This window comes from Halorubrum tibetense (assembly GCF_055396225.1).
Genome location: NZ_AP043742.1, coordinates 1223305 through 1335653, shown reverse-complemented (window position 1 = coordinate 1335653; position 112349 = coordinate 1223305). Strand labels below are relative to the sequence as shown.

Here is a 112349-nt window from a genome sequence, read left to right as displayed (position 1 = left end):
GGAAGACGCCAAGCCCCCCGACAGTGCAGGTGAAGGGGTCCACGTCGGCGTCGGCGACTGCGCGCTCGCCCGCCGCGGTGACGGCGTCGATATCGGCGGCGTCCGTTCCGGACTCGTCGCTCTCGTTGGCTCCGCCTTCCTCGCCCGCACCGCGCTCCGCGACATCCCCGAGGAACTTCAGTGTCACGTGCGCCTGCCCGGGGTCGACGAGGGTGACCCCCGAGGCGTCGTCGAACGCCGACTGGACGTCGGCGAGCGGTCCCGCGAGCGCGTCGGGGAGGTCGACGGCGAAGAACGCGCGCATGTGGTTGGCCCCGTCGCTACCGGTAATAAACCCGGCGGGGGTCCGCTCACTCCCCGCGCGACCCGACGAGCAGCTCGTACACCTCCCGATCGACGGGCTCGATCCCGGCGAGAGCGAGGACGGCCACGTACAACCCGCCTGCCACGCCACCGCCGACGGCGAGCGCGGCCGGTCCGGCGAGCGCGGTGTCGACGACGAGCGCCCCGCCGGCCGCCACGGCGGCCGCCCCGATCGGTTTCAGGAACGACCGCGAGTAGGGGTGGAGCCGCTCGAAGTACCACACCTCCGCCACCTTCGTGAGGTTCCGCGCCGCGAGCACGCCGGCGGACGCGAGCGCGGCGCCGACGAGCCCGAACGCCTGAATGAACAGGTAGTTGAGGGCGACGTTGGCGACGCCGAAGGCCCACTCGTTGACCATCACGGCGTACTGGTGGTCGGTCATCATCAACAGGTAGCCGCTCGGTCCGGTCGCGCAGTTCCACAGCTGACTGACGACGAACAGGCTCAACACGACGGTTCCGACGGTGAACTCCGGCCCGAACAGCGCGAGGATCTCCGCGCGGAACACCACCATCACCGCCGCCACCGGGAGGCTGGCGGTGAGCGTCCATCGGGTGATGACGCCGTAGATGGCCGCCAGGTCCGTTCGGCGGCGTTCCGCGTGCAGCCGCGACGCGACCGGTGGGAACAGCCGGTTGAACGCTAACAGCGGGACGTACAACACGCCGGCGACTAGGACCGAGACGTTGTACACGCCGACCGCGGTCGACGACAGGAACAACCCGACCATCAGGACGTCGACGCGTCCCTGCATCACCGTTCCCGCTTCTTTCGCGGTCAGGGGGAGCGAGTAGCCGTAGTACTCCCGGACGGTCCGGCGGGTGTCCCCCGGCGACCGGAGCGTCGGTCGAACGTCGAGCCGGCGGACGAAAACCAGGGCGGCGACCCCGAGCGTCACGACGCTGGCGGCGACCATCGCGACCACGACGCCGTACAGCGACCCCCCGACCGCGATGGTTCCACCCACACCCACCACGCGGAGCGTCGGCTTGAGCAGTCGCTTGGTCGCCACCTCGTACTCGACCCGCTCGACCGCCCGAAACGTCGCGTACAACAGGCTCGCGAGCGTGTCGACGAACAGCACCGCGGCGAACAGTCGGAGCACCCCGACGAACCGCGGGTCCTCCAGCGTCAGGGCGGCGATCGTCGGGGCGAGCAGGAACAGCGCCCCGGCGACGACCAGCCCGCCGGCGGCGGAGGTGACCCACGCCAGTCCAAGGAGGAACCGTCGCTTCCGCGGGTCGTCGGCGTACTGTGGGAGGTACTTGAGGATCGATTCGTCGGACCCGAGGTTGGTGATGAGCAGCGCCGTGAACGCGAGCGTCTTTCCGTACGCGAACAGCCCGTAGGTCGCGGCCCCGAAGAAGCGCGAGACGAGCAGGTGGAGCAGGAACTCGCCGGCGTCGGAGACGACCTTTCCGACGGTGTACAGCGAAGCGCCGCGCGAGATCGACGCGAGGGATCCGACCCGGGAGCGATCCCCTGCGTCGTCGGTCATACCGATCGCTCGTCCCGGACGACATTGGGTCCACGGATCGGCGACTCGCCGCCGGAACCGTCGTTCGGCTCCCCCCGATCGCCCCGCCGACGTAACGCTTACCCATCGTGACCGTCAATTCCGGCCATATGACCGATGAACGCGACGTCGACGGCCACGAGTTCTCCGCTGGTCAGGGCGTCGACGCCGACTACGAGGAGTTCACGCTCGATCCCGAAGAGCTGGACGCCGATCCCACCACGGTCGACCCCGTCGACTCGCGGGTGCTCACCGATGTGCTCGACCGACGGAACGTCGAGAGCGACGCCGTCGATGTCGAGCGGCTGATCGACGTGGGGCTCTCGTACATGGGGATCAACCGGTTCGAGGAGGCGACCGAGACGTTCGAGCGCGCCGCGCAGTTCGCCGAGGAGGACTCGCTCGAAGCACAGGAGGCGTGGGTGAACAAGGGGGCGGCACACGCCCAGCTGGAGGAGTTCGACCAGGCGATCGGCGCGTACGAGGAGGCGCTACGGATCGACGACGACTCCGAGCACGCCGCGACCGCCGAGACCAACCTCGCGTACGCGCTCTGGGAGTTCGGCCGCGAGGAGCAGGCGCTCGAACACGCGGAGCGCGCGGTCGAGACGGACCCGCGCTTCGCGGAAGCCTGGTACAACCGCGGCTTCCTGCTCGTCGAGCGTGGCCTCGTTGAGGACGCCGTCAACTGCTTCGACAACGCGATCCGCCTCGGCTACCGCGACGCCGGCGTGTTAGAGGAGAAGGCCCGCGCCCTCGAGGAGGCGGGCGAGCACGAGCAGGCCGAGGAGGTCGCCGACCGCGCCGAGGAGATCCGTCGCGAGGCCGAAGAGCAGATGATCGAGGAGCAGACCGGGCAAGCGCCTGGGCCGGGCGGGCAGGGTCGGCAGGGCGGTCGATCCGGTGCCGGCGGTCGAGGCGGCCGGAACGGGCGGGGCGGCCGTGGGTCCCAGCGGGGCGCGCGCGAGGAACCGGAGCGCGAGCTCCAGGGCGAGGGGCCAGAGGGCTTTTAAATGCTCCTCCGCGAGCGCGAGACCGCCGAGGGGCGGCTCGTCTCCGTCTGTGATGCCGACTGTCTCGGCGAGACGTACGACAACGGCCGGGCGACTATCACTGTCTCCGAGGAGTTCTACGGCGGCCCGGAGGCCGAGGAAGCCGACGCCGAGGCCGTCATCGCGGCGCTTCACCGCGCCCAAGTCGGCAATATCGTCGGCACCGAAGCGGTCGGCGTCGCGGTCGAGGCCGGTCTCGTCGACGAGGAAACGGTCATGGAGTTCGACGGGACCCGCCACGCCCAGCTGCTCTGGTTGTGACCTCCCTTGCCCTGCCGCTCTGGACGTAATCGCCGACCCGGGTCATCGGATCCGTTCGAGCACCTCGCGGCGCCCCCGTTCGGCCCCGAGGCCGGTGGCTAACAGGACGAGTCCGGCGGCGACGAGGGCGAGTGGCCCGGAAACGACGCCCGCGAGCGGCCCGACGAGGAACGCGCCCACGCCGAGAACGAACCCGAGCGCCGCTACGTTGACGGGAGCGGTCTCGCCGAGCCCGACGGCGGCCGCGACGAGCGCGAACAACAAGGCGAGCAACAGTCCGAGCGCGGCGACCGCACCGCCGATGTCGCCGACGCCGACGAACCCGAGCCCCCAAGCGGCTCCAATGCCGAGCGGTGCGACGACGACGGGGGAGACCGCGTACCAGGCCGCGCGGTCGTCACGGTCGTCGACCCTCCCTTTCGACGCTTGCCTGCCCTCACGCGTTCGCACCCCGCCGGCCCGCGCCCGGAGGACGCCGATACCGGCGGCGACGACGACGGCCGCCCCGAGCAGGGCCTCGCCGGGCGCGACTGCCGCTCGCCCCGGCGGGCCGACCGCGACGACGAGCGCCAGCAGGACGACGACGGCCGCGCCCCCCATCCAACGGAACGTCGCGGCGACTCTCGGGACCGACCGTCGCCGCGTGTGTCCGCCTTCGGAGTCGGTCGCGGCGGTCGCGGCGATCGCGGCGGTCGCGGAGCCGTCACGCCCCGCCAACAGCACCCCCGCGGCGAGCAGGAGGCTCCCGTAGAGTCCGGGGACGAGCAGGAATTCCACCGGCTCGATCGCGGTGACGACCGCCGCCCCTCCGAGGACGGCACCGAGTCCGGCGACGGGCCGCGAGTCGAGGCCGGCCGCGATCACGAGTGCGACGACGGTCCAGGCCGCGAGCAGCCACGGGCCGACGGTGTCGGCGTCGAGCTCGGCGAGCTCCGCGACTTGGAACAGTGTTACGCCGGTGAAGATCGCGGCGAGCAGCCAGAGTCCGTGGGCGGTCCGGGGAGCGTCTCCCCGCAGGACAGCCCCACCCCCACCGGCCGCAATCGGGACACCGAGGAGGATCGCGACGCGGGCCGCGACGGGGATCGCCTCCCACCGTTCGAACAGGAACGCGCCGACGCCGACCGCGACGAGCGCGCCGCCCATCAACGCGAGAGCGACGACGACCCGGCCGCGTCCGAGGAGGCCGTCGTCAGCGGCGTGGTCGACGTGGCCCGTGCCGGCGGCTATCGGGTCGGAGTCCGTCCGAGGGCCATCCGGATCGGTTTCCCGGGGTGGGCCGTCCGGGGTCGACTGCTCGCGCCCCGCCTCGAACTCGCGGATCCGCTCCGCGGTCGGTTCGTCTATCACCTCCTCGTCCGTCCAGCGATCGAGGGCCGCACGGAGGGCGTCGGGGTCCATACGCCGACCCACCGATTCGGAACGGAAGTACCTTCCCCCGGTCGATGCTCGACTTTCCGGTCCCGTGAGAAGCGGTCGACCTAGTGTACGCCCGGTCGCCGGCTCAGAGATCGGCGATGTCTTCGATCGCGTCGGTCAACTCTTTGACGCTCTCGACGGTGTGTTCGCCCATGTGGCCGATGCGGAACGTCTCCTCTGCGAGGTCGCCGTAGCCGTTCGAGAACGCCATGTCGTACTCCTCGCTCACGCCCTCGATCGTGGCCGCGACGTCGATCCCTTGGGTGTTCTCGATGCAGGCGACCGTCTGCGACTCGTACCCCTCCTCGGGGAACATCGCGAAGTGCTCCTCGGCCCAGTCGTGGACGTACGTCATCATCTCGCGGTGGCGCTCGTCGCGGGCCTCATGGCCCTCGTCCAGCATGCGCTTCATCTGCTTGCGGTACGCCAACATGATCGGGATCGCGGGCGTCGAGTGGGTCTGGCCCTTCCGGTCGTAGTAGTCGAGACAGCGGCGGAAGCCGCCGTACCACGAGGAGGTTCCCTTCTCGACCTCGCGGTCGTAGGCGTCCTGGCTGACGACACAGATCGCGAGCCCGGGCGGCATCGCGAACGCCTTCTGGGAGGACGCGAAGATCACGTCGATGTCGTGTTCGTCGATGTCGACGTAGTCGCCGCCGAGCGACGAGACCGCGTCGACGGCGAAGTAGGTGTCCGGGTACTCCGCGACCACGTCGCCGATCGCCTCGACGGGGTTACGGACGCCGGTCGACGACTCGTTCAGCACGCCCGCGACCATGTCGTACCCGGTGTCGCTCGATTCGAGCGCCTCGCGAACGTCCTCGGGTTTGACGGCGTCTCCCCACTCGTACTCCAACCGATCGACGGTCTTGCCGAGGCGTTCGGCGACGTTTGCGTACCGCTCGCTGAACGCCCCACAGGTCGGGACGAGGACGTGCTCGTCGACGAGGTTCAGCGTCGTCGCCTCCCAGAACTCCGTCCCGGAGCCCGTGAGGATGATCACGTCGTTGTCGGTGCCGAGGAATTCCTTCGTGTCCTCGACGATGGTCGTATATAAGTCGGTCATCCGGTCCATTCGGTGGCCGAACGGTGCCTCCGTCATCGCCTCGATCACGTCGTCGCGGACCTCCGTCGGGCCGGGGATGTACAGCGTCTTGTCGTCGTAGTCGTCGCGGTATTCGCGTTTCTTCGTCACGGGATCCACCTGTTATCGTATCGGGCGTCGCGCGAGGGTATGGTACTTGTGAATGGCGCAGCGATCGATCCGGACCCTCCGAACCCGAGTGACCGCTCAGCGCTTTCCGGCCGCCTGTGTCCCGATCGGGCCGCCACCCCGATGTCGCGATCCGGCCCCGTTCCGGTGCATGATAGATCGGTATATATTTGATATTGAACAAGTGTTGGAGTCTGTGCCATGGTACACGTTACGTGCTGATACCGGGTGTTTCAGCCGCTTTTAGAGTGTGTGACATGGTAGCGCTTATCAGAAAGTGTTTGTGATATGAAAACTTATTACCGCGCGGCTCCTACGGACGTGTATGGACCCACTACTCGCGAACTCCACGGACCGATCCCCGCTGCCGTCGGGAAGTCCCCCATCGATCGGCGGAACGATCCTCACGCTGCTGGCGTTCTTCGCGCTCGCGGCGGTCGCACTGTTCGTCGTCACCTATCCGGTCGCCAGCGTCGTGCTGCTGGCCACGGCCGTCGTCCTCGCGGGCGTCGCCCGGAACCTCGCACAGCTCGCCCGCCGCCACCGCGGTTCGCTCCGTCGGATCGACGTCCCCGGGATCGGAACGGTCGAGTACCGCGTCGTTCGGTCCCGAGCCGACTGACGCTACCGAACCGGCACCGAACCGGCACCGAACCGGCACCGAATCGCTACTGAACCGTCGACCCGCTACCGTACTGCCCTCCGATCGCGCGGCTGCTTTTTACTGGCTCACTGAATCTCGGTTCATCGAGTCTCGACTCATCGGACTTCGACTCGCGGACGCCGGACGGACAGCCGCGGTTAGGCCCCTCTCGGACTCCCGGCGACGATAGCGACCGGCGCGAGGAGGAACAGGACCGCGAACCCGAGCGCCACGAGGACGCGGCGTTGCCGCTCCGCCGAACCCCCCGATCCGTCCCGGAGCCGTCGGCTCGCCCAGCCGACGTACCCGAGCAGCGACCCCACGACGAAGGCCCACGAGCCGATCCAGAGGACCACGATCGGGTTCGTGAGCGGGATCTCCCCGCCCTCGGGCACGAACGCCACCGCGTACACGACGAAGGCGAAGAACGCGACCACGAACCCGGCCGTTCCCACGACGGCCGCCGTGCCGAACGCCTCGCCGACCGTTTCGGGACGGAAACGGTTCGTCGGACTGTCGTCTCCGCCGTCGTCGATCGCTTGCCCGGTCATCCCCAGTGCCAGAAGGAGTTCCCGTCCTCCTCGACGGGGTCGGTTCGCTCGCGGAGCGCCTCGACGTCCGCTTCGGTCGGCTCGTGGTCCTCGGGCAGCGCCTCCATACACTCGAAACAGAGGAAGAACTCGGAGCCGTCGGTAAGCTCGAGGGTCATCCCCTGGGTCGACTCGAACGCGAAGTTCCACAGGTCGCCGATCCCTCCGGCGATCCTGACGGACCGCTCGCAGACGTCACACGACTCCGAAGCCATACACCGCGTTGGAGGGCCGGCGGTTAAGACGTATCGACGCGGGGCGGACGCCGCCCGAGGGGTTATAAGTGATCGTGGCGCGGAACGCGGCGAGGCCGGTCCACGTGGCCGCTTATAAGTGACCGACGAGGCGGTGATCCCGAACGTCACGGCGGTCGACGCTCCCACCGCACTGCACGACACCGCCCCGCACCTCACGCCTCCCCAGCCTCGCCGGGTCGGTGCTTATAAGCACCGACCCGGCATCCCTCGCGGGCTGGCTCGCGCCCGTCGGGCGCTCGCAGGCGCGCCGACTACCTTGCCGCACCGACTGCCCTGCCGCACCGACTGCCCTGCCGCACCGACTGCCCTGCCGCACCGACTGCCCTGCCGCGCTGGCCGTCCTGTCCCGCTTATAAGCGCAGACCTGCTCCCCTTCACGACCGCTCGACGTCGATCACGTGGGCGTCGGCCGGGTCGAAGCCGACGGCGACGGTGCCGGTCAAGGGGTCCCGCGTCCTGACGACGAGCGCCGTCCCGTCCCAGTCGAGGTGGATCCGGGTCGTCTCCCCGAGGAACTCCGCGCTCTCGACGGTCGCCCGCACCGCGTTCGAGGCGCGGCCGATCCGGAGGTGCTCGGGCCGGACACAGAACGTCAGCCGGTCGCCCGGCGCAGGGGGGGTCGGGTCGTCGTCGTCGAGGGCGACCCGGAGCGTCTCGCCGCCGACGTCGACGGCGACGTCGAGCGCGCCGGCTCCGGCCCCCGCGGCGGTGCCGTCAGCGCCCCGCTCGGACGCGTCCGTGACGGTCCCCGAGAAGACGTTGTTGTCGCCGACGAACTCGGCGACGAACCGGGAGGCGGGCTCTCTGTACACCGTCCGCGGCGGCGCGACCTGTTCGGGCGTCCCGCCGCGCATCACCGCGACGCGGTCGGAGATCGCCAGCGCCTCCTCCTGGTCGTGGGTGACGTAGACGGTCGTGATGCCGAGCTCCCGCTGGATCGTCCGGATCTGGACGCGGAGCCGCTCGCGCAGCTGCGCGTCGAGCGCGCTCATCGGCTCGTCCAACAGGAGGATGTCGGGGCCGGGCGCGATCGCCCGCGCCATCGCCACCCGCTGTTGTTGCCCGCCCGAGAGGCTGTCCGGGTCGCGGTCGGCGGTCCCCGGGAGGTCGACGAGCTCCAGCAGCTCCGTCACGCGCTCGTCGCGGCTCACCCCGCCCGGCGGATCGGCGAAGTTGAGTCCGTACGCGACGTTCTCGCCGACCGTCATGTGCGGGAACAGCGCGTAGTTCTGGAACACGACGCCGACGTTCCGGTCCTCCGGCGGGACGCCCGAGACGTCGCGGTCGCCGAACCGGATACGCCCCTCGGTCGGCGTCTCGAACCCCGCGATCAGCCGGAGGGTCGTCGTCTTTCCGCAGCCGGACGGCCCGACCAGGGTGAAGAACTCCCCTTCGCGTATCCGCAGGTCGACGTTCTCGACCGCGACCGCCCCGTCGTAGCGTTTCGCCACGCCCGACAGATCGACCGCGACCGGCGCGTTCGGGCCGGGAGCGTGTGTCCGGTTCCGTTCCGGTTCCGTTTCTCGTTCCGATTCGGTCTCTCGTTCCGGTTCGGTCTCTCGTTCAGATCCCACTGTAGTCACCTCCGAGCCGCTCGATCACGACGAAACTGATCGCGGTCACCACGAGCAGTACGACGCCCATCGCGGTCGCCGGTCCGAGCCGCCGCCCGATGAACCGTTCGATGGCGACCGGCATCGTGTACGCGTCAGCGCCGGTCGCGAGCACGATCGTCGACGTGAACTCCCCCATCGAGATGGCGACCGCGAACGCCGCGCCGGCGACCACGCCCGGCCACACGAGGGGGAGCTCGACGTCGCGGAGCACCCGTGCCCGCGACGCGCCGAGCGCCCGCGCGGACTCGATCAGCGACCGGTCGAGCGACTCCAGCCCCGGCGCGACCGTCCGCACGACGAACGGGTACCCCGACACGGCGTGTGCAGCGACGATCGCGGCCGACCCGGCGACCGCGATCCGCCAGCCGGCGATCTCGACGCCGAACACCAGCCCCCGCAACAGGCCGAGTCCGACGAGGATCCCCGAGACGGCGAACGGGGCCATCGCGAGCGTCCCGACGAGCTTCCGCCCGCGGTACTCGCGGGTGGTGACCACCGCGATGACGACGCCCATCGGGAGCGCGACCAGCGCCGACGCGGCCGCGAACACCAGCGAGTTGCGGATCGCGGGCCACGGCCGGACCTGGAACGCGGCCCCCGTCTCCTGCCGCTCGATCAGGAACCGATAGTGGTCCAGCGTCAGCGCGCCGTCGCCGCCGGTGACGCTCGCGAGGATCATCGAGACGATCGGCGCGACGAACACGAGCGACGCGACGACGACGTAGACTCCAAGCCCGACTCGCGGGAGCCACTCGCGCACCGTGTGTGCGGTGGGGAGCAGCGACTTCCGGGGGAGCGGCCTGACGCCTCCGGACTGCACCGTGTGTTTCGCCTCGTACCGGAGATACGCGAACAACACCGCCAACGAGATGACGAGCTCGACCACCGCCAGCGCCGCGGCCTCCGCGTAGTTGAGGTCGCGCACGAGCCGGTAGATGAACACCTCGACGGTCGCGAGCTGGAACCCGCCGAGCGCCAACACGATGGGGAAGGTTCCGAACGTGAACACGAACGTCAGTGCCGCTCCCATCAACACCGCGGGGTACACCTGTGGGGCGACCACGTCGGCGAACGCCCGGATCGGCCCCGCCCCGAGGCTCCGGGCGGTCTCGACCGCGCTCGCGTCGACCGACTCCCACGCGGCGGTCGTCACCCGCGCGACGAGCGGCGCGTTGTAGAACGCGTGGGCGATGAGGATCGCCTCCAGCGTGAACATCAGCTCGACGGGCGGGAGTCCGAGAGTCTCGAGCACCCCATTGAGCGTCCCGTTCCGGCCGAACGTGGCGACGAACCCGACCGCGACCATGATCGATGGGAGGACGAACGGGAGGATCGTGAGCGACCGCAGCGTCCGCCGGCCCCGGAACTCGAAGCGTGCGAGCAGGTACGCGAGCGGGACGCCGAGCGCGACGCTGACGAGCGTCGATAGCGCGGCCTGATACGCGGTGAAGCCGACGATCCCGATCCGGCGATCCGGGCCGAGGAAGTCGCGCGCGACTCCCAACGGGTGCTCGCCCGCAAACACCCGCGCGAGGTCGCCGAAATAAAAGGGGTCGCGCAACAGCTCCGCGAACACCGCCAGCGTGACGACGCCGTCGACGACGACCGACTCGACGAGTACCGTCGCGACCGGGTAGTAGAAGACGACGAGCAGTATCCCGAGCGTCCCGAGCCCGAGCGCCGCCAGCACCCGCCGTTCGAGCCGGTCGCGGACGCGCGCCGTGCGCCGCTGGCCGCCGATCGCGTTCGAATCGGGTCGTCCGTCCGGATCGTCGGTCACCGCTTCGGCTCAGTTGCCGGCGACCTGGCGTTCCCACGCCGAGATCCAGCCCTCCATCGATCCTTGGAGCTCGTCGTAGGAGAACGTCACCGGGTCGTCCGGCTCGTGGGCCAGCTCGTCGTAGTCCGGCGGCAGTTCGGCGGTCTCCGTCGCCGGGAACGAGACGTTGCGTTCGACGATCTCCCCCTGTACGTCCGGCTCCAACATGAACGACATGAACTGCCGGGCGAGCTCGGGGTTGTCGGCCTCCTCGAACAGCGCCATCCCCGACGGTGTTGCGTACGCCTGGTCGTCCAGAAAGCGGATCTGGTGTTGGTCCAAGTCCGCGCCGTCCGCGCTCGCGAACACCTGGTCCGTCGAGTAGGAGACGACCATGGGTGCCTCCCCCTCGGACCACGACGTGTACGCGGCGTCCCACGCGTCGAGCACTCGAACGTCGTTCTCTTGGAGGTCCGCCCAGAAGTCGAGGTAGTCGTACTCCCCCTCGTCCCCGAATCGATGGACTGTGTGCAACAGGAACGAGCGTCCGGTCGTCGAGCTGCCGGGGTTCTGCGCGATGAGGTCGCCGCGGTGCTCCTCTTCGAGGAGTCCCTCGAACGTCTCCGGGGCCTCGGTCTCCGTGCTGTCGTACACGAGGCTGACGTAGCCGGTGTCGTACGGGACGGCGCGCCCGAACGGGTCGAAGCGCAGCCCCTCGCGGATGTCGTCGTCGCCATCTATCTCCAGATCGGAGACGAACAGATCGCCGTCGTACCCCTCGTCGATCTGGACGAGGTCCTCGGTGCCGATGCCGACGTAGAGGTCGGCGTCCATGCTCGCTCCGGAGGCAGCGCGCTCGACGTAGTAGTTCAGCTCGTTGTCCGGCGTCGCGTACTCGATCTCGGCGTCGTACCGGCTCTCGAACTCGTCTTTTAGCCACTCGCCCGGGCTGATCGACGGCGCGTCGACGAACGAGCCGAACGTCCCGACGGTGAGGACGCCGCCCCCCTCCTCGCCGCCGCCGACGGTGCCGTTCCCGTCGTCCCCGTTCCCGTCGGTTACCTGTTCCGCACTACACCCGGCGAGTCCCGCGACACCTGCTGCCCCGCTCAGCGCGAGGAACCGCCGCCGACTGTGTGTGCCGCCTGAGTCCGCGGTTCGGCTCCCGTCTCCCGTGGCCGTCTCGTCAGTCATTACCTAGTTGTTGTACTTGGTGGTTACATAAGGGATCCGTGTCGCAGTCGAGTCTACGAGAGCGACGATATCCATTTAGGTCCTGATCGTCTCGGGACGCGTATGAACGACGAGCGATCCGACCGGTTCGACGGGTCAGATCGACCAGACCGATCCAACGCCTCCGAACGCCCCACACCGGCTCGATCCACGATCGCAGCGGACGCGTCGCCGTCCGGTCTCACGCGTCGCCGACTCCTCGCCTCGGGCGTCGCCGTCGGGACGCTCGCCACGGCCGGCTGCCTCGGCACCCGCGACGGCGAGGTGCCGGAGCCGGTCGTCACCGACGACAGCATCGACGAGGATTGGCGGCTGGTCGAGGCGTCAGATAGCGTCGCCTTCGAGGAGTCGTACGGGCCGCTGACGGTCAGCGCGCTCGAACGCACGGTCGTCTACGAGTACGTCGACATCGCGGAGGCGGTCGCGGACGCGTTCGACGCCGACGGCTCCCCGGTCACCTTCTTCGCCGCGCGGATCGACATCCGCCCGGCGATCGACAGCCTCCCCGGCGGGATCGGCCGCGACCGACTGATGAACGAGGTCCGCTCGGCCGCCGAGGCGGCGTTCCGCGACCAGCTCAGGGAGGCCGGAGTGACCGACATCGAGCGCGTCGATGACGGCGAGGCGACCGTCGCCGGGGGACACACGGCGTCGACCGCGACGTTCGTCGCGGCGTTCGGGCTCGACTGGGAAGTACCGTTACCCGACGGGTCGACCGCCGTCGCCGACGGCGTCGCCGAGATGACCGCCCGGCTCGCGGTGTGGCACGACGGCACCGACGTCCTCATCTCCGGCGGTGCCCACCCGACGGAGCCTCTGTCGGACACCATCGAGCGCGCCCTCGACGTCCCGATCGGTGCGGAGACGGTCGTCGACGAGCTGATCGACGACACCCAAGCGCTCGCGACCGAACCCGAAACGTTCGAGGAGGCGGTCGAAGCACTCATTCCCTCCGTCGAGTGAGGCCGCGATCGGTCGGCCCCGGCGGTCGATGCGCCACGATCGACCGGTTTAATCGGCGGCGGCCCGGCACACCCATCATGAGTCGAAACGAGGCTTTTCCGTCGTTCGAGGTGGTCCCGGCGGTCGACGTCCAGGACGGCGCGGTGGTCCAGCTCGTCGGCGGCGAACGGGGCACGGGGAAACGGTACGGTGACCCGGTCGAGGCGGCGTCCCGATGGATCGACGCGGGCGCGAGAACCCTCCACCTCGTCGACCTCGACGGCGCGTTCGACGGGGAGCGCGCCAACGCCGACGCCATCGAGGCGGTCGTCGAGACGGTCGACGACGACGTCGGCCTCCAGCTCGGCGGCGGGATACGGACCGCCGCCGACGCACGCGGCCTGCTCGACGCGGGGATCGACCGCGTCATCCTCGGGACTGCGGCCGTCGAGGAGCCGGAGATCGTCGCGGAGATCGCCGAGACGCACCCGGGAAGCGTCGTCGTCAGTCTCGACGCCAAGGACGGCGAGGTCGTCGTGAGCGGCTGGACCGAGGGGACGGGGCTCGACCCCGCCGAGGCCGCGGCCCGCTACGCGGACGCCGGTGCCGGCGCGATCCTGTTCACGAACGTCGACGTCGAGGGGCAGCTGGCGGGGATCGATCGCGAGGCGGTCGAGCGCGTGGTCGACGCGGTCGAGATCCCCGTCGTCGCCTCCGGCGGGGTCGCGACCGTCGACGACGTCGTCGCGCTGAAGCGGGCGGGCGCGGCCGCGGTCGTCGTCGGCACCGCGCTGTACGAGGGGCGGTTCACGCTTCGGGAGGCGCAGGCCGCGGCGGACGACGCGGACGCGATATAAGTGACGGGGCCCGACGCAGTGAAGCGGTTCTCTCCGCGCGAGCGACAGTCACCTCGCCGTGAACGACGGTTCTTCCGGGGTGAGGTTTAACCGCTCGGGAGCCATAGTATGTGCATAGTTACCGTCTCATGAGGGTCGTCATCGAAGCGAGGTGTCGGTACCCCGTCGGAACCGGAACCCGGCGTTCCACCGGAGGAGCCGGCCAGTGACCGCCGACAGTGCCACCGAACAGCTCGTCCGCGCACACGAGTACACGGACGAACACGGATACGCGACCGCCGAGGTCGTCGCGGAGCCGTACGTCGAGGCGGGACGGATCCGCGTCCCGATCGAGGTGTTGACCACCGGGGAGCGCCACACGGTCGCGTTCGACCCGCCGGCCACGTGGTCCGAGGAGTACCCGATCGTTCGGCTCGTTGAGTCCCTCGGGTACGGTCCCGGTGGTCTCGCGGTGCTCGACGGCGAGCGGTTCCCCGTCGAACTCGACGGGCCACCAGGTGACGCTCCCCCCCAACCGGTGTTCGACACGGCGGAGCAGCAGCCATCGAACCCCACCGTCGCTGGCGCGGAGATACCTGAACTCTCGCGGGAAACCGTCGGCCGTGGCGCGACCGAAACCCTCCGACTGGCCGGCCGCTCGGCGCAGTACGCCGTCGCGGTCGCGACGTTCTTCGCGGTCGTCGCGGTCGGAACGATCGTCGCGGCGACGGTCACGTATGCGACCGTTCTCAGCGGCTTCCTCGCGTTGAGCGCGCTCACCCTCGCCGGCGGATCCGGACCGATCGGAGCGCTGTTGCCGGTTCTCGCGACACTCGTCGCGATCCATGTCGTCGTCTCCCGGCGGATCCGGTCGGGACTCCCGAACGAGAGCGCGGGCGGATCGCGGGGAACTCGCCCGACCCTCGACCGCTATCGGTGAGTCAGTCCGGGCCGTCACCGCCCTCCGCCGCCCGCTCTCGCTGGACGACGAGGACGGGACCGAGGAACCGCTCCGCCACCTGTTTGGAGGGCATCCCAAAGACGAACGTCGTCACCGATCGGTCGGTCTCGCCCATCACCACGGCGTCGTGTTCCCGGCCGTTCCGGGCGATCGCGTCGATCGGCGTCTCCGTCTCCTCGACGAGGATGTCTATTGCGTCGGGGTCCATCCCCCGCTCGACGAGATCGGCCTCAACCCCGTTCAAGAGGGTTTGCGCGTCGTCTGCCTCCTCTTTCGGGCCGAGCACGTGGTACAGCGTCACCTGGATGTCGGTGCCGGCGAACAACCCGGCGATCAGCTGCGTGTTGCGTCCGATCCCGACCGTTCCCCGCACGGCGACGAGCACTGACTCCGGCTTCTCGATGCTGTTCGGCACGAGCACGGCCAGACAGTCGTGTTCGTAGATGATTCGGTCGATCGTCGCCTGCTCCCCATGCGTGAACACGAGCCGGGTTTCGACCGTCGCCCCCGCGGTGGTGAGCCGATCGGCGAACTCGCTGAGCTTCTTCATCGCGGTCTCGCCGAACTGCTCGCGCGCCTGCTCGGCCGCGGTCTGCTCCGGGATCACGTGGTAGCCGAGCAGCACCACGTGTGCGTTCGCGAGGAGCTCGCTCGTCCCGTCGGGCATCGAATCGCCCTCGAGCACTTCGAGGGGGACGAGCACCGTCGGCCGTTCCGCCCCCTCCTGTTGCTCGATACCGTCGTTTTCCGGCTGTTCGTCGGCCGTCGGTGTGTTCGTGTTCGTCATCTCAGAAGTCACCCTTGAGTTCGACGTCGGTCGCGTAGTAGCGGTACCACCCGTATGCGGCGACCATCACGACGATCCCGATCCCGATCGACGCCGGCTGCATGAACGCGATGAGTCCGAAGCTCGCGACCGCCCCGACCCCTGCAACGGCGAACCCGGCCGGACACTCGAAGGAGGGCGTGTACCACTCCGGGCTTTCGCGGCGCAGCTGGATCAGCGCGACGCAGATCAGCCCGTACAACACGAGATGGAGGAACGACGCCACCTCGGCGAGCAGCTCCACCTGCCCGGTCGCCGTGAGCACGACGATCGGGCCGCCGGCGAGCCCCAGCGCCACGTGCGGGGTGCCGTACTTCAGGTTGATCCGGCTCGCCGTTTTCGGGATGATCTCGTCGCTGCTCACCGCGTACACTGCACGAGAGGCGCTCAGTATCGAGGCGTTCGCGCTGGAGAACGTCGCCAACAGCCCGGCGATCACTATGGCGAGCGCGCCGGGGAACCCGATGAACTCGCGAGCGACCTCCACCATCGCCGTTTCGCCGAACTCGCCGAGGCGAGCGCTCCCGAACGCGCTCGTCGCGACGAAGATGGTGACGACGTAGAACACGCCGACGATGATCACGGAGCTGACCATCGCCAGCGGGAGGTTTCGCGACGGCTGTTTGATGTCGCCCGCGACGGTCGCGATCTGTGCGAACCCGAGATAGGAGGTGAACACGAGCGCCGCGGTCTGGAGGACGGGCAGGGCACCGCCGGGCGGGAAGAACCGCTCCGGCGTGCTTTCCGCGCCGAACACCCCGAGCGCGTCCAGACTCCCGTACGAGAGGAACAGCGTGAGAATGGCCAACAGCAGGATCACGATCCCGTTCTGGAGCGAGGCGGTGTTCTCCGTTCCGAACAGGCTGAGCACCGTGAGTCCGATCCCGAACGCCACCCCAAGCGGCACCGCAGGGTTGATCGGGAGCGTGATCCCTGCCTCGAAGAACACCTGTCCGGCGTAGCTGCCGAGCCCGACGAGGTAGAACGCGGACGCGAAGACGAGCCCGAGCCAGAGCCCGAGCCCGACGATCGCACCCGGCCCAGTACCGAGCCCCCGCGAGATGAAAAAGTACCCCCCACCGCTTCGCGGCATCGCGGTGGCGAGCTCCGAGGCCGGCAGCGCGACGAGCAGCGCGATCACCGCCCCGATCGCGAACGAGAGCGACGCCGCAGGGCCGGCGTTTTCGGCCGCGAGCCCCGGGAACACGAAGATCCCCGCGCCGATCATCGTCCCAATACCGATCGCGAGGCCGCCGACAAGCCCGATCGTCCGTTCGAGCTCCCCCTCACCTTCGTCAACGTCGTGTTCGATCGGCGGCTCCGGAGCGCTCTCCGGACCGACATCCTCGGTGCCCATGGTCGCGTGTTCATCTGGCGGGCAAAAATAGCCACCGACGAACGGAGTCGGGTCCCGACCCTCGCCTACAACCTGCCCCCGCAACCCCCTTAAGAGTCCCCCACGAGAACCGTGTATGAGCGATACCGACCGCACCGCCGCGGTCTCCCGTGAGACGGGGGAGACCACGATCGAGCTCACTCTCGCCGTCGACGGCGACGGCGATAGCGAGGTCGACACCGGGATCGGCTTTTACGACCACATGCTCGAATCGTTCGCGAAACACGGCCTCTTCGACCTGACGGTGCGCTGTGACGGCGACACCCACATCGACGACCACCACACCGTCGAGGACGTGGCGATCTGTCTCGGCGAGGCGTTCGACGAGGCGCTCGGCGACAAGCGCGGGATCCGGCGATACGCCGACCGGCGCGTCCCGCTCGACGAGGCAGTCGCGAGCGTCGTCGTCGACGTCGCCGGCCGCCCGTACTACGAGTTCGCCGGCGAGTTCTCTCAGGAGGCAGTCGGGAAGTTCACGAGCGTCATGGCCGATCACTTCGCGCTGTCGCTGGCGATGAACGCCGACCTCACCCTGCACGCCGCGGTCGAACGCGGCGACAACGCCCACCACGAGGTCGAAGCCCTATTTAAGGCTCTCGCGCGTGCCCTCGACGACGCCACCCGACTCGACGATCGGCGGAGCGACACGCCGAGCACGAAAGGCTCCTTATAAGCGTCGTCGCCGGCCCGTTGTAACCGTCGCCGGCGGCCGTTTATAACCGTCGCCGGCGGCTCCGTCGCCGGCTTCCGGGGCGCACGTCCCGCCCCGCTGTCGCGGCTTTCCTTATAAGTGTGGACGGGAGAAGCGCCCCCACCGGCGATCGGCTCCGAAGCCGCCGGTCCCGCCACCGGCTCGTTGGTTATCTGCTCTGTCGCCGTCGTTCCGGTTGAGTTATCTACTACCCATGTCGGGGTCGGGCGGTGAAAAACGGGTGTTCCGGTTCGGGGTCCGGATCCGGCGACGTTCGTCGCTCGGCGGCGTTCAGCGAGCGATGGCGGTCAGATCTCGGCGGCTTCGCCGTCGAGGCGGTCCGCGTCGTCGGCGTCACCGCCGTCGGTGACCTCGTCGCCGCCGGCGAGCTCGTCGCCGGTGCCGTCGGCGAGACCCTCGAGCGCGGACAGGGCCGCGGCCTTGTACGTCTCGGGGTCCGGATCGTACTCTTCGCGCGCCATGCGCGCGTACTCGTTCCCCTCGTCGTCGAAGGCGGCGACGCGTTCGAGCGTCCGCTCGGCGGTCTCGGCGACCCAGCGGTCGCGCACGTCCGCGTCGACCTCGGTGATCGACTCCGGACGGACGGAGACGCGGACCGTCCCGTCGTCCGTCTCGTACGTCCGGGGCTTCCCCACGACTGCGACGTAGGCGGGGGCGTCCAGGTCCCGAAGCTTCGAGGCGGCTTCCGGCTGGTACTGGCCGGCGTAGACGAAGAACGTCCCAGTAGGGTCGACGATGCGGCCCCGCCAGTACTCGCTGTCCTCGCCGACGTCGTCCGTCTCGGTGAGCGTGCCGACGAAGAACACGCGGTTGGCGGACTCGCCCGTCGGCAACAGCGCGTAGACGGGGGCGCGCTCGTCGTCGGACTCCTTGAACGTGTAGCCGGCGTCGTTGAACTCGCTCGCGAACGCGCGCCGGGCGACCTCTCGAGTGGGGGTTGACTGGCTCATTTCAGATCGACCTCGCTTTGATAAGCGCGCTCTCGACGTCCACGGTCCCGGGTTCCTCCATCTCGTCCACGAGGACGTAGCGGCCGAACGTCGGCCCCGTCACGCGGTAGTAGCGGCCGAGGATGTCCTCGGCCATCTCCTCGGCGACGACGGTCGTGTCGAGCGCGTCCATTGCCATGTCTTTGGCCTCCTCCAAGCTCATCCCGGTGAGTTCCTCGGTGGCTTCACGGTCGAAGATCACCTCCGTGACGGTCTCGCCGTCGTCCAACACGCCCTTGATTCGGAGGTCGAACTCGCCCTCGACCTGGCCGTGTTCGGAACACCGACCGTTCTGGAGAACGCGCGTACAGTCCTCCTCGGGGCAGCGCTTGATCAGTCCGGATCCGGACTGGATGTCCACGAGCGCGCCCTCGACGGTGTCGGCGTTGTCGCCGACCTCGATCGTCTCGTCGATCTCGGTGATCCCGGTCGTTCGGTTGAGCTTCACCGAGTAGGAGCCCTCGTACTCGTCGGTGACGACGTTCGTGAGCTCGTACGCCTGCCCTTCCTCCAACTCGGGGAGGTCGGAGGTCTCGAAGGCGACGAACTTGATCGTGCCCGACTCATCGCCCAGCAGGCCGACCTGCGCGATCGAGTCGCTGCGCGGCTCCCAGAGGTCGACGAGCTCCACGCGGAGGTCGACCCACTGCTCGTCCTCGTCGATGTCGTTCACCTGGACTCGCTCGGAGCCGCCGCGGCCGAGCTCGTCGCGCTCCATGCCCGCGTCGTCGAGGTAGCTGTTCGTGACGCTGCGTCGCGCCTCCTCGAGCGGCACGCGGTATTCGTTAACGAGGTTCTCTAGCCGCTCTTCGATCTCGTCGGGACCCACCTCGAGGTGGTCCGAGAACTGTTCCGCTATCGCTTCCGCTTCCTGTCGCAGTTCGCTCATGGGTATCTCGCCTCCGGTCATGTTTCGGTGGGAGGCGTACGGCGGTTGGTTCCTCATCGTATTAAAACGCATGTGACCGCGGTGAAAGTGGAGGGGTGACGGGCGCTCGCGGCGGTTTCGGCAGGTGTCCGGTCTCTGTCTGACGCAGGTCAGCCAGACGCGGGCGGCGTTTCGAGTGGAACGATCACACGTCTCGATCCGACACCTGCTGACACCACCTCGGCCCGATGCCTCGGTGACGCCACGTCGGCTCGATGCCCCGCTGACGCCACGTCGGCTCGATGCCCCGCTGACGCCACGTCGACACACCAGAGACGCTTGCGTCAGGCCCTACGAACGCCTCGTTCACGCGCGGTGCCTCCCGTTGCCGGCCGCGACGCCAACGGACCTATGGTCCGTGCGGTCGAAGGGGGAGTATGGACGACCGTCTCGAACGCGTGATCCGCCAGCAGCTCCGGAAGGCTGGCCGCCAGTTCGAGGAGGCGAAGCGGGCCTACACGGAGGGTCGAGGGGACCCGGAGGGGTCGAACGCGGGAACAGCGCTGTACGACCTCCCGGCCGACGGGGACGGCCGCGCCCGGATCGTCTGCCGGCGACACGCCGAGAAGCGCTCCGTCACGGTCGACGCCGAGGGTCGCCCGGCGTGTTTCGAGTCCGGTCACCCGGACTGTGAAGGGTGTGCGGGGGACGTCCGCGACGGCTACGTGGAGACGTGGTAAGGCGATATTTCGGGCCGTAACGGCCTCTTGACCCACGATACCCGTCTGCCCCGCAAGCCCCCTGCCCCGCAACGGTTCCCTCCCCCGCAACAGGTTTCACGCAGGAGCGCATGCCACCGACCCATGGAACGGAAGACGGTCGCGATCGGCCTCCTCGTCGTCGTCGCCGTCGGCCTCTCGTTGTCCGGGTTCTTCGGCGGGGCGGCCGACGAGCCGGCAGATGCGGAGGTACCGGCGGACTCGCTGATCGAGGTCGACGGCGAGTACGAGCTCTGGCCGTACACGAGCCGCACCGAGTCCGTCGACGGGCGGACGCTCGCGATCAACGTCGTCTTCCACGACGACGGCGACTCGGTTCGCGAGGCGCTCGAGACGGGGCAGGACACCGACTGGGCGGAGACGGACGAGGAGGAAACCGATGCCGACCCCGACCTCGTGCGAGACATCGTCGTCCGCGAGTGGGACGACGCACACGGCTCCGACCGCTACTCGTACTTCGCCGGCCCCGATGGGGGCCAATGGGCCGACGAGTCGTTCGAGCTCCACGACGGCGAGTACCTCGGCTCTCGCGACCACATCCGTGCGTACGAATCCCCAGACGGCGAGTACACCGCGGTCCAGATCCACGAGGAGTACTACGACTGGTTCCGCTTGCGCCACACGGTGCCGGACATCAACGACCCGGCGGTGCGGCTGGAGAACGAGTTCATCGAGAGCGAGCTCGCGAGCGACGTCCGTCGGGAGTACCGGGGCATTCAGGGTGGGCTGAGCGACGGGTGGATCTCGGTGTTCGAGCTCGCGCTCCTGGTTCCCGTCTTCGGGGCGCTCCTCCGGCGGCGGACCCGCGAGGCGGCCGTCGAAACCGCGGGTCGGTTTCGGACCGAAGCCGGGAGACACGCCGAAGCGGCGGTGCTCGGGACCGCGCTCGCGGCGGTGTTCGTCGCGGTCAGAACGGCCGGCGTCGCGCTGGAGCTGACGTACCCGGGGCTCGCGCCGAAGGCCATCGCCGCGCCGCTGTACCTCGTTATCGCGCTCGGCCTGCCGGCCCTCGTGATCGCCGGTGCCGAGCGCTGTGACCCGACGGCGGCGTTCCTCGGGGTCGTCGTCGGGCTCGGTGCCGGATTCGTGCTCGACTTCGCCGCGCTCGGGGTGGCGGTCCCGGCCGACCTGATCGTCCACCGGATCGCGGTCCTCGCCGCCCTCGGCCTCGTCGCCGTCGGCCGAGCCGCGGAGGACCGGCCGGTCCTCGTCGTCGGCCTGCTCGCGTGGGTCGTCGGCCTGGCCCTGCCGCTCTTGGACGTGATCTGACCCGCGGCCTCCGCGAGCCCACGATGTCGCGGATCTCACGTTTCGGACGGTTCACCACCTGCCGATCCGCTCCACGCCGGTTCACGTCGGGTTTCATCCCCGGCGCACCTACCACAGAACTGATATCCCCTGAGAACGGAGTATGCTAAGAAATGAATCGTCCGATACGTCGGCGTGAGGCTCTCGCGGGGATCGGTGCTGCCGCCGCGAGCGCCGGCTGTATCGGACGAGTCCGGAACATCGCGGGCCGGGATCGCTCCTCACAGCTCGTCTTGGAGATCCGCACGACACCCACCGACGAGGACCCGAACGCGATCCGGATCGCCCGGTCGCTCTCGGAGAACCTGAACGCCGTCGGGATCGGTACCCGAGTGAACACGGTCGGCGGCGCCGACCTCCGGCGTGACGTCCTCCTCAATCACGATTTCGACATCTACGTCGGCCAGTACAACGAGGCGACCCCGTTCGACCCGGACGCGCTGTACGGGCTCACACACTCCCGGTTCACCGCCGAGACGGGGTGGCAGAACCCGTTCGGGTTCACCGACTTCGCTGTCGACGACTTACTCGAGTCACAACGGACTGCGAGCCGCGACGACCGTCCGGGGGTCGTCGCGGAGCTCCAGCGGACGCTCTGTGACCTCCAACCGTTCACCGTGGTCGCCTTTCCGGACGCGCTCACTGCGGTCCGATCGGACCGATTCGTGGGGTGGGAGAGGGACCGCCCGACTTCGCTCGCCGGCCTCCTCTCGCTGCGCCGATCGGCGGACGCCGGCGTCGGCAACACGGAAATAGACGACGGCGACGCCGAAACGGACGACGGCGACGCCGAAACAGACGACGGCGACGCCGAAACGGACGACCGCGACGCCGAAACGGACGACCGCGACGACCCAGTGACTCTTCGGCTCGTGACGACCGACGAGCGGATCACCACCAACTGGAACCCGATCGCGGCGGAGTACCGTCGGCACGGTACCTTCACCTCGCTCCTGTACGACCGCCTGATCGAGTTCGACGGCGTCGACCCGATCCCGTGGCTCGCCCGCGACCGAACGTGGGTCGACGAGAGGACGCTCCGGGTCACGCTGCGTGACGCGACCTGGCACGACGGTGAGCCCGTGACCGCTGCCGACGTCGAGTTCACTTACGAGTTCCTCCGTGACACGTCGCTCGGCGGCATCGACACTCCCGTTCCGAGCCCGCAGTACCGCGGCCAGGGGTCGATCGTCGACTCCACGTCGGTGGTCGACGAATCGACGATCGATCTCCGGGTGGGGGACGTTCCCCCTCCCGTCACCCATCGCGCGCTCCACGTGCCCGTCCTCCCCGAACACGTCTGGCGGGAGCGGACCGGGACTGCGACGGTCGCCGGGTTCGAGTTCGACGAGGCGACGACGGAGGCGCTCGTCACCAACAACGAGGAGCCGATCGGTAGCGGCCCGCTCCGCTTCGTCGAGGCGACGCCCGAGGAGTCGGTGACGTTCGAGCGCAACCCCGACCACTTCCTCGCCCGACTCGCTTCGGTGGCGACAGACGACAACGAGACGACGGCGACCGACGACGGCGGCGAGACCGGGGGGACGACCTCCCTCGGCGACGGGATCCCCGACACCTACTGGGGGAACCCGGCGTTCGACCGGCTGGAGATCGAGCGCGTCGGATCGGACATCGTCGCGGTCCAGACGGTCGGTGACGGGTTTGCGGACGCGACGGCCTCCAACCTTGGCCCGGACGCCGTCCCGCGGATCGGCCGCGAGGCGGACGCGACGCTCGTGAGCGAACGGTCCGCCGCGTTCTATCACATCGGCTACAACACCCGCCGCGCGCCCCTGTCGAACTTCCAGTTCCGCGCGATCGTCGCGTCGCTGATCGACAAGGCGGCGCTCGTTGACGACGCGTTCGCCGGTTACGCTCGCCCGGCAACCTCCCCGCTTGGGGCGTCGCCCGACTGGGTTCCCTCGGATCTGCGGTGGGACGACGACCGCGCTCACGACCCGGTCCACCCCTTCTACGGCGAGGACGGCGCGCTCGACGCCGAACAGGCCCGGGAGGCGCTCCGAGAGGCGTCGTATCGCTTCAACGAGGACGGCGAACTGCTGTCCCGGGACCAATGAGCCCCTTCCTGTCGGCGGTCTCCGGGCTGTTGTTGTGGCTGAGCGCGCTGACGCTTATCGCCGGTGTTACCATCATCGGTCCGCGGCGGCTGTACGATGTACCGAGGAACCTCGTTCACTACCTTCAGGAGGCGAAACGGTACGTCGCCGTGCTCGTTGCCGTCATGTTCGTCAGTGCCGTCGGCCGCGCCCCGCTTCAGACGGTATCTGAGCTCATCGGGCTCCGGCTCACGGGATACATCTACGCTTTCGAGGGTGGGTTCGTCGGGTGGGTTCAGACGTTCGCCACCGCCGAGTTGACGCTGTATTTTTCCTGGATGTACGTGTACGGCTACGCGTTTCTGTTGGTATTCCCGTTCATTGCGTACGCGGCGCTCTCCACATCGACGACGCTGAAGCGGCTCATGCTTGCGTACGCGCTAAACTACGGGCTCGGACTCGTCATGTACACCCTCGTTCTCGCGTACGGTCCGCGGAACGTGATGCCCGACCTCGTCACGCCGTTGCTATACACGTTTAATCCGGAGTATCGCGCACTCACCGGGGAAGTGAACGTCCCCACGAACGTGTTCCCCTCGTTACACACCTCGCTGTCGGTGACGGTCGCCGCGTTCGCGGCGCTCACCTACGACGAGTACCGCGCGTGGGCCCCGATCGCCGCGTGGATCGCGGGATCCGTCGTCGTCGCTACGATGTACCTCGGGATCCACTGGGCGGTCGACGTCGTCGCCGGGATCGCGCTCGCGCTCGGGAGCGTGTACCTCTCGTACCGGATCGTCGACGACGCGGGAGAATCGACGGCCGGGCCAACGAACGGGCCCACGGACGGATCCACGGACCCGTCGAGCGATGCGGGGCGTACGGACGACTGACGAGTGATCGTCTCGGAGAGCGGCGGGCCAGCGAGTTCCGACCGCCAGGAGTTATAATCATCCGTGAATACCACTCGATCATGACCGGCGAATACGACCCCGTTTGCCCGCCCGTCGCATTGAGCATCGCCGGCAGCGACAGCGGTGGCGGCGCAGGGATCCAAGCCGATCTGAAAACGATGACGGCACACGGGGTGTTCGGCACCACGGTCGTCGCCGCGACGACCGCCCAGAACAGCCGCGGGGTTCACGACGTCCACCCGATCCCCGCCGCCCACGTCGCGAGCCAGTACGACGCGGTCGTGGACGACTTCCCCGTCGCCGCGGTCAAGACCGGAATGCTCGCGACCGCCGAGATCGTCGAGACGGTTACCGACCGCCTCGCCGGCTTCGACGGACCGATCGTCGTCGACCCCGTAATGGTGGCCGCGACAGGCGATCGGCTCCTGTCCCAGGAAGCGGAGGCCGCGTACGACGACCTCATCGCCGCGGCGACGCTCGTCACGCCGAACGCCGACGAGGCGGCGGTGCTCGTCGACGGCCCGGTCGAGACCACGGCTGACGCGGCGGCCGCCGGGCGCGAGCTGGTCGCTCGCGGTGCTACCGCCGCGCTGGTGAAAGGTGGTCATCTCGACGGGACGGGATCGGAGGGCGACGCTCCCGAGGTCGTCGACACCCTCGTCGTCGCCGACGGTTCCGACGGGGACGACACGCCGACCGTTCACCGGTCGGTTTCCCCCCGCATCGACACGGACGCGACCCACGGCTCCGGCTGTACCCTCTCCAGTGCGATCGCCGCCCGGCTGGCACGCGGCGAGCCTCTCGACGAGGCGGTCACGGCCGCCGTCGATGGGATGAGCGAGGCGATCCGACGCGGCTACGACGTCGGTTCCGGCCCCGGCGCAGTGAACCCCACGACGATGGACGGGTAGGTCCGAGACACCGCATGTGGGTGCTACGATGGCACGCTGCTGGTGCTATGACGGCGGCCCGAGGAGCCCTTCGACACTGCCTCCCTGCAAAACGACACCGGAAACATTGATACACGTGCCGACGCGAGATGTTCCGTCGCGGGTCCGTGTCGCTCGGGTAGGGGCTGTACACGGCCCGCGACGTTTCGGTCTACCGGCCCGTCCTCTGTCCGTGGACCCGTAGGGTTTTACCCGCCGACGGCGGGAGTACGGACGTATGCCAACGGGGATCGTCGGGGAGTTCCTCGAACTCAAGGACGGGACGGACGCTGACCTCCTCGCCATGCAGTGTGGCGACTTCTACGAGTTCTTCGCCGACGACGCGGAAACGGTCGCCGACGAGCTCGACCTCAAGGTGTCGAAGAAGTCCTCACACGGCTCCTCGTATCCGATGGCGGGCGTGCCGCTCTCGGAGCTGACGCCGTACCTGAAAGCGCTCGTCGAACGCGGCTATCGCGTCGCGGTCGCCGACCAATACGAGACCGACGACGGCGGCCACGCGCGGGAAGTGACGCGGGTCGTCACGCCCGGAACCCTCCTCGAGACGAGCGACGCCGACGCCCGGTACCTCGCGACGGTCGTCCGGGCTGGCGACGCGCGTCAGAACGCCCACCCGACCGGTTCGAGCGCGGACGCCACGGACGCGGCCACCGGCTCCGGCGACATCGAGGGCCCGTATGGTGTCGCGTTCGCGGACGTCACCACGGGCCGGTTCCTCGTCACGACGCTCGACGACCTCGGCGACCTCCGTGCGGAGCTGTACCGGTTCGACCCCGCTGAGGTCCTCCCCGGACCGACGGTTCGCAACGACGACGCCGTCCTCGCGGCGGTCCGCGATGACCTGTCGGGGTCCGTCTCCGTCTTCGACGCCGAAGCGTTCGCTCCCGGCCGGGCGGCACACGCGGTCCGCGACCAGTTCGGCGCGGAGACCGTCGACAGCGTCGGGCTCGACTCTGAGCTGGCGGTCCGGGCCGCGGGCGCGGCGCTCGCGTACGTCGCGGAGACGGGCGCGGGCGTGCTCGCGTCGATGACGCGGCTCACCGTCTATCGGCCGACCGACCACGTCGACGTCGACGCGACCACCCAGCGCAACCTCGAACTCACGGAGACGATGCGGGGCGACCGGGAAGGGTCGCTGTTCGACACGCTCGATCACACCGTCACCGCGGCCGGGGGACGGCTCCTCCGCGAGTGGCTCACCCGACCGAAACGCGACCGCGAGGAGCTCTCCCGTCGGCTCGACTCCGTCGATGCGCTCGCGTCGGCGGCGCTCGCGCGCGACCGCCTTCGAGAGACTCTCGACGGCGCGTACGACCTCGAACGGCTCGCCGCGCGCGCCACCAGCGGGAGTGCGGGGCCGCGCGAGCTCGCCTCCGTCCGCGACACGCTCGCGTTGCTCCCGGCGCTCTCGGAGGCGCTGTCGGGGACGCCGCTCGCGGAGTCGCCGGTCGCCGAGACGCTCCACCGCCCCGACCGCGACCGCGCTCGCGACCTCCACGACGAGCTCGCCGCGGCGCTCGACGACGACCCGCCGAACACGAAAACCGAGGGCGGGATCCTCCGCCGTGGGTACGATCCGGAGCTCGACGACCTGATCGAACGCCACGAGACGGCGATCGAGTGGATCGACTCCCTCGCTGAGCGCGAGAAGCGCCGACACGGGCTCTCACACGTCACGGTCGACCGGAACAAGACCGACGGCTACTACATCCAGGTCGGGAAGTCCGTCGCCGACCAGGTGCCGGAGCAGTACCGCGAGATCAAGACGCTGAAGAACTCCAAGCGGTTCGTCACCGACGAGCTCGCCGAGCGGGGACGCGAGATCCTTCGGATCGAGGAGGCCCGCGGCGACCTGGAGTACGAGCTGTTCGAGGAGCTCCGGGAGACGGTCGCCGCCACGGCCGAACTCCTCCAGGACGTCGGACGGGCGTTCGCCGAGATCGACGCGCTGGCGTCGCTCGCGACTCATGCCGCCGGCAACGACTGGACCCGTCCGACGCTCGCGGAGCCCGGGACGCTCTCGATCGAGGCCGGACGACACCCGGTCGTCGAGCGGACGACCGACTTCGTCCCCAACGACCTCCGGCTGGACGAGGAGCGCGGCTTCCTGATCGTCACCGGCCCGAACATGAGCGGGAAGTCGACGTACATGCGACAGGCGGCGCTGATCCAACTGCTCGCACAGGCGGGTTCGTTCGTTCCCGCCCGCTCCGCGGAGGTCGGCGTCGTCGACGGGATCTACACCCGAGTCGGGGCGCTCGACGAGCTCGCACAGGGTCGGTCGACGTTCATGGTGGAGATGCAGGAGCTGTCGAACATCCTCCACTCCGCCACCGAGGAGTCGCTCGTGATCCTGGACGAGGTGGGTCGCGGGACGGCTACCTACGACGGCATCTCCCTCGCGTGGGCGGCGACGGAGTACCTCCACAACGAGGTACGCGCACGAACCCTCTTCGCGACGCACTACCATGAGCTGACGACGCTCGCCGACCACCTCCCACGCGTGGAGAACGTTCACGTCGCGGTCGACGAGCGGGGCGGCGACGTGACCTTTCTCCGAACGGTCCGGGAGGGGCCCACGGACCGGTCCTACGGCGTCCACGTCGCGGACCTCGCTGGTGTGCCGGAGCCGGTCGTCGCCCGCGCGGGCGACGTGCTCAACCGCCTCCGTGAGGAGAAGGCGATCGAGGCGAAAGGCGGGTCGGCCGCGGGGGGTACCGGGACCACTCAGGCCGTCTTCGACCTCTCGTCGGGGTCGTTCGCGGACGGGGCGGACGGGGCGGACGCGAACGGGGCGGACGCGAACGGGACGAGCGCGACGGGAGTCGGGAGCGGCGAGCATGCCACGGACGAGGGCGACACCGGCAGTGTGGGCGAACCGAGGGCTGCGAGCGAACCGAGGACCGCCGACGAGCAGCCGGCCCCCAACCCCGAAACCCGCGCAGTGATCGAGGAGCTGACCGACGTCGACCTCGCGGAGACCGCCCCGATCGAACTGCTCTCGCGGGTACAGGAGTGGCAGGAGCGGTTGGAGTAGCCGGTCGACACGATCCGATTAGGCCCGCGCCCTCCCGAACGCCCTCCGACGAACGCCCGGATGCGGCCGTGTCTGACGTAAGAACTAATGTGTGAGCTCCCCGTGTGTGTGCCATGGGAATCATGACGAAGATCCTCGGCGGGGGCGGCAACCGATCCGTCGACGATTACGTCGAACTCGAGATGGACGACTTCGCCGAGGCGAGCACGGGAGCGGGGATGCAGGTACACATCGCGGAGATCGGCGACCAGAGCGACGTCATTCCGATCAAGGACGCGGTTTACGACGGCGATCTCGTCATCGCAGACATTACGCGCCACTCGACCTCGGACCGAACGGTCGAGCACATCATCGACGAGCTGCGTCAGGTGGCCGAGGAAGTCGACGGCGACATCGTCCAGAAGGGTGACGACCAGCTCGTCGTCGTGCCCACGGGCGTTTCGATATCCAGACAGAAACTCTCCTGATCCGGTCACTCTCGCCTCGTAGGCGGCTCCTCCGGCTGTTTCGCCGAACCGTGTCATATATGCCCTCCTCACGCCCACGTTAGGGTGAATGGACGAGCCGGTACTGCTTACTGGCGCCGGTGGGCGCGTCGGGCAGGCCATCCTGAACGGCATCGGCGACGCGTACGACTGGCGCCTGCTGGACAGGGAGCCGCTGCCGGCCGCGAAAGTGCCTGACGCGGTCCCCGACGCCGACCGCTACGTGGCGGACATCACCGACGAGCGGGCGGTTCGCGACGCGATGCGCGGCGTCGGCTCCGTTATCCATCTGGCGGGAGACCCGCGGAAGACCGCGCCGTGGGACTCCGTCCTCCGGAACAACATCGACGGCACTCAAGTCGTGATGCGTGTCGCCGCCGAGGAGGGCGTCGAACGCTTCGCGTTCGCCTCCTCGAACCACGCCGTCGGCGGCTACGAGACCGACGACCGTACTCCCGATCTGTACCGTACCGACGACGACTATCGCCTCGACGGGACGGAGCTCCCCCGGCCCGGTAACCTCTACGGCGTCTCCAAGGCGACCGGCGAGGCACTCGGGCGGTTGTACCACGACGAATACGGAATGAGCGTCGTCTGCGTCCGGATCGGTAACCTCACCAAGGACCACCCGCCCCGGGAGTACGAGCGCGGCCAAGCGATGTGGCTCTCCCACCGGGACTGCGCGCACCTGTTCGACCGGTGTCTCAACGCCGACTACGGCTTCGAGATCGTGTACGGGATCTCGAACAACGACCGCCGGTACTACTCGATCGAACGGGCCCGCGACGTGCTCGGTTACGATCCACAGGATAACTCCGCCGACTACACGTTCGAGGGCGAACCGAAGGTCGAGGACCCGCCCGCGGACGAGTCGTAGGGCTAGGCGGGGTTCCGCTCACTCGAACCTGACCCTTCCGCTCACTCGAACAGTCCGTCGACGTCCCGCCGCTGCCGCTCGGCCCGGTCGACGTGGTCCGCGAGCCTGGCGACGACCTGCGGGCGCGCGTCCGGCTCACGAAGGAACGCGAACACCAGCTCGGTGACCGCCGTCCGTCCCGTTCCGTACTCTTCACGCGCGAGCTCGGCCGCCGCCGACACGACAGACTCGTCGGTCGAGGTCACCGTCTCCGCCACGACTGGCGCGGCGACCGTCGCCGCCGCCAACCCCACGTCGTCGAAGCCGACGGCGACCCCGTCGATCCGGAGCGTCGGTCGCCCTGCGCGCTCGATAGTCTCCGGATCGGCCGCGAGCCGCCCACACCAGTCGCGGACGGGGTCGAGCGCGAGGCCGCGACACGACGATCCGAGCGGTGTCAGGTACGTGACCCCGTTGTCGGCACAGCCGACCGCCCCCGCCCAGTTCCGCGTCGTGGCGTGGTGTGTCGCCGCCGCCGTCGCGATCAACCCGTGGAGGAGCGGCTCGTCGGCCCCCTCGACGCTCGCGTCGAGCGGGAGCCACGCCGCCTCCCACGGGTCGTGTGCGGCGAGTACGAACCCCTCGTTGAACAGGGCTACGCCCGCTTCGAGCGCGACCGCGACGTCCGACGGATCGCCGAGCACGCCCGCGCTCCCGGTCGGGGCGTGACCGGCGCCGTCGTCGTCGCCGTCGCCGTCACTGCCGTCGCTGCCGTCGTCGCCGTCGCCGGCGTCGTCGATCATACCGTCCGGTCGACGACGGTGATATATAAGCGGTGAGGGCCGTCGAAGATGACCGGTTCGACCGAGCGTCCCGTTGTTCGAACGGAGTGCGATCGGCGGGTCGTTGCGTCAGCGGGGCTATCGCGGCGCGGTCCCGGAACGCTCCCGGTCGGCGGGCGGCTCCCGATCCGGAACCATCCGGGCGAGGACCTCGGGACGTCGCCGTTGGAGGGCCGCGCCGGCGACCGCGCCCGAGAAGGTCGCCAGCACGAACGCGGCGGCCAGCGGATACAACGCGACGGCGAGGGCAGTAACGGGGAGTGCCCCCAGTATCGCGATGGATCGCCAGGTGAGATCGCGGGGGATCGGCTGGGGACCGACGTAGGCCCCCCGGTGGGTCGTGAGTCGTGAATGCGGTCGTGATCGTGACATCGTTTCGTGGTCGGTGTCCTCTCGGCGCGAGTCCCTCGCGCCGTGGTTGCTGCTCGTTCGTCGGTCGGTTCGTTGTTGATTCGTCGTCGATTCCTCGTTCGCTCGCCGTCGTCGGCCGCATTTGCGCCGCCGAACGGATCGTGCGGACCGTATCCGCGGTCACGCCGGACGTGCTTCGTGGACGCCGACGATCCCGGTGAGATCCGAGAGCGTCGCGTCCGGTGCGAGCCGGACCGAGGCCTCGACCTCCACCATGAGGTCGTTGAGGCGGGGCTGGAGTCCGACGACATCGACGTCGAGGACCTCGATGTCGTCGTGGCGGGCGAGTCTGGATCGGACACCGGCGTGGAGGTCGCCCGCGGCGTCGCGAGGGACCTCCAACCGGAGCGCGACGTCGGTCGCGCGGCAGGTCATGGCTGCCATACGGACCCGGGAGGGAGTCGATTCCTCACCCGAGGCTCTGCCGCTTGAGCTACCGGGTCTGTGTCGAGGGACACGGGGGAGAGAAAGACGCGCTCGCTCCGACGGGCGGCCGCTCCCGCCCCCGCGTCCGGGTTACGCGGTGACGGTGTCGGTACGAGCGACGACCGTCCCGCGGATCCGAGCCCCGAGACTCTTCCAACCGGCGAGCATCGGGGTGGAGATGGGGACGGTCATGGGTGTCTGCTCGGCGGGTGTCCCGCCGAAGCGTATCCCCACAGATTCGTGTGTTCGACTTAATATTTTCTTGGTTATGTGTCGCAATGACAGACATCGAGTGCTGCCTCTCGCTTCCCCGCCGAGATACCGCTCCCGACTCTCCGCGGAGTTTTCGGACACACGGACGGCTCGCTGTGCTCGCCGTGTTGTGTGTCCGAAAACGTCCTGACGGAGTCCCACGCGAGCGGAGCGAGCGTGGGGCACGTCAGGTCGCGAACGCAGCGGCCGTCGAACGAAGTGAGACGGCCGCAAAGTGAGCGTCCTGACGGAGATTTGAACTCCGGTCCCTGGCTCCGCAAGCCAAGAGGATAGTCCACTACCCTACCAGGACTCGATTACATCTATCGCCGAGGTACTTAAGACGGTTACGGTCCGGCGGCCCCGTGTTCGGTGCTCCCATGGCGGCCCTCGTCGGTAGTTCGCCCCCCGCGAAACCGTCGGTACGGGCCGTGCAACGGTGTCTCCCTGGCTATTTATATACTCTTGCCCCGTCGTGAGAGGTATGTACCGCCGGAGTCTCCTCGCCACGACCGCCGCGGCCGCGGCCGCCGCCGTCGCCGCCGCCGGCTGTGTCGACGGCTCCGATGCCGGTGAGTCGGGGGACGATGGCCCCGACTCGGGATCCCCGAGCTCCGACTCTGCGAGCTCAGGCAGTTCCGACTCCAGCGGTTCCAACTCCACCGCGTCCGTTGTCGAGGTTGCGACGGAGCCGGAGCCCGAACACGTCGAGATCGACGAGGCGGACGCCGAGACAGTGGGCGAGGCCGTGATCGAGTTCACGAGCGACGCCGTCCACGTCGACGGGACGGTTCTCGGCGAGACGGGCTGTCACGGTGTCGCGCTCGCGGACGCAACCGTCACCGACGACCGGTTCCGTGTGGTCGTCGCCGCCGTCGACGACTCGGATCCCGAGGAGCTGTGTACGCAGGCGCTGACGGAAGTGGGCTACGCGGTCGATGCGGCTTTCGTCGACGGTGTCCCGGGATCGGTGACCGTCGTCCACGACGACGCCGATGGCCACGCGGTCGTCGCCACCGACTCCCCCGACGACGTGTGACTTGCGGGGGGCCAACGTTGTTCAAACGACGACTGAACGTTTTTGTACCGAACCGCCACCAACTCCCGTATGGCGAGGGAACTCACCGCGTCGCGAGCGGGACGGATCCGTCCCGCTGACGGCGCAAAAACGGCGCAAGGACAACGCTTATCCGCGAAGTCGACCACCCACGAGGTACGCGTATGGGAGCTATAGAGGACGTCTACGAGGACCTCGACACCGACGTCGAGTTCGAGGAGTTCGCGGCGGCAGTCGAGGATAAAGTCGAGCAGATGGGTGGCCTCGCCGACGAGGAGACGGCGGCGATGCTCATCGCCCACGAGCTGCGCGATGAGGAGGCGGACACCATCGCCGACATCGAACCCGGGATGAACGAGGTGAAGTTCATGGGAAAGGTGACCTCCATCGGCGAGGTCCGGACGTTCGAACGCGATGGCGAGGACGGCGAGGGACGGGTGTGTAACGTCGATGTCGCGGACGCCTCTGGTTCCGTTCGAGTCGCTCTTTGGGACGAAATGGCGGTCGGTGCTGAGGAGGAGCTGGAGGTCGGCGACGTCCTCCGGGTCATGGGTCGGCCCAAGGAGGGGTACAGCGGGCTCGAAGTGAGCGCGAACAAAGTCGAGACGGACGACGACGCCGAGGTCGATGTGCAGGTGCTCGACACCTACCGCGTGGAGGACCTGTCGCTCGGCGCGTCCGACGTCGATCTCGTCGGAAAAGTGCTTGACACCGACGCGGTCCGGACCTTCTCGCGCGACGACGGTTCCGAGGGTCAGGTGTCGAACCTCACCGTCGGCGACGAAACCGGCCGTGTCCGGGTCACCATGTGGGACGACAAAGCCGAGCTCGCCGAGGAGTTCGCGGCCGGCGAAGTCGTTGAGGTCGGCGACGGCTACGTCCGCGAGCGCGACGGCGACCTCGAGCTCCACGTCGGCGACCGTGGCACCGTCGAGCGCGTCGACGAGGACGTCGAGTACGTCCCGGAGACCACCGATATCGACGACGTGGAGATCGGAGAGACGGTCGACATCGCCGGTGGGGTCATCGAGACCGACCCCACGCGGACGTTCGACCGCGACGACGGTTCCGAGGGGCAGGTCCGCAACGTCCGTATCAAGGACGACACCGGAGAGATACGAGTAGCGTTGTGGGGTGATAAAGCGGACAAAGCGATCGACCTCGCCGACCGCGTCGTGTTCACCGACGTCGAGATCCAGGACGGCTGGCAGGACGACCTCGAGGCCTCCGCTAACTGGCGATCGACGGTGTCCGTCCTTGACGACACCCCGGGAGACGCGAGCGGGACGACCCCCGACGCCGCCGACACCGCTGGAACCGACGACTCCGACGGGACGGGCCTCGATGCCTTCGCCGGCGACGCCGATGCGTCCGGAGCCGGCACGTCCGGAGCCGACGCGGCCGGAAGCGATCCGGATGCGACGCCCGGTACTGGAAGCGGAAGCGCCGGAGAGGGCGCGTCGGGCTCCGCGGCGGCGGTGACGGCCGACTCCAGCGCAACCGAGTCCGTGGAGTTCACTGGGACCGTCGTCCAGACGGGTGACCCGGTCGTCCTCGACGACGGGCAGCGGACGAAACGCGTCGAGACGGACGCGAGCCTCCGTCTCGGCGAGGAGATCACGGTCCGCGGCCCGGAGCGGAACGGCGCGATACACGCGGAAGACGTGTTTTAACCTGCGGGCGTCGGCTCCGCAACCACACCGGGGGGTTCCCCCCCATCACTACCGGTCGTTCCGCCGTCCCGCCCTTGCTCTCGTCCGCCACGGAACGAACCCCTGAAGTGCCACGAGCCACCCGTTCGACCCCGCAAACGCGGTAACGGAAAGCGTTATACCCTGGACGGACGCGTCTGTGTGTATGAGTGTCGAGTTGCCGTTCGCGCCCGTCGACGCGATCATCCGGCGGAACGCCGGCGAGCTTCGCGTCAGCGCCGACGCGGCCGAGGAGCTCGCTCGGCGGATCCAGTCGCACGGGGCGGAGCTGGCGATCGACGCGGCCGAGCGTGCAACCGATGACGGCCGCAAGACCCTGATGGCGTCGGACTTCGGCGTTGAACAGGTGATCCCACGCGAGGAGCTTTCCTTGCCGGTCGCCCCCATCGACCGGATCGCGCGACTACGTATCAACGACCGATATCGGATCGGCGTCGACGCGCGGATCGCGCTGGCCGACATCCTCGAGGACTACGCCGACAACGTCGCGAGCGCCGCCGCGACGCTCGCCCGACACGCGGATCGACGCACCGTACAGGCCGAGGACATCGAGACGTACTTCGCGCTGTTCGAGTAGATGCGCTTCGGCTACAGCGAACGGTGTCTGGCCCACGACACGGGCGACCGCCATCCCGAGAACCCGGACCGGCTCCGGGCGATCCGTCGCGGGCTCGCCAAGCGGCACGGCGTCGAGTACACCGAGGCCGACCCCGCGAGTCGTGCGGCCGTCACCGCCGTCCACGACGAGGGATACGTCGACGAGCTGGAGTCGTTCTGTGCGGACGGCGGCGGCAACTGGGACCCTGACACGGTCGCTGGCGAGGAGACGTGGGACGCCGCGCTGATGTCCGCCGGGCTCGCCCAGTGGGCGGCCGAAACCGCACTCGCTGGCGAGAACGGCCGCCGGACCCCGTTCTCCATCGGTCGCCCCCCCGGACACCACGCCGTTCCGGACGACGCGATGGGGTTCTGCTTTTTCAACAACGCGGCCGTCGCGGCGCAGTCGGTCATCGACGACGGGTTAGCGGATAGCGTCGCGATCTTCGACTGGGACGTACACCACGGCAACGGAACGCAGGACGTCTTCTACGACCGGGGCGACGTGTTCTACGCGTCGATCCACGAGGAGGGGCTGTATCCCGACACGGGCGACCTGCTGGAGACCGGGCAGGGGAGTGGCGAAGGGACGACCGCCAACCTCCCGCTCGCGGCCGGTGCCGGTGACGCAGACTACCGATACGCGGTCGAGGAGGCGATCGCACCCGCTATCGAACGCTTCGACCCGGACCTGCTCGTCGTCTCCGCCGGCTTCGACGCGCACCGACACGACCCGATCTCGCGGATGCGCGTCTCCTCCGAGGGGTACGCTCTGTTGACCGACCGGATGCGTGCGCTCGTCGACCGCCTCGACGCCGCCGCAGCGTACGTCCTCGAGGGAGGCTACGGGCTCGACACGCTCGCCGAAGGGGTGTCGATGGTCCACGAGACGTACGACGGCCGCTCCCCCGTCGTCGATGACGCCGAACCGGACGAACGGACCGAACAGCTGGTGGCGGAGCTCCGGACCGCGCTCGACCTCTGATCGATACTCGACGAGTCGAGTATGGGAGTAACACACAAGATAGTGGAGTCCGATCGACACGTATGCCCAGCAAACGGCTGTTCGGTACCGGTAGCGGACGAACCGCTCGTAGCGTAGCCACGACCGGCGCGTCCATCGGTGCGTCGATCGGCTCCCGTTTCGGTCCGGTCGGGGCAGGCGTCGCATCGGGGTTCGGCGGTGCGGTCGGCTATCTGATCGGGTCGAGTCTCGATGGCGTTACGCCGATACCCGACGGGGGACATCCCGTGAGTGCCGACGGGGGGCGCCCCGTGAACGACGATGGAGAACGCCCCGTGAGCGCGGACCGACGCGTCCCGACCTCCGACTCTACCGACCGGCGACGGGTGCCGGAATCGGAGCGCCCGGTGTCGATCGAGGTCGTCGAAGAATAGGCGACGAGCGGCACGTCCCGCTCGCCGGTTGGTGGCGACAGAATACACCCGGAGCGGGAGCTGAACCCGGAGGAGTTCACTCGCTCCGCTCGCCTCAGATTCAATTCCCTTCAATCTGGGTTCGTCGACGCCGAACTCGCTCGTCGCTACCGCTCCTCGATCATGGTCGGTGTCGACAGGAACGCCCGGAGCGGGATTTGAACCCGCGTCACGACCGTGACAGGGTCGTATGATGGGCCACTACACCATCCGGGCAGACAGCGACGCCAGCCCCGAAAACGGGGACGCCCGGAGCGGGATTTGAACCCGCGTCACGACCGTGACAGGGTCGTATGATGGGCCACTACACCATCCGGGCGCGTCGCATCAGTCCGTACCGGGGTCTGGCAAATAAGGCTTGCCATCGGCGGTGAGGATGGGTCGGTGTAACACTCCGGGCGGTACGTTTTTGTGTGCTACTCTCCACCGTGGAAACGACGACCGTTGCGGGTCGCCGTGAGCCGTGCGCGGCGGACTTGACAAACCTTATGCGGCTGGAGCCGCTATGCCGCTGTAGTATCTCGTGATAGCTTTTCCCCACCACCAGCACCCATGGTAGACGTAAGCCAACACGAACTCGTTCCGGATCACGTCCTGATCGATGATCCCGAGGAGATCGACGCGATCCTGGACGAGTACGACGTGAGAAAGACCAACCTGCCGAAGATCAAACGCACCGATCCTGCGACCCCGGATGATGCCGAAGTCGGGGACGTGGTGAAGATCGTCCGAAACTCCCGCACGACCGATCAGGCGGTCGTGTATCGACTCGTCGTCTCATGAACAGGCAAGACCGACGCGTGGTGTCACGCGAGTATTTCTCCGACGACCGGCTCGCCGAACACCACTTCCGATCGTTCAACAACTTCTTGGATCGCGGGATGCAGGAAGTCGTCGATGAGAAGGAGACCATCGAAACCGACATCGGCGACAAAGAGGGTCAAGAGCCCGTCTACGTCGAGCTCGGCGATGTCCGAATGGTCACGCCCCGCGTCCGCGAGGCCGACGGCTCCGAGGAACTGCTGTATCCCCAAGAGGCTCGACTCCGGAACATCACCTACTCCGCGCCGGTGTTCATGGAGATGTCCATCGTGCGCGGCGGCGAGGACGAGCCGGAGACCGTCGTCGACACGACGGAGACGAAGGTCGGCCGGATGCCGATCATGGTCGGCTCGAACAAGTGTAACATGGCCGATTTCTCCGACGAGGAGCTGATCGACATCGGCGAGGACCCGGTCGACCCCGGCGGCTACTTCATCGTCAACGGCTCCGAGCGCGTGCTCATGACGAGCGAGGACCTCGCGCCGAACAAGATCCTCGCGGAGTACGACTCGAAGTACGGCGACGAGATCCAGGTCGCCAAGACGTTCTCCCAGCGCCGCGGGTACCGCGCCCTGGTGCTGTGTGAGCGCAACCGGGAGGGACTCCTCGAGGTGTCGTTCCCCTCGGTGTCCGGCTCGATCGACTTCGTCACGCTGGTTCGCGCGCTCGGGCTCGAATCCGACGAAGAGATCGTCCACCGGGTCTCGGACGACCCGGAGATCGTGAAGTTCATGCTGGAGAACTTAGAGGAGGCGTCGGTGCAGACGACCGAGGAAGCCATCGAAACCCTCGGCGAGCGCGTCGCCTCCGGTCAGGGGAAGAACTACCAGCTGAAGCGGGCGAACTACGTCATCGATCGCTATCTCCTCCCGCACCTCCACGAGGAGGGCGTCGACGAGGAAGACGTTCGGATCAACAAGGCGTACTACCTCTGTCGGATGGCGGAGGCGTGCTTCGAGCTCGCCTTGGACCGCCGCGAGGCCGACGACAAGGACCACTACGCGAACAAGCGGCTGAAGGTCTCCGGGGACCTGATGCGTGATCTGTTCCGGACGGCCCTGAACAAGCTGGCACGTGACGTGAAGTACCAGCTCGAACGGGCGAACATGCGGAATCGACAGCTCACCGTCAACACGGTCGTTCGCTCGGACGTGCTGACGGAACGGCTTGAACACCCGATCGCGACGGGGAACTGGGTCGGCGGTCGCTCCGGCGTCTCCCAGCTCGTCGACCGAACGGACTACATGGGCGTGCTGTCTCACCTGCGACGTCTCCGGTCGCCGCTGTCTCGGTCACAGCCGCACTTCGAGGCGCGAGACCTCCACGCGACCCAGTGGGGTCGTATCTGTCCATCCGAGACGCCGGAGGGGCCGAACTGTGGGCTCGTGAAGAACTTCGCGCAGGCGATGGAGCTGTCACAGACGGTGGACGACGAACAGGGGCTGAAACGAGAACTGGCGTCGATGGGTGTCGAGGGGATCCCCGGCATCGAGGGCGTCGAACGACAGACGGCGGACGACTAATATGGCTCAAGCAGAACGCGAAGCGAAAGTGTACGTGAACGGCAGCCTCGTCGGGACCCATCCGGACCCGAACGAGCTCGCCGAGCAGATCCGCGAAGCGCGCCGTCGAGGCGACGTGAGCGAAATGGTGAACGTCTCGGTCAAAGACCGGACCCGGGAAGTGATCGTCAACGCGGACGCGGGACGCGCCCGTCGCCCGCTTATCGTGGTGGAGAACGGTGAACCGCTTCTCGGCGACGAAGAGATCGACGCCCTCGAACGCGGCGACGTCGAGTTCGAGGACCTCGTCGATCGCGGCTACGTCGAGTTCATCGACGCCGAGGAGGAGGAGGACATCCTCGTTGCCGTCGACGAAGAGGACGTCACCGACGACCACACGCACCTCGAGATCGACCCGCAGCTCGTGTTCGGTATCGGTGCCGGGATGATCCCGTACCCCGAACACAACGCGAGCCCGCGAATTACGATGGGTGCGGGGATGATGAAACAGTCGCTCGGGCTCCCCTCGGCGAACTATCGAATCCGACCGGACACACGTCAGCACCTGCTCCACTACCCGCAGCTGGCGATGGTGAAGACGCAGACGTCCGATCAGATCAGCTTCGACGAACGCCCCGCCGCACAGAACTTCGTCGTCGCCGTGATGTCCTACGAGGGGTTCAACATCGAGGACGCGCTGGTGATGAATCAGGGCTCCGTCGACCGCGCGCTCACCCGCTCGCACTTCTTCCGGACCTACGAGGGCGAGGAGCGTCGGTACCCCGGTGGTCAGGAGGACCGCTTCGAGATCCCAGCACAGGACGTCCGGGGCGCGCGTGGCGAGGACGCCTACACCCACCTCGACGAGGACGGCCTCGTCAACCCCGAAACGAAGGTGGACGAGTCCTCGGTGCTGTTAGGCAAGACCAGCCCGCCACGGTTCCTCGAGGAGCCGGACGACATGGGAGGTCTCTCCCCGCAGAAGCGGCGTGAGACCTCGGTGACGATGCGTTCTGGCGAATCCGGCGTCGTCGACACCGTGACCCTGATGGAGGGAGAGGACGGCTCCAAGCTCTCCAAGGTGAAGGTCCGGGACCAGCGGGTTCCCGAGCTCGGGGACAAGTTCGCGTCCCGACACGGCCAGAAGGGTGTCGTCGGCCACCTCGCGCCACAGGAGGACATGCCGTTCACCGAGGAGGGGGTCGTCCCCGACCTCGTGATGAACCCCCACGCCCTCCCGTCGCGGATGACGGTGGGGCACGTCCTGGAGATGCTCGGCGGCAAGGTCGGCTCGTTGCGCGGATCGCGGGTCGACGGGACGCCGTTCCAGGGTGAAGACGAGGAGGAGCTCCGGAGCGGATTGGAGGAGCACGGGTTCAAATCCTCCGGCAAGGAGGTCATGTACTCCGGCGTCACCGGCGAGAAGATCGACGCGGAGATCTTCGTCGGGACGATCTTCTACCACAAGCTGTACCACATGGTGTCGAACAAGCTCCACGCCCGTTCCCGCGGTCCGGTGCAGGTACTCACGCGCCAGCCGACCGAGGGGCGCGCCCGCGAGGGTGGGCTTCGTGTCGGGGAGATGGAGCGCGACACGATCATCGGCCACGGCGCGTCGATGGTGCTCAACGAGCGACTGCTCGAGTCCTCGGACGCGGAGACGGTACACGTCTCCGCGGAAACCGGGCTCGTCGCGGTCGAGGACCGCGAACAGCGCCGCGTGTACGACCCGGTGACGGGCGACGAGGACGACATCCACGAGCTCGAGGTGAGCTATGCGTTCAAACTCCTCCTCGACGAGATGATCGCCCTGGGTATTCGACCGAAACTGGAACTGGAGGACGCGATTTAAATGTCAATGCAAACACCGAAAGTGCTCGGCGGGATCGACTTCGGCCTCATGGACCCGGAGACGTACCGGGACATGTCGGCCACGAAGGTGATCACGGCGGACACGTACGACGACGACGGCTACCCGATAGACATGGGGTTGATGGACCCGCGACTGGGCGTTATCGACCCCGGGCTGGAGTGTCGGACCTGCGGCTCTCACTCCGGATCCTGTAACGGCCACTTCGGCCACATCGAGCTCGCCGCGCCCGTTATCCACGTCGGGTTCACGAAGCTCATTCGCCGGCTGCTCCGGTCCACGTGTCGCGAGTGCGGGAAGCTGGCGCTCACTGAAGCGGAGCGCGACGAGTTCCGCGACCGGCTCGAACGGGCCGAGGAGCTCGGCGAGGACCCCCACGACGTCCTGAAGGCGGCCGTTCGACAGGCCCGGAAGGCGTCGACGTGCCCGTACTGCGGTGAGCCGCAGGCGGACATCAAACACGAGAAGCCGACGACGTACTACGAGGTCCAGGACGTGCTCTCGGGTGATTATTCCGAGCATATCGCGGCCGCGATGCAGCCCGACGAGGAGGAGGACGACCCCGGTACCTCCCCGCAGGAGCTCGCGGACGAGACCGGGATCGCGCTCGACCGGATCAACGAGATCATGGCCGGCGAGTTCCGCCCGCGGAAGGAGGACCGACGCGCCATCGAGACGGCGCTCGACGTCGACCTCACCGAGGAGGACATGAACAAGCTCATGCCCTCCGACATCCGCGACTGGTTCGAGGACATCCCGGACGAGGACCTCGAAGTGCTCGGTATCGACGCCGAACACTCCCGTCCCGAATGGATGATCCTGACGGTGCTCCCGGTACCACCGGTGACGACGCGACCGTCGATCACGCTGGACAACGGCCAGCGCTCCGAGGACGACCTCACGCACAAACTCGTCGACATCATCCGCATCAACCAACGGTTCATGGAGAACCGCGAGGCGGGTGCACCCCAGCTCATCATCGAGGACCTCTGGGAGCTGCTCCAGTACCACGTCACCACGTTCGTCGACAACGAGATAAGCGGGACCCCGCCGGCGCGACACCGCTCCGGCCGCCCGCTCAAAACCCTCAGCCAGCGGCTGAAGGGGAAGGAGGGCCGGTTCCGCGGCTTGCTTTCCGGGAAGCGCGTCAACTTCTCGGCCCGGACCGTCATCTCGCCGGACCCGACGCTCTCGTTGAACGAAGTCGGCGTTCCCGACCGGGTCGCGAAGGAGATGACCCAGACGCTCAACGTCACCGAGCGCAACGCCGAGGAGGCCCGCCAGTACGTCCGGAACGGACCCGAGGCACATCCGGGCGCGAACTACGTGCGTCGTCCCGACGGTCGACGCCTGAAGGTGACCGAGAAGAACTGCGAGGAGCTCGCCGAGAAGGTCGAGCCCGGCTGGGAGGTCAACCGACACCTCGTGGACGGGGACATCGTGATCTTCAACCGACAACCGTCGCTCCACCGGATGTCGATCATGGCCCACGAAGTGGTCGTGATGCCGTACAAGACGTTCCGGCTCAACACCGTCGTCTGCCCGCCGTATAACGCCGACTTCGACGGCGACGAGATGAACATGCACGCGCTCCAGAACGAGGAGGCCCGCGCGGAGGCGCGCGTCCTCATGCGCGTCCAAGAGCAGATCCTCAGCCCCCGGTTCGGCGGGAACATCATCGGCGCGATCCAGGACCACATCTCCGGGACGTACCTGCTCACGCACTCGAACCCGCAGTTCACCGAAACGCAGGCGCTCGACCTGCTCCGTGCGACGCGGGTCGACGAGCTGCCCGAGCCGGACGGTGTCGACGATGACGGCCGCGACTACTGGACCGGCCGGACGTTGTTCTCCGAGCTGCTTCCGAACGACCTCTCGCTGGAGTTCACCTCCTCGACGGGCGACGCCGTCGTCATCGAGAACGGACAGCTGGTGGAGGGGACGATCGACGAGGACGCCGTCGGCGCGTTCGGCGGCGAGGTCGTCGACACGCTCACCAAGGAGTACGGCGAGACGCGTGCGCGCGTCTTCATCAACGAGATCGCGTCGCTCGCGATGCGCGCGATCATGCACTTCGGCTTCTCGATCGGGATCGACGACGAATCGATCCCGCCGGCGGCCGAGCAGCAGGTCGACGAGGCGATCGGTAGCGCCTACGAGCGCGTCAACGAGCTGATCGAAACGTACCGTGCCGGCGAGCTCGAATCGCTGCCGGGCCGCAGCGTCGACGAGACGCTGGAGATGAAGATCATGCAGACGCTCGGGAAGGCCCGCGACTCCGCCGGTGAGATCGCCGATCAGCACTTCGGCGACGACAACCCGGCGGTCGTGATGGCCCGCTCCGGTGCGCGTGGGTCGATGCTGAACCTCACGCAGATGGCCGGTTCGGTCGGTCAGCAGGCGGTTCGCGGTGAGCGGATCAACCGCGGGTACGAGGACCGGACGCTCGCTCACTACAAACCGAACGACCTCTCCGCGGAGGCCCACGGCTTCGTGGAGAACTCCTACCGTGGCGGATTGACGCCCGAGGAGTTCTTCTTCCACGCGATGGGCGGCCGCGAGGGGCTGGTCGACACGGCGGTCCGGACGTCGAAGTCCGGCTACCTCCAGCGCCGGCTCATCAACGCGCTCTCCGAGCTCGAAGCGCAATATGACGGGACGGTTCGGGACACCTCCGGCCGCATCGTCCAGTTCGAGTTCGGCGAGGACGGCACTTCGCCGATCAAGGTGTCCTCCGGCGAGGGTGACGGGATCGACGTCGACGGCATCGCCGACCGCGTCATCGGTGCGGAGTTCGACTCCGCCGAGGAGAAGGAGCGGTTCCTCGGCGAGCGCGCCCCGCCGACGAACCTCTCGGAGCACGCCGGTCCAGGGTTGAACAAGGCGGAGGAGCTGGGGGTGGAATCCGATGACTGAGTACGACCACGTCACCGACGACATGGAGGCCGTAGTGGAGTCGACGGAGCTCCCCTCCCGGCTGAAGACGCAGGTATACGAGACGCTCGAAGCGAAGGCCGAGGAGCACGGCGGCGTCACGATCGAGCAGGCGACCGACATCGCCACCGGCGTCGAGAACCGCTATATCGAGACGCGCGTCGACCCGCTAGAGCCCGTCGGCACCGTTTCGGCACAGTCCATCGGTGAGCCGGGAACCCAGATGACGATGAACACCTTCCACTACGCCGGCGTCGCGGAGATCGACGTCACGCAGGGGCTCCCACGACTTATCGAGCTCGTGGACGCCCGGAAGACCCCGGACACGCCGATGATGACGGTTCACCTCGAGGGCGAGTATGCGACCGATCGCGAGAAAGCCCACGAGGTCGTCTGGTCGATCGAGTCGACGCGGATCCTCGCGCTCGGCGACGTCTCGACGAACGTCGCGGACATGCTCGTCCGGATCGACCTCAACGACGACACGCTGTTGGAGCGGTGGCCGACCCACTCCGACGCCACCGAGGTCGCCGAGATCATCGCGGAGACGATCGAGGACGCGCTCGGTGTCGACACCCGTCAGGCGGGTACCGTCATCGAGTTCGGCCCCAACGAGCCGAGCTACCGCGAGCTGCTCCAGCTCGTTGAGCGGCTCCGTGAGATCGTGTTCAAGGGGATCGAGGAAGTCGAACGCGTCGTCATCCGGAAGGAAGAGCTGGAAGAGGGCGAGGAGTTCGTCCTCTACACCGAGGGGTCCGCCTTCGGCGACGCCCTCGAGATCGAGGGGGTCGACGCCTCGCGGACGACGTGTAACAACATCCACGAGATCTACCGCAACCTCGGGGTCGAGGCCGCTCGCGAGACGATCATCGACGAGACGAAGAACACGCTCGAAGAGCAGGGGCTCGACGACGTGAACGTCCGCCACCTCATGCTCGTCGCCGACATCATGACGAACAACGGCGAGATCGAGTCGATCGGCCGGCACGGTATCTCCGGCTCGAAGGACTCGGTGCTCGCTCGGGCGGCGTTCGAGGTGACGGTGAACCACCTCCTCGACGCGGCGGTTCACGGCGAGTACGACGAGCTCGACGGCGTCATCGAGAACGTCATCGCCGGGAAACCGATATCGATCGGGACCGGCGACGTCGACCTCCGGATGGGGTCGCGCGTCGTGAACGACGACGCGGCTACCGACGGCGGCGAAAACCGATCCGACTGATGCGCGTCGAGCTCTCCGACGAGGCACGGCGGTACATCGGTCGATTCGACGAGCTGACCGACGTCGCGCCGAAGGACTGCCTCGTGGAGGGCGAACGGCTCGTCTTCCTGATCCCGGCGGGCGAGATGGCGGCAGCGATCGGACAGGCCGGGGAGACGGTCGAGGAGGTCGAGCGTCGCCTCGGCAAGTCGGTCGACCTCGTCGAGGACGCCGAGACGCCCGAGGCGTTCGTCGCGAGCGCGCTTGCACCGGCGGCGGTCAACGCCGTGACCGTCTCCGAACAGAACGACCGGGTCGCGTACGTGGAAGTGCCCGAACCGGATCGCGGGGTCGCGATCGGCGCGGAGGGCCGGAACATCGAGACGGCCAGAACGTTGGCGAAGCGACATCACGACATCGACGACGTCCAGCTTACCTGACCGCGTTCGTTCTCTCCCGGCCGCATCCGTTTCGTGTGCTCTCGTGATCCATACGGGGGTGGGTTTTTGCCGTTCAGTCGCTTGGAGCCGACATGGACAGACGACGGTTCCTCGCGTCCCTCGGTCTGATGTCGACGGTCACGCTCGCCGGCTGTGGGGACGTCCTCGACGGTGAACCCGCCGGCCCGTTTCCGAACGCGGACTGGCGAGACGGCGACGGCCTCGATGTCGAGACGCTCGCGACCAGCCACATCGATGCCGCCGTCGACGCCGGCGGGGTCACCCTCTACTCGACCGCACGGACCGGCCACGACGGGGAGTCGGAGCCGAGCCCGTGGCTCCCGGATCAGACGTACGAGTCCCGCTACGACCTCGCGAACGAACGGCAGCTCCTCAGACAGGCGGTGACCGAGAGCGACGAGACGGAGGTCACGGAGCTGTACGTCACGCCGGAGGAGGCGCTGTTCCGCGAGCAGCTCGGCTCGGAGGTGACGTACGATCGTCAGCCGCTCGACGGGTCGGCGGGCACTACCGAAGAGACGATGCGAGTGGACGCGTTGGTCGGGATTCGCGTCCCACAGGGGTCCGCGGGGGACGACGTGGTGTACGAGGGGTTAGAGAACTGGGAGCCGACGTTCGAGGCGTCGGTCGACGTCGACGACGAACCCGCGGCGCGGTTCGCCGCCGACTCCTTCGACGGGAGTCGGCCCGTCCCCGCCACCGTCGAGACCGCCTCGGCCACGGTGGACATCCTCGAATCCGGATTCGTCCCGCGAATCGAACAGCGCTGGGAGGGCTCCCACGACGGGACGACCGCGAGCGTCGACGTCGATATCGAGTACCGCGACCGCGGCGTGTCGGTGTCCGAACCGGACTGGGTCGAGGAGGCGCGCACCGAAACGACCGACTGACCCGTTCAGCGGCGTCACCGCCAACGACGGGCTCTTACGCCCCCTTATCGACTCAACGTCGATATCTGCCGCTCGTTTCGATCAAAGAAACCGCCTCAGATCGGCGGAGAGGTGCCGTTCGACGGATCTGCGCCCGTTTCTCGACCTGGAAAGACGACGCTTAAGTAGCTCCGTTCGGAAGTGGATGTACGATGGCGAACGGCAAATATGCCGCCCGCAAGCTCAAACAGGACCGGCAGAAACGCCGCTGGTCCGACTCCGAGTACGCTCGGCGAGAGCGCGGGCTCAAGAAGAAGTCCGATCCCCTCGAGGGTGCCCCGCAGGCGCGAGGCATCGTCCTCGAGAAGGTCGGTATCGAGGCGAAGCAACCGAACTCGGCGATCCGGAAGTGCGTCCGGGTACAGCTGATCAAGAACGGAAAGCAGGTCACCGCGTTCTGTCCCGGCGACGGCGCGATCTCGTTCATCGACGAGCACGACGAGGTCACGATCGCCGGTATCGGCGGCGCGAAGGGTCGCGCGATGGGCGACCTCTCCGGCGTCAACTACAAAGTCGAGAAGGTCAACGGCGTATCGATGATCGAACTGGTTCGCGGTAACGCGGAGAAACCGGTCCGATGAGCGGGGAAGAAGCCGAGATCGACGAGGAGTCGGTCGCCGCCGATGAACCCGACCCGGACGCGCCCGCGGCCAGCAAGACCGCCAACGAGAACGCCCAGCTGTTCGGCGTCTGGGATGTCACCGAGATCTCCTACGCTGACCCTTCGACGAAACGCTACATGACCGTGACGCCCATCGCTCACACGATGGGTCGCCACGCGTCCAAGCAGTTCAAGAAGTCGGAGATCTCCCTGGTCGAGCGGCTGATCAACCGCCTGATGCAGACCGAGGAGAACACCGGTAAGAAACAGCAGGCGACGCGGATCGTCCGTGACGCCTTCGACATCGTTCACGAGCGCACCGAGGAGAACCCGGTGCAGGTGCTCGTGACCGCCGTCGAGAACGCCGCCCCCCGTGAGGAGACCGTCCGCCTGAAGTACGGTGGTATCTCGGTCCCCAAGGCGGTCGACGTCGCGCCCCAGCGCCGCGTCGACCAGGCGTTGTTGTTCATCTCGGACGGCGTCGCCAACGCGACGTACAAGTCCACCACGTCCGCCGCCGAGGCGCTCGCACAGGAGCTCATCGGCGCGGCCGACTACGACGTGCAGACGTACTCCATCTCGCAGAAAGAGGAGCGCGAGCGCGTCGCCGCCGCCGCCCGCTGATCCCGGCCGAACGACGCCCGATCCGCGGTCAACGGTTTTCGAACCCGGTCGGTTTTCCCCGTGACGCGACCGGCTCTCAGACGATCCCGACCAGCAGCTGGACGAGCAACAGCCCGACCGACAGCGCCACGCCACCGACGACGCCGAGCCACAGCCCGAGCCCGACTGCGGACGTCTCCGCCGCGAGCTCGTCGAGCCGGTCCTCGACGCCGTCCGGCGAGTCGGTGTAACCCAGTGTCGCCTCCGCACAGTACGCACAGAGGGCGTGCGTCTCTCGCGGCCGCTCGTGTGTCTCCCGACAGAAGGGGATCCCGTCGCAGGTGTACGTCTCAACTCCCACGCCGACGGGCACGGCGTCCGCGGGGATCACCTCCTCGCCGCAGCTGGCGCAGGTGACGACCTCGTACTCGACGTCACCGTGAGGAGTGACCGCGGATCGGGTTCGTGACTGTGCCATCGCTACCCGTCCTTCGGGGCTGAGCGATAAAAAACGCTGTCGTCGGGTCGGACTCGGACTCTCAGTCGTCGGCGGGGGCCGCGCCGGAGCCGCCGTCGTGCTGCTGTTTGACCCACGAGAGCTTGCCGCCGGACGCGAGGATCTCGCGCTCGCGTTCGGAGGCGTCGAGATCGGCCGTGAACTCCCACTCGTCGTTGACGCTCACGGTGAACTCCTCTTGGCCGGAGCGGACACCGGCCGGCACGTCGTCGACGACCTGGATGTCGTCACCCTGGTCGATCTTCTCGTACGTCTCCGCGTCGATCGCGAGCGGGACGATACCGAAGTTGAACAGGTTCGCCTTGTGGATGCGGGCGAAGCTCTGCGCGAACACCGCCTCGATACCGAGGTACATCGGACAGAGGGCGGCGTGCTCCCGCGAGGAGCCCTGTCCGTAGTTCTCGCCGGCCACGAGGACGCCGCCGTCGGCGTCGAGCGAGCGCTGCGCGAACGTGTCGTCGACGCGCGAGAGCGTGAACTCGGAGAGCTTCTCGATGTTCGAACGGAACTTCAGGATGTCCGCCGTCGCCGGGATGATGTGGTCGGTGGTGATGTTGTCCTCCATCTTGAGGAGCGCCTCACCGCCGATATCGGCGTCGATACCGTCCTTAAGCGGCACGTCGCCGATGTTCGGGCCCTTGACGAGACCGTCGTCGATCGCCTCGTCGGGCGAGATGATGTCCGAGTCGGACTCACCCATGCCGGGGCCGTACTTCGTCCCCATCTCCAAGCCGGGCGCTTCGAGGTCGCCGAGGTCGTCGGCGAGGTCGCGCGGGTCAACGATCTTACCGGTGATGGCCGCAGCGGTCGCGACCTCGGGCGAGCAGAGGAAGACGGAGTCGTCCTCGATGCCGGAGCGACCCTCGAAGTTGCGGTTGAACGTCCGCAGTGAGACGGAGTCGGAAGCGGGCACGTGACCGATGCCGATACACGCGCCACACGTCGCCTCGGAGAAGTTGACGCCGGCCGCCATCATCTCCGCGGTCCAGCCCTCACGGGCCAGCATCTCGGAGGCCTGCTTGGAACCGGGTGCGACGATCATCTCGGTTCCCTTGGAGACCTCGCGGCCCTCCAGCATCTTCGCGCTGGGGAGGATGTCCTCGTACGCGCCGTTCGTACAGGAGCCGATGATGACCTGCTCGACGTCGGTCCCCTCGTACTCGCTGACGGGGGCGACGTTGTCGGGCATCGACGGGGCAGCCACGAGCGGTTCGAGGTCGGCCAGATCGACCTCGATCGTCTCAGCGTACTCCGCGTCGTCGTCGGGCTGGAGGTCGACGTACTCCTCCTCGCGGTGCTGGCGCGCGAGCCAGTCTTTCGTTTTCTCGTCGGTCGCGAAGATCGAGGAGGTCGCGCCGAGCTCCGTCCCGAGATTCGTGATCGTCGTTCGCTCGGGGATCGAGAGGTTCTCCGCACCGGGGCCGGTGTACTCGAAGATCTTGCCGACGCCGCCTTTCACGGTCAGCTCGCCGAGCAGGTGGAGCGCGATGTCTTTCGCGGTCGCCCACTCGGGGAGCTCGCCCTCGAGGTGGACGTTGACGACCTCGGGCATCTCGACGTAGTAGGGGCCACCGCCCATGGCGACGGCGATGTCGAGGCCACCCGCGCCGATCGCGAGCTGGCCGAGGCCGCCGGGCGTCGGCGTATGCGAGTCGGAGCCGAGCAGCGTCTTGCCGGGCGCGGCGAAGTTCTCTTTGTGGACCTGATGACAGATACCGTTGCCGGGCCGGGAGAAGTACGCGCCGTAGGTACCGGCCGCGGAGCGGAGGAATCGGTGGTCGTCCGTGTTCTTGAAGTCGAACTGGTACGTCTGGTGGTCACAGTACTGCGCGGCGAGCTCCGTCTGGACCTCGTCGAGGTCGAGTGCTTCGAACTGGAGCCACACCATCGTGCCGGTCGTGTCCTGCGTGAGGACCTGGTCGATCTCGATGCCGATCTCCTCGCCGGGCGTCAGCTCGCCCTCGACGAGATGGTCATCGAGGATCTTCTCGGTAATCGTTTGTCCCATATCAGCCGGAGATGGCTGTCCCGAGAATATAAAACCCGCGAGTGATCCGCCACATCGACCATGTGGAACCGATAGACGCGGAGATTTTTGGTGGAACCCGACCGTGTTGACACGCAACGTGGGTGTGACGATCCTCCCACCGATCCCGGTCCGTCGACACCGTTTTGTCGATGCCCGCGCTCCGATACCGCATGTTCGAATCCGGATCGGCTGTGGCACGGGCGCTCGAAACGGCGGGCGCATCGCTCACGGACGCGCAACGACAGCCGAACGGGGTGGACCTCACCGTCGACGCGGTGTTCGAAGGGACGGGACGTGGACGGATCGGTCGGGAAGGGAAGTCCGTCGCTGACCGTCGCGAGCTGGATCCGGTCGACGATGCCTATCGGCTCGATCCCGGAACGTACGTCGTCCGATACGGTGAGCAGGTCCGGATCCCGGACGGTCGGATCGGTTTCGTACTTCCCCGGTCGACGCTGCTCCGGAACGCCTGTACGCTCGACACCGCCGTCTGGGACGCGGGGTACGAGGGTGTCGGCGAGGGTCGACTCGACGTCGGTACCCCGATCGACATCGAACCCGGCGCGCGGATCGCGCAGCTCGTCCTCGCCCGTGCGGAACACGACGGGACGTACGACGGCGAGTACCAGGGCGAAGGGATCTGAACGACGTCTCTCGTGTGCCGACAGGGCCGTCGCTCACTGGTTCAAAGGAACGAACGGCCCGGCGTGCCGGGAAAAGGTGGCACGCCGAGCCGTTCAGTAGGTCCCCGCTGACGCTTCGGCCCTCCAAGCGAAGCGTCACCTGAACGCAGAAGCGCGACCCACTTAACGGTGCCGGGGGCGGCAGAGATAGCGTATCAACACTCCTGCTGTGGTTATTAATCAGTCAGTTTCCCGACCGACGTGCGGGGTGGTCCGCACGGAGGCGGCGCTGTCCCTCGCCGAGGAGTCGTTCACGGAGCGTGTCGCCCGGACGGTCGTCGCCCGCCGGCGGCACGAGCCCCCGCTCGCGAAGTTCGGGAACGACGAGATCGACGAAGTCGGTGAGCGTGTCGGGGCGGACGACCTCCTTGACGTTGAACCCGTGGACGCCGACCTCCTCGTGCCAGTACTGGAGCTCGTCGGCGACGACCTCCGGCGTTCCCACCACCGTCGGTGACGTCGTCCCGAGCCCGCAGAACTCCGCCACCTCGCGGACGGTCCAGCTCCGGTCCGGCTGTGACTTCGTGAACGCGTTCATCGTCCCCTGGATCGCGTCGGTTTCGATGTGTTCGACCTGCTGATCCGGATCGAGCTCGGAGAGGTCCATGTCGAGGAACCCCGAGAGGAGCGCGAGCGTTCCCTCGACGTCCACGTGGCGGGTGTACTCGTCCCGTTTCGCCTCCGCGATCGCCTGTGTCTCCCCGACGATCGGGACGACCCCGATGAAAAACCGGAGGCTCTCGGGGTCCCGACCGTACGCCTCCGCACGGGAGCGAACGTCTTCCATGTACTCGCGGACGCCTTCCTCGGTCGGCTGGCTCGCGAACACCGCCTCAGCGTTGGCGGCGGCGAACTCCCGCCCCCGGTCCGAGGAGCCCGCCTGATACACGACCGGGGTCCGCTGCGGGGAGGGCTCACAGCCGTGCGGCCCGGGCACCGAGAAGTGCTCGCCCTCGTGACCGATCCCATGGACCTTTTCCGGGTCCGTGTACCGGTTCGCCTCCCGGTCGCGCACGACCGCGTCGTCCTCCCAGGAGTCCTCCCAGAGCGCGTAACAGACGTCGAGGAACTCGTCGGCGCGGTCGTACCGCGTCTCCTTGTCCATCCGCTCGTCGAGCCCGAGGTTCTCGGCCGCCGACTGGAGATAGGAGGTGACGACGTTGATCGCGATCCGGCCGTCGGTGAGGTGATCGAGCGTCGAGAACTCTCGGGCGAGCTGGTACGGGTGGGTGTACGTCGTCGACCGCGTTACGGCGAACCCGAGCTCCTCGGTCGCGGCAGCCATCGCCGGAACCACCAGCTGCGGGTCGTTCGCCGGGGTCTGGATCGCCCGTTCGACGGCGACGTCACGGTCGCCGCCGTACACGTCGTAGACGCCGCGAACGTCCGCGAAGAACACCGCATCGAACCCGCCGCGCTCGGCGGTCCGGGCGATCTCCGTCCAGTAGTCGGTGTCGGTGTACTCCGTCGAGCGGTCGCCCGGGTACGTCCACGACCCCGGTGAGACGTGTTCGACGGAGTTCATCGTGAAGAGGTTGAGGTGAAGCCGGTCGGTCATACACCCGATACGGCTTCGAGAGGTAATACCCCGAAGAAAGTGGCGGCACTTGTCGGCGTCACGGACACGGCGTCTTCACGGACCCGCTTCCCGCGGTGCGGCCTTCTCTGTCGTCGGCGGTTCCGACGATCAGGTCGTGAATGGTTCTCTCTCTCTCTCGGCCGCCGAGGGTCCCACCTCTACGTCGTCAGCGGCTCGGTTCCGGAGACGTACGCGGCGAGATCGGAGGTGGTGATGATCCCGATGGGTGTTCCGTCGGCGTCGACGACCGGGACGTGGTGGAATCCCCGATCGACCATCGTCGCGGCGACGTCCGCCACGCTGTCCTGTGCTCCCGCCGTCACCGGGTCCGTCGTCATGTACCGTTCGACGGTCGTCTCCGCTTTCGGCTGGCTCTTGGCGACGATCTCTACGAAGTCCGTCGTCGTGAGGATCCCGACGAGACGCCCGCCCTCGACGACCAGCGCGGAGCTGATGTCGTTGTCGAGGAGGATTCCCGCGGCGTCCTCGACCAACGTGTCCGGCGTCACCGTGTGGAGGTCGGTCGTCATCAGCCGAGCGACGAAGACGTCTTCTATCTCGTCCATACGCGGGGATCCCGCTGTCGGCGTATAAGCGTTCTCACGACGGTTGCCGGGGACCGCTCACGAGAACCGCGAGAGCCCCGACTGCCGTCGCGGGCCGCCACGCTCCGGCTCCGCGACCCACGCGCTGTGCTCGTCGCGAAGCCGGTCACGGTCGTCGGTCGGAGGGGCTGCCGGGTCGTACGCCGGACACCCCGTTCCGCACTCGCGACCCGGGACGACGACTCGGTCGAACTCCCCGCAGTACGGTCGGCCGTCCACCGTCGTCGACGCGTGGGCGCAGCCGGGGGGTGCCGGCCGCCATCCCTTCCCGTACGCCCGTTCGGCGATCCGCCGCCGTTTCCGGGCCTTCGAGGCCGGGGAAACGACCGCGACGTCGGTGCGTGAGGCCCGTTCCTCGCGGATCTCGACGCCCGCCGTCCCGGGATCGAGCCGCGTCGGTTCGCGGACCACCTCCCGCTCACTGCTCGTCGGGTCGAACCGCCACACCCCCACCGCGTCGGGGATCCGGTTGAGGTGTGCGCGGGTGACGTACGAGCCGGTCGCGAGCACGACCTCGTCGAACAGTCCGAGCGCGACGTCGTACCGGAGCTGCGCCTCCAAGTCGCCCGGTTCGCCGAGATCCGGCTTGTTCTCGATCGCCGTGAGCGACCCGATCCAGTCGTCCGGGTAGCGGGCGGTCGCCCGTACCGTCGAACGGCCGTCGTGGCGCTCGCGTTCCAGGTATCCCGCCTCGACGGCGGCGTCGACGACGTCTCGCGCACGGTCCATCGGGCGATCGAACGCCTCGTTGACGGGCACCGCCTTACCCGGTCCGACAGACGCGTCGATCGCGGGGTCGGGGATCCGTTCGGGAGTGATCGCCGCCCGGTCGTCGAACGCCGGACCGGGAGCGAGGACACAGACGTCGACGATCCGGTTCCCGGGGACGGTCACGCCGGATCCGAGCTGGCGGGCGACGACCCTGTCGGGCGACTCCAGGGCCGCACACAGCGCCAACTCGAACCGGGCTTCCATACCTGATCCACGGCCGGTGCCGAGTAAAACGCGTCGCCCGACCCACTCCCTCGGCCGTCGACTCGGACTCAACCCTGATACTCGCGGCGTCAGGTTCAAACGGCGCAACGCCGGACATCGGCGCATGAACGGGAATCGCTCCACGAACGGGCGTCGCTTCATGGACGGGCGTCGCTCCACGAACAGGCGTCGCTTCCTCGGCTCCGTGGTCGGCGTCGGTGCGCTCGGTGCCGCCGGCTGTCTCGCGAGCGCCTCCCCGAGCCCGCCGATCGTCCCCGAGGACGCGCTCGACGACGGCGGTTGGGAGCTCGACGAAACGGTCCAGGAGGAAGCGTTCAGCGAGACGTACGCCGGACAGGAGCTCACCGCGACCGCGACGACCGAACTGTACACGAACGTCGCCCTCCGCGAGGAGCTCGCGGAGAAGACGCTCGGCGAAGTGGCGGACGCACCGGCCGTCTTCTTCGCCAGTCGGGTCACCTTCGACCCCGACCTGACGAACCTTCCCGGCGGCGTCGGCCGCGATCAGGTCGTCGACGAGGTGGAGGCGAACGCCCGTTCCACCCTCGAAGATCGGATGGCGGCCAACGGCGTCGAGGGGACCGACACCGTCGCGGAGGGCGAGCTCACGGTCGACACGGGCGAGACGGCGCGCCGAACCGACCTGGCCGGGACGCTCCCGTTCGCGCCGATCGCGGTCCCCGTCACCGACGACCGGACGGTCGAGCTCGACACCGACGCGGTTCCGGTTGCGGGCCGACTGGGGGTCTGGCATGCCGGGGAGAGCGTTCTCGTCGGCGGCGGCGCGTTCCCGTCCGAGAACGTCGCCGAACACTTCGAGGAGGAGCTCTCGTCGGCCATCTCGGTCTCCATCGATGTCGACCTCGGGCTGGAGCCCGACGCGTACGAGACGGCGCTCCTCGACCTCGTTCGCGCGCTGGAGTGAGCCGGTCTGCCCCGGGGCGAAACCGGTATTCGGCACGGCCCCGTACGACCGATATGCGCCCGGTCACCCGGAACCTCCTCATCGCAATCGCGCTGGTGATCGTCGCCCTGCTCGCGCTGGGCGCGCTCCCGAGCTACCTCGGGAGCGGCGATCCCTACTATTTGACCGCCGAGGGGATCGAGACCGATGAACCGGCGGTCGACGTCAACGACGTCGACGAGCGGCGCTACCCGTTCCTGACGGGGGCACTCGAGAGCGCCGACGGTCGCTCCGAAGGGTATCAGCTCGGCCCCTACGGGGTAAAAGAGTGGTTCACACACACGCCGTTTGACGAGGTCGACGCGCTCACGCAGCGGGTCCCCGAGGCGGCCGTCGACGACGGGGTTCGTGTCGAGCGCGACGGGCAAACGTATTACGTCGAGGTCACGCAGGATCCCGCATGAGCGACGACTCAGCCGACGAGCGGCCGGGGCGGACCGACGAGCGGCCGACCGGAGACGCGCCACGTCCCGCGGCCGACCTCCGCGATCTCCCAGCGTTCTCCGACGGACGGCTCCATTCGCTGCCCGGCGAGCCCGAGTGGCCGGTTCGGGAGGTCGCCGTCGAGTACGACCCCGGCTGGTTCGTCGGCGGGTACGACCGCGTCGAACAGCCCGACGGCACCGAGAAGGCGTACTACTGGGCGGAGCTCCCGCCCGCGACGGTCGTCATCGCGATCGCCGACGACTCGGTGCTGTTCGTCGAGCAGTATCGGCCGACCGTCCGCACCACCCAGATGGAGCTGCCCGCGGGGATCGTCGAGCCGGGGGAGTCGTACACCGAGGCAGGGGCGCGCGAGCTCGCCGAGGAGACCGGCTTCGACCCCGCATCGACCGCGCTGTTACAGGAAGTGTGGTGTTCGACGGGCGTGCTTCGGCACAAACGCGGGTACGTGTTCGCCGAGGGGCTCGAACCGGTCGACGTCGAGGCCGACAGCAACGAGTTCCTCGTCCCGCATGCGGTCCCGATCGACGAGGCGCTCGAAACGGCGCGCGAGCCCCCGACGAACGACGCGACGCTTGAGGGGCTGCTGCTGGCGGACGCCGACGGGCTACTATAGCGAGACGTGGTAGTTAACAACCTATGGCAATGTACTTATCCTCAATAGTAACAAACGTTTATATATGTTTGCGCCTAAGTTAATAACACAATGGCGATCACATGCGCGGACTGTGACACGGAGTTCAAGACGGCGGCCGCCCTGACCCAGCACCTCCCGCTTCACCACGACACGTGCGGGGTCTGTAACGAACGGTTCGACGGCACGGACGCGCTCCGCGAGCACGTCCACGAAGCGCACTGAGATCGGCGGTCTCACCGCCGACCTTCCGAACGGGCTGTCCGAGACGCCGATACCGAAACGTCAGCCCACCTTCTACGAACGCTTTTGACGGCTCCACGCGTCGTGACGGCAATGGCGGATGTACTTTCGACGACCACCCGTTCGCGGATCGACGAGCTCGTGTACGAGTGGCTGACCGATACGGCTGCACCCGGTGCGAGCGTGACGATCGTCGACGAGACCGAAACGCTCTACCGATCCGGATACGGGGCTCGGCACCTCGAAACGAACGACCCTGCAACGCCGGAAACGCTGTACGGCTTTGCCTCCGTCACGAAGTCGTTCACTGCACTTGCGGTACTACAGTGTGTCGACCGAAACGAACTCGAACTCGACGACCCGATCGAGAAGCACACTGACGCCGAGTTCGAGGGTGCTGACGAGGTCACGATCCACGAGCTACTGAGCCACAGCTCCGGGATCCCGTCTTTGAGCACGTCGGCCGTCCTGCTTGCTCGACAGGCGGGCATGGACGATGTCGGCGTTCCGCTGGGTGACACCGACGATCTCTATTACCACGTCGACGGTGTCGGTGACGAACGGGACGAACACTCCGCTGGCCGGTTTATGTACAACAATACGGGGTACATTCTCCTCTCACATGCAGTCGAATCGGCTACCGGCCAGCCGTTCGAGGAGTACGTCACGGACGAGATCCTCACGCCGCTGTCGATGGATCGCTCGACGTTCGATGCTGATGCGTACGACTCCTTCGACGATCGCGCAACGCCGTACCTGCTCGATGACGGCGAGTACGTAGCGACATCGTTTCCCGCACGCGAGCTCTCGTACGGCCCCGGTGGGTTGATCACCGCTACGACTGACCTCGGAAACTACCTACAGTTCAATCTCGCCGGTGGTGTGTTCGCGGATACCCGGCTCGTAAGCGAGGACCTCCTCGCACGAGCGCACGAATCCCATATCGACCCGCTCCCACGCTACGGGGAGGGGTACGGCTACGGGTGGTCGATTCACGATATCGCCGGGACGACCCTCATCGGACACGGCGGATCGCTGCTTACGTCTTCGTCCGCGATCGGATTTCTTCCCGAACACGGCCTCGGGTTCGCGCTCGGCTGTGCCGCACAGCCCGAGGTTCACCCAACCGAGATCGGTCAGGGTATCGTTGCCTTGCTGCTCGGTGAAGAGCCGGCAGACGTGGTTCCGTCGATCGGATACCGTAGGCGGGTATCCGAACTCACTGGCGAGTACGAAGCGTATCGCGGGGTCACGACGGCGACCGTTTCCGAAGAGGGCGGGATGCTCTCGCTCGAACTCTCGGTCGGTCCGATCGAGGACACGTACACGCTCGTTCCGGACGACCCCTCGCTTGCAACGCTTACGTTCACGACGCCCGCACCGGGGCAGCCGGCACCGGTCGAGTTCGTTCGTCACGGTGGGGGTGTAGAGCTCTTCATCGATCGACATCGGCTCCACAAGCAGTAGCAGCCGATGCCGTTCAAGTAATTGTCGTCTCACTATCACTCAACACCGATAACTGATCGCTCCTACTGGACACCGACGACTTGATCGTCGTTGCAACCACGCTGCTGAACACTTCCTCCGTCCATCGCGAAACACACGAAACCAGCCACTGCTCGCTGATATCGGCGGTTCCGATGGGGTTCAGACGGATCAAGCCGCTCGATCGACTCGGAACTCGACATGCGTCCAACTTCCTGTGCTGACGGGGAGGTATTAGTCGTCTCAGCCCTTCTCCCCTCGTATGAGCCAGACCTCGCAAGGGTCGGTGTTGCTGTCGGACGACCCGCCGATCGACCTCCGCATGTCGGAGTCGGAGCTGGAAACGACCCGCGATCGCATCGTCTCATTTATTACGGACCTCGTCGCCGACGCCGGTACTGAGGGGGCTGTCCTCGGCCTCTCGGGCGGGATCGACTCGACGCTCACGGCGTACCTCGCGGTCGAGGCGCTCGGGCCGGAGGGCCTCCACGGGATCACGATGCCCGCGGCGGTGAACGACCCCGAGGTCATGAGTGACGCCGAGCGGGTCGCCGACGAGCTCGGGATCGACTACGACGTGATCGAGATCCAGCCGATCGCGGAGGCGTTCTTCGACGCGATGCCCGAAGCGGCCGACGATCGCATGGCGACGGGGAACGTGTACGTCCGGACCCGCGCGGTGTTGAACTACTTCGTCGCCAACGCGGAGAACCGGATCGTGCTCGGGACCGGCAACCGGGCGGAGGCGATGACGGGGTATTTCACGAAGTACGGCGACCAAGCGGTCGACTGTAACCCGATCGGGAACCTCTACAAGATGCAGGTCCGCCAGCTGGCCGCCCACGTCGGCGTCCCTCGCGACCTGGTGATGCAGGAACCGACCGCCGGGATGTGGGACGGACAGACCGACGCTGCGGAGATGGGTCTCGATTACGACACGGTCGACGCCATCCTCGCAGTCCACGTCGACGGCGGACTCTCGCGCTCGGCGACGATCCGCGAGCTCGGCGTCCCCACCGAGGCCGTTGACCGCGTCGTCGAGCTGTACGAGCGGAGTGCGCACAAGCGGTCGATGCCGCCCGCTCCGGAGAGATAAGGCGTTTTTACAGTCCGATCACGATCGGGCGTCGTGGGCCCGTTCTTTCGCGACCTCCGCGATCCCGGCGTTCGCGGAGCAGTTCGGACACGCGTGGATCCGTCCCCGCTTGTCGGCGAACACCCGGGCGAACCGCTCCGAAACGTGCGCCTGACAGTGTTCACACGTCGGCATATTGTGGTGCGTTATCGTGGATCATGATCTGTACAGCTGAGCTAGGGGTTCCGCACTCAAGACCCCTTTCCAAACTCAGTCCAAAATTCGTCCGGAGTTCGTCCCGCTCGGTATCGATATCCCGGCTTTCGGCCGGGCTCCCCGGGAATCGCGGCGTTTGCCCGGTGTCGCTACCGGTGTCAGACGAGGCCCCCGCCGTCGCCGACCGCTCAGAACTCGCGGAGGTCCTCGAGCACGCTGAGCGCGGAGCCGTCCGCGATGGCTTCGCGGGCCGCTTCCAGTCCGGCCTCGATGGAGTCTACGTCCCCGCGGGCGTAGATCCGAAGCGCGGCGTTGACGGCGACTGCATCGGCGAAGGGCCCGTCGCGCTCGCCGGCAAGGACCGCCTCGGTGATCGCCGCCGACTCGACGGCGACCTCGTCCACTGCGAGGTCTTCTTCCTCGAGATCCATCCCGTACTCGGCGGTCTCGATCTCGAAGTCGTCGAAGACGGGCTCGCCGTCGTCGCCTGCGGCGTCCCACTCCGCAACCTTCGTGTAGCCGGGGCGGACATCGTCGTACCCCTCCATCCCTTGGAACATCAACACGCGGTCGAGGTCGTGGAACTCGCTCTCGCCGAACGTGTCGACGACTTTCTTCGCGAACGCGAGGTGGTAGAAGGAGCCGAGGTGGACCGACGCGCCCGCCGGGTTCGCCAGCGTTTCGATCGTGTTGACGAACGTCCGAACCCCCATCATATCCCGCCGCTCGAACAGGTCGTCGATCGCGGGGTTGAACGCCGGCTGATAGTAGAAGCCGAAGCCGGTCTCGTCGACCATCTCGGCGGAGTCGCGGGGCGTCAGCTCCGTTCCCACGCCCAGCTCGTCGAGGACGTGCTTGTACGCGTCCTGTTTCTGCGTGGGGACGCGGTCGCCGGAGTGGACGACGACCGGCGTGCCGGCGGCGGCCGCCACGGCCCCGGCGGCCACCCCCAGGATCGCGGTCCGACCCTTCCCGTCGTAGTTCGCGCCGCAGTCGACGGGATCACAGTCGGGTTCCGCGTACTCGACGCGCTCGCACATCACGTCGACGTACGCCCCGAGCTCCTCGGCGGTGTTCCGCTTCCACCGGTTCGCGAGCCAGAACGCGCCGAGCGTCGTCGGGTCGGGTTCGTCCGCGAGAACCCGCTCGAACGCCTCGGTCGCCTGTGCGCGCGTGAGGTCGTCGGCCGACTTGTGGCCGGAACCACAGACCTCGGTCATCAACCGTTTGAGGGGCCACTCGCCGAACTCCTGTGTCGCCTGAGCCATACGCTTCGTTCGGGTTTGTGAACGAAAAGCCTCCCGCTCGGCTCCCGTCCCTTGGGAACGGTCACCGTGCCGTCTCCTCGGGCACGACCCGCTGCGACCCCAAACACGACCCACCATGACCCGAGACACGACGCGTTACGACTCCAACACGAGCCGAACATCCGCCTAACGGCCGAGCGCGAGCGACGACGCGCGGGACAGCCACCCGGATGCGGCACCGACCTTGGTACTATGTGACGTACAATTTCTGATCGATACAGGTAATTTCTGGAAAATAAGCACACAAATGTTTCTTTCTACGAGATAGTAGTTCTACTGTAGTATGCTTACGGCGTTAGAGTTATATACATGTCCATCTAGATCGTACTCGTACCCGATGACGTCCAAATCCGTGGCGACCGCGCTAACGCTGTATCGTTCCCGCACGCTGACGCTCGAACAGGCCGCGACCGTCGGCGGCTGTTCGACGGCGGAGCTCGAAGCGAGCGCGCGGGCGTTCTCGCCACTGCCGGGCCACGCTTCCGGCGACGACTGAACGGGGCCGTGCACCCCGCTGACGCCTCGTCCTCCGAAACCGGTAGATAGCTCCGTCCCCTGATCGCGATAATGAGTCTCGACGCCGACTGGCGGGCCGGGATCGACGCGGTCGACGCCGCGCTCATCGACGAGTACCAGAGCGGATTCCCCGTCGAGGAACGGCCGTTCGAGCGGGTCGCGGCCGAGATCGCCGCCGAGACGGGCACTGAGGTCGACGCCACCGAACTCCTCGACCGCGTCCGTGACCTCCGGGAACAAGGCGTCTTTCGTCGGTTCGGTGCGGTGTTGAACCCACCCGTGATCGGCTCCTCGACGCTGGCGGCCGTTCGGGCCCCGTCGGAGCGGTTCGACGAGATCGCCGACGTGATCAACGGCTACCGTCAGGTGAACCACAACTACCGCCGGGAGCACGAGTGGAACCAGTGGTTCGTCGTTACTGCGGGCTCCCGGGAGAAGCGTGACGAGATACTCGCCGAGATCGCGGAGCGAACCGGCTGTGACGTGTTGAACCTCCCGATGTTGACCGACTACTACATCGATCTGGAGTTCCCCGTGGTCAACCGGGACCGGTTCGCGAGGGAGTCGATCGATCGGACGGACGTCTCCGCCACCCGTATCTCCGAGGACGCCCGCGGCGACCTGAGCCCGCTGGAGGCCGACCTGCTCTTAGCGATCCAGGACGGCTTCCCGCTGTCGGCGACCCCGTACGCCGACGTCGCGGCCGAGATCGATTCCCCGGTCGACGACGTGCTCGCGGCGGTCGAGCGTCTGCTTGCCGACGGCTGTATCAAGCGGATCGGCTGTGTCGTCAACCACATCGTCACCGGGTTCACGAACAACTGCATGGTCGTCTGGGACGTGCCGGACGACGAGCTCGACGACCGCGGTGAGGCGGTCGGGAGCCTCCCGTACGTCACCTTGTGTTATCACCGCCCCAGGCGTCCGGATCAGGACTGGGAGTACAACATGTTCACGATGATCCACGGTCGCGAGGCCGAGGCAGTCGACGCGAAGATCGACGAGCTGGCGTCCGAACACCTCCCGTTCGACCACGAGCGGCTCTACTCGACGGAGACGCTGAAACAGACGGGGGCGCGCTACGACGACCTCGTCGCCGAGGACGCGGACCGCGACTGATCGGCCCACGTTACCCCGTCGACGGCGTCGACGAACGCCCATCCGAACGCCCCCGCGGGGGTCGTGAACCCCGCCGGCGCGTCGCCCGCGAGCGTCCGCTCGACGGCTGCCAGCGACGCCTCGACCGTGAGATCGTACGGGTCGGGGGTTTCCAGCCGCTCGACGACCGTCTCGCCGTCGTCGGTTCGGGCCTCGCCCCATACGTAGGCGCGGTTCCCGGCTCGGGACTCGGGGCTCGGGCCGTCGACCCGGGCCGACACGATCCGATCGAGGAGAAACCGCACCGGCCGGCTCCGGAGGAGCGGGGCCAGCGGCCGGGCGGCCCGTAGTAGCCGCTGAACCCGCGGCGGCACCGCGGCGTAGACGGTCACGTTTTCCACGCCAGTCGTGGACGCCGCGGTGACGATATCGCCCCACGGCACCGCGACCGCGGACCGCGTTCCCCGCCCGAAGTCGATGTCGCGCGTCCGGCTCCCTATCGGCAGTCGGACGAGTGCCCCGTCCTCACGGACGAGAGTCCCCTCGCCCAACCCCCGTACTGCGGTCCTGGCGGTCCCCCGCGAGACGTCGCCGTCGGCGTCGAAGCCGAGCGCGATCGCGGTCGCCTCGGGCAGTCGATCGACCAACCGTGCGGCGAGACAGTCGGTCGGGACCACGTCGAAGCCGACTCCGGGCAGAAGCGTCACGTCCGCCTCCGTCGCGGCCGCATCGCGACCAGCGAGCGACGCGAACACCGCGAACTCTCCGGTCACATCGAGGTAGTCGGTTCCGGTTTCGAGACACGCCTCGACCAGCGGCTCGGCGGTCGCCACGAACGGGCCGGCACAGTTGAGGACCACGTCGATATCCCGGACGCTCTCGGCGACCGTCTCGGGAGGCTGTAGCGGGAACTCACGGACCGAACATCGCAGCTCACGGCCCAGCTCCCTGAGCGGGTCCCCGTCACGCCCGGCGAGCACCGGGTCGAGTCCGCGGGCGACCGCCTCACGTGCGACCAGTTCGCCGGTGTAGCCGTACGCGCCGTACAGGAGGAACGTCACGGATCGGGTTCGGCCCCCAGTGAGTTATATCTCCGTATCCGCTCCTCTCCAGAGCATATATTAGGAAACGAACCGACGTGCCGAGGATATATACGTGAATCCGCGGCCAACCGCCCCGTGACTTGATCGAAGCCCCGGGACGGGGGACGGGTGTGCGGCAGTCGTCCCGGGCCGATGCCGCCGCCTGCTCGCCACTTATAACCGATCGCGGAGCCGTTCGGCGGTCGTCTTCCCGATCCCGTCGACGTCGCGGAGGTCCTCGACGGACGCGTCGCGGACGTTCTGGACCGACCCGAACCGCCTGAGAAGCCGCTTCCGGGTCTCCGGGCCGACGCCCGGAACGTCGTCGAGCACCGTCCGGACCTCGTCGCGGACGGTCTGGTGGTACTGCACCGCGAAGCGGTGCGCCTCGTCGCGAACTCGCTGGAGGACGTGGAGTTCGGACGTATCGTCGGGCCAGCGACGGGGGCCGTCGGGCGTCACGACGATCTCCTCAGCCTTCGCCAGTGCGACGACCGGAACGTCCCAGCCGATCTCCGCGAGCGCGTCCCGTGCAGCTCCGAGCTGTCCCTCGCCGCCGTCGATCAGCAACAGGTCCGGATCGGGGCGGTCGTCGCGCCCCTCGATTGCTCGCGTCGCACGCCATCGGACCAGCTCGCGCATGTTCGCGTAGTCGTCGTTGCGGTCGGCGAGCTTCTTCCGTCGATAGTCGCTCGTCGCCGCGCTCCCGTCGACGAAACAGACGTTCGAGCCGACGGCGGCGGTCCCCGACGCGTGGCTCACGTCGAACCCCTCGATCCGCTCCGGCCGGTCGATCCCGAGCCGCTCGCCGAGCGCGCCGACCGGATCGGTTCGCCCGCCGCGCTTTCGGGCGTTCTTGAGCGCGAGCTCGACCAGCTTCGCCTCCCGTCCCGCGCCCGGCACCCGGACCGCGACATCCTCTCCTTCGAGCCAGTCGACCACGTCGTCGTCGGGGCGCTCCGCCAGCAGTACGGCGTCCGGGAACTCCCGCTCGGCGTAGTACTGCGTGAGGAACGCGGACAGGACGGCCGCCGGGGTGTTCGGCGTCGGGTCGTCGCCCTCGTCCATGACCGCGGCGTCGAGTCGGTGGCGGTCTCGGTCGACGAGCTGGCCACGCTCGCTGTGGAGGCGTGCGACCCGCGCGACGTCGCCCTCGACGGCGGCCGCGAGCACGTCCACGGTCCGGTCGTCCCGCCGGTCACTCACGGCCTCGCCGCCGTCGCCGTGGAACGCCTCGACGGCCGCCAGCCGGTCACGGAGGTTCGCGGCCCGCTCGAACTCCGCGTTCTCCGCGGCGGTTTCCATCCGCCGCCGGAGCGGATCGGCGAGCACCCCTGTCTCGCCCTCGAAGAACCGCCGAGCCGCCGCCACGTCCTCCGCGTAGGCCTCCGTCGCTATCTCTCCCGTACAGGGCGCGGAACAGATCCCCATCTCGTAGTCGAGACACGGGCGCTCGCGGTTCGCGTACTTGTGGTCCGAACAGCCGCGGAGCCGGTGCTCGTCACGGATCGCCTTCACGACGGCGTCGACACGCCCCTTGTTCGTGAACGGCCCGTACGCGACCGAACCCTCCTCGGGGTCCCGCGTGACCTCGATCCGCGGGACCTCGTGGTCGGTGAACGCGACCAGCGGATACGACTTGTCGTCCTTCAGTCGGACGTTGTACCGCGGCTGGAGCCGTTTGATCTGGTTGGCCTCCAACAACAGCGCCTGTGTCTCCGTGTCGGTGACGGCGAACTCGATCCGGTCGGCGCGCTCGACCATCCCGCGGATCCGACCGGATCGAGGGTCCGTGTACGACCTGACGCGGTCGCGGAGGTCGACCGCCTTCCCGACGTACAGCGTCGTCTCGCCGTCGCGGAACTGGTACACCCCCGGCTCCGGAGGTAGGTCGTTCGCACGCGTCCGAACCGCCTCGGCGTCCATCGATTCTATCTATCCGTTCGACGCGTTTGAACGCTGCGGGCGGCGGACCAGCCGTGCCCCAATTTATCAGCACTGATTCCTGAGGACGACCGTTTATATATCCGATCCGGTGACGGTTAGCCAACAATGCTGGGACTTCGAGCGGTCATTCGTCGCGCGCTCGGACGGGAACGGGGCTCGCGGTCGGTCCCGGACGGCGGCGTCGTCGTCGACGACCCGTTGGAGAGTGACGCCTCGGCCAGCGCCCCGGACGCGGGCGATCCCGACCGCGCGGCACATGTCGTCGCTGACGAGAGGGGGGTCAACCGCGCGGCGACGCTCGCCGGCGCGGGCTTCGAGCAGGTGTTCGACGCGATCAGCGTTCCGACGTTTGTCATCGACTGCGAGGGTACCGTCGCGGAGTGGAACGAGCCGATGGCGGCGCTCACGGGCGTCGATCGCGGGGAGGCGATCGGTCACTCACACGTCTCCGAGCTGTTCTACCCGGACGGTCGGCGGACGGGCACCCTCGCCGACAAGGTTCTCGACGCGCCGGACGACGCGGACGAGGTGTACGACGTCGAACGCCGTGGCGGCGCTCGTCGGCGGTATCGAGACGCCAGCACCATGACCGATCGACACGGCGAAGAGAAACACATCGAGTTCACGGCGACGCCGCTGTACGACGACGACGGCGGACTCGTCGGCGTCACGGAGGTCGTCGTCGACCGTACCGAGAACGTCATCCAGCGCGATGCCACCTCGAAGCTCGTCACGGAGATCCGGGAGACTGCGGAGGCGATCGGCGATGGGGATCTCGACGCTCGTGCGGTCCGTCACGAGGAGTGTGAGGTCCTCGACGACGACCTGTTGCGGGTCATCAGCGTCGTCAACCGGATGGCGGAGAACCTCGATGACCTCTCCGCCAGCGTCCACGCGCAGGCTCGCGAGATCGACGCCACGGTGGACGAGGCGAGCGAGGCGGCCGAGACGATCGCCGAAAACGTCGACGAGCAGAACGAGCTGTTGTCCGAGGGTGTCTCGGAAATGCAGTCCTTCTCGGCGGGAATGGAGGAGGTCGCTGCCACCGCCGACCAGGTCGACACCGCGGCGTCGGCGGCACGCGAGGCCGCGGAGGACGGGCTCGACGCGAGCGGCGACGCACGGGAGGCGACCGAGGACGTGATCGAGATCGGCGACGAGCTGGTCGACAGCGTCGGCGCGCTGTCGGATCGGATGGACGACATCGAAGCGGTGATCGAGGTGATCTCCGATGTCGCCGAACAAACGAACCTGCTCGCGCTCAACGCCAACATCGAGGCCGCACGAGCCGGTGACGGCGGAGACGGCTTCGCGGTGGTTGCCGAGGAGGTAAAGAAGCTCGCCGACGAGACGCGGGGACACACCGAGGCGATCACGGAGAGCCTCGACGAGCTCCAGGCACAGTCGACGGAGACGTCGACGGCGGTCGAGCGCTCCCACGAGCGGATCGAGGACGCGGGCGACGAGATCGAGACGGTGCTCGATTCCCTCGAAGCGATCGCGGACGCGGTCGACGAGGCGGCCGACGGCGTCGCCGAGGTCGCGCGGACCACGGACGACCAGGCGGCGACCGTCGAGGAGCTCACGGCGACGCTCGAGTCCGTTCGTGAGCGCTCCGACCGGACGGAGGTGGCGACCACGCGGATCGTGGACGCCACGGACGACCAGGAGGCGGCCGTCGACGAGCTGATCGCGCGGGTCGAGCGACTCGACACTCGTGAGTGACGACCCCGATCCGAGGACTCACCGCAGCCGCAGTCGCGATATGCCGACCCCGATGAGGTATCCCGACGCTCCGAGAACCACTGCGAACAGGAGGCCGATTCGGACGCCCTGCTCGATCCCGCCGACCAGCTCCGCCCGCGCGGAGACGGCGGCGTAATCGAGCGTCCGCGGGTAGGTGTATCGAGACACGGGAGCCCATCCACCGGTAAGGTAGCCAGCGAGCGGCGGAAACGCCGTCCACCAGAACCCGACGAGCCACAGTGTGACGGCCGTCAGGATGAACCCCGCTCCCCACGTACCGCCCGCGACCGCAATACCGAAAACAACCGCGATCCAGCCGAGCGAGAGCGCCGCGTCGACTCCGAGCAGGAATCCGGTCGTCGCGATCACCACGAGCACCGCGACGCCGGCGGCGAGGTGGCGTCTCGGCCGCTTCGTTCCGACGAGATGGGGGCGGAGTCGGGCGAGATATCGCCCATTCATACCCGCAATATATATTTATTACCTATCATTCTTTCTCTCCCCGCCGAACGTTTAACCACGCTCAACCCCCAGAAATCGTATGTCCGTTACGCCGCCCGGACCCATCGGCGACCCCCTGTTCGGCAACGGCCGACAGTTCGCTGACGACCCGTTCACGTTCATGCGTGCCTGCGCCGACAGCTACGGCGACGTGGTCCGGTTCGATCTCGGTCCGCGCGAGACGTACCTGCTCACCAACCCCGCCGACATCGAGCGCGTGCTCGTCTCCGAGGCGGAGCGGTACCGGAAACCCCAGTTCGGCGACGACGCGATGACGCGACTGCTCGGCGACGGACTCCTGTTGAGCGAGGGGGAGACGTGGCGCAAACAGCGGACGCTCGCGAACCCGTCGTTTCACACCCGGCGTATCGGTGCGCTCACTGGAACGATGGTCGGCCACACCGAGTCGCACCTCGCCGAGTGGGAGCCGGACGACGTGATCGACATCCAACTGGAGGTCGCTCGGCTCACCGTTCGGATCATCGTCTCGGCGATGTTCGGCGCGGACGTCACCGACGAGGAGGTGGCGACGGTTCAGGAGAACCTCGAACCGCTCGGCGCGCGGTTCGAGCCCGACCCCCGGCGCTTCCTGATCCCGAACTGGGTCCCCACCCGCGAGAACCGCGCGTTCGACGAGGCCGTGCGGACGCTGGAGGACGTGATCGACGGCATCGTCGAGCGCCGACAGGGGACCGAACGCGATCCGGCGGCCGACCCTGCGGGCCCCAACGGGACGGCGGTCGCCGGGCCACCCGGCGATCCCGACGGGGACGTCCCGATGGACCTCCTCTCGGTGCTGTTGCGCGCCCGTGACCGTGGCGAGCAGACGAACGAGAACCTTCGGGACGAGATGGTGACGATGCTGCTGGCCGGTCACGACACGACCGCGCTCGCGTTGACGTACACGTTCTACCTCCTCTCGCGACACCCCGAGGCCCGCAAGCGGGTCGAACGCGAGGTCGACGCCGCGACCGCGGACGGGCCGCCGACCGCCGCCGATGTCAGGGAGATGGCGTACACGGAGCGCGTCCTCAACGAGGCGATGCGGCTGTACCCGCCGGTGTACCTGCTGTTCCGCGAGCCGAAGCTCGACGTGAAGATCGACGGCTATCGGATCCCCGAAGGGTCCGCGCTGATGTGTTCACAGTGGGTCGTCCACCGGTCCTCCCGGTGGTACGACGACCCCGACACGTTCGATCCGGACCGGTGGCTCCCGGAGCGGCGGAGCGCCCGTCCACGGTTCTCGTACTTCCCGTTCGGCGGCGGCCCCCGCCACTGTATCGGCAAGGCGTTCTCGCTGCTGGAAGCGAAGCTCATCCTCGCGTCCGTCTGCTCCGAGTACGCCCTCGAGTACGAGGGCCCGGAACTCTCGCTTCGCGGTTCGCTGACGATGCACCCGAACCACCCGGTGCCGATGCGGCTACGGGAGCGGTAGGTCGTCGATCCGACCCAGGGGTCCACGCTCAGAGCGTGACCGTCCCGGCGACTTCCCGGAACTCGGCGTCGTACAGGTCGAGCGCGTGTACGCGCCACCGAATCGGCTCGATATCGGTCCCGATCAGCCGATGGAGCGCCCTCCGGCCCGGATCCCCGCCCCGCGCCAGCGTGACGTGCGGAACGTACTCGTCGCCCTCGATCCCATCGATCGCGTCGTAGGCGGCACACAGACGTCGATGCAGTCGGACGAGCTCGTCGCTCTCGACGACGAGGTAGACGACCGGTCCGGCACCTGACGTGGGGGTCTCGAAGGCGTCGACCCCGGTTACCGCCACCTCGAACGGAACGGTCCCCGACAGCAGCCCGCCGAGGTCGCGGCGTAGCGTCTCGACCGCTTCGGACTTCGGCGGGCGCAGTCGATCGGGCGCGCTCCCACCGATGTCGTCGACGCCGAACCGCTTGCAGACGAGTGTGTGCCGGTCACGAACGCGATCGAAACCCGAAAGTTTCGGGTAGAGATCGGCCGCGAGCCGACCCACAGCGGGCGGTAGCGGAACGTTGAGGCTGAACACGTGTTCGTCGGATCGGGTCGCAGTCCCTTGATTACGTCGGCGTGTGTTGCCGGGACGCGGACGGACGGCCTTCGAAGCCGGTGTGCGTGTCACCCACATGACCCGGATCGACCTCCACCGGAAGCCGTGGGTCGTGTCGTGCGATCACGCGGTTACAAACCCTCCCGCGACGAACGCCGGGTATGAGCCTCATCGCGTTCGACTTCGACGGCACGCTCTCGGACTCCGAGATGACGGTCCTGCTCGCGGAGCGCGCGGGCGTCGCCGACGAAGTCGCCGAGATCACCGAGCAGGCGATGAACGACGAGATCAGCTACGCGGAGAGCCTGTATCGCCGGGCCGAGCTGCTCGGCGGGCTGTCGGCGGAGGCCGCCGAGGAGGCGTTCGGCGCGGTCCGCATCCGACCGGGTGCGGCTCGACTCATCCGCCGCCTACGCGAGGACGGCCACCACGTCGCGGTGCTCACGGGCGGGTTCGAACGGGGCGTCGAGCGCGCACTGGAACGCGAGGGCGTCGCGGTCGACACGATCGTCGCCAACCGGCTTCCGGTCGCGAACGGCGAACTTACCGGCGAGGCAGAGGGGCCGCTCATCGAGGGGACGAAGGACGACGTTCTGGAGGGGCTCGCCGACGACCTCGGCGTCCCCATGGCGTCGACGGTCGCGGTTGGCGACGGTGCGAACGACCTGCCGATGTTGGAGGTCGCCGGGCTCGCCGTCGGATTCGTCCCGAAGGACGCGGTCCGACCGGTCTGTGACGCCGTCGTCGCCTCGATGTACCGGCTCGGAAAGGTACTGGAAGCACACGGTGTGGTATCAACCAACAGATAACTCGTCCGCGGGTCGGCCGTTCGCCCGACTCGTAAATCCTTATTCGGGACCGGATCGAAGGGCGAGGTATGGCCGTACTCGCAGGGGTGTCCGGATGATCCCAACCCTGACTTACCTGCAGTTCCACCTCGTCTTCAGTTTCCCGCTTCTCGCGGTCCTGTGGTACGTCGCTCCGCGGTACGACGCCCGCCGCCGTCGCCGTGCGACCATCGGGATCGCGATCCTCGTCGCCATCGCGTACGCGTACACGACGCCGTGGATCAGCTATATGATCCGCCGCGGCGCGTGGTGGTACGGCGACGGGGCGGTGCTCGTTCGGGCGCTGTCGATACCGCTCGGGGAGTACCTCTACTTCGCGATCCAGACGCTCATCGTCGCGTTCGTCCTCCACCGGCTCGGGTTCGACCCGACGTTCCGCGAGGGTGACTTCGACCGGAAACCGAGGGTTGCGGGGGTCCTCGTCGGGCTCTCGATGGTCGTCGTCGGGCTCTGGCTCGTGTCGCTCGGGGACTCGTTCCTCTATCTCGGCGGGCTGATCGCCTGGGTCGGGCCGGTGCTCGCGCTCCAGTGGAGCGTCGGCGGCGGCTACCTGATCCGAACCCCCGAGGTGTGGCTGACCGCGACGCTCGTTCCCTCCCTCTACTTCTGGGTCGTCGACCGGATCGCCATCGAGATGGGAACGTGGATCATCTCCGACACGTACACGACCGGGGTCGCCGTGCTCGGGCTCCCGATAGAGGAGATGCTCTTTTTCGCGTCGGCGAGCCTGATGACGATCAACGGGCTCGTCCTGTTCGAGTGGGTGCTCGACTGGAATGACCGCCGGGCGGCCGCCGAGGGGTCGCCGCTCGACGCGCTCGACCCCGCCGATGACTGACGCCGCCGCCTCCGCGGGGACGGTGACGGGGTCGCTTCGCGACGACTGGCCGGCCGACCGCGGCGCGTCCGCGCGTGCGGACCGAGCCTTCGCGTTCTACCCCGCGCTCGCGCTCGCGGCCCTGCTCCCGCTCGGCGCGGTGACCCCCTTGTTTCCGGTCGAAGTTGGCGTCGCGACGTTCGCGCTCGGTACACTCGTCGTCGGGATGGCACACGGCGCGGTCGACCATCTCGTCCCGTTGCGGGCGGCGTTCGGAGTGTCGCTCCGCCGGTCGCTCGTCGCCGTCTCCGTCGTCTACGCGGTTCTCGGCGGCGCGGTCGTCGCCGGGTTCTTCCTCGCGCCGGTCGCCGCGTTCGTCGGGTTCATCGTCCTCACGTGGCTCCATTGGGGGCAGGGCGACGTCGCTGCACTCGCCGTCGCCGGTGTCGAGCACCTGCGGACGCCGTGGGAGCGGGCGCTGACGCTCGTCGTCCGCGGCGGCCTCCCGATGGGCGTTCCACTCCTCTCACACCCCGGGGAGTACCGGCTGGTCGCGGAGTGGATCGTTGGGCTGTTCGTCGCCGACGCGGCTGCCGCGGTCGCCCCCGTGTTCACGTCCGACGTTCGGATCGCGGTCGGCGTCGCGATGGTGAGCGCGACTACGGTGTCGCTCACGCTCGGGGCGTGGCGGGTCCGCAAGGGAGCCACCCGCCGCGGCTGGCTCCGCGACGTCGGCGAGACGCTCACGCTGTGGGCGTGGTTCCTGCTCGCCGCACCGGTGTTCGCGATCGGGGTGTACTTCGCGCTCTGGCACGCGCTGCGTCACGTCGGCCGGCTGGTGCTACTCGACGACGTGGCGGCCGGCGCACTCGCCGACGGGAACCTCCGCGGGGCGCTCCGCCGGTTCGCGCGCGACGCCGCGCCGCTCACGCTCGGCGGGTTCTGCGTCGTCGGAGGTGTCGCACTCGCGGTGCCGTACGGGGTGGCGGCTCCCGGCGACCTGCTCGGGGTGTCGCTCGTCGCCATCGCGGCGATGACGCTGCCGCACGTCGCCGTGGTCGCGTGGCTCGATGGTCGTCAGGGGATCTGGCGGGCGTAACGCGAGAGCGACACCGTCGGCTCGTTCCGTTACACTGGACACCAGTACACACTTTTATCACTGTGTCGTAACATCCACGGATGCGCGAGATCGACTTGGTCCTCGACTGGACACCCAACACGAACCACACCGGCTTCTACGTCGCGGCGGCGGAGGGGTACTACGACGAGCGGGGGCTCGACGTTACGATCCGCTCGCCCGCGACCGACGACTACGAAACGACGCCCGCAAAGCGGGTCGCGACGGGGGACGCGACGCTCGCGATCGGTCCCTCCGAGAGCGTGATCAGCTACTCGACACACCCGGAGCACCCGTCGCTCACGGCGGTCGCAGCCGTGTGTCAGGTCGACCTGAGCGCGATCGTGACGCTCGCCGAGAGCGATGTCGACCGCCCGGCCGACCTCGACGACGGGCGGTACGCCTCCTACGACGCGCGCTTCGAGGATCACATCGTCGCCCGGATGATCGAAAACGACGGCGGCGACGGCGAGTTCGAGTCGATCACCCCGCCGAAGCTCGGGATCCCGAACACCCTCCTCGACGGTGACGCCGACGCGACGTGGGTGTTCACGCCCTGGGAGGGGCTGTTAGCCGAGCGCGCCGGGACCGAACTCGACGCGTTCGGGCTCGACGAGTACGACGTACCGTACGGGTACACGCCCGTCCTCCTCGCCCGGCCGGAGACGATCGAAGCGGACGACGACCGGCTCGCCGACTTTCTCGACGCCACCACCCGCGGGTATCGGTTCGCGGCCGAGGAGCCGGAGACCGCCGCCGACCTGCTCCGGTTGACTGCGCGCGGGATGGACGCCGACGATCCCGAGTTCCTCCGCGAGAGCCAGCGGCGCGTCTCCGAGGCGTATCTCACCGACGACGGCGCGTGGGGCGTGATGGACGAGACGCGGTGGGCCGCGTTCGTCGAGTGGCTTGCCGACGAGGGGGTTCTCACGACGCTCGACGGCGAGCCGATCCCCGCCGACGAGCTGCCGCCCGAGCAGCTGTTCACCAACGAGCACCTCCCGCGGGCGGAGTGAACTGACGGTCGACCGGTGTTCGGCGGCCGGTGTTCGGCGGCCGGTGTTCGGCGGCCGGTGTTCGGCGGCCCGTGTTCGGCGGCCGATCGATCAGATAGGTACTACGAGCGTTCTCAGCGCTTGCTGGCGACGATCAGTATCAACACCGTGTTGCCGAACGTGGCGAGTACCAGATACGCGAGCCCCCCTCCGAGATCGTCGAACCCGGATGCGGCCAACACGTTTAGCCAAGCGAGCACGAGGAGAACGACCGTCAGAACGACGGCAGCAAAGAACACGAAGCTCGTCCGGTCGAACCTGGTGTAGTCCGCGGTTCGATCCGAGGCCGGCTCCGTACCGCTCGTGTTCTTCGGCTCGTCGGGAGGGCTCATACACGGTGTCGGATCCGGTTTCACCCTATTTATATCTCGGTGCCGCCCCCTCCGCGGAGTCGATCCGTCGATGATCGCGACGCGCCTCACGCCTTCGAACCTCGTCCCCGGCCGCACAGCCGCCGGCGACGGGAACGAAGCGTTCGGCCCGTCATCGGCGCAGCGTTCGGCCCGTCATCGGCGCAGCGTTCGGCCCGTCATCGGCGCAGCGTTCGGCCCGTCATCGGCGCAGCGTCTCGCTGCGCGCGTATCCTTATAAGCGCACTCCCGTCCTCCTCGCCCCCCGCACGATCCGTCCCCGGCACGCAGGCCGCAATCGCGGGGGCTCGGTCCCTTCCCGTACGCGACTTATAAGCCTCCGGACGACCGAGCCGGCCGGATCGCGTGGCCGTCATCACTTCCGTATCCGTCCGTTCGGTTATAAATAACCCTCTCGGCACCGGCAGCGAGGGCGAGTCGTCATCCACGGCGTGCGTCGGCTATTTATACGCCTCTCGCAGGAGGACGAGCACCCCGCCGAGCATCGCGAGGTTGCCGAAAAAAGCCAGTCGCTCGCCGCTTTTGTCCTCCGGGTCGGCGTTCCAGAAGTCGTGCATCGTCGCCGTAACGACGACGAGGAACGTCGCCGCCGCGCCGGTCGCGATCCGCGGCGCGCGCCACAGGGCGATCCCGACGCCCGCGACGAGCATCATCCCCGAGGCGAACGGGGCCATCACGTCCGGCATCGGTACGCCCGCCGACTCCGCGTACTCGACCGTCTCGTCCATCTCCCGGAAGTCCTCCGAGGCCTGCGCCGCCAGCCCGACGCCGACGGCGACCCGGCCGAGCCGCGAGAGCGATCCGCCACCCGTCTCCGTGTTGTTATCTCCCATGTGTCAACATGACACTCCGGCCGGGTAAAAGCGTAGCGTGGCACGCGACCCGCGATCCATTTCACCGCGGGGCTCGTATAACGGGTCGATGGAGTCGATCACGTTTCGGGAGCCAACGGCGGCGGACGTCGCGGAGATCGAGGCGCTCGTCACCGCGCACTTCTCCGAGGGGAGCTCCTACACCGTCGATCCCGGCGTCGGCGACCCGGACTATCACGTCCGGATCGCGGAGGACGAGAGCGGTATCCTCGGCGTGATGGCGGTCGACGTGTACGACGACCCGGCCGCCGTCGCCGAGGAGATGTACTTCTTCGACGATCCCGACCTGCTGCCGGCGGCCGATCGCTACGGCCTCCTCGAGATGGGGTACGTCAGGCCCGACGCGACCGGGCGGGGGATCGGGAGCCGGTTGCTTGAGCGGGTCGAGGCGATCGGTCGCGACCACGGCGTGGACTGTCTCCTCGCGGACTCGTGGTATCACGGCGGTGACGACTCGCCGGAACGCCTCTTCGACCGCCACGGGTACGAGACGACCCACCGCGAGCCGTTCGACCGGCCGGTCGAGGAGTGTCCGAAGTGCGTCGATACGTGCGTCTGTGCGGCGGGGCTCGCGGTCAAACGCGTCGAGTAACCGGACTCGATCCGGGCCGAACGCGGTCCGTCTCCCCCCCTCGTGTGCGGTCGTCTGACAAACGCTTAAGTACCACGCGGGCCGATCGGCCGATAATGGGCAACAAGAACAAGACGATCTCGTTCCGCGTCAACGAGGACGCGTTCGAGACCCTCCGAGATATCGCCGAGGAGCGGGACATCTCGCTGTCGGCCGTGTTCCGGGACTACGTGGACACGCTCGTTGCCCACGACGGACAGGTCCGTGTCATCCCGGAGGCGGAGCTCGAAAGTATGGGCGACAGCGGCGAGTCGTTCCCGCCGAAGATCGAGGTCCCGAAGAGCTTCGTCCGCGAACACGAGCGGCTCGAGCTCGAAGCCGACCACCTCCGTGAGCAGCTCGAAGAGCACAAACGCTACGTCAACTACCTCCGCGAGCAGCTCGAAGACGAGGACGAGGACGTGATCCAACTCGAGGACCTCGACGGCGAACCCGACGAACCCTCTTTCCGACTCGGGTGACGTCGCTGTCTCGGTCGAAGACGGGCGTCGTGAACTGCTTATCCTGAGGTCTCCACTTGAAGTAACGGATAGTAGAGTTATACGCCTGAGCAGTGGGGTTCTTCGATCAAACTTTTTTATTTCCGTGCCGGTCTCGACATATGGACTACGACGTGGAGAGCGAGACGACCAGTGAGAGGAGTCCGATACGTCGCGTTGGGGGTGTCCTCCGTAGCCTTGTTAGCTATGCACTGTTCGCCCTCGGGATCCTCGCTTTCTGGTCGTTCTTCGCCCCGTTCCTCGATGTACCGGCCCTCGCATGGCACGCGGTGATCCTGCCCGAAATCGTCGCGCCGACCGAAGGGGACGCCATCGTCAACGTCACACCGCTTATCGCCGGCGTCGTGACGTGTGTCGCTGGTGTCTGGCTTCGGTAGGAACGGGACGTGTTCGGGGCCGAACTACACACGCACGTCCCGATAGAGCCGGTCTCCTCCCTCTCGAAACACTCACTCCACACACCCTGATCCACTCATTTTTCCTCCTCCCCGACGCCGCCCGCGGTTCCGATCCGACGAGAAACCTTCCTGTTTGTCCATTACTGTTCGCCGAATCGGCGATCTCGACGAAAATATTGCCGGATACCCGGCTCAAGATTCAAAAACGTTCGATTATCGCATTTGCTACTGGACAGTTACCTGAACTGGTGGCCTATTTCTGCCCATAATAAATCTTTTACGAAAGCCATATTACCCGGGCGTCGGACAGTTCGCATATGAACAGGTGGGTTCGACTGTGAGCGTGTTCGATAGAGCGTTCGACGACCCGGTTCGCGTCATCGACGAGGACGGCGAGGTCGTCGGCGACGTGCCGGATCTCGACGACGAGACGCTCGTCGACATGTACCGACAGATGCGACTCGCCCGTCACTTCGACGGCCGGGCGGTGAGCCTCCAGCGACAGGGCCGGATGGGAACGTATCCCCCACTCTCCGGCCAGGAAGGGGCACAGATCGGCTCGGCGTTCGCACTCGCCGAGGACGACTGGATCGTCCCTTCCTACCGCGAACACGGTGCGGCCGTCGTCCGCGGTGTCCCGCTGAAAAAGACGCTCCTCTACTGGATGGGTCACGAGGACGGCAACAACGTCCCCGAGGACGCGAACGTCTTCCCCGTCGCCGTCCCGATCGCCTCGCAGGTCCCCCACGCGACCGGCGCGGCGTGGGCGTCGAAACTCCAGGGCAACGACGACGTGTTCCTCTGTTACTTCGGCGACGGCGCGACGAGCGAGGGCGACTTCCACGAAGGGATGAACTTCGCGGGCGTGTTCGACACTCCGAACGTCTTCTTCTGTAACAACAACCAGTGGGCGATCTCCGTCCCCCGCGAGCGACAGACGCGCAGCGCGACGCTCGCACAGAAGGCGCAGGCGTACGGTTTCGAGGGGATCCAGGTCGACGGAATGGACCCGCTCGCGGTGTACAGCGCCACCCGCGCTGCCGTCGAGAAGGCGCGTGACCCCCCGGACGGCCGCCCGCGTCCGACCATGATCGAGGCGGTGCAGTACCGGTTCGGCGCACACACCACCGCGGACGACCCCACTGTCTACCGCGACGACGACGAGGTCGAGCAGTGGAAACGGAAGGACCCGATCCCGCGACTGGAGTCGTACCTTCGGTCGACGGGGGTCCTCGACGACGAGCGGGTCGCGGAGGTCGAAGCGAGCGTCGAGGCGCAGGTCGCCGACGCGATCGACGCGGCCGAGAGCGTCCCGCGGCCCGACCCGCGGGAGATCTTCGAACACGCCTACGAGGAGCTCCCGCCGGAGCTCGAAGCACAGTACGAGCGGTTCGCGGCGCTCCGCGAGGAACACGGTGACGAGGCCTTCTTACACGAGTAATGAGCGAAACACAGAACCTCACGTTGGTACAGGCGGTACGGGACGGGTTACACACGGAGCTGGCCCGAGACGACGACGTCGTCGTGCTCGGACAAGATGTCGGCAAGAACGGCGGCGTCTTCCGCGCCACCGAGGGATTGTACGACGAGTTCGGCGGCGACCGCGTCGTCGACACCCCGCTCGCCGAGTCCGGCATCATCGGCTGTGCGGTCGGGATGGCCGCGATGGGGATGCGCCCGGTCCCGGAGATACAGTTCTCCGGGTTCATGTACCCCGGCTACGACCAGATCGTCTCGCATATGGCGCGGTTCCGAACCCGCACGCGGAGCCGATTCACCCTGCCGATGACGCTGCGTGCACCCTACGGCGGCGGGATCCGCGCGCCCGAACACCACTCCGAGTCGAAAGAGGCGTTCTACGCCCACGAGGCTGGGCTCAAGGTCGTTATGCCGTCGACGCCGTACGACACCAAGGGGTTACTCGCCTCGGCGATACGTGACCCCGACCCGGTCGTCTTCCTCGAACCGAAGCTCGTCTATCGGGCCTTCCGCGAGGCGGTGCCCGACGAGCCGTACACGGTTCCGCTCGGCGAGGCGGCCACCCGTCGCGAGGGCGAGGACGTCGCCGTGTTCACCTACGGCGCAATGGCCCGTCGGACCGTTGAGGCCGCGGAGAACCTCGCGGAAGACGGTATCGAGTGTGAGGTCGTCGATCTCCGGACGATATCGCCGCTGGACCGTGAGGCGATCGTCGAGGCGTTCGAGCGGACCGGCCGCGCCGCCGTCGTCCACGAGGCACCCAAATCCGGCGGCCTCGCCGCGGAGATCACCTCGATCATCCAAGAGGAGGCGCTGTTGTACCAGGAGGCACCCGTCAAACGGGTCGCCGGGTTCGACGTACCGTACCCGCTGTACGCGCTGGAGGACTACTACCTCCCGAGCGTGAAACGCATCGAGGAGGGTATCAGGGAGGCTGCCGAGTTCTAACCATGCCGGTCAAAGAATTCAAACTCCCGGACGTCGGCGAGGGCGTCGCCGAGGGTGAACTGGTGACGTGGCTCGTCGAGCCGGGCGACCGCGTCGAGGAGGACCAACCCGTCGCCGAAGTGGAGACCGACAAGGCGCTCGTCGAGGTGCCGTCGCGGTACGACGGCGTCGTCGAGGAGTTGTTCGTCGCGGAGGGGGAGATGGTCCCCGTCGGCGACGTGATCATCTCGTTCCGCGTCGACGAGGACGGCGAAGCAACTGCCTCGGGAGCCGGAGACGACACGGCGGCCGCCGACGCCGCGGAAGCCGGAGACGACACGGCGGCCGCCGACGCCGCGGAAGCCGGAGACGACACGGCGGCCGCCGACGGACCGGATCCCGCCGACGACGCGGATGACATCTCGGCCGCAACCGAGGAACCACAGACGCCGTCGGGACGAACGTTCGCGCCGCCCTCCGTCCGTCGACTCGCCCGCGAGCTCGGCGTCGACATCGCGGCGGTCGACGGATCCGGTCCCGGCGGCAGGATCGACGAGGGTGACGTGCGGGCGCACGCGGAGTCAGGCGGGGCGACCGACTCCTCCTCGGGTGATGACGCCGGATCCGACGCTGATGGCCCCAAACCGGTCGACATCGGGTCGAGCGATCGAAAGTCCGCGGTCAGTAAGCGGGGCGAGAGCGACCACACCGAGGGTTCGTCGGCGTCGGGCGTGGAGCCGGCCGGCCGCGAGACGACGCTGGCGACGCCGGCGACCCGGAAAGTCGCCCGCGAGCTCGGGGTCGACATCGACGACGTTCCGACCGATGAGATGCGGGAGGGCGAGCCGTTCGTCGACGAGGCGGCCGTTCGGGTGTACGCCGAGCGCGACACGGAGGCGACCGTCGTCGAGACGGCGGGTTCGGAGCCCGCGTCGACCCCGAAGTCGGTGTCGACGTCCGACGCGTCCGTATCCGCCCCGGCGTCGGTCGCGGATACGGACGCGCCTGACGCGGTCGAGGAGACGGTGCCCTATCGTGGGGTTCGCCGAACGATCGGCAAGCAGATGGAGCGATCGAAGTTCACCGCGCCCCACGTCACCCATCACGACACCGCCGAGGTCGACGCGCTCGTCGAGGCGCGCGAGCAGCTGAAGCCGAAAGCCGAGGCAAACGGTGTGAAACTCACGTACATGCCGTTCGTGATGAAAGCGATCGTGGCGGGGCTCAAAGAGCACCCGTACCTCAACAGCGAGCTCCGCGAGGACGACGAGGAGATCGCCTTGAAACGCGAGTACAACCTCGGGATCGCGGTGGCGACGGACGCCGGCCTGATGGTTCCCGTCGTCAAACACGTCGACGAGAAGGGCCTCTTCGAGCTGGCCGAGGAGGTGAACGACCTCGCCGCTCGCGCCCGTGACCGGAAGATCAAACCCGCGGAGATGAAGGGCGGAACGTTCACGATCACCAACTTCGGCGCGATCGGCGGAGAGTACGCCACGCCGATCATCAACTACCCCGAGACCGCGATCCTCGGACTGGGAGCGATCGAGGAGCGACCCGTCGTCAGGGACCGCTCCGACGTCGACGAGGGGTTCCTCGACGACGAGGCGGGGACGACCGTCGTTCCCGCGCCGACGCTCCCGCTGTCGCTGTCGATCGACCACCGCGTCGTCGACGGTGCGGTCGCGGCCCGATTCGCGAACACCGTCATGGAACACCTTGAAAACCCACTGCTGCTGTTGAACGAATAATGGTCGTCGGAGATATCGCCACCGGAACGGAGGTACTGGTCATCGGTGCGGGCCCGGGCGGGTACGTCGCCGCCATCCGCGCCGCACAGAACGGACTCGACACGACGCTGGTCGAGAAAGACGCCTACGGCGGGGCCTGTCTCAATCGGGGGTGTATCCCCTCCAAAGCGCTCATCACGGGAAGCAGTCTCGCTCACGAGGCGGGTAACGCCGAGGAGATGGGGATCCACGCCGACCCCGCCGTCGACCTCACGCGGATGATCGAGTGGAAGAACGGGGTCGTCGACCGCCTGACCGGTGGCGTCGAGAAGCTGTGTAAGGCCAACGGCGTGAACCTCATCGAGGGGACCGCCAGCTTCGTCGACGAGCACACCGCTCGCGTTGCACACGGCGGTGACGGACAGGGCTCGGAATCGATCGAGTTCGAGCACGCGATCGTCGCGACCGGGTCGCGACCGATCCAGATCCCTGGATTCGAGTTCGACGAGGAGCACGTCTGGAGCTCCGCGGACGCGCTTGACGCCGACTCGGTTCCCGATCGCCTCGGTGTCGTCGGCGGCGGGTACATCGGGATGGAGTTAGCGACGACGTACGCCAAGCTCGGCGCCGACGTGACGGTCGTCGAGATGCTCGACGACATCCTCGACCCGTACGAGGACGACGTTAAGCGGGTGGTCCGCAAACGCGCCGAGTCGCTCGGCGTCGAGTTCCACTTCGGCGAGGGTGCGAGCGAGTGGACGGAGAGCGGCGACGGCGGGTACCTACTCCACACCGAGACGGAGTCGGGCGAGGCATCGACGTACGGCGTCGATCGGATCCTCGTCGCGGTCGGCCGACAGCCCGTCACCGACGGGCTCGATGTCGAGAACGCCGGGATCGAGACGACCGATCGCGGATTCATCGAGACGGACGACCGCGCTCGGACGTCGACGGAGCACGTGTACGCGGTCGGCGATGTCGCTGGCGACCCGATGCTCGCTCACGCCGCTTCGAAGGAGGGGATCGTCGCGGCCGAGCACGTCGCCGGCGAACCGGCGGCGCTCGATTATCAGGCGATGCCTGCGGCGGTGTTCACCGACCCCGAGATCGGGACGGTCGGCATGACCGAAGCGGAGGCCGAGGACGCGGGCTTCGAGGTCGCAGTCGGCGAGATGCCGTTCAACGCGTCGGGCCGCGCGATGACGACCGGCCACACGGACGGCTTCGTCAGGCTCGTCGCCGACGCGGAACACGGGTTCCTGCTCGGTGGCCAGATCGTCGGTCCCGAGGCGTCGGAACTGGTGGCCGAGGTCGCGCTCGCCATCGAGCTCGGCGCGACGCTGGAGGACGTCGCCGCGACGATCCACACCCATCCGACGCTCGCGGAGGCCGTGATGGAGGCGGCCGAGAACGCGCAGGGGCAGGCGATCCACACGCTGAACCGGTAGGGCGGCTCCCACGCTGTTTCCGTTTTCCGCTCGTCTCGACGTCGAGCGTGAGCGCCATGTCTATAATCTCGGAGGATGTGTTTGATGCGTGCCTTAATTTCACAATTGTTTAAACAGGTTACAACGAGAGAGGTATCTGACCCTCGATCGCTATCATTACCGACTGGTTGACCAAGTGAAAGAGCGATAGCAACAACTCCTAGACTTTGATTTTAACTGGCTTTATTATCAATTAAAAACTATATAAAATCTCAACAGGATGGGGTGGTTAGTGTGGCTCCAGTATTCAGTATCGAGCAATTAAGGGTGGAACTATCAATTTCTGAGGATTTCAACAAAGCCGCATACGTATAAAATACAGGTAGCCAGAAAGCATATTCCTAGAAAACTGAACGATAAAATATGGTGTCACGCTTGTCCCGACGATCCCTCCTTGGACTCAGCACTACGGCGTCGGTCGTATTAGCAGGTTGTTTAGGAGGAAGCGGTGGAGACAAAACCGACGACTTCAACGGTGGTGGTGAAACAGACGACTCAACGACCGAGGACGAGCAGTCCGAAAACGATGAGGATGGTTCGAACGCAACTAATTGTAGCGTTTCGGAACGACACGAGCAGGGCAGAGCCGATCCGATCGAAACGACTGTGTCGGATGATGACGAACCTTGTGGCGTTGAGGCTGCTAGAGCAGCCGTTCGCCACGTGGAAGAGCAATTGGAGACCGAGTTCGATTCAAGCTGGGGGAGCCCTGGTTATGTTAGTAGGTCAGGTGAGGCTAGAGTGAATCTGTTCGCTATTCAGAATACAGACGGTGAATACGTGACTTGTCCACCGGTTTCCTTCGACGAGGTTGTCGAGGTTACTCCTGCTGAAGTGACTGTCAGGATAGAAGTCGAGGATGAGGAGGATGAGGGGTGTACGCATGAGATTTATGTGAATCAGATTGTTGAACAAGAAGGATAAAATCACACTAAATTCGGGGTTGAGCGCCGAAAACGACTTCACCCTTATATACAGCAATTCATCGGGATTTGAGAGTTACTTACCGAACTTCAGCGCCATGGTTCGCCCCTCATTTTATATAGCGATATGTAGTTTAATCCTTACGCCGTCGATTATCATCATTCGTTCAGGATCCGGTTAGAATCGGGTGATGGCGCCGTGATCCGCCTCGGTTTCTCGGACCGGGGACGGATCGATTGACGGATCGACCGGCTTTTTCCTCGTCGGGCCGTTCCACGCGGTATGGCCGACGAGTTCGACCCCGAGAAGTTCGAGGACAAGTACGTCCACTACTTCCCGGAGCTCCAGCGGGCGTACAAGAACGCGTTCAACCAGATGAACGACCGCTACGACTCCGAGTTGATCCACGGGATCGACCAGATGGTGCTCAACGAGTCGGAACCGATGTACGAGGACGGAGAGTTCCGGGTCGAGCTGCCCGAAAACCCCCGTGAGCGGCTCCAGGGGGTCCTCGTCGACGACGAGAAGTTCGAGGCGACGCTCCAGGAGTACATCGACCGGATCGAAACGGAGCTGTACCGGACGCTCGGCGTCGAGGACCCCGCTCCCGACGCGTGAGCCGACGAAACGGGAACGAACCAAAGGCATAAGCACGGCCAACGCCAATCGAAACGCATGAGCACGGAAACGGCCGACGCGGAGAACGACCTCCGCGAGCGCGTCACGAACTTCCTGCGGCGCAACTTCCCACAGATCCAGATGCACGGCGGGAGCGCCGCGATCAGCCACCTCGACATGGAGACCGGCGAGGTCCACATCCAGCTCGGCGGTGCCTGTTCCGGCTGTGGTATCTCCCCGATGACGATCCAGGCGATCAAGTCCCGGATGGTCAAGGAGATCCCCGAGATCGAGACGGTCCACGCCGACACCGGTATGGGTGGCGGAGCGGACGGCGACCTCGGCGGCACCGGTGGCGGTATGTCTCCCTCGTTCCCGGGCGAGACGAGCGACGACGGTGACGACGAAGGGCCGCAAGCCCCGTTCTAAGCGCGGTTCAGTTTTCTCGACGGTTTCCGCCGTGTATCGGCGTTCTCGTGCCGACAGACGTGTCTCCCCGATTCGATGCGGCCGCACGTGGTAAACTATATAACGCGATATAGAAGTCGACTATCGCTGCTCGGCGAGGCCTTACCACCGGTCGGTTTTTTGCCTCGGGGCTGTCACCGCTCTCTATGCACTATCGGGAGGTCGAACCGACGGCGGAGTACGTCGCACGGTTCGAGACCGGCGCGGACTGGCGCGAGGAGATCGAGGACCTCGCCCGCGAGGCGGACGCGGAGGCCGGATGGTTCTCGGCGCTCGGCGCGGTACAGGACGCCGAGGTCTGGTTCTACGACCAAGAGGACACCGAGTATCGCTCCGTAACGTTCGACGAACCGCTGGAGGTCGCGGCCTGTGTCGGTAACGTCTCGTTGCTCGACGGCGACGTGTTCGCGCACACTCACGCGGTTCTCTCGCGGCCGAGCGGGCAGGCGCTCGCCGGCCACCTCGACGCTGCGACCGTCTGGGCGGGCGAGTGCCATTTCCGGGCGTTCGCCGATCCGTTGGAACGCGAGTACGACCCGGTGACCGACCTCGACCTGTGGCTGTGATGGACGGGGAGTGCCGATGAGGCCGGACGACGAGCGGTACTTCGCCCGGATCGAGGAGCGTCTCGACGAGGCGTTCGAGGTCGCGGAGGCCGCAAAGGCGCAGGGGAAGGATCCGGAACCGGAGATCGAGATCCCGGTCGCCCGCGACATGGCCGACCGCGTCGAGAACATCCTCGGGATCGACGGCGTGGCCGAGCGCGTTCGCGAGCTCGAAGGCGAGATGTCCCGCGAGGAGGCGGCCCTCGAGCTCGTCACGGACTTCGTCGAGGGGACCGTCGGCGAGTACGACTCCCGCGCGGGGAAAGTCGAGGGTGCCGTTCGGACCGCGGTCGCGCTGCTCACCGAGGGGGTCGTCGCCGCGCCGATCGAGGGGATCGACCGTGTCGAGCTGCTAGAAAACGACGACGGGTCGGAGTTCATCAACGTCTACTACGCCGGCCCGATCCGGTCGGCCGGTGGGACCGCACAGGCGTTATCGGTGCTCGTCGCCGACTACGCCCGGTCGCTTCTGGGGATCGACGAGTACCACGCTCGGACCGAGGAGGTCGAGCGGTACGCCGAGGAGATCGCGCTCTACGACAAGGAGACGGGCCTCCAGTACACGCCGAAGGACAAGGAGTCGAAGTTCATCGCGAAACACCTCCCGGTGATGCTCGACGGGGAAGCCACCGGCGACGAGGAGGTGTCGGGGTTCCGTGATCTCGAACGGGTCGACACCAACTCCGCGCGCGGCGGGATGTGTCTCGTCGCCGCCGAGGGGATCGCGCTGAAGGCCCCGAAGATCCAGCGGTACACCCGCGAGCTCGACGAGGTCGACTGGCCGTGGCTACAGGACCTCATCGACGGGACGATCGGGGCGGACGCGGACGTCGAGAACGACGCAGCAGACGCCGAGAACGCCTCAGCTGACGCGGACGCCGAGAGCGATACCGTCGATGCCGACGATGGGGGCGTTCCTTCCGACGTAGACGGCGGAGACGGCTCCGAGCCTGACGGCCCGCCGCGGCCCGAACCTTCACAGAAGTTCCTCCGCGACTTGATCGCGGGCCGGCCGGTGTTCACCCACCCCTCCGAGCCCGGCGGGTTCCGGCTCCGCTACGGGCGGGCACGCAACCACGGCTTCGCGACCGGCGGGGTCCACCCGGCGACGATGCATATCGTGGACGACTTCCTCGCCGCGGGAACGCAGATCAAGACGGAGCGGCCGGGGAAAGCCCACGGTGTCGTACCGGTGGACTCGATCGACGGCCCCACCGTGAAGCTCGCGAACGGCGAGGTCCGCCGGATCGACGACCCCGAGGAGGCCCGCGAGATACGCAACGGCGTCGAGGAGATCCTCGACCTGGGCGAGTACCTCGTCAACTACGGCGAGTTCGTCGAGAACAACCACCCGCTCGCGCCCGCGTCGTACGTCTCCGAGTGGTGGATACAGGAGCTCGACGCTGCCGGGGCGGACGTGCAGGCGCTCTCGGACGACCCCCACGTGGACCTCGAACATCCGGACCCGGAAACCGCGCTGTCGTGGGCGACGACGTACGACTGCCCGCTCCACCCGGAGTACACCTACCTCTGGCACGACGTGAGCGTCGCCGCGTTCGAGGCGCTCGCGGACGCGGTCGCCGACGGCGAGGTCGTGGACGGCGTCCTCGCGATCGAACACACTGAGACGACGGCGGCCGCGCTGGAGGCGCTGCTCGTCGAACACGCCGCGACCCCGGACGCGCTCCGGATCCCGACGTGGCGGCCGCTCGCACGGTCGCTCGGCGTCGACGACGGGCTCAGAAAGGGGTGGAACGAGCTGTCCGCCGCCGCCCGCGAGTGGGACGGCGGCGAGAACGCGATGCGGGCGGTCAACGAGGTCGCGCCGTTCGAGGTCCGCGAACGCGCGCCGGTCCGGATCGGCAACCGGATGGGTCGCCCGGAGAAGTCCGAGAGTCGCGACCTCTCGCCGGCGGTCCACACCCTGTTCCCGATCAACGAGGCCGGCGGGCCGCAGCGCGACGTCTCCGAGGCGGCCGGTCTGATGGACGACCGCGGTCGACGAGGCCACCTCGAGATCGAGGTCGCCAACCGGCTCTGTCCGAGCTGCGGGACCCACACGTACCGGTCGGCGTGTCCCGACTGTGGGACGCACACCGAACCCCACTACGAGTGTGGCGACTGTGGAACGGTGTGTGAGCCCGACGAGGCGGGCCGCGTCGAGTGTCCCCGATGCGAGTGGGAGGTGACGGCGGCGACCTACCAAGAGGTCGATGTCAACGAGGCGTATCGGTCGGCGCTGGAGACGGTCGGCGAGCGCGAGTCCGCCTTCGAGATCTGCAAGGGGGTACAGGGGCTCACCTCGACGAACAAGACGCCGGAGGCGATAGAGAAGGGGATCTTGCGCGCGAAAAACGGCGTCACCTCGTTCAAGGACGGAACGGTCCGATACGACATGACGGACCTCCCGGTCACCGCGGTCCGGCCCGAGGAGCTCGACGTCACCGCCGACCACTTCCGCGAGCTCGGCTACGAGACCGATATCGACGGCGACCCGCTCCGCCACGACGACCAGCTGATCGAGTTGAAGGTCCAGGATATCGTCCTCTCGGACGGTGCGGCCGAACATATGCTGCGGACCGCGGACTTCGTCGACGACCTACTGGCGCAGTTCTACGACCTCCCGCGTTTTTACGAGGTAAACGAGCGCGACGACCTCGTCGGCGAGCTCGTCTTCGGGATGGCTCCCCACACGAGCGCCGCAACTGTCGGGAGAGTAGTCGGATTCACGTCGGCCGCGGTGGGATACGCGCATCCATACTTTCACGCCGCCAAGAGGCGAAACTGCTTCCATCCGGAGACGAAGATCTGGTTCGAAGACGAGACGGGCAGCTTACGACACGACGAAATCGACGACTTCGTCGAGGCGTACCTCGATCGATCCGAAGTCGAGTTCGACGACTTCGGGACCGCAGTTGGCGAGCTGGAAGGGGTCGACGGCGACCTGCAGGTGCCTGCGTTAACCGCCGAGGGAGACCGGGTGTCTCGCCCGGTAGAGGCGGTTAGTAGACACGAAGCCCCGGACCACATGATGCGGATCCGTACGACATCTGGACGCTCGATAACTGTCACTCCGGATCACGGGATCCATGTATACGACGGGGAACGCGACGAGATCGTCGGCACGGAAGCGCGAGACCTCGACACGACGGACGAACTGGTCGTTCCCGATTCGATCGGGAGCGACGAGGCCGATCCGAACCCACAGCGGTTCGATCTGCTCGCCGAGTTCATCAGATCCGACGCGATCCCGACCGACCGTCTCATGATCAAGGGGCTGGATAAGGATCGGCTGTACGGACTCTTCGAGGACGTGTTTGCCGACGACTGGGACGGAAAGTTCTACCCGCTCCAGAGTATGACGGAGGTGTTCGGTACGAACAAGAAAACGCTGAGCAACTACCTGTATCGGCAAAGCTTCCCCGCCTCGTATCTCCAGCGATGTTTCTCCTCGATCGACGATCTCCTCGGGTTCGTTCCCGAAGACGTAACCCTCGGGATGAAACGCGATCGCACCGAGATCGATCGGATCGTCGATCTCAACGGGCGCGTCGCGACCCTGCTCGGCTACTACGCAGCCGAGGGATTCGCCCGCGAACAGGAGACTCCGAAGGGAACGATCCACCAGACAACGGTGTGTGGTACCGAGGCGGAAGCGCGGGAGTTCTTCCTCGACGTTCTTCGCGACGAGTTCGGTGTCGACCCGTACGAGGAGAACCACGCGAAGATCACCACTTCCGGGCGTCTGTTGCGTGCGTTCTTCGATTCGGTCCTCGATGCCGGCGCGCATGCGCACACGAAACGCGTCCCTGACCCGATGTTCGACGCATCGGAAGACATCGTCGGGGCGTACCTGAGCGGGTACTTCAGCGGTGACGGCGTCGTTGACAGGAGATCGCTCCGAATCACGGCCACGACTGTGAGCGAGGAACTCCGAGAGGACCTCCTCGCCCTACTCCGACGCCTCGGTATTCACGCCACGGTCGACCGTCCCGAACGGGTCCGGCTCCACGAGAAGTTCCCCGATTTCTACGACGAGAGTGACATGCGGCTGAACGCACAGACGTACGTTATCGCCGTCTCCTCGCAGGAAGCCGTTCGATTCGCTGAAGCCGCCGGTTTTCACCTCTCTCGCAAAGCAGATCTGCTCGCAGAGAACGTCTCGTCTGTTGAACCGTACGTCCCACGCGTATCCGACGGGGGATCCGGGGAGTACCTCGTCGAAGCCGTTGACGAGATCGAGATCGTTGAGAGTGACTTCGAGCACGTCTACTGTCTCACCGTCGAGGACACGCACTCGCTCGTCGCAAACGATTTATCAGTCGATCAGTGTGACGGAGACGAGGATTGCGTGATGCTTCTCATGGACGGACTTCTCAATTTCTCGAAAGAATTTCTCCCGAACCAGCGTGGCGGGCGCATGGATGCACCCTTAGTGATGTCCTCGCGGATCGATCCGTCGGAGATCGACGACGAGGCACACAACATGGACATCGTGCGGCAGTACCCGCTCGAGTTCTACGAGGCGACTCAGGAGATGGCCGACCCGGAGACGGTCGAGGACCTCATTCAACTCGGCGAGGACACGCTCGGAACCGACGACGAGTACCGCGGCTTCGATCACACCCACGACACGACGGACATCGCGATGGGGCCGGATCTGTCGGCGTACAAGACGCTCGGCGACATGATGGAGAAGATGAACGCCCAGTTGGAGCTGGCGCGGAAGACCCGCGCGGTCGACGAGACGGACGTGGCCGAGCGGGTCATCGAGTACCACTTCCTGCCGGACATCATCGGGAACCTCCGGGCCTTTTCGAGACAGGAGACGCGGTGTCTCGACTGCGGCGAGAAGTACCGGCGGGTGCCGTTGACGGGCGACTGCCGCGAGTGCGGCGGGCGAGTGAACCTCACGGTCCACGAGGGCTCCGTGAGCAAGTACGTCGACACCGCCATCGCGGTCGCCGAGAAGTTCGACTGTCGGCCCTACACCAAACAGCGGCTGTACGTGTTAGAGGAGGCGTTGGAGTCGATTTTCGAGGACGACACCAACAAGCAGTCGGGTATCGCGGACTTCATGTAGGGGATCGGGCTCGTCGGTCGTGTTCTCCGGGCTTATAAGTGATCGACGCGGTAGGCGGCCCCGGAGACTCGGCTGATCATGTATAACCAGGTGGATCGACGAGCTGTCGGCCGATCACCGCCAAAGTCCCACCGCTCGTTTATAAATCGTGTTCGACGGATCGACGGCGACCGCTCCAAAGCCCCAGTCGCCGGCGGCTCTGCCGCTGGCTGTCCGAGGGACCGTCGGTCCCTCGCTACTTGCGTCTCGCGTCTTCGCCCTCGCGGCAGCGAGGCGCTCCGCGCCTCTGGCAGCCGAACGTCGTCCGGTGACTGCCCCTTCGCGTCTCGCCCCGTCCCCCACAGTAACCGCACCTCACACCTCCCCAGCCTCGCCGGAACGGCGTTTATAAACGCCGTTCCGGGCTCCCTCGCGGGCTCCTCGCGGTCGCCGTCGGCGACCGCTCGCAGGCGCGCCACCGCTTCTGCCGCTCTCTTAGCTTATAAATGGGTCGCGTTTCAGTCCTCGTCGCGCGCGTCCTCGACGACCTGTACGAACTCGCGGGCGGTCTCCGTGATCTCGTCGTAGTGGCCGCGCGCGGCCGCGTCGTAGTCGACGAGCGCTCCGCCGGCACCGACGGCGAACGCGCCGGCGTCGATGTAGTCGGCCGCGTTATCGGGGCTCACACCGCCCGTGGGCATCATCGGGATCTGGCCGAGCGGGCCCTTCATCGCGCCGAGGTGGTCCGGACCGACCGTCTTCGCGGGGAACACCTTCACGAAGTCCGCGCCGGCCTCGTAGCCGCGGATCGCTTCGGTCGGGGTCATCACGCCGGGAGCGGTGACGGCTCCGTACCGGTTGCACGTCTCGATGACGTCCTCGTGGAGGCTCGGGGAGACGACGAACTCCGCGCCGGCTAGAAGCGTCGTGCGGGCGGTCTCGCTGTCGAGGACGGTGCCGGTGCCGACGACGACCTCGTCACCGAACGACCCCGCGACCTCGTTGAGCTTCTCGGCGACGTTTGGGGTGTCCGCGGTGATCTCGACGGCGGTCACCCCGCCCTCGCGGAGCGCGTCCGTGATCTCGATGAGCTGGTCCGCTTCGACGCCGCGCAGCACCGCGACGACGCCGGTGTCGGCGAGCCGCGAGAGCGTGTCGTTCATACGGATCGGTTCACGAGGCGCGACTTAAATACGGGTGGACGCGGGCGGGCCCGGTCGGGGACAGAATCGACGCGCTCTCGGAGGGGATCGGCCCCGTTCGAGACGAAATCGACGCGGATCCGGGGTCGATCCTGCCGATCCGTCCGGGACGAAACACTACCCTTTTGACCCTGCTGTCGGTAACAACCGGTATAATGGGCCGACGCAAGAAGATCGTTCAGGAATGTGAGCGGCTGATGGACAACCCGGAGCACATCCGGAACATCGCCATCGCCGCCCACGTCGACCACGGAAAGACGACGCTCTCCGACAACCTGCTGGCGGGTGCCGGCATGATCTCCGAGGACACCGCGGGCGAGCAGCTCGCGATGGACACGAAGGAGGACGAACAGGAGCGCGGCATCACCATCGACGCGGCAAACGTTTCGATGACCCACGAGTACGAGGACACCAACCACCTCATCAACCTCATCGACACGCCGGGCCACGTCGACTTCGGCGGGGACGTCACCCGCGCGATGCGTGCCGTCGACGGCGCGCTGGTGGTCGTCGACGCCGTCGAGGGCGCGATGCCGCAGACGGAGACGGTGCTCCGGCAGGCGCTCCGTGAGGGCGTGAAGCCGACGCTGTTCATCAACAAAGTCGACCGCCTCATCAGCGAGCTCCAAGAGGGGCCTCAGGAGATGCAGGAGCGGCTGATGGCGGTCATCGCCGACGTCAACGAGCTCATCCGCGGGATGGCCGAGAACATGGACGACATCCCGACGGACTGGACCGTTTCCGTCGAGGACGGTACGGTCGGGTTCGGCTCTGCGCTGTACAAGTGGGGCGTCTCCATGCCGTCGATGCAGCGGACCGGCATGGACTTCGGCGACATCATCGACCTCGAACAGGCCGACAAGCGTCAGGAGCTCCACGAGCGCACCCCGCTGTCGGACGTCGTGCTCGACATGGTGTGTGAGCACTTCCCGAACCCCGTCGACGCCCAGCCCCGGCGTGTCCCCCGCATCTGGCGCGGTGACCCCGAGTCAGACCTAGCTGACACGATGCGGCTCGTCGACGAGGACGGCGAGGTCGTCTTCATGGTGACGGACATCTCGATGGACCCGCACGCGGGCGAGATCGCGACGGGTCGCGTCTTCTCCGGTACGCTGGAGAAGGGACAGGAGCTGTACGTCTCCGGAACGGCCGGCAAGAACCGCATCCAGAGCGTCGGGCTCTTCATGGGGAGCGAACGCGAGGAAGTGGACCGCGTCCCCGCCGGCAACATCGCGTCCGTCACCGGCCTCCGCGACGCCATCGCCGGTTCGACCGTCTCCTCGATCGAGATGACGCCGTTCGAGTCGATCGAACACATCTCCGAGCCGGTCATCACGAAGTCCGTCGAGGCCCAGAACATGGACGACCTGCCGAAGCTCATCGAGACGCTCCAGCAGGTCGCCAAGGAGGACCCGACGATCCAGATCGAGATCAACGAGGACACGGGCGAGCACCTCATCAGCGGGCAGGGCGAGCTCCACCTCGAAGTGATCACCCAGCGTATCCGCGACAACCAGGGCATCCCGGTCATTACCGGGGAGCCGATCGTCGTCTATCGCGAGCAGCCCCAGGAGGCGTCCCGCGAAGTCGAGGGGCAGTCGCCGAACCGCCACAACAAGTTCTACCTCACGGTCGAACCGATGGCTCAGGAGATCGTCGACGCCATCCAGCTCGGCGAAGTCTCCATGGACATGCCCGAACTGGAACGCCGCGAGGCGCTTCAGGACGCCGGCATGGACAAGGACACCTCCCAGAACGTCGAGGACATCCACCGGACCAACATCCTCATCGACGACACGAAGGGGATTCAGCACCTCAACGAGACGATGGAGCTCGTCTTGGAGGGGCTTCAGGAGGCGCTCGACGACGGGCCGCTCGCCGCCGAGCCGGTGCAGGGCTCGCTGTTCCGCCTGCACGACGCGAAGCTCCACGAGGACACGATCCACCGCGGTCCGGCACAGGTGATCCCCGCCGTTCGCGACGCGGTCCACCGCGCGCTGATCGACGGCGAGGTCCGCCTGCTCGAACCGATCCAGGACGTCCGTATCGACGTGCCCTCGGAACACATGGGTGCCGCCTCCGGCGAGATCCAGGGTCGTCGCGGCCGCGTCGACGACATGTACCAGGAAGGTGACCTCATGGTCGTCGAGGGTATCGCGCCCGTCGAGGAGATGATCGGCTTCTCCTCCGACATCCGCTCGGCCACCGAGGGTCGTGCGTCGTGGAACACGGAGAACGCCGGGTTCCGCGTGCTCGTCGACAACCTCCAGCGCGAGAAGATCATGGAGATCCGCGAGCGCAAGGGGATGAAGCTGGAGCTCCCCTCCTCGATCGACTACATCTAACCCAAACGCGGCACGCGCCGCGTCGGCAGCCGCCGTTCCGTTCGCTCGTCGCTCCCTTCGGTTCTTCTGTCTTCGTCCTCTGGTGTCTCGTTATGCCGATCCCTCACACACGACATACGCTGACACGACCGTGAGGGAGGCAACGCATGCCATCGCCGAAGGCTTATACCGGCTCCCCCGACTTCTATCGGATATGCAGACGGGCACGACTCCCGCTCGGCGCATCGCGACGGAGCCAGCAAGCGGCCGCTCCGCGCCGATCACAGGAGCGTGTCGGGGGACTACGCCGATGACGTCCTGGAACCGTCCGCCAGCTGCGATCGACGAGGCCGCCCGGACGGGCTCCCGGAAGGTGATCGCGTGAGCGACCGTGTAGACGGCGCCCCAGAGAAGGAAGGGAACGTCCCCGAGGACGGCGCTTCCCCGGACGGGGGCCACGCGTCCACGACCCCGTCGACACACACGGTTCGGCTCGAACTCGTCGACGAACCGGGGCAGCTACTCGCGGCGCTCCACCCGATCGCCGATAACGGCGGGAACCTGCTGTCGATCTACCACGAACGGGGCAACAAGACCCCCCGCGGGCGGATCCCCGTCGAGGTCGACTTCGAGGCGACCGCCGAGCGGTTCGAGACGATAGTCGAGGCGCTCAGGGAGGCGGGCGTGAACGTGATGCAGGCGGGCACGGAACGCTACGCAGAGGAGGTGACGGTGCTGTTGTTCGGACATCTCATCGACACCGACCTCTCGGACACCCTTTCGCGGATCGAGGCGTGTGAGTCGGCGTCGGTCGCCGACGTGTCGCTGGCGGCGCCACAAGGCACCGAGGAGGCCTCGAGCGCGCGGCTCCGGCTGGAGGCGCGGGCGGGTGAGACGGCGGCGGCGCTCGCCGCCGTCAGGGAGCTGGCGGACGAGAAGTCGCTCCGTGTGGTCGAGCCGCTCACGGGGGTGGACGCGTGAAACTCGCCGTGATCGGCGCGGGCGCGGTCGGGCGCTCCGTCGTCGAGCTCGCAGCGGAGTACGGCCACGAGGTCGTCGCCGTCGCCGATTCGTCGTCCGCGATCGTCAGCGACGGGTCGTCCGGAGCCAGTGGACAGGTCGGGCTCGACACCGAAGCGGTCGTGACCCGCAAGGCTGAGGCGGGAGTCGTCGGGGACGCGAAGCCCGCCGACGCGCTCGCAGCCGACTACGACGTGCTTGTCGAGGCGACGCCGACGACGCTCGGCGACGCGGAGCCCGGTTTCTCGCACGTCGCGGCCGCGCTAGAGCGCGATCGACACGCGGTACTGGCGAACAAAGGCCCCGTCGCGGAGCGGTTCGGAGACCTCCGAACGCTCGCCGCCGACAGCGACGGCGACATCCGCTTCGAGGCGACGGTCGGCGGCGCGATCCCGGCGGTTTCGACGGTCGAAGACATCGAACCTGGCCATGTCACGGCTGTTCGGGGCGTGTTGAACGGGACGGCGAATTTCATCCTCACCCGCATGGCTGCGGAAGGACTCGACTACGACCACGTGCTCTCGGAGGCGCAGGACCTCGGCGTCGCCGAGGCGGATCCTTCTTTCGACGTCGACGGGACGGACGCCGCGCTCAAATGCGTCATCCTCGCGAACGTCCTCTCGTTCGGTGCGGCGGACGACCCGGCCGACGCCCGCGAGTTCACGCTTGCTGACGCCGACGTGGAGGGGATCCGCGACGTTCCCGGCTCCGCGCTTCGGCTCGCCGCCGAGGACGGACGGACCGTTCGGCTGATCGGCGAGGCGACGGGCGAGACCGTCCGAGTCGCCCCGCGGCTCGTCCCCGAGAACGGGACCCTCGCCGTCTCCGGCACGCAGAACATCGTCCAGATCGAGACCTCCCACGCCGGCCGGCTCAATATCTCCGGCCGCGGGGCTGGCGGCCCGGAGACCGCAAGCGCGGTGCTCGGGGACGTTGGACGGCTCGAGTAGCCGTCATCGTCGGAGGGTCGAACCACCCGGCGCCGATAGGGCCGTTTGCGGTGAGGCCCGTTTGGAGCGAAGCCCGTTGGAGGTGGGGGCCGAACTCCCACTACTGTTCATCTCCACGCTACCATGCGTAACGATCTCACGAACCATGAGACGGCGTTTCCATCGGCTGTGTGCCGTATCGAAACCGTTTTAGTGGGATCAACCGAAAACGTACTCACACAACGCCTTAGCGCGTGATTACCCCATGAGTGACAAACCGCACCAGAATCTGGCCATTATCGGCCACGTCGACCACGGCAAGAGCACGCTCGTGGGCCGACTCCTCTTCGAGACGGGGAGCGTTCCCGAGCACGTAATCGAGCAGCACCGAGAGGAAGCAGAAGAGAAGGGCAAGGGCGGCTTCGAGTTCGCCTACGTGATGGACAACCTCGCCGAGGAGCGAGAGCGTGGTGTCACGATCGACATCGCCCACCAGGAGTTCGACACCGACAACTACTACTTCACCATCGTCGACTGCCCGGGCCACCGTGACTTCGTGAAGAACATGATCACGGGTGCCTCGCAGGCAGACAACGCGGTGCTCGTCGTCGCGGCCGACGACGGCGTCGCCCCCCAGACCCGAGAGCACGTGTTCCTGGCCCGCACGCTGGGTATCAACGAGCTCATCATCGGCGTCAACAAGATGGACCTGGTCGACTACCAGGAGTCCTCGTACAAGGAGGTCGTCGAGGAGGTCAAGAACCTGCTCAACCAGGTCCGCTTCGCGACCGACGACACGACGTTCGTGCCGATCTCGGCGTTCGAGGGCGACAACATCTCCGAGGAGTCCGAGAACACGCCCTGGTACGACGGCCCCACGCTGCTGGAGTCGCTCAACGACCTGCCGGAGTCCGAGCCGCCGACGGACGCGCCGCTCCGACTCCCCATCCAGGACGTCTACACCATCTCCGGTATCGGGACCGTCCCCGTCGGACGTGTCGAGACCGGGATGCTCAAGACCGGCGACAACGTCTCCTTCCAGCCGTCCGATGTCGGCGGCGAGGTGAAGACGGTCGAGATGCACCACGAGGAGGTTCCCGAGGCCGGCCCCGGCGACAACGTCGGGTTCAACGTCCGCGGCATCGGCAAGGACGACATCCGTCGCGGTGACGTCTGTGGTCCCGCCGACGACCCGCCGAGCGTCGCCGAGACGTTCAAGGCACAGGTCGTCGTCATGCAGCACCCCAGCGTGATCACTGCCGGCTACACCCCGGTCTTCCACGCCCACACGGCGCAGGTCGCCTGTACGATCGAGGAGATCAACCAGAAGATCGACCCCTCGTCGGGTGAGGTCGCCGAGGAGAACCCGGACTTCATCAAGTCCGGCGACGCCGCGGTCGTCACCGTGCGCCCGCAGAAACCGCTCAGCATCGAGCCGTCCGGCGAAATCCCCGAACTCGGCAGCTTCGCCATCCGCGACATGGGTCAGACCATCGCGGCCGGCAAGGTGCTCGAAGTCAACGAGCGATAATCGATGCAGCAGGCACGCGTCCGCCTCGCCGGCACGAGCCCCGAGGACCTCGACGACATCTGCGACGACGTCCGCGAGATCGCGGACTCGACGGGGGTCGCCCTGTCGGGCCCGATCCCGCTGCCGACGAAGACGCTCGAGATCCCGTCGCGGAAGTCCCCGGACGGTGAGGGGACGGCGACGTGGGAGCACTGGGAGATGCGCGTCCACAAGCGGCTGATCGACATCGACGCCGACGAACGCGCGCTCCGCCAGCTCATGCGCGTCCAAGTGCCGAACGACGTCAGCATCGAGATCGTCCTCGAAGACTAAGCGCTAGGGCGCTTCCGTTCCTTCGTTTTCTTTATCCCCGATAGCCACGCGTGGCGGCAAGTGCCTCCGAAGGTAGCGGTAGCGCTGGCGACGACCCCGTCGTCACCGCCGGTCGAGTAGTCTCACCCGCCCAGTGACGAGCCCACAGAACGCGCCCGCCGCGTGAGCGATCAGCGCGACGCCGGGTGCGGCGGTGACGAGCGTCAACACGACCGCGATCCCCGCAAATAGGGCGAACTGCGCCCGTGGGGTGAGTCGGAGGCGGTCGAACAACGTCGTCGTCACCGCGTTCCCGGCGAGCAGGTAGCCGCCAAGCGCGAACACCGCCCCGCTGATCCCCAGGACGGCAGGTGACGCGCCGACGAGCCCGCCTAGAGTCACCTGTGCGATCCCGGCGAGGCCGCCGCTCGCGACGACGAAGGCATGAAACCGGAGCCGCGTCGTCCGGCGCTCGACGAGGGGGCCGACGAGGAGGAGGGCGACGGCGTTCGCAAGCAGGTGACTGGCGGAGGCGTGCGCGTAGACGCTCGTGACGACGGTCCACGGCGCGATCGACACAGGCGCCGACAGCGCGAACACCCACGCGAGCCCGACGACGCTCAGGGCAGCCTGCACGACGCCGATGATGGAGACGATCCCGAGCGTTTCCAGCGTGGCACGCATCGTGATGAGGTTGGGCGTCCAGCCACTTAACTCGGCTGTCGCGGTGGATCCGTGGGTGGCGGCCGTCCCGATCGTCCTCGAATCGTTCGTCATTGACCCTCTCCGCGCCCTGCTACGCTGCTTTCTAGCATCTGAGAGGGCACGTCCGCTTCACGGCCACGTGATCGACAGCAGTCGTCTCCCGCTGCGGGCGCTTCGGAAGGGCCTTTTAGCCGGACCGACGAACGGACGGTATGTTCAGGCAGTTCCGGTCGGAGGTGTCGTCGGCGCTCGCCGACGCGCTCGCGAGTCTCGACCTCCCGACCGACGACCTCGGTATCGAACGCCCGCCCGACGACATGGACGCGACGCTCGCCTCCAGCGTCGCGTTTCGGCTCGCCGGCGTCGTCGGCGACGCCCCGCCGAACGTCGCGAGCGACGTCGCGGACGCGGTCGAGGTGGAGGGGTACGACTACCTCGTCGCCGTCGACACAGCTGGCCCGTACGTCAACTTCCACGCCGGCGAGCGGTACCTCGCCGACACCTTGACCGCCGCGGCGGCCGACGAGGCGTACGGAAGCCTCCCCGACCGCGACACTTCCGTCGTCGTCGAGCACACGAGCGCGAATCCGACCGGGCCGGTCCACGTCGGGCGAGCACGCAACCCGATCGTCGGCGACGCGGTCGCGAACCTCCTCTCGTACGCCGGCTACGACGTCGACCGCCACTACTACGTCAACGATGCGGGCCGGCAGATGGCGGTGTTCACGTGGGCGTACGAACGGTTCGACGAGTCGGACCTCGAAGCGGACCCCGCCCGGGACCGTATCGAATACGACTTGGTGCGCTACTACCGGAAGGGGAACGAGTTCCTCGAAAGTGCCGACTCGGACGAGGTCGAGGCTGCCGAGGCGGAGATATCGTCGATCCTCCAAGGACTCGAAGCGGGCGACGAGGCGACCTACGAACGCGTTGGTGAGGTCGTCGATGCGGTACTCGGCGGGATGAAGGAGTGTCTCGCCCGTCTGCCTGCGGAGTTCGACGAGTTCGTCAAGGAGACGCGGTTCATGCGCGACGGGTCCACCGACGACGTGGCAGAGCGGCTCAAGGAGACGCCACAGGCCGTCTACGAGGAGGACGCCTGGCAGCTCGAGCTCGACGACTGGGGGATCGACAAGAACCTCGTCTTCTTGCGCTCGGACGACACCAGCCTCTACACTACCCGGGATCTGGCGCATCACGAGTGGAAATTCGCGAACTACGACCGCGCGGTGACGGTGCTCGGCGAGGACCACAAGCTCCAGGCCGACCAGCTCGACGCCGCTTTGGAGCTGCTGGGCAACGACACTGACTCGCTCGGCCACGTCATCTACTCGTACGTCAACCTCCCTGACGGAAAGATGTCCACCCGGCGAGGGACCGGCGTGATGCTCGATGACCTGCTCGACGAGGCGATCGCTCGCGCCCGCGAGGCGGTCGAGAGCCGGATGGACGACCGGATCCGCGACGATGACCTCGACGAGGCCGATATCGAACGCATCGCTCACCAGGTCGGGATCGGGGCCGTCCGGTACGATATCGTCTCGAAACAGCCGGCAAAGGCGATCACGTTCGAGTGGGAGGAGGCGTTGGATTTCGAGGCGCAGTCGGCGCCGTACGTCCAGTACGTCCACGCCCGCTGCTGCGGGATCCTCGATGAAGCGACGACAGCCGATGTCACGGTGCCGGAACCGGGTGCGACCGTCGATGTCGACCCGAGCGTGCTGGAGACGGCCGAGGCGCGCGACCTGCTCAGGGAGGTCGCCCGGTTCCCGGCCGTTATCGAGGCGGCCGCCGAGGACTTGGAACCGCACACGGTCGCCACGTTCACGCGCGAGTTCGCCGAGGCGTACAACGCCTTCTACCGCGAGTGTCCCGTGTTGACCGCCGAGAGCGACGCGCTCCGCGATGCTCGACTCGCCGTTGTCGCCGCGGCCCGCTACACGATGGCGAACGCGCTCGACGTCCTCGGCGTCGAGGCCCCCGAATCGATGTGAACCACCGGTAACCGAGCCATAGCGGGAGTGTACGGGGCGTGTTCGCTTCGCTCCGCGGGTCAAAGGTTACTTACACGCACGCGGCCGTAGTCGAGACAATGAGTAGCGACGCCCAACAGGCGAGCGAGGACCGGCGGAAGTACGAGTTCCGCAAGGTCATCGAGGAGCTCAAAGACTACGAGGGCTCCGGCACCCAGCTCGTCACCATCTACATCCCGGAGGACAAACAGGTGTCCGACGTGGTGGCACACGTCACCCAAGAGCACAGCGAGGCGGCCAACATCAAATCCAAACAGACCCGGACGAACGTCCAGGACGCGCTGACGAGCATCAAAGACCGGCTCCGCTACTACGACACGTACCCGCCGGAGAACGGAATGGTGCTTTTCTCGGGAGCGGTCAACTCCGGCGGTGGCCGAACCGAGATGGTGACGCGGACGCTCGAATCGCCGCCGCAGCCGATCGAATCGTTCCGCTACCACTGTGACTCGAACTTCCTCACGGACCCGCTCGAACACATGCTGGCGGACTCCGGACTGTTCGGGCTCATCGTTTTGGATCGCCGCGAGGCGAACGTCGGGTGGCTGAAGGGGAAACGCGTCGAGGCCGTCAAGTCAGCTTCCTCGCTCGTTCCCGGCAAGCAGCGGAAGGGTGGCCAGTCCGCACAGCGGTTCGCCCGGCTCCGGCTGGAGGCCATCGACAACTTCTATCAGGAGGTCGCGGAGATGGCGAACGACCTGTTCGTGGCGAAACGCCACGAGCTCGACGGGATCTTGGTCGGCGGCCCGTCGCCGACGAAAGACGAGTTCCTCGACGGCGACTACCTCCACCACGAGCTGCAGGACAAGGTGCTCGGGAAGTTCGACGTCGCGTACACCGACGAGTCCGGATTGAAAGACCTCGTCGACAACGCGAGCGAGGCGCTCGCCGATCAGGAGATCGTCGAGGACAAACGCCACATGGAGGAGTTCTTCGAGAACCTCCACACCGGTGAGGAGGCGACCTACGGGTTCGAACAGACCCGCCGGAACCTGATCATGGGATCTGTCGACCGGCTGCTCATCTCCGAAGACCTGCGATCCGACGTGGTCGTGTACGAGTGCCCGGACGGCACCGAGGAGTACGAGGTGATCGACTCGCGCCACTCGACGCCCGACCACGAGTGCGAGGAGTGTGGCCAGGAAGCCGAAGTAGTCGAGCGCGAGGACGTCATCGAACACCTGATGGCGATCGCCGAACAGCGCGGCACGGATACGAAATTCATCTCCACGGACTTCGAAAAGGGTGAACAGCTGCTCGACGCGTTCGGCGGTGTCGCCGGGATCTTACGCTACTCGACGGGCGTCTAACGACGGTCTATTCGGTCGTCGAGGTCAGTTCCAGACACGCACACGCGTCGGTCTCCGGGTCGAAGCAGTCCGGACACTCCGGCTTCCGGTCGATGATCGTGTCCAGCCGCTCGGCAACGGTGCCGTCGATCACCGCCTCCAACTCCCGAGCCTCCGCGCGGAACTCCTCGACGGCGAGGACGTTCGCGAGGAACCGCTCGATGATACAGTACGTCTGTAACGCCTCTCGGGCGCGGACGATGCCGTCGTCGGTGAGTCGAACCCCCTTGTACTTCTCGTGTTCGGCGAGCCCACGCGATTCGAGCTTGCCGATCATCTCGTTGGCGCTCGCCGGGCTCACGTCGAGGGCATCCGCGACCGCCCCGGTCGACGCCGGCCCGTCGGCCGCCTGCTGGATGACGTATATGGTCTTCAAATACTGATCTGCGGTGTTCACGGCTCCCCTCCGTCGCTGCCGCTCTCCGGCGGCACTCTCGTGACGTTCATCGTCGTTCCATGACCTCCGTGACCTCACGTACCCCGTCCGACTCCTCCTCGCGGATCGCTCGTAGGGTGTCCAACAGCTCCTCGCGGTCGATCGAGAACTCCGCGTCCGACTCGGTTATCGCCTCGATGAGGTCGTCGTAGAACTTGTAGGCGGTCTCCTCGTTGCACAACTGGTCGTACAACACGCCGTCGAAATCCTCCGGCCGGGTCCGACCGTATCTGGCGTCAACGAGCGACTCGATCTCGTCGAACGGAACGCTCTCGACCCCGAGTCCGTCGATCAGCGCCTCTAGCCGTTCGCGGTGCTCCGCGGACTCCTCGGCGGCGCCTTCGAGCAGCGCCGCAACCTCCTCGTCGAGCTCCTCGTCGAGGCTCCGGTAGTGGTGATACGCTCGCGCCTCGACGACCTCCTCCAACACGATCCCGATCTGGAGCAGGCGCGCGAGCTGGTCGTCGGTCGTCACTCGCTGACCAACGCTCACCGCGACCACCCGGTCGATACGCCCGTTCGCATACGACACGAACTCGGAGCCTGGCCGACTTAAGATGTTCCTTCGACTGTAGTGGGCGCGTGGGTGGCCCGTCGCGTGTCGTGAGCCGTGCGCAGTGGGGAGCGCGTCGCGTGTCGTGAGCCGTGCGCGGTGAGGGGTGTCGTCCGAGGCGTGGGTCTCCCCCCGATTACGGTCTGTGCCCGTTCGATCCGAGCTCAGCTCGCGTTAATTCGCGGTGATCCAGGTAATACGTCGCTGAAATCGTCGAAAACCGGGTTCAGTGCGTCCCCGTATTAACACCTCTCGGCCGATAGGAAGGGACGCGATGAACGCGAACACAGTTGTAACGGTCGCACTCGCGGTGACCGTTTTGATCGGTGGGGTAGCGGCGGTCGGCGCCGCATCCCCCGCGGACGCACAGGCAAACGACAACGCGACGGCGGCCGACGAGAACGCGCCGGACGACACGCCCGCGAACGAGAACGAGAACGCGAGCGACGAGCCCGATGACGCCGCCCCCGACGGACAGGGGAACGCCGATGACGAAGCCGCAGGCGACCGTGGCCCGCCGAGCAGCCTCCCCGAACAGGTGCCCGAGCACGTCAGCCAGATCCACGAGCAGGTCCACGAGTTCATCGGCGGTGAGCTCGACGACCTCGGCGACGCGGTGAGCGATGTCGTGTCCGACGAAGACGTTGACGGCGAGAACACCGACGAAGACGTTGACGGCGAGAACACCGACGACGAGGAGGAAGACGCTGACGCATAACGACCGATTCACGCACCTTTACACGCTTTCCTCGTAGCTTCGGTCTTTTCTCGCCCGGGGCCGACCCACGTACTTACGACCGGCAGCCGGCGCTGCTTGCTACCGGAGTCGCTGAAAGAACCGAAAAACGCAGCGGGCGAGCTACTGCAGGCGTTTCAACACGAGCTCCTCGACGTCGTCGCGGAACTCGTCGACCGCGATCTCCTCTAACACCGGCACGAAGAAGCCCTCAACGAGCATGTTCCGTGCGGTTCGCGAGTCGATCGTGCGACTCTCCAGGTAGAACAGGTCCTCCGCGTCGACCTGTCCGACGGTGGCGGAGTGGGACGCCTCCGTGTCGTGGTTGTGGATGATGAGCTTCGGCGACGCGTCGGCCTCGGCGTCGTCCGAGAGCATCAGCGTGTTCTCCCGCTGGTAGCTCGACGTGCTCCACGCATCCTCGCCGACGTCCTGAACCCCCTCGTACACGGAGCGGGCGACGTCGTCGAGCACGCCGCGGGTGACGAGGTCAGCCGTCGTGTGCTCGCCCTCGTGCCAGACGCGGGCGTTGATGTCGAAGTGCTGGTCCTCGGTGCCGAAGAACGTCCCGACGATCTGGCTCTCGGAGCCGTCGCCGGCGAGCTCGGTCTCGACGTCCGACCGGGTGAGCTTCGAGCCGAAATTGCTCTCGATCCAGTCGATCGTCGCGTACGTGTCCGTGCGTCCGCGCTTCAGCGCGTACGTGTAGGTGTCGTCGTCCAGGTTCTGGAGGGACCCGAACTGAACGGAGGCGTTCTCGCCGCCGACGACCTCCACGAGGTTCGAGAAGTAGCGGTCGCCGCTCACGTCGCTCTCGCCCGACTCGATCGATTCGAGGATCGTCACCGACGACGACTCCTCGGCGACGACGAGCGTCTGGCTGAACAGCGAGCGGGAGTTCATCTCCGCGCGCACCGTCACGTCTTCGACGTCGACGCCCTCGGGGACGTAGACGAACGTACCCGTGGTGAAAAGCGCCACCGACAGCGCCGTGAGGTAGTTGTGCTCGGGGTCGAGCACGCTGCCGAAGTTCGACTCGAGCACGTCGCCGTACTCGTCGAACGCCTCGGTGAACGGTAACACGACGACGTCGTCATCGCCGCCGGCGCGCTCAGTCGTGTCCGACTGATTCAGCGGGTCGACGAGCGCCTCGAAGTCCAGCGCCTCGAGGTCCGTCCAGCGCCGCCCGGGCGTCTGGATGACGTCCGGCAGCTCCGCCGTCTCCAACGCCGAGAGCGCGTTCAGGCGGGTTTCTAAGAGCCACTCGGGCTCGTCACGTTCCTCCGCGATGCGCCGCACCGTGTCCTCCGAGAGGCTCTGTATTGCTTGCGTGCTCATGTTATCCGAGCGAGCCCTCCATTTCGAGCTCGACGAGCCGGTTGAGCTCGACGGCGTACTCGATGGGCAGCTCTTCCGTGATGGGCTCGATGAAGCCCGAAACGATCATCTGCTTCGCGTCGTCGTCGTCGAGACCGCGGGACTGGAGGTAGAAGATGTCTTCGTCGCCGATCTTGCCGACGGTCGCCTCGTGGGCGACGTCCACCTTCGACTCGTTGATCTCCATGTACGGCATGGTGTCCGAGGTGGACTTGTTGTCGAACATCAGCGCGTCACACTCGACCGCGGTCGAGGAGTTCTCCGCGCCGTCCGCGATGTGGACGAGCCCGCGGTAGTTGGTGCGGCCGCCGTCCTTCGCGATCGACTTCGACTCGATCGTGGACTTGGTTTCGGGCGCGTTGTGATACACTTTCGCGCCCGTGTCGATGTCCTGGCCCTCGCCGGCGAACGCGATGGTGATGTGGTTGTCCGACGCGCCGCGGCCCTTGAGGATCGTCGAGGGGTACAGCATCGTCGCCTTCGACCCCATCGAGCCGGATATCCACTCCATCCGGCCGCCCTTCTCGGCGATGGCTCGTTTGGTGTTCAGGTTGTACGTGTTCTTCGACCAGTTCTGCACCGTCGAGTACTGGACGTGGGCATCCTCGCCGACGAACACTTCGACACCGCCGGAGTGGAGGTTGAACGCCGAGTACTTCGGTGCGGAACAGCCCTCGATGTAGTGGACCTCCGAGCCCTCCTCGGCGATGATGAGCGTGTGCTCGAACTGGCCCATCCCCTCGGAGTTCATCCGGAAGTACGCCTGGATCGGCATCTCGACCGTCGTGTCCTCGGGGACGTAGACGAACGAGCCGCCGGACCAGATCGCCCCGTGGAGCGCCGCGAACTTGTTGTCGCTCGGGGGGACGGCCTTGGTCATGAAGTACTCCTTGACGAGCTCTTCGTGTTCCTGGACGGCCTTGTCCATGTCACAGAAGATCACGCCCTTCTCCTCCCACTGCTCCTGCATGTTCTGATAGACGATCTCGGACTCGTACTGCGCGCCGACGCCCGAGAGCGCGTTCTTCTCCGCCTCGGGGATGCCGAGCTTGTCGAACGTGTCCTTGATCTCGTCTGGGAGGTCGGTCCAGTCGTCGACGCCGCCACGGACCTCGACGTCCGGCCGGATGTAGGGAACGATCTCGTCGATGTCGATCTCGCTGAGATCGGGTGCTTCGGGCCAGTCGGTGGGCATCGGCATCGCCTGGAACTGTTCGAGTGCGCGCAGGCGACGCTCCAGCATCCACTCCGGCTCGTCTTTGTCCTCCGAGATGACGCGGACCGTCTCCTCGGTGAGGCCCTTCTCGCTTTTGAAGGCGGATTTCTCCTCCTTCTTGAACTCGAAGCGAGCCTCGGTGTCGGTCTCCTTCAGGTGGTCTTGTGAACTCATGTCGTTAGCTTTCGTTTCCGGTTGTATAGGGTTGTTGCGTAATCACGTGTCGTTACGCGGCTTCGAACGCGTCCTCGCGAACCCAGTCGTACCCCTCGTCCTCGAGCTTCTCGGCCAGCTCCGCGCCGCCGCTCTTGGCGATCTCGCCGTCGAGCATGACGTGGACGTGGTCCGGTTCGACGTAGTCCAGGATCCGCTGGTAGTGGGTGATCTGGAGGACGCCCGTGCCCTGCTCGTCGCGGAGCGCGTTGATCCCCTTCGAGACGTCCTGGAGGCGGTCGATGTCGAGCCCCGAGTCGATCTCGTCGAGGACGGCGATGACGGGTTCGAGCATCGCGGCTTGGAGGACCTCGTTCTGTTTCTTCTCACCGCCGGAGAACCCGGCGTTGAGGTACCGCTGCATGAACTTCTCGTCCATGTCGAGCAGCTCCATCTTCTCGGAGAGGATCTCTTGGAACTCCGCGACGCCGATCTCGCCGTCGTCCGCGGGGCCCTCCATGGGGGAGGTGTCGTAGCCGGTGTCGTCGGCCTCCGACTCCGCCGCTTCCTCTTCTTCGTCCTCGAACAGCTCCTCACGCTCCTCGGCCTTGGCGTTGAGCGCCTGTCGGAGGAAGCTCGTCATCGTGACACCCTCGATTTCCGCGGGGTACTGGAAGCCGAGGAAGATACCCAGCGCCGCGCGCTCGTTCGGTTCCATCTCCAGGAGCTCCCAGTGATAGTCCTCGTCGTCGAGCGTCGCCTCGATGTCCGCTAGGTCCGCGTCTTCGAGGTGAAGGGTGACGCTCCCGCCGGTGACCTCGTAGGCCGGGTGGCCAGCGATCACTTTTGCCAACGTGGACTTGCCGGAGCCGTTCGGTCCCATGAGCGCGTGGATCTCGCCGGAATCGACTTCGAGGTCGACGCCCCGAAGGATCCGTTCTCCGCCCTCTTCCGCTACCCGTGCGTGTAGGTCGCTGATCTCGAGAGTTGCCATTTGTAGGGTTGAGCCTCGTACCGAAACAGTGGGGGTTCCAGCGGTTAATGGTTACGCATTTACCCGTTCAAAATCACGAATAGTAGAATAATTCTTTCGACGATCGAAAACCGAGTTCTCGTTTCTTACATGAACGACCCGAGCCCCGTCTGTTCCTGTCCCGTTTTGACCTCCTCCCAAGAGGTCCCTAAGGCCTCTATGACCCGCTCGATCGGGCCTTTCAGGGTCTTATCGAGCATCTTCTCCCAGTCGATCTCGAACTCTTCCGGGATCTGATCGGCGTACTCGAAGCAGATCACGTCCGGATCCCGTTTGAACTCCCCGTATAATCCCCCGCGCTGCGGGTCAAGTCCGCGTTCGGACTCCATCCGCTCCCAGAAGTCGGGGTGGACTTTCTTGAGGTAGAGTCGTTTCGGCTTCGAACCGCTGCCGAAGTTCGTTCCCAACAGCTCGTTCGCGTACTGTGCGCCCCTGACCTGTGCGGTCGGCGTCTCGTACGCGTCGAGCCGTTTGCCGATCCCCCCGGGGATCCCGACCTCTTCGACGCTGAGCTCGCCCGCGAGGAAGTCGTCGATCACGTCCGTGAGGTACGTCTCGATCGCTTCGAGGTCCTCGTCGATGTCGTCGCCGGTAACGATCGTCTCGATCACGTGCTGTTGGACCTCCTTCGTGATCTGTGCGATGTCCGAGCGCTTGTACTCGAACCCGGTGATGTCGATGTCGTCGACGTCTTTCCCCTCCTTCCAGATGATGTGGCCCGCGTACCGTTTCTTCTTACCGGCCTGGAAGAACCGGCGGTACAGCTTCTCGAACTCGATCTGGAACCGGTGGTCCTCGGCGTTCAACCGGTCGTGCGCGAAGTCGTCGTAGCGGTCGTTGATGTGGTCTTCTATCTCGAAGGAGGCGTCGATGGCATCTTTCTTCTCTAACTCCCCTAGTGAAAGCATAACTGAGTCAGTGTCCCCGTACGTCACTTCGTACCCGATCTCCGCCGTCACGTCCGCGGTGAAGTCGATCACTTCACGGTTCGTCGACGTGACGCCGGCGCTCATCTCGCGATCGTACAGGCGGAACCGGTCCCAGCCGAACACGCCGTACAGGCTGTTCATCAGCACCTTCACCGCTCCCTGCTGTCGGTCGTACTGTTCGTACGCCTCGGTCCCGGGGTCGTGTTCGTTCCGGAGCGCTTTCTTCTCCTCGCGCTCGTCGAGGAGCTCGTTCACCATCTCCCGGATGATACCGTCGGGCTCCTTCCGGAAGTGGACCCCCGTCGGCGTCCGGTACGTCTCGCCGTCGTACTCCGCCGGATCGACTTTGGTCTCCGGGGACGCGTTGATCGTCACCATCGACATGGGGTATAACGACTTCAGATCCAGCACGCTCACCATCTCACGAACCCCGGAGATCGGGTCGAACACCGCACCCCCCTCGAACTCCTCGGCTTCCTGCTGCCCCTTCGAGGGGAGCGCGAAGTTCCCGTACGCCATGTGGAGCACGTACATATCCACCGCGTCGCCCGGCGTCGTCGCGTCCTCGAGCTTACAGCCGACGATCTTCCGGGCGTCGTCCCAGAAGGCGATCACGTCCTGTGCCCGGTCGATCTCGACACAGAGCTCGACGTCGCGGATGCTGTACTCCAACAGCCGCTCGGGGTCCTGCTCCCAGAGGTCGCCGATGTCGCCGGCGTACCGCTCCTTGCCGACGCCGAGCTCGCGCTCGCCGACCGCGTCGAGGCGGTACGACTCCAGCTCCGTGAACATCGTTCGCTTGTACGCGTACAGCAGGTCGAAGACGACCCGCCCCTTGATGTCGGGGCCGCCCCACCCCGAACGCCACACCTCACCGATCCGAGAGAGCCGATCGACCGAGAGGTCGTACTGGCTCTCGTCGTCCAGCTCCTCCATCCGATCGAGGAGATACGGCGCGTCGAAGTCCTCGAAGTTCCAACCCGTTAGCACGTCCGGGTCGCTCTCGTCCAGGTACTCGACGAACGCGTCGAGCATCGCGTCCTCCGCCTCGAACGTTTCAACGCGGAAATCGAGCACTACGCCGTCGTCGTCACTCTCCACGATCCCCTCGTAGTCGGGGAGGTCTTCCGGCGGGGGCACCGTCGCTTCGGGCGCGTCGTACAGCCAGACCACGTACTCGTCGTCGTAGGAATCGTGGCTCGTGAGACAGATGATCGGCTCCTCGCCGTCCTCCGGGAACCCCCGCCGGTCGTCGACCTCGATGTCGAAGGTGTTCACCCGCATCTCGGCGTCGACGTCGGCGGGTTCGAGGTGCCCCTCGTGGACCTGGATCGTCTCCTCGTCGTCGAGCCGACGCTCCTCGACCCGTATCCCGCCGTTGAGCCCGTTATCGATCAGGAACCGGTTCGGGAAGAGGATGTCCGCCTCGAAAGTGGTCGCGAAGTCGTCGCGGATGTTCCCGACGTCGCGAGGCGTCCGCGTGACGATCCGAGTGAGCGGCTCGCCGCGGATGCTCTCGTAGGCGTTGCCGTCGGGGTCCGACTCCCGGGTGCCGATGACCACGTCGTACTCCTCGACGGGGTCGATGTCGAGCTCGGCGGTCGGCACGTAGAAGTACGGTTCGACGCCCAGCACCCGGAGATGCTCGACGGTGTCGTGGTCGGTGTCCCCGCTGACGTTCTCCGCCGGTCGTCGACCGAACACGTGGACGACCGGATACTCGTCGCTCCCGTACCCTTCGACGGCGTAATCGATCTGGGTGATCATCAGCTCGACCGTACCGGTCGAGTCCGGGAACTTCGCCTCGTCGACGTCGATCACGTCGCTGACGCGTCCGCCACCGGAACCGGTGACGACCCTCGCCTCCTCGGCGGCGAGGTCGTCGCGGTCGGTGCCGCCGTCGTCGTCCGCGTCACCGGCCGACGAAAAATCCGTGAGCCCCGACTGAGTCATACCGTGACTTCGGCGTACCCGGCTAAAAAACTCGGCGTTCGGCCGACGATGCGAGCGGAGGTTCCGGTCACCGAAGACGATTCTATCGGGCCACGATCCCCGGGGCGGCGAAACGACCCGCCACGGAAAGGCATATATTGTGTCACGACTTACCACGGTCTATGCCCTCGAACCCGAACGGGGAACACGGGACGCACCGCACGGGTAGCGACGCCGACGCCGAGGTGGAGGCGTACGAGGACGACGGCAACGTGGTGCTTTTCGACGCGAAAAATCCGCTCGCGTGGGTCGAGGCGAGCCGAACCGTCCGACTCGCCGACGCGGCCTGATCCCTCCGGTCGGACCGATTGTCCGTTCGCCCGCGTTTCCGGCGGAAACCGGGACACAACTCCTTTGACCCGGCGCGGCGTAGCACGGCCGTGTTCCCCTTCGACGAGGAAAACGAGGGCGAGGTGTCTTTCGGCGAGAGCTCCGACGCGGAGCGGAAGATGACGCCGGAGGCACCCAAAGCCCCCTCCGTCAAGACGTTCGACGAGGGCGGCGACTTCGACGCCGCCGGCGACGTCGACAAGCACACGCTCCGTGCGTTCGTCGTCGCCGTGATCTACGCGAACGTCGCGCTGCTCTTCGTCTTTCTCGGCCCGATGGTGTGGTTCTTCGAGGGATGGGACCGGTTGGGCCCCGCCCTGCTCGTCGTCGGTGTGCTCGCCGGGATCCGAACGTATCAGACGTATCGTGCATGGGACCGGGCGCGTGAGGAAGACGACGAGTCGGACCCCGGACCCGAGTCCGACCCGCTTCCCACCGACACGGGCACCAGCGACGGGGACTCGGATCCCGACCCCAGCGACAGGGACACCGACCGCCCGGAACGGTAATCCCTTCGGAGGACCTTCTCACCCGCATGCAGACGGTTCGCGACGCCGACGGCGACACGTACCTCCTCGTGAAGCGGTCCGACGACTCGAGCCGAGTCCGTGACCCGGAGACGGGCGACGAGCGGTACGTCGCGAACGCGGATCTGGAGGTCGTCGACGGCGAGTCACCACTGGCCACGGCGGCGCGCGGCGTGCCGGCCCCCGTTCGACGAGTCGTCCGGTCGGTCCACGACGATCGGTCACTCGGGCTGCTCGTCGAACTCGTCGACGCCGGACCGCTGTCGGCCGTCGAGGTCATGGCGTACGACATGTGCGAGTCCGACGTTCACGGCCGACTCGCGGAGTTCCGCGTCGCGGGACTGATCGAGGAGGCCGACGTCGCGGGACGGCGCGGATATGCGGCGACGCCCGCCGCCGAGGACGCGGTCCGACTGTTACGCGGCGGGGCGGTCGCCGCCGACGCACACGAGTCGTGAGCGAACGGCGCGAGGACCAGCCTCCCCCGGAAGCATCTCCAGCCACGGATGGGCGAGACGGGGGCCAGTGATGACCGACGCTCGACCGCGGAACCGCTTATAAACAGCGGCCGGACTCTCGTGATCCCGGATACACAACCGCCCGAACGAGCGTCGAGGACAACGCCCCAGCTGGGGCCTATGGCGGGAGCGTCGGTGCTGTTCGTCCTCGTTCCTGGTCTGACGTTCCACACCCGGGTTCGGGCACTTATGTACTGTGTCGTTGGCGGCGGTGGCTCGTCCGCCGCCGGCGTGCCGGGCGCTATCGGCGCGCCGGACGCCGACGTGTCCACGTCCGCCGTTCGGGCGTCCACCACTCATCCGTCTCCCGCTCAATCGTCGGCGAGCGACGCGACGTCGAGTCCCGCCGCGTCCTCGCGGGTGACCGTCGACCGGTTCGTTCGGGGGTCCTTCTCGACGGTGACGAGCTGGTCGGCGGCCCCGACGAGCTCGTCGTCGTGGCTGACGATGAGGATCTGTCTGACGCCGAATCCGCGCATCTCCTCGACGAGGTCGACGAGCCGCGAGACGTGTCCGGAGTCGAGGAACACCGTCGGCTCGTCTAAGATCAGCGGCGGCGTCGGCGCGGCCCCCTCGATCCCTTCCGCGAGCAGCCGGTAGATCGCACAGCGCAACGAGAGGTTGAACAGCGCCCGCTCGCCGCCGGAGAGCTGCTCGGGTTCGAGCGCCTCGCCATCTTTCTGGTACACCGTCAGCGCGTACTGGCCGTCCAGTTCGATGTGCGAGTAGGCGTCGTTGCCGTACACCAGCTCGAACGTCTCGTTGAGCGTCCGCTCTAACTCGCGGACGTTTCGCTGGCGCAGCTCCGCACGCAGCTCCCCGTAGGTCGCCTCCAGCTCGGCGGTTTCCTCGTGGAGCGACTCCAGGGAGTCGACGGTGGCCGCGAGCGACGACCGCTCCTCGCGAAGCGCCTCCAACCCCTCGATTTCGCCGCGCACGCCGCCGATCGCGTTCTGAAGCTCGGTCCGCTTCTCGGCCAACTCCTCGAGCTCCTCGTCGACCCGTTCGAGGTACGCCTCGGCCTCCCGTTTCCGCTCTTTTGCCGTCTCGATCGCCTCCTCGTCGACCGCCTCCCGAAGCGTGTCTCGCCGCTCCCGCTTGTCGGCGAGCCGGTCCCGACGCTCGTCGTTTACGGCTTCGAGGTTCTCGCGCTGTTCCCGGTGTCGCTCGATCCGGTCTTCGAGCTCGGCTATCGACTCCAGCCGCTCCTCGACCGCGTCCACGGCCTCCCGGGCGGTATCGATCTCATCGAGCTCCGACTCCAGCTCCGTTACCGCCGCCGCGGCCGCCTCGGCCTCCTCGCGCTTCCCCTCGGCGACCTCGCGCGTCTCGTCCGCACGCTCCTTGAGCCCGGCGGCACGATCGCGCTCCTCCGCCGCTGCTTCCCGTTTCTCGGCCGCTTCCGCCCGCTTCTCTTCCACCCGCTCGCGTAGCATCTCGGCGGTCCCGTCGATCTCGTCGAGCCGCTCGGCCGCCTCGACCAGCTCGTCGAGCGTCGCGATCCGGTCGTCGAGCGTTTCCTCCCGCTCTCGGGCCCCGGACAGCGACGACGCCAACTCCGCAACGCGCTCGCGGTCCTCGTCGATCCCCGTCGCGTGCGGCGACTCCTCCACGGGCTGTCCGCACTCCGGGCACTTCCCCGCCGCGAGCAGTTCCTCGGCCTCTGCCACCCGCTCCCGGGCGTTCTTCAGCTCCGCGGACAGCTCCGCGATCCGTTCACGCAGCTCGCCTCGTCGCTCCCGGAGCGTCTCCCGTCGCTCGGCGACGGTCTCCGGCGTGACGCTCACGGGTGAGAACGCGTCGGCGTCTCCGTTGCTATTGCCCCTATCGCCATCGTCTCTGTCGCTGCTCGGACTCCCCTCCGGATCGTCCGCCGCGTCCGCCTCGAAGCGTGCGCGCAACGTCTCGGCCTCCTCGCGGAGCTCCTCGATGGATGCCTCCCGTTCGTCAGCCTCGGATTCCGCCTCGTCCGCCTCGTCCGCGAGTCGATCCGCCTCGGATCCGGCCTCCGCCGCCCGTTCGGCGAGGTCGTCCGCCTTCCCAGCCAGGTTCGTCGCCTGGTT

The 112349-nt window shown here is 67.0% G+C and carries 106 protein-coding genes and 3 tRNA genes (2 of these 109 only partly in view); 68 read left to right on the top strand and 41 right to left on the bottom strand.

What is annotated here, in order from left to right; translation table 11 throughout:
• Positions 1-304 carry the 5' portion of an RNA 2',3'-cyclic phosphodiesterase gene (gene thpR / locus ACZ5TV_RS06750; protein ID WP_379781242.1) on the bottom strand. 311 nt of this gene lie to the left of the window's left edge, so 304 of the gene's 615 nt are visible here — the first part of the coding sequence; its start codon is at positions 302-304; its stop codon lies beyond the left edge, outside the window.
• Between the two features lie 46 nt (positions 305-350).
• Positions 351-1862, bottom strand: coding sequence for a flippase (locus tag ACZ5TV_RS06745; RefSeq protein WP_464384271.1), 1512 nt, complete (start codon positions 1860-1862; stop codon positions 351-353).
• 128 nt (positions 1863-1990) lie between these two features.
• On the opposite strand from ACZ5TV_RS06745, the gene ACZ5TV_RS06740 reads away from it, so the two are divergent.
• Together ACZ5TV_RS06740 and ACZ5TV_RS06735 are read left to right on the top strand one after the other, a co-directional pair.
• On the top strand, positions 1991-2893 hold the full coding sequence (locus tag ACZ5TV_RS06740) for a tetratricopeptide repeat protein (RefSeq protein WP_464384270.1): 903 nt from the start codon (positions 1991-1993) through the stop codon (positions 2891-2893).
• A complete protein-coding gene (locus ACZ5TV_RS06735) occupies positions 2894-3193 on the top strand; it encodes a DUF424 domain-containing protein (RefSeq protein ID WP_379784214.1) in 300 nt (99 codons plus the stop codon).
• Positions 3194-3235: 42 nt separating this feature from the next.
• Here ACZ5TV_RS06735 and ACZ5TV_RS06730 read toward each other — a convergent pair whose 3' ends face one another.
• Together ACZ5TV_RS06730 and ACZ5TV_RS06725 are read right to left on the bottom strand one after the other, a co-directional pair.
• On the bottom strand, positions 3236-4594 hold the full coding sequence (locus ACZ5TV_RS06730) for a DUF2157 domain-containing protein (protein WP_464384269.1): 1359 nt from the start codon (positions 4592-4594) through the stop codon (positions 3236-3238).
• 103 nt (positions 4595-4697) lie between these two features.
• Positions 4698-5807, bottom strand: a complete 1110-nt coding sequence (locus tag ACZ5TV_RS06725; protein WP_379782979.1) for a pyridoxal-phosphate-dependent aminotransferase family protein — start codon at positions 5805-5807, stop codon at positions 4698-4700.
• 343 nt (positions 5808-6150) lie between these two features.
• Here ACZ5TV_RS06725 and ACZ5TV_RS06720 point away from each other — a divergent pair, with 343 nt between their 5' ends.
• Positions 6151-6447, top strand: coding sequence for a hypothetical protein (locus ACZ5TV_RS06720; RefSeq protein WP_379782977.1), 297 nt, complete (start codon positions 6151-6153; stop codon positions 6445-6447).
• A 179-nt stretch (positions 6448-6626) separates the two neighbouring features.
• Here ACZ5TV_RS06720 and ACZ5TV_RS06715 read toward each other — a convergent pair whose 3' ends face one another.
• From ACZ5TV_RS06715 to ACZ5TV_RS06695, 5 genes are all read right to left on the bottom strand, one after another.
• The gene (locus tag ACZ5TV_RS06715) at positions 6627-7019 is read right to left on the bottom strand and encodes a hypothetical protein (protein ID WP_379782975.1); all 393 of its coding nucleotides are present in this window, start codon (positions 7017-7019) and stop codon (positions 6627-6629) included.
• On the bottom strand, positions 7016-7273 hold the full coding sequence (locus ACZ5TV_RS06710; protein WP_379782973.1) for a DUF7561 family protein: 258 nt from the start codon (positions 7271-7273) through the stop codon (positions 7016-7018). Before ACZ5TV_RS06710 ends, ACZ5TV_RS06715 begins: the two co-directional genes overlap by 4 nt.
• A 416-nt stretch (positions 7274-7689) precedes the next feature.
• Entirely contained in the window at positions 7690-8889 is a 1200-nt protein-coding gene (locus tag ACZ5TV_RS06705) for an ABC transporter ATP-binding protein (RefSeq protein ID WP_464384268.1), read from the bottom strand.
• Positions 8879-10711: an ABC transporter permease gene (locus tag ACZ5TV_RS06700; RefSeq protein ID WP_464384267.1), complete on the bottom strand. Its 1833-nt coding sequence runs from the start codon at positions 10709-10711 to the stop codon at positions 8879-8881. The genes ACZ5TV_RS06705 and ACZ5TV_RS06700 overlap by 11 nt, the downstream gene beginning before the upstream one ends.
• 9 nt (positions 10712-10720) lie before the next feature.
• A complete protein-coding gene (locus tag ACZ5TV_RS06695; RefSeq protein WP_379782480.1) occupies positions 10721-11884 on the bottom strand; it encodes a thiamine ABC transporter substrate-binding protein in 1164 nt (387 codons plus the stop codon).
• Between the two features lie 102 nt (positions 11885-11986).
• Here ACZ5TV_RS06695 and ACZ5TV_RS06690 point away from each other — a divergent pair, with 102 nt between their 5' ends.
• From ACZ5TV_RS06690 to ACZ5TV_RS06680, 3 genes are all read left to right on the top strand, one after another.
• Positions 11987-12886, top strand: a complete 900-nt coding sequence (locus tag ACZ5TV_RS06690) for a DUF6517 family protein (protein ID WP_464384266.1) — start codon at positions 11987-11989, stop codon at positions 12884-12886.
• A gap of 77 nt (positions 12887-12963) precedes the next feature.
• Positions 12964-13722, top strand: a complete 759-nt coding sequence (gene hisA, locus ACZ5TV_RS06685; RefSeq protein WP_464384265.1) for a 1-(5-phosphoribosyl)-5-[(5-phosphoribosylamino)methylideneamino]imidazole-4-carboxamide isomerase — start codon at positions 12964-12966, stop codon at positions 13720-13722.
• A gap of 205 nt (positions 13723-13927) precedes the next feature.
• Positions 13928-14641 carry a hypothetical protein gene (locus ACZ5TV_RS06680; protein ID WP_379782468.1) on the top strand — a complete coding sequence of 238 codons (714 nt, stop codon included), beginning with the start codon at positions 13928-13930 and terminating at the stop codon, positions 14639-14641.
• A gap of 1 nt (position 14642) precedes the next feature.
• Here ACZ5TV_RS06680 and ACZ5TV_RS06675 read toward each other — a convergent pair whose 3' ends face one another.
• Together ACZ5TV_RS06675 and ACZ5TV_RS06670 are read right to left on the bottom strand one after the other, a co-directional pair.
• Entirely contained in the window at positions 14643-15449 is an 807-nt protein-coding gene (locus ACZ5TV_RS06675) for a universal stress protein (RefSeq protein ID WP_379782470.1), read from the bottom strand.
• A 1-nt stretch (position 15450) separates the two neighbouring features.
• Positions 15451-16845, bottom strand: coding sequence for an APC family permease (locus tag ACZ5TV_RS06670; protein WP_379782472.1), 1395 nt, complete (start codon positions 16843-16845; stop codon positions 15451-15453).
• A 115-nt stretch (positions 16846-16960) separates the two neighbouring features.
• On the opposite strand from ACZ5TV_RS06670, the gene hisB reads away from it, so the two are divergent.
• On the top strand, positions 16961-17557 hold the full coding sequence (gene hisB / locus ACZ5TV_RS06665) for an imidazoleglycerol-phosphate dehydratase HisB (protein WP_379782474.1): 597 nt from the start codon (positions 16961-16963) through the stop codon (positions 17555-17557).
• 326 nt (positions 17558-17883) lie between these two features.
• On the opposite strand, the gene ACZ5TV_RS06660 is transcribed toward hisB, so the two are convergent.
• Together ACZ5TV_RS06660 and ACZ5TV_RS06655 are read right to left on the bottom strand one after the other, a co-directional pair.
• A complete protein-coding gene (locus tag ACZ5TV_RS06660; RefSeq protein ID WP_464384264.1) occupies positions 17884-18546 on the bottom strand; it encodes an RPA family protein in 663 nt (220 codons plus the stop codon).
• Position 18547: 1 nt separating this feature from the next.
• Complete coding sequence (locus ACZ5TV_RS06655; protein ID WP_379783003.1) at positions 18548-19474, bottom strand: replication factor A; 927 nt, start codon at positions 19472-19474, stop codon at positions 18548-18550.
• 416 nt (positions 19475-19890) lie between these two features.
• Between ACZ5TV_RS06655 and ACZ5TV_RS06650 the strand changes: the two genes are divergently transcribed.
• The 8 genes from ACZ5TV_RS06650 (at position 19891) to azf (ending at position 29860) form a co-directional block, all read left to right on the top strand.
• Positions 19891-20193: a DUF7091 family protein gene (locus ACZ5TV_RS06650; protein WP_379783005.1), complete on the top strand. Its 303-nt coding sequence runs from the start codon at positions 19891-19893 to the stop codon at positions 20191-20193.
• Between the two features lie 123 nt (positions 20194-20316).
• The gene (locus tag ACZ5TV_RS06645) at positions 20317-21501 is read left to right on the top strand and encodes a hypothetical protein (protein ID WP_464384263.1); all 1185 of its coding nucleotides are present in this window, start codon (positions 20317-20319) and stop codon (positions 21499-21501) included.
• A 152-nt stretch (positions 21502-21653) separates the two neighbouring features.
• Positions 21654-23618, top strand: a complete 1965-nt coding sequence (locus ACZ5TV_RS06640; protein WP_379782144.1) for an ABC transporter substrate-binding protein — start codon at positions 21654-21656, stop codon at positions 23616-23618.
• Complete coding sequence (locus ACZ5TV_RS06635; RefSeq protein WP_379782142.1) at positions 23615-24490, top strand: phosphatase PAP2 family protein; 876 nt, start codon at positions 23615-23617, stop codon at positions 24488-24490. Before ACZ5TV_RS06640 ends, ACZ5TV_RS06635 begins: the two co-directional genes overlap by 4 nt.
• An 80-nt stretch (positions 24491-24570) precedes the next feature.
• Positions 24571-25422, top strand: coding sequence for a bifunctional hydroxymethylpyrimidine kinase/phosphomethylpyrimidine kinase (gene thiD / locus ACZ5TV_RS06630; RefSeq protein WP_464384262.1), 852 nt, complete (start codon positions 24571-24573; stop codon positions 25420-25422).
• Between the two features lie 256 nt (positions 25423-25678).
• Positions 25679-28498: a DNA mismatch repair protein MutS gene (mutS, locus tag ACZ5TV_RS06625; RefSeq protein WP_464384261.1), complete on the top strand. Its 2820-nt coding sequence runs from the start codon at positions 25679-25681 to the stop codon at positions 28496-28498.
• 113 nt (positions 28499-28611) lie between these two features.
• Positions 28612-28965, top strand: a complete 354-nt coding sequence (locus ACZ5TV_RS06620; RefSeq protein WP_379783549.1) for a cell division protein SepF — start codon at positions 28612-28614, stop codon at positions 28963-28965.
• Between the two features lie 88 nt (positions 28966-29053).
• A complete protein-coding gene (azf, locus tag ACZ5TV_RS06615; RefSeq protein WP_379783551.1) occupies positions 29054-29860 on the top strand; it encodes an NAD-dependent glucose-6-phosphate dehydrogenase Azf in 807 nt (268 codons plus the stop codon).
• 41 nt (positions 29861-29901) lie between these two features.
• On the opposite strand, the gene ACZ5TV_RS06610 is transcribed toward azf, so the two are convergent.
• The 4 genes from ACZ5TV_RS06610 to ACZ5TV_RS06595 all read right to left on the bottom strand — a co-directional run bounded on the left by ACZ5TV_RS06610 (position 29902) and on the right by ACZ5TV_RS06595 (position 32083).
• The gene (locus ACZ5TV_RS06610) at positions 29902-30642 is read right to left on the bottom strand and encodes a DUF309 domain-containing protein (protein ID WP_464384260.1); all 741 of its coding nucleotides are present in this window, start codon (positions 30640-30642) and stop codon (positions 29902-29904) included.
• Positions 30643-30759: 117 nt separating this feature from the next.
• On the bottom strand, positions 30760-31053 hold the full coding sequence (locus ACZ5TV_RS06605) for a hypothetical protein (protein WP_379779177.1): 294 nt from the start codon (positions 31051-31053) through the stop codon (positions 30760-30762).
• Between the two features lie 159 nt (positions 31054-31212).
• Entirely contained in the window at positions 31213-31476 is a 264-nt protein-coding gene (locus ACZ5TV_RS06600) for a hypothetical protein (RefSeq protein ID WP_379779175.1), read from the bottom strand.
• 534 nt (positions 31477-32010) lie between these two features.
• Positions 32011-32083 (bottom strand) — tRNA-Arg (locus tag ACZ5TV_RS06595).
• 171 nt (positions 32084-32254) lie between these two features.
• Between ACZ5TV_RS06595 and ACZ5TV_RS06590 the strand changes: the two genes are divergently transcribed.
• From ACZ5TV_RS06590 to ACZ5TV_RS06570, 5 genes are all read left to right on the top strand, one after another.
• Entirely contained in the window at positions 32255-32809 is a 555-nt protein-coding gene (locus ACZ5TV_RS06590; protein WP_379779173.1) for a hypothetical protein, read from the top strand.
• 182 nt (positions 32810-32991) lie between these two features.
• On the top strand, positions 32992-34500 hold the full coding sequence (locus tag ACZ5TV_RS06585; protein ID WP_379779171.1) for a single-stranded DNA binding protein: 1509 nt from the start codon (positions 32992-32994) through the stop codon (positions 34498-34500).
• Between the two features lie 184 nt (positions 34501-34684).
• Entirely contained in the window at positions 34685-35116 is a 432-nt protein-coding gene (locus ACZ5TV_RS06580) for a histone (RefSeq protein WP_379779169.1), read from the top strand.
• Complete coding sequence (locus ACZ5TV_RS06575; RefSeq protein ID WP_464384259.1) at positions 35117-36121, top strand: histone deacetylase family protein; 1005 nt, start codon at positions 35117-35119, stop codon at positions 36119-36121.
• A 62-nt stretch (positions 36122-36183) separates the two neighbouring features.
• Complete coding sequence (locus tag ACZ5TV_RS06570; protein WP_379779165.1) at positions 36184-36534, top strand: hypothetical protein; 351 nt, start codon at positions 36184-36186, stop codon at positions 36532-36534.
• 182 nt (positions 36535-36716) lie between these two features.
• Here the strand turns inward: ACZ5TV_RS06570 and ACZ5TV_RS06565 are convergent.
• A tRNA-Asp gene (locus ACZ5TV_RS06565) sits at positions 36717-36789 on the bottom strand.
• A gap of 30 nt (positions 36790-36819) precedes the next feature.
• Positions 36820-36892, bottom strand: a tRNA-Asp gene (locus ACZ5TV_RS06560).
• 233 nt (positions 36893-37125) lie between these two features.
• Here ACZ5TV_RS06560 and ACZ5TV_RS06555 point away from each other — a divergent pair.
• The 9 genes from ACZ5TV_RS06555 to ACZ5TV_RS06515 all read left to right on the top strand — a co-directional run bounded on the left by ACZ5TV_RS06555 (position 37126) and on the right by ACZ5TV_RS06515 (position 47517).
• Positions 37126-37356, top strand: a complete 231-nt coding sequence (locus tag ACZ5TV_RS06555) for a DNA-directed RNA polymerase subunit H (protein WP_379779163.1) — start codon at positions 37126-37128, stop codon at positions 37354-37356.
• Positions 37353-38918 (top strand): DNA-directed RNA polymerase subunit B'', encoded by a 1566-nt coding sequence (locus ACZ5TV_RS06550; RefSeq protein WP_379779161.1) that lies wholly within the window; start codon positions 37353-37355, stop codon positions 38916-38918. Before ACZ5TV_RS06555 ends, ACZ5TV_RS06550 begins: the two co-directional genes overlap by 4 nt.
• Before the next feature lies 1 nt (position 38919).
• Complete coding sequence (gene rpoB / locus ACZ5TV_RS06545) at positions 38920-40749, top strand: DNA-directed RNA polymerase subunit B (protein WP_379779159.1); 1830 nt, start codon at positions 38920-38922, stop codon at positions 40747-40749.
• Between the two features lie 6 nt (positions 40750-40755).
• A complete protein-coding gene (locus ACZ5TV_RS06540) occupies positions 40756-43683 on the top strand; it encodes a DNA-directed RNA polymerase subunit A' (protein WP_464384258.1) in 2928 nt (975 codons plus the stop codon).
• A complete protein-coding gene (gene rpoA2, locus ACZ5TV_RS06535; RefSeq protein WP_379779155.1) occupies positions 43676-44923 on the top strand; it encodes a DNA-directed RNA polymerase subunit A'' in 1248 nt (415 codons plus the stop codon). The genes ACZ5TV_RS06540 and rpoA2 overlap by 8 nt, the downstream gene beginning before the upstream one ends.
• On the top strand, positions 44923-45342 hold the full coding sequence (locus tag ACZ5TV_RS06530; protein WP_379779153.1) for a NusA-like transcription termination signal-binding factor: 420 nt from the start codon (positions 44923-44925) through the stop codon (positions 45340-45342). The genes rpoA2 and ACZ5TV_RS06530 overlap by 1 nt, the downstream gene beginning before the upstream one ends.
• A 92-nt stretch (positions 45343-45434) precedes the next feature.
• Positions 45435-46253, top strand: coding sequence for a hypothetical protein (locus tag ACZ5TV_RS06525; RefSeq protein WP_379779151.1), 819 nt, complete (start codon positions 45435-45437; stop codon positions 46251-46253).
• A 191-nt stretch (positions 46254-46444) separates the two neighbouring features.
• Entirely contained in the window at positions 46445-46873 is a 429-nt protein-coding gene (locus ACZ5TV_RS06520) for a 30S ribosomal protein S12 (RefSeq protein ID WP_004048726.1), read from the top strand.
• The gene (locus ACZ5TV_RS06515; RefSeq protein WP_379779149.1) at positions 46870-47517 is read left to right on the top strand and encodes a 30S ribosomal protein S7; all 648 of its coding nucleotides are present in this window, start codon (positions 46870-46872) and stop codon (positions 47515-47517) included. Before ACZ5TV_RS06520 ends, ACZ5TV_RS06515 begins: the two co-directional genes overlap by 4 nt.
• 76 nt (positions 47518-47593) lie before the next feature.
• Here ACZ5TV_RS06515 and ACZ5TV_RS06510 read toward each other — a convergent pair whose 3' ends face one another.
• Both ACZ5TV_RS06510 and ACZ5TV_RS06505 read right to left on the bottom strand, forming a co-directional pair.
• Positions 47594-47974, bottom strand: a complete 381-nt coding sequence (locus ACZ5TV_RS06510) for a hypothetical protein (protein WP_379779147.1) — start codon at positions 47972-47974, stop codon at positions 47594-47596.
• Between the two features lie 61 nt (positions 47975-48035).
• The gene (locus ACZ5TV_RS06505; protein ID WP_379779145.1) at positions 48036-50021 is read right to left on the bottom strand and encodes an aconitate hydratase; all 1986 of its coding nucleotides are present in this window, start codon (positions 50019-50021) and stop codon (positions 48036-48038) included.
• A gap of 191 nt (positions 50022-50212) precedes the next feature.
• Between ACZ5TV_RS06505 and ACZ5TV_RS06500 the strand changes: the two genes are divergently transcribed.
• Positions 50213-50686, top strand: a complete 474-nt coding sequence (locus ACZ5TV_RS06500) for a deoxyuridine 5'-triphosphate nucleotidohydrolase (protein WP_379779143.1) — start codon at positions 50213-50215, stop codon at positions 50684-50686.
• 223 nt (positions 50687-50909) lie between these two features.
• Here ACZ5TV_RS06500 and ACZ5TV_RS06495 read toward each other — a convergent pair whose 3' ends face one another.
• The 3 genes from ACZ5TV_RS06495 to ACZ5TV_RS06485 form a co-directional block, all read right to left on the bottom strand.
• The gene (locus tag ACZ5TV_RS06495; RefSeq protein ID WP_379779141.1) at positions 50910-52283 is read right to left on the bottom strand and encodes an LLM class flavin-dependent oxidoreductase; all 1374 of its coding nucleotides are present in this window, start codon (positions 52281-52283) and stop codon (positions 50910-50912) included.
• A gap of 179 nt (positions 52284-52462) precedes the next feature.
• Positions 52463-52870 (bottom strand): CBS domain-containing protein, encoded by a 408-nt coding sequence (locus ACZ5TV_RS06490; protein ID WP_379779139.1) that lies wholly within the window; start codon positions 52868-52870, stop codon positions 52463-52465.
• Positions 52871-52927: 57 nt separating this feature from the next.
• Positions 52928-53884 carry a DUF5787 family protein gene (locus ACZ5TV_RS06485; RefSeq protein WP_464384257.1) on the bottom strand — a complete coding sequence of 319 codons (957 nt, stop codon included), beginning with the start codon at positions 53882-53884 and terminating at the stop codon, positions 52928-52930.
• A gap of 124 nt (positions 53885-54008) precedes the next feature.
• Between ACZ5TV_RS06485 and ACZ5TV_RS06480 the strand changes: the two genes are divergently transcribed.
• The 6 genes from ACZ5TV_RS06480 to ACZ5TV_RS06455 all read left to right on the top strand — a co-directional run bounded on the left by ACZ5TV_RS06480 (position 54009) and on the right by ACZ5TV_RS06455 (position 58771).
• The gene (locus tag ACZ5TV_RS06480; protein ID WP_379780846.1) at positions 54009-54830 is read left to right on the top strand and encodes a DUF6517 family protein; all 822 of its coding nucleotides are present in this window, start codon (positions 54009-54011) and stop codon (positions 54828-54830) included.
• 53 nt (positions 54831-54883) lie between these two features.
• The gene (locus ACZ5TV_RS06475) at positions 54884-55273 is read left to right on the top strand and encodes a hypothetical protein (protein WP_379780848.1); all 390 of its coding nucleotides are present in this window, start codon (positions 54884-54886) and stop codon (positions 55271-55273) included.
• Positions 55270-55929, top strand: a complete 660-nt coding sequence (locus ACZ5TV_RS06470) for an NUDIX hydrolase (RefSeq protein ID WP_379780851.1) — start codon at positions 55270-55272, stop codon at positions 55927-55929. The genes ACZ5TV_RS06475 and ACZ5TV_RS06470 overlap by 4 nt, the downstream gene beginning before the upstream one ends.
• A 90-nt stretch (positions 55930-56019) precedes the next feature.
• A complete protein-coding gene (locus ACZ5TV_RS06465) occupies positions 56020-56172 on the top strand; it encodes a C2H2-type zinc finger protein (RefSeq protein WP_379780853.1) in 153 nt (50 codons plus the stop codon).
• A gap of 111 nt (positions 56173-56283) precedes the next feature.
• Entirely contained in the window at positions 56284-57657 is a 1374-nt protein-coding gene (locus tag ACZ5TV_RS06460; protein WP_379780855.1) for a serine hydrolase, read from the top strand.
• Between the two features lie 280 nt (positions 57658-57937).
• On the top strand, positions 57938-58771 hold the full coding sequence (locus ACZ5TV_RS06455) for an NAD+ synthase (protein WP_379780857.1): 834 nt from the start codon (positions 57938-57940) through the stop codon (positions 58769-58771).
• An 18-nt stretch (positions 58772-58789) separates the two neighbouring features.
• On the opposite strand, the gene ACZ5TV_RS06450 is transcribed toward ACZ5TV_RS06455, so the two are convergent.
• Together ACZ5TV_RS06450 and ACZ5TV_RS06445 are read right to left on the bottom strand one after the other, a co-directional pair.
• A complete protein-coding gene (locus ACZ5TV_RS06450) occupies positions 58790-58945 on the bottom strand; it encodes a DUF7563 family protein (RefSeq protein ID WP_379780859.1) in 156 nt (51 codons plus the stop codon).
• Positions 58946-59154: 209 nt separating this feature from the next.
• Entirely contained in the window at positions 59155-60234 is a 1080-nt protein-coding gene (locus tag ACZ5TV_RS06445; protein ID WP_379780861.1) for an anthranilate phosphoribosyltransferase, read from the bottom strand.
• A gap of 376 nt (positions 60235-60610) precedes the next feature.
• Here ACZ5TV_RS06445 and ACZ5TV_RS06440 point away from each other — a divergent pair, with 376 nt between their 5' ends.
• Together ACZ5TV_RS06440 and ahbB are read left to right on the top strand one after the other, a co-directional pair.
• Positions 60611-60769: a DUF7317 family protein gene (locus tag ACZ5TV_RS06440; RefSeq protein ID WP_379780863.1), complete on the top strand. Its 159-nt coding sequence runs from the start codon at positions 60611-60613 to the stop codon at positions 60767-60769.
• 71 nt (positions 60770-60840) lie between these two features.
• Positions 60841-61908 carry a siroheme decarboxylase subunit beta gene (gene ahbB / locus ACZ5TV_RS06435; RefSeq protein ID WP_379780865.1) on the top strand — a complete coding sequence of 356 codons (1068 nt, stop codon included), beginning with the start codon at positions 60841-60843 and terminating at the stop codon, positions 61906-61908.
• On the opposite strand, the gene ACZ5TV_RS06430 is transcribed toward ahbB, so the two are convergent.
• A complete protein-coding gene (locus ACZ5TV_RS06430; protein WP_464384256.1) occupies positions 61869-62948 on the bottom strand; it encodes a saccharopine dehydrogenase family protein in 1080 nt (359 codons plus the stop codon). The two genes, ahbB and ACZ5TV_RS06430, sit on opposite strands and share 40 nt — an antisense overlap.
• A 195-nt stretch (positions 62949-63143) precedes the next feature.
• Positions 63144-64895 carry an excinuclease ABC subunit C gene (locus tag ACZ5TV_RS06425; RefSeq protein ID WP_464384255.1) on the bottom strand — a complete coding sequence of 584 codons (1752 nt, stop codon included), beginning with the start codon at positions 64893-64895 and terminating at the stop codon, positions 63144-63146.
• A 126-nt stretch (positions 64896-65021) separates the two neighbouring features.
• Here ACZ5TV_RS06425 and ACZ5TV_RS06420 point away from each other — a divergent pair, with 126 nt between their 5' ends.
• Positions 65022-66641 (top strand): methyl-accepting chemotaxis protein, encoded by a 1620-nt coding sequence (locus ACZ5TV_RS06420; RefSeq protein ID WP_379781475.1) that lies wholly within the window; start codon positions 65022-65024, stop codon positions 66639-66641.
• Positions 66642-66659: 18 nt separating this feature from the next.
• Here ACZ5TV_RS06420 and ACZ5TV_RS06415 read toward each other — a convergent pair whose 3' ends face one another.
• Positions 66660-67124, bottom strand: a complete 465-nt coding sequence (locus tag ACZ5TV_RS06415; RefSeq protein WP_379781473.1) for a hypothetical protein — start codon at positions 67122-67124, stop codon at positions 66660-66662.
• A gap of 79 nt (positions 67125-67203) precedes the next feature.
• On the opposite strand from ACZ5TV_RS06415, the gene ACZ5TV_RS06410 reads away from it, so the two are divergent.
• Positions 67204-68598 carry a cytochrome P450 gene (locus ACZ5TV_RS06410; protein ID WP_379781471.1) on the top strand — a complete coding sequence of 465 codons (1395 nt, stop codon included), beginning with the start codon at positions 67204-67206 and terminating at the stop codon, positions 68596-68598.
• A gap of 28 nt (positions 68599-68626) precedes the next feature.
• On the opposite strand, the gene ACZ5TV_RS06405 is transcribed toward ACZ5TV_RS06410, so the two are convergent.
• Positions 68627-69172, bottom strand: a complete 546-nt coding sequence (locus tag ACZ5TV_RS06405) for a 2'-5' RNA ligase family protein (protein ID WP_379781469.1) — start codon at positions 69170-69172, stop codon at positions 68627-68629.
• A gap of 182 nt (positions 69173-69354) precedes the next feature.
• Here ACZ5TV_RS06405 and serB point away from each other — a divergent pair, with 182 nt between their 5' ends.
• The 4 genes from serB to ACZ5TV_RS06385 all read left to right on the top strand — a co-directional run bounded on the left by serB (position 69355) and on the right by ACZ5TV_RS06385 (position 72991).
• Complete coding sequence (serB, locus tag ACZ5TV_RS06400) at positions 69355-70002, top strand: phosphoserine phosphatase SerB (RefSeq protein WP_379781467.1); 648 nt, start codon at positions 69355-69357, stop codon at positions 70000-70002.
• 94 nt (positions 70003-70096) lie between these two features.
• The gene (locus tag ACZ5TV_RS06395; RefSeq protein ID WP_379781465.1) at positions 70097-70879 is read left to right on the top strand and encodes a lycopene cyclase domain-containing protein; all 783 of its coding nucleotides are present in this window, start codon (positions 70097-70099) and stop codon (positions 70877-70879) included.
• Positions 70872-71957: a Brp/Blh family beta-carotene 15,15'-dioxygenase gene (locus ACZ5TV_RS06390; protein ID WP_464384254.1), complete on the top strand. Its 1086-nt coding sequence runs from the start codon at positions 70872-70874 to the stop codon at positions 71955-71957. Before ACZ5TV_RS06395 ends, ACZ5TV_RS06390 begins: the two co-directional genes overlap by 8 nt.
• An 80-nt stretch (positions 71958-72037) precedes the next feature.
• Entirely contained in the window at positions 72038-72991 is a 954-nt protein-coding gene (locus tag ACZ5TV_RS06385) for an ABC transporter substrate-binding protein (RefSeq protein ID WP_379780012.1), read from the top strand.
• A 113-nt stretch (positions 72992-73104) separates the two neighbouring features.
• On the opposite strand, the gene ACZ5TV_RS06380 is transcribed toward ACZ5TV_RS06385, so the two are convergent.
• A complete protein-coding gene (locus ACZ5TV_RS06380) occupies positions 73105-73362 on the bottom strand; it encodes a hypothetical protein (RefSeq protein WP_379780014.1) in 258 nt (85 codons plus the stop codon).
• Positions 73363-73841: 479 nt separating this feature from the next.
• Complete coding sequence (locus ACZ5TV_RS06375; RefSeq protein ID WP_379780015.1) at positions 73842-74234, bottom strand: DoxX family protein; 393 nt, start codon at positions 74232-74234, stop codon at positions 73842-73844.
• 88 nt (positions 74235-74322) lie between these two features.
• On the opposite strand from ACZ5TV_RS06375, the gene ACZ5TV_RS06370 reads away from it, so the two are divergent.
• The 12 genes from ACZ5TV_RS06370 to polC all read left to right on the top strand — a co-directional run bounded on the left by ACZ5TV_RS06370 (position 74323) and on the right by polC (position 89123).
• Positions 74323-74865 (top strand): GNAT family N-acetyltransferase, encoded by a 543-nt coding sequence (locus tag ACZ5TV_RS06370; RefSeq protein ID WP_379780016.1) that lies wholly within the window; start codon positions 74323-74325, stop codon positions 74863-74865.
• A gap of 95 nt (positions 74866-74960) precedes the next feature.
• Positions 74961-75365: a CopG family transcriptional regulator gene (locus ACZ5TV_RS06365; protein WP_066412396.1), complete on the top strand. Its 405-nt coding sequence runs from the start codon at positions 74961-74963 to the stop codon at positions 75363-75365.
• A 140-nt stretch (positions 75366-75505) separates the two neighbouring features.
• The gene (locus tag ACZ5TV_RS06360; RefSeq protein ID WP_379780017.1) at positions 75506-75781 is read left to right on the top strand and encodes a hypothetical protein; all 276 of its coding nucleotides are present in this window, start codon (positions 75506-75508) and stop codon (positions 75779-75781) included.
• Positions 75782-76139: 358 nt separating this feature from the next.
• Positions 76140-77243 (top strand): pyruvate dehydrogenase (acetyl-transferring) E1 component subunit alpha, encoded by a 1104-nt coding sequence (gene pdhA, locus ACZ5TV_RS06355; protein WP_379780019.1) that lies wholly within the window; start codon positions 76140-76142, stop codon positions 77241-77243.
• Positions 77243-78229, top strand: coding sequence for an alpha-ketoacid dehydrogenase subunit beta (locus ACZ5TV_RS06350; RefSeq protein ID WP_379780021.1), 987 nt, complete (start codon positions 77243-77245; stop codon positions 78227-78229). Before pdhA ends, ACZ5TV_RS06350 begins: the two co-directional genes overlap by 1 nt.
• Positions 78230-78231: 2 nt before the next feature.
• Entirely contained in the window at positions 78232-79959 is a 1728-nt protein-coding gene (locus ACZ5TV_RS06345) for a 2-oxo acid dehydrogenase subunit E2 (RefSeq protein WP_464384253.1), read from the top strand.
• Positions 79959-81386, top strand: a complete 1428-nt coding sequence (lpdA, locus tag ACZ5TV_RS06340; RefSeq protein WP_379780025.1) for a dihydrolipoyl dehydrogenase — start codon at positions 79959-79961, stop codon at positions 81384-81386. Before ACZ5TV_RS06345 ends, lpdA begins: the two co-directional genes overlap by 1 nt.
• Positions 81387-81788: 402 nt before the next feature.
• Positions 81789-82349: a hypothetical protein gene (locus ACZ5TV_RS06335; protein WP_379780027.1), complete on the top strand. Its 561-nt coding sequence runs from the start codon at positions 81789-81791 to the stop codon at positions 82347-82349.
• Positions 82350-82631: 282 nt separating this feature from the next.
• Positions 82632-82967 (top strand): DUF5783 family protein, encoded by a 336-nt coding sequence (locus ACZ5TV_RS06330; RefSeq protein ID WP_379780028.1) that lies wholly within the window; start codon positions 82632-82634, stop codon positions 82965-82967.
• Between the two features lie 57 nt (positions 82968-83024).
• A complete protein-coding gene (locus ACZ5TV_RS06325) occupies positions 83025-83396 on the top strand; it encodes a NifU family protein (protein ID WP_379780030.1) in 372 nt (123 codons plus the stop codon).
• A gap of 185 nt (positions 83397-83581) precedes the next feature.
• On the top strand, positions 83582-84001 hold the full coding sequence (locus ACZ5TV_RS06320) for a PPC domain-containing DNA-binding protein (RefSeq protein ID WP_379780032.1): 420 nt from the start codon (positions 83582-83584) through the stop codon (positions 83999-84001).
• Between the two features lie 16 nt (positions 84002-84017).
• Positions 84018-89123, top strand: coding sequence for a DNA polymerase II large subunit (gene polC, locus ACZ5TV_RS06315; protein WP_464384252.1), 5106 nt, complete (start codon positions 84018-84020; stop codon positions 89121-89123).
• Between the two features lie 497 nt (positions 89124-89620).
• Here polC and ACZ5TV_RS06310 read toward each other — a convergent pair whose 3' ends face one another.
• The gene (locus ACZ5TV_RS06310) at positions 89621-90265 is read right to left on the bottom strand and encodes a bifunctional 4-hydroxy-2-oxoglutarate aldolase/2-dehydro-3-deoxy-phosphogluconate aldolase (RefSeq protein WP_379781194.1); all 645 of its coding nucleotides are present in this window, start codon (positions 90263-90265) and stop codon (positions 89621-89623) included.
• Between the two features lie 194 nt (positions 90266-90459).
• On the opposite strand from ACZ5TV_RS06310, the gene ACZ5TV_RS06305 reads away from it, so the two are divergent.
• The 6 genes from ACZ5TV_RS06305 to rpsJ all read left to right on the top strand — a co-directional run bounded on the left by ACZ5TV_RS06305 (position 90460) and on the right by rpsJ (position 96420).
• Positions 90460-92649 (top strand): elongation factor EF-2, encoded by a 2190-nt coding sequence (locus ACZ5TV_RS06305; RefSeq protein ID WP_379781196.1) that lies wholly within the window; start codon positions 90460-90462, stop codon positions 92647-92649.
• 193 nt (positions 92650-92842) lie between these two features.
• Positions 92843-93013: a hypothetical protein gene (locus tag ACZ5TV_RS06300; protein ID WP_379781198.1), complete on the top strand. Its 171-nt coding sequence runs from the start codon at positions 92843-92845 to the stop codon at positions 93011-93013.
• Positions 93010-93609, top strand: a complete 600-nt coding sequence (locus ACZ5TV_RS06295; RefSeq protein WP_464384251.1) for an amino acid-binding protein — start codon at positions 93010-93012, stop codon at positions 93607-93609. Before ACZ5TV_RS06300 ends, ACZ5TV_RS06295 begins: the two co-directional genes overlap by 4 nt.
• Positions 93606-94598 (top strand): homoserine dehydrogenase, encoded by a 993-nt coding sequence (locus ACZ5TV_RS06290; RefSeq protein WP_379779332.1) that lies wholly within the window; start codon positions 93606-93608, stop codon positions 94596-94598. Before ACZ5TV_RS06295 ends, ACZ5TV_RS06290 begins: the two co-directional genes overlap by 4 nt.
• 244 nt (positions 94599-94842) lie before the next feature.
• Complete coding sequence (gene tuf / locus ACZ5TV_RS06285) at positions 94843-96108, top strand: translation elongation factor EF-1 subunit alpha (protein WP_379779334.1); 1266 nt, start codon at positions 94843-94845, stop codon at positions 96106-96108.
• Between the two features lie 3 nt (positions 96109-96111).
• Positions 96112-96420 (top strand): 30S ribosomal protein S10, encoded by a 309-nt coding sequence (gene rpsJ, locus ACZ5TV_RS06280; RefSeq protein WP_004048854.1) that lies wholly within the window; start codon positions 96112-96114, stop codon positions 96418-96420.
• A gap of 102 nt (positions 96421-96522) precedes the next feature.
• Here the strand turns inward: rpsJ and ACZ5TV_RS06275 are convergent, their stop codons facing one another.
• A complete protein-coding gene (locus tag ACZ5TV_RS06275) occupies positions 96523-97083 on the bottom strand; it encodes a rhomboid family intramembrane serine protease (protein WP_379779360.1) in 561 nt (186 codons plus the stop codon).
• A 233-nt stretch (positions 97084-97316) separates the two neighbouring features.
• On the opposite strand from ACZ5TV_RS06275, the gene argS reads away from it, so the two are divergent.
• A complete protein-coding gene (gene argS, locus ACZ5TV_RS06270) occupies positions 97317-99098 on the top strand; it encodes an arginine--tRNA ligase (protein WP_464384250.1) in 1782 nt (593 codons plus the stop codon).
• 98 nt (positions 99099-99196) lie between these two features.
• A complete protein-coding gene (gene prf1 / locus ACZ5TV_RS06265; protein ID WP_379779338.1) occupies positions 99197-100447 on the top strand; it encodes a peptide chain release factor aRF-1 in 1251 nt (416 codons plus the stop codon).
• A 7-nt stretch (positions 100448-100454) separates the two neighbouring features.
• On the opposite strand, the gene ACZ5TV_RS06260 is transcribed toward prf1, so the two are convergent.
• Both ACZ5TV_RS06260 and ACZ5TV_RS06255 read right to left on the bottom strand, forming a co-directional pair.
• On the bottom strand, positions 100455-100883 hold the full coding sequence (locus ACZ5TV_RS06260; protein ID WP_379779340.1) for a metal-dependent transcriptional regulator: 429 nt from the start codon (positions 100881-100883) through the stop codon (positions 100455-100457).
• Positions 100884-100929: 46 nt separating this feature from the next.
• Entirely contained in the window at positions 100930-101415 is a 486-nt protein-coding gene (locus tag ACZ5TV_RS06255; RefSeq protein WP_379779362.1) for a ferritin family protein, read from the bottom strand.
• Between the two features lie 334 nt (positions 101416-101749).
• On the opposite strand from ACZ5TV_RS06255, the gene ACZ5TV_RS06250 reads away from it, so the two are divergent.
• A complete protein-coding gene (locus ACZ5TV_RS06250) occupies positions 101750-102193 on the top strand; it encodes a hypothetical protein (protein ID WP_379779342.1) in 444 nt (147 codons plus the stop codon).
• 141 nt (positions 102194-102334) lie between these two features.
• Here the strand turns inward: ACZ5TV_RS06250 and sufD are convergent, their stop codons facing one another.
• The 4 genes from sufD to ACZ5TV_RS06230 form a co-directional block, all read right to left on the bottom strand.
• The gene (gene sufD, locus ACZ5TV_RS06245) at positions 102335-103549 is read right to left on the bottom strand and encodes a Fe-S cluster assembly protein SufD (RefSeq protein ID WP_379779344.1); all 1215 of its coding nucleotides are present in this window, start codon (positions 103547-103549) and stop codon (positions 102335-102337) included.
• A gap of 1 nt (position 103550) precedes the next feature.
• Positions 103551-104978 (bottom strand): Fe-S cluster assembly protein SufB, encoded by a 1428-nt coding sequence (gene sufB, locus ACZ5TV_RS06240; RefSeq protein ID WP_379779346.1) that lies wholly within the window; start codon positions 104976-104978, stop codon positions 103551-103553.
• Positions 104979-105030: 52 nt separating this feature from the next.
• Complete coding sequence (locus tag ACZ5TV_RS06235; RefSeq protein ID WP_379779348.1) at positions 105031-105951, bottom strand: ABC transporter ATP-binding protein; 921 nt, start codon at positions 105949-105951, stop codon at positions 105031-105033.
• 125 nt (positions 105952-106076) lie between these two features.
• Positions 106077-108872, bottom strand: a complete 2796-nt coding sequence (locus tag ACZ5TV_RS06230) for a DNA-directed DNA polymerase (protein ID WP_379779350.1) — start codon at positions 108870-108872, stop codon at positions 106077-106079.
• 161 nt (positions 108873-109033) lie between these two features.
• Here ACZ5TV_RS06230 and ACZ5TV_RS06225 point away from each other — a divergent pair, with 161 nt between their 5' ends.
• The 3 genes from ACZ5TV_RS06225 (at position 109034) to ACZ5TV_RS06215 (ending at position 110226) form a co-directional block, all read left to right on the top strand.
• On the top strand, positions 109034-109201 hold the full coding sequence (locus ACZ5TV_RS06225; RefSeq protein ID WP_379779352.1) for a DUF7331 family protein: 168 nt from the start codon (positions 109034-109036) through the stop codon (positions 109199-109201).
• Between the two features lie 90 nt (positions 109202-109291).
• Positions 109292-109750, top strand: coding sequence for a DUF7322 domain-containing protein (locus tag ACZ5TV_RS06220; RefSeq protein WP_379779354.1), 459 nt, complete (start codon positions 109292-109294; stop codon positions 109748-109750).
• 26 nt (positions 109751-109776) lie between these two features.
• On the top strand, positions 109777-110226 hold the full coding sequence (locus ACZ5TV_RS06215; protein WP_379779356.1) for a DUF7346 family protein: 450 nt from the start codon (positions 109777-109779) through the stop codon (positions 110224-110226).
• Positions 110227-110597: 371 nt separating this feature from the next.
• On the opposite strand, the gene ACZ5TV_RS06210 is transcribed toward ACZ5TV_RS06215, so the two are convergent.
• A protein-coding gene (locus tag ACZ5TV_RS06210) for a DNA double-strand break repair ATPase Rad50 (protein WP_464384249.1) crosses the window boundary here: on the bottom strand, positions 110598-112349 show its 3' portion. It continues 1029 nt past the right edge of the window; only the last 1752 of its 2781 coding nucleotides appear in the window; its start codon lies beyond the right edge, outside the window — the gene reads right to left on this strand; it ends in the stop codon at positions 110598-110600.

Excerpts from the sequence above, each read along its gene's own strand:
- ACZ5TV_RS06745 (WP_464384271.1), bottom strand. The coding sequence starts at position 1,862 with ATGACCGACGACGCAGGGGATCGCTCCCGGGTCGGATCCCTCGCGTCG.
- ACZ5TV_RS06740 (WP_464384270.1), top strand. The coding sequence starts at position 1,991 with ATGACCGATGAACGCGACGTCGACGGCCACGAGTTCTCCGCTGGTCAG.
- ACZ5TV_RS06735 (WP_379784214.1), top strand. The coding sequence starts at position 2,894 with ATGCTCCTCCGCGAGCGCGAGACCGCCGAGGGGCGGCTCGTCTCCGTC.
- ACZ5TV_RS06730 (WP_464384269.1), bottom strand. The coding sequence starts at position 4,594 with ATGGACCCCGACGCCCTCCGTGCGGCCCTCGATCGCTGGACGGACGAG.
- ACZ5TV_RS06720 (WP_379782977.1), top strand. The coding sequence starts at position 6,151 with ATGGACCCACTACTCGCGAACTCCACGGACCGATCCCCGCTGCCGTCG.
- ACZ5TV_RS06715 (WP_379782975.1), bottom strand. The coding sequence starts at position 7,019 with ATGACCGGGCAAGCGATCGACGACGGCGGAGACGACAGTCCGACGAAC.
- ACZ5TV_RS06710 (WP_379782973.1), bottom strand. The coding sequence starts at position 7,273 with ATGGCTTCGGAGTCGTGTGACGTCTGCGAGCGGTCCGTCAGGATCGCC.
- ACZ5TV_RS06695 (WP_379782480.1), bottom strand. The coding sequence starts at position 11,884 with ATGACTGACGAGACGGCCACGGGAGACGGGAGCCGAACCGCGGACTCA.
- ACZ5TV_RS06690 (WP_464384266.1), top strand. The coding sequence starts at position 11,987 with ATGAACGACGAGCGATCCGACCGGTTCGACGGGTCAGATCGACCAGAC.
- hisA (WP_464384265.1), top strand. The coding sequence starts at position 12,964 with ATGAGTCGAAACGAGGCTTTTCCGTCGTTCGAGGTGGTCCCGGCGGTC.
- ACZ5TV_RS06675 (WP_379782470.1), bottom strand. The coding sequence starts at position 15,449 with ATGACGAACACGAACACACCGACGGCCGACGAACAGCCGGAAAACGAC.
- ACZ5TV_RS06670 (WP_379782472.1), bottom strand. The coding sequence starts at position 16,845 with ATGGGCACCGAGGATGTCGGTCCGGAGAGCGCTCCGGAGCCGCCGATC.
- hisB (WP_379782474.1), top strand. The coding sequence starts at position 16,961 with ATGAGCGATACCGACCGCACCGCCGCGGTCTCCCGTGAGACGGGGGAG.
- ACZ5TV_RS06660 (WP_464384264.1), bottom strand. The coding sequence starts at position 18,546 with ATGAGCCAGTCAACCCCCACTCGAGAGGTCGCCCGGCGCGCGTTCGCG.
- ACZ5TV_RS06655 (WP_379783003.1), bottom strand. The coding sequence starts at position 19,474 with ATGAGCGAACTGCGACAGGAAGCGGAAGCGATAGCGGAACAGTTCTCG.
- ACZ5TV_RS06650 (WP_379783005.1), top strand. The coding sequence starts at position 19,891 with ATGGACGACCGTCTCGAACGCGTGATCCGCCAGCAGCTCCGGAAGGCT.
- ACZ5TV_RS06645 (WP_464384263.1), top strand. The coding sequence starts at position 20,317 with ATGGAACGGAAGACGGTCGCGATCGGCCTCCTCGTCGTCGTCGCCGTC.
- ACZ5TV_RS06640 (WP_379782144.1), top strand. The coding sequence starts at position 21,654 with ATGAATCGTCCGATACGTCGGCGTGAGGCTCTCGCGGGGATCGGTGCT.
- ACZ5TV_RS06635 (WP_379782142.1), top strand. The coding sequence starts at position 23,615 with ATGAGCCCCTTCCTGTCGGCGGTCTCCGGGCTGTTGTTGTGGCTGAGC.
- thiD (WP_464384262.1), top strand. The coding sequence starts at position 24,571 with ATGACCGGCGAATACGACCCCGTTTGCCCGCCCGTCGCATTGAGCATC.
- mutS (WP_464384261.1), top strand. The coding sequence starts at position 25,679 with ATGCCAACGGGGATCGTCGGGGAGTTCCTCGAACTCAAGGACGGGACG.
- ACZ5TV_RS06620 (WP_379783549.1), top strand. The coding sequence starts at position 28,612 with ATGGGAATCATGACGAAGATCCTCGGCGGGGGCGGCAACCGATCCGTC.
- azf (WP_379783551.1), top strand. The coding sequence starts at position 29,054 with ATGGACGAGCCGGTACTGCTTACTGGCGCCGGTGGGCGCGTCGGGCAG.
- ACZ5TV_RS06610 (WP_464384260.1), bottom strand. The coding sequence starts at position 30,642 with ATGATCGACGACGCCGGCGACGGCGACGACGGCAGCGACGGCAGTGAC.
- ACZ5TV_RS06605 (WP_379779177.1), bottom strand. The coding sequence starts at position 31,053 with ATGTCACGATCACGACCGCATTCACGACTCACGACCCACCGGGGGGCC.
- ACZ5TV_RS06600 (WP_379779175.1), bottom strand. The coding sequence starts at position 31,476 with ATGGCAGCCATGACCTGCCGCGCGACCGACGTCGCGCTCCGGTTGGAG.
- ACZ5TV_RS06590 (WP_379779173.1), top strand. The coding sequence starts at position 32,255 with ATGTACCGCCGGAGTCTCCTCGCCACGACCGCCGCGGCCGCGGCCGCC.
- ACZ5TV_RS06585 (WP_379779171.1), top strand. The coding sequence starts at position 32,992 with ATGGGAGCTATAGAGGACGTCTACGAGGACCTCGACACCGACGTCGAG.
- ACZ5TV_RS06580 (WP_379779169.1), top strand. The coding sequence starts at position 34,685 with ATGAGTGTCGAGTTGCCGTTCGCGCCCGTCGACGCGATCATCCGGCGG.
- ACZ5TV_RS06575 (WP_464384259.1), top strand. The coding sequence starts at position 35,117 with ATGCGCTTCGGCTACAGCGAACGGTGTCTGGCCCACGACACGGGCGAC.
- ACZ5TV_RS06570 (WP_379779165.1), top strand. The coding sequence starts at position 36,184 with ATGCCCAGCAAACGGCTGTTCGGTACCGGTAGCGGACGAACCGCTCGT.
- ACZ5TV_RS06555 (WP_379779163.1), top strand. The coding sequence starts at position 37,126 with ATGGTAGACGTAAGCCAACACGAACTCGTTCCGGATCACGTCCTGATC.
- ACZ5TV_RS06550 (WP_379779161.1), top strand. The coding sequence starts at position 37,353 with ATGAACAGGCAAGACCGACGCGTGGTGTCACGCGAGTATTTCTCCGAC.
- rpoB (WP_379779159.1), top strand. The coding sequence starts at position 38,920 with ATGGCTCAAGCAGAACGCGAAGCGAAAGTGTACGTGAACGGCAGCCTC.
- ACZ5TV_RS06540 (WP_464384258.1), top strand. The coding sequence starts at position 40,756 with ATGCAAACACCGAAAGTGCTCGGCGGGATCGACTTCGGCCTCATGGAC.
- rpoA2 (WP_379779155.1), top strand. The coding sequence starts at position 43,676 with ATGACTGAGTACGACCACGTCACCGACGACATGGAGGCCGTAGTGGAG.
- ACZ5TV_RS06530 (WP_379779153.1), top strand. The coding sequence starts at position 44,923 with ATGCGCGTCGAGCTCTCCGACGAGGCACGGCGGTACATCGGTCGATTC.
- ACZ5TV_RS06525 (WP_379779151.1), top strand. The coding sequence starts at position 45,435 with ATGGACAGACGACGGTTCCTCGCGTCCCTCGGTCTGATGTCGACGGTC.
- ACZ5TV_RS06520 (WP_004048726.1), top strand. The coding sequence starts at position 46,445 with ATGGCGAACGGCAAATATGCCGCCCGCAAGCTCAAACAGGACCGGCAG.
- ACZ5TV_RS06515 (WP_379779149.1), top strand. The coding sequence starts at position 46,870 with ATGAGCGGGGAAGAAGCCGAGATCGACGAGGAGTCGGTCGCCGCCGAT.
- ACZ5TV_RS06510 (WP_379779147.1), bottom strand. The coding sequence starts at position 47,974 with ATGGCACAGTCACGAACCCGATCCGCGGTCACTCCTCACGGTGACGTC.
- ACZ5TV_RS06505 (WP_379779145.1), bottom strand. The coding sequence starts at position 50,021 with ATGGGACAAACGATTACCGAGAAGATCCTCGATGACCATCTCGTCGAG.
- ACZ5TV_RS06500 (WP_379779143.1), top strand. The coding sequence starts at position 50,213 with ATGTTCGAATCCGGATCGGCTGTGGCACGGGCGCTCGAAACGGCGGGC.
- ACZ5TV_RS06495 (WP_379779141.1), bottom strand. The coding sequence starts at position 52,283 with ATGACCGACCGGCTTCACCTCAACCTCTTCACGATGAACTCCGTCGAA.
- ACZ5TV_RS06490 (WP_379779139.1), bottom strand. The coding sequence starts at position 52,870 with ATGGACGAGATAGAAGACGTCTTCGTCGCTCGGCTGATGACGACCGAC.
- ACZ5TV_RS06485 (WP_464384257.1), bottom strand. The coding sequence starts at position 53,884 with ATGGAAGCCCGGTTCGAGTTGGCGCTGTGTGCGGCCCTGGAGTCGCCC.
- ACZ5TV_RS06480 (WP_379780846.1), top strand. The coding sequence starts at position 54,009 with ATGAACGGGAATCGCTCCACGAACGGGCGTCGCTTCATGGACGGGCGT.
- ACZ5TV_RS06475 (WP_379780848.1), top strand. The coding sequence starts at position 54,884 with ATGCGCCCGGTCACCCGGAACCTCCTCATCGCAATCGCGCTGGTGATC.
- ACZ5TV_RS06470 (WP_379780851.1), top strand. The coding sequence starts at position 55,270 with ATGAGCGACGACTCAGCCGACGAGCGGCCGGGGCGGACCGACGAGCGG.
- ACZ5TV_RS06465 (WP_379780853.1), top strand. The coding sequence starts at position 56,020 with ATGGCGATCACATGCGCGGACTGTGACACGGAGTTCAAGACGGCGGCC.
- ACZ5TV_RS06460 (WP_379780855.1), top strand. The coding sequence starts at position 56,284 with ATGGCGGATGTACTTTCGACGACCACCCGTTCGCGGATCGACGAGCTC.
- ACZ5TV_RS06455 (WP_379780857.1), top strand. The coding sequence starts at position 57,938 with ATGAGCCAGACCTCGCAAGGGTCGGTGTTGCTGTCGGACGACCCGCCG.
- ACZ5TV_RS06450 (WP_379780859.1), bottom strand. The coding sequence starts at position 58,945 with ATGCCGACGTGTGAACACTGTCAGGCGCACGTTTCGGAGCGGTTCGCC.
- ACZ5TV_RS06445 (WP_379780861.1), bottom strand. The coding sequence starts at position 60,234 with ATGGCTCAGGCGACACAGGAGTTCGGCGAGTGGCCCCTCAAACGGTTG.
- ACZ5TV_RS06440 (WP_379780863.1), top strand. The coding sequence starts at position 60,611 with ATGACGTCCAAATCCGTGGCGACCGCGCTAACGCTGTATCGTTCCCGC.
- ahbB (WP_379780865.1), top strand. The coding sequence starts at position 60,841 with ATGAGTCTCGACGCCGACTGGCGGGCCGGGATCGACGCGGTCGACGCC.
- ACZ5TV_RS06425 (WP_464384255.1), bottom strand. The coding sequence starts at position 64,895 with ATGGACGCCGAGGCGGTTCGGACGCGTGCGAACGACCTACCTCCGGAG.
- ACZ5TV_RS06420 (WP_379781475.1), top strand. The coding sequence starts at position 65,022 with ATGCTGGGACTTCGAGCGGTCATTCGTCGCGCGCTCGGACGGGAACGG.
- ACZ5TV_RS06415 (WP_379781473.1), bottom strand. The coding sequence starts at position 67,124 with ATGAATGGGCGATATCTCGCCCGACTCCGCCCCCATCTCGTCGGAACG.
- ACZ5TV_RS06410 (WP_379781471.1), top strand. The coding sequence starts at position 67,204 with ATGTCCGTTACGCCGCCCGGACCCATCGGCGACCCCCTGTTCGGCAAC.
- serB (WP_379781467.1), top strand. The coding sequence starts at position 69,355 with ATGAGCCTCATCGCGTTCGACTTCGACGGCACGCTCTCGGACTCCGAG.
- ACZ5TV_RS06395 (WP_379781465.1), top strand. The coding sequence starts at position 70,097 with ATGATCCCAACCCTGACTTACCTGCAGTTCCACCTCGTCTTCAGTTTC.
- ACZ5TV_RS06390 (WP_464384254.1), top strand. The coding sequence starts at position 70,872 with ATGACTGACGCCGCCGCCTCCGCGGGGACGGTGACGGGGTCGCTTCGC.
- ACZ5TV_RS06385 (WP_379780012.1), top strand. The coding sequence starts at position 72,038 with ATGCGCGAGATCGACTTGGTCCTCGACTGGACACCCAACACGAACCAC.
- ACZ5TV_RS06380 (WP_379780014.1), bottom strand. The coding sequence starts at position 73,362 with ATGAGCCCTCCCGACGAGCCGAAGAACACGAGCGGTACGGAGCCGGCC.
- ACZ5TV_RS06375 (WP_379780015.1), bottom strand. The coding sequence starts at position 74,234 with ATGGGAGATAACAACACGGAGACGGGTGGCGGATCGCTCTCGCGGCTC.
- ACZ5TV_RS06370 (WP_379780016.1), top strand. The coding sequence starts at position 74,323 with ATGGAGTCGATCACGTTTCGGGAGCCAACGGCGGCGGACGTCGCGGAG.
- ACZ5TV_RS06365 (WP_066412396.1), top strand. The coding sequence starts at position 74,961 with ATGGGCAACAAGAACAAGACGATCTCGTTCCGCGTCAACGAGGACGCG.
- ACZ5TV_RS06360 (WP_379780017.1), top strand. The coding sequence starts at position 75,506 with ATGGACTACGACGTGGAGAGCGAGACGACCAGTGAGAGGAGTCCGATA.
- ACZ5TV_RS06350 (WP_379780021.1), top strand. The coding sequence starts at position 77,243 with ATGAGCGAAACACAGAACCTCACGTTGGTACAGGCGGTACGGGACGGG.
- ACZ5TV_RS06345 (WP_464384253.1), top strand. The coding sequence starts at position 78,232 with ATGCCGGTCAAAGAATTCAAACTCCCGGACGTCGGCGAGGGCGTCGCC.
- lpdA (WP_379780025.1), top strand. The coding sequence starts at position 79,959 with ATGGTCGTCGGAGATATCGCCACCGGAACGGAGGTACTGGTCATCGGT.
- ACZ5TV_RS06335 (WP_379780027.1), top strand. The coding sequence starts at position 81,789 with ATGGTGTCACGCTTGTCCCGACGATCCCTCCTTGGACTCAGCACTACG.
- ACZ5TV_RS06330 (WP_379780028.1), top strand. The coding sequence starts at position 82,632 with ATGGCCGACGAGTTCGACCCCGAGAAGTTCGAGGACAAGTACGTCCAC.
- ACZ5TV_RS06325 (WP_379780030.1), top strand. The coding sequence starts at position 83,025 with ATGAGCACGGAAACGGCCGACGCGGAGAACGACCTCCGCGAGCGCGTC.
- ACZ5TV_RS06320 (WP_379780032.1), top strand. The coding sequence starts at position 83,582 with ATGCACTATCGGGAGGTCGAACCGACGGCGGAGTACGTCGCACGGTTC.
- polC (WP_464384252.1), top strand. The coding sequence starts at position 84,018 with ATGAGGCCGGACGACGAGCGGTACTTCGCCCGGATCGAGGAGCGTCTC.
- ACZ5TV_RS06310 (WP_379781194.1), bottom strand. The coding sequence starts at position 90,265 with ATGAACGACACGCTCTCGCGGCTCGCCGACACCGGCGTCGTCGCGGTG.
- ACZ5TV_RS06305 (WP_379781196.1), top strand. The coding sequence starts at position 90,460 with ATGGGCCGACGCAAGAAGATCGTTCAGGAATGTGAGCGGCTGATGGAC.
- ACZ5TV_RS06300 (WP_379781198.1), top strand. The coding sequence starts at position 92,843 with ATGCAGACGGGCACGACTCCCGCTCGGCGCATCGCGACGGAGCCAGCA.
- tuf (WP_379779334.1), top strand. The coding sequence starts at position 94,843 with ATGAGTGACAAACCGCACCAGAATCTGGCCATTATCGGCCACGTCGAC.
- rpsJ (WP_004048854.1), top strand. The coding sequence starts at position 96,112 with ATGCAGCAGGCACGCGTCCGCCTCGCCGGCACGAGCCCCGAGGACCTC.
- ACZ5TV_RS06275 (WP_379779360.1), bottom strand. The coding sequence starts at position 97,083 with ATGCGTGCCACGCTGGAAACGCTCGGGATCGTCTCCATCATCGGCGTC.
- argS (WP_464384250.1), top strand. The coding sequence starts at position 97,317 with ATGTTCAGGCAGTTCCGGTCGGAGGTGTCGTCGGCGCTCGCCGACGCG.
- prf1 (WP_379779338.1), top strand. The coding sequence starts at position 99,197 with ATGAGTAGCGACGCCCAACAGGCGAGCGAGGACCGGCGGAAGTACGAG.
- ACZ5TV_RS06250 (WP_379779342.1), top strand. The coding sequence starts at position 101,750 with ATGAACGCGAACACAGTTGTAACGGTCGCACTCGCGGTGACCGTTTTG.
- sufD (WP_379779344.1), bottom strand. The coding sequence starts at position 103,549 with ATGAGCACGCAAGCAATACAGAGCCTCTCGGAGGACACGGTGCGGCGC.
- sufB (WP_379779346.1), bottom strand. The coding sequence starts at position 104,978 with ATGAGTTCACAAGACCACCTGAAGGAGACCGACACCGAGGCTCGCTTC.
- ACZ5TV_RS06235 (WP_379779348.1), bottom strand. The coding sequence starts at position 105,951 with ATGGCAACTCTCGAGATCAGCGACCTACACGCACGGGTAGCGGAAGAG.
- ACZ5TV_RS06230 (WP_379779350.1), bottom strand. The coding sequence starts at position 108,872 with ATGACTCAGTCGGGGCTCACGGATTTTTCGTCGGCCGGTGACGCGGAC.
- ACZ5TV_RS06225 (WP_379779352.1), top strand. The coding sequence starts at position 109,034 with ATGCCCTCGAACCCGAACGGGGAACACGGGACGCACCGCACGGGTAGC.
- ACZ5TV_RS06215 (WP_379779356.1), top strand. The coding sequence starts at position 109,777 with ATGCAGACGGTTCGCGACGCCGACGGCGACACGTACCTCCTCGTGAAG.